At 49.3% G+C, this 115,343-nt stretch carries 93 protein-coding genes, 18 pseudogenes, 1 riboswitch and 1 other annotated feature (1 of these 113 cut by a window edge); of the genes and pseudogenes, 60 read left to right on the forward strand and 51 right to left on the reverse strand.

The features are described 5' to 3' along the window. Positions 1-296 precede the first annotated feature (296 nt). From asnB to nagB, 5 genes and pseudogenes are all read right to left on the reverse strand, one after another. Positions 297-1,970: an asparagine synthase B gene (asnB, locus tag ATN88_RS12650; RefSeq protein WP_067416329.1), complete on the reverse strand. Its 1,674-nt coding sequence runs from the start codon at positions 1,968-1,970 to the stop codon at positions 297-299. Between the two features lie 247 nt (positions 1,971-2,217). Further along, positions 2,218-3,784 (reverse strand): annotated as a pseudogene (locus tag ATN88_RS12655) (cation:proton antiporter domain-containing protein). A 149-nt stretch (positions 3,785-3,933) separates the two neighbouring features. After that, on the reverse strand, positions 3,934-5,148 hold the full coding sequence (gene nagC / locus ATN88_RS12660) for a DNA-binding transcriptional regulator NagC (protein ID WP_067416332.1): 1,215 nt from the start codon (positions 5,146-5,148) through the stop codon (positions 3,934-3,936). 7 nt (positions 5,149-5,155) lie between these two features. Further along, positions 5,156-6,291: pseudogene (nagA, locus tag ATN88_RS12665) on the reverse strand (N-acetylglucosamine-6-phosphate deacetylase). Positions 6,292-6,306: 15 nt separating this feature from the next. Beyond that, positions 6,307-7,107 (reverse strand): glucosamine-6-phosphate deaminase, encoded by an 801-nt coding sequence (gene nagB / locus ATN88_RS12670; RefSeq protein WP_067416335.1) that lies wholly within the window; start codon positions 7,105-7,107, stop codon positions 6,307-6,309. Between the two features lie 265 nt (positions 7,108-7,372). Between nagB and nagE the strand changes: the two genes are divergently transcribed. From nagE to glnS, 3 genes are all read left to right on the forward strand, one after another. Beyond that, complete coding sequence (nagE, locus tag ATN88_RS12675) at positions 7,373-8,869, forward strand: N-acetylglucosamine-specific PTS transporter subunit IIBC (protein ID WP_067416338.1); 1,497 nt, start codon at positions 7,373-7,375, stop codon at positions 8,867-8,869. A 97-nt stretch (positions 8,870-8,966) separates the two neighbouring features. Further along, positions 8,967-11,645: a beta-N-acetylhexosaminidase gene (locus ATN88_RS12680; protein WP_067416341.1), complete on the forward strand. Its 2,679-nt coding sequence runs from the start codon at positions 8,967-8,969 to the stop codon at positions 11,643-11,645. A 159-nt stretch (positions 11,646-11,804) separates the two neighbouring features. Continuing rightward, positions 11,805-13,472 carry a glutamine--tRNA ligase gene (gene glnS, locus ATN88_RS12685; protein WP_067416345.1) on the forward strand — a complete coding sequence of 556 codons (1,668 nt, stop codon included), beginning with the start codon at positions 11,805-11,807 and terminating at the stop codon, positions 13,470-13,472. A gap of 63 nt (positions 13,473-13,535) precedes the next feature. On the opposite strand, the gene fur is transcribed toward glnS, so the two are convergent. After that, the gene (fur, locus tag ATN88_RS12690; RefSeq protein ID WP_067416348.1) at positions 13,536-13,979 is read right to left on the reverse strand and encodes a ferric iron uptake transcriptional regulator; all 444 of its coding nucleotides are present in this window, start codon (positions 13,977-13,979) and stop codon (positions 13,536-13,538) included. A 195-nt stretch (positions 13,980-14,174) separates the two neighbouring features. On the opposite strand from fur, the gene ATN88_RS12695 reads away from it, so the two are divergent. Further along, the gene (locus ATN88_RS12695; protein ID WP_067416351.1) at positions 14,175-14,663 is read left to right on the forward strand and encodes a DUF4442 domain-containing protein; all 489 of its coding nucleotides are present in this window, start codon (positions 14,175-14,177) and stop codon (positions 14,661-14,663) included. A gap of 79 nt (positions 14,664-14,742) precedes the next feature. Here ATN88_RS12695 and fldA read toward each other — a convergent pair. The 3 pseudogenes from fldA to ATN88_RS12710 form a co-directional block, all read right to left on the reverse strand. Further along, a pseudogene (fldA, locus tag ATN88_RS12700) lies at positions 14,743-15,268 on the reverse strand (flavodoxin FldA). A gap of 109 nt (positions 15,269-15,377) precedes the next feature. Further along, positions 15,378-15,598: pseudogene (locus ATN88_RS12705) on the reverse strand (DUF2788 domain-containing protein). A 59-nt stretch (positions 15,599-15,657) separates the two neighbouring features. Continuing rightward, positions 15,658-16,430 (reverse strand): annotated as a pseudogene (locus ATN88_RS12710) (alpha/beta fold hydrolase). A gap of 100 nt (positions 16,431-16,530) precedes the next feature. Between ATN88_RS12710 and seqA the strand changes: the two are divergent. Next, positions 16,531-17,076 carry a replication initiation negative regulator SeqA gene (gene seqA, locus ATN88_RS12715; RefSeq protein ID WP_067416354.1) on the forward strand — a complete coding sequence of 182 codons (546 nt, stop codon included), beginning with the start codon at positions 16,531-16,533 and terminating at the stop codon, positions 17,074-17,076. 125 nt (positions 17,077-17,201) lie between these two features. Then, a complete protein-coding gene (gene pgm, locus ATN88_RS12720; RefSeq protein WP_067416357.1) occupies positions 17,202-18,848 on the forward strand; it encodes a phosphoglucomutase (alpha-D-glucose-1,6-bisphosphate-dependent) in 1,647 nt (548 codons plus the stop codon). Positions 18,849-18,963: 115 nt separating this feature from the next. Here pgm and ATN88_RS12725 read toward each other — a convergent pair whose 3' ends face one another. After that, on the reverse strand, positions 18,964-19,671 hold the full coding sequence (locus ATN88_RS12725; protein WP_232313166.1) for a DUF1853 family protein: 708 nt from the start codon (positions 19,669-19,671) through the stop codon (positions 18,964-18,966). A gap of 115 nt (positions 19,672-19,786) precedes the next feature. On the opposite strand from ATN88_RS12725, the gene ATN88_RS12730 reads away from it, so the two are divergent. After that, positions 19,787-20,545: a Nif3-like dinuclear metal center hexameric protein gene (locus ATN88_RS12730; RefSeq protein WP_067416360.1), complete on the forward strand. Its 759-nt coding sequence runs from the start codon at positions 19,787-19,789 to the stop codon at positions 20,543-20,545. 56 nt (positions 20,546-20,601) lie between these two features. Here ATN88_RS12730 and ATN88_RS12735 read toward each other — a convergent pair whose 3' ends face one another. Beyond that, entirely contained in the window at positions 20,602-21,888 is a 1,287-nt protein-coding gene (locus tag ATN88_RS12735; RefSeq protein ID WP_067416364.1) for a citrate synthase, read from the reverse strand. Positions 21,889-22,293: 405 nt separating this feature from the next. Between ATN88_RS12735 and sdhC the strand changes: the two genes are divergently transcribed. From sdhC to sucD, 8 genes are all read left to right on the forward strand, one after another. Then, positions 22,294-22,686: a succinate dehydrogenase cytochrome b556 subunit gene (gene sdhC, locus ATN88_RS12740; protein WP_067416367.1), complete on the forward strand. Its 393-nt coding sequence runs from the start codon at positions 22,294-22,296 to the stop codon at positions 22,684-22,686. Then, on the forward strand, positions 22,680-23,027 hold the full coding sequence (gene sdhD, locus ATN88_RS12745; RefSeq protein WP_067416370.1) for a succinate dehydrogenase, hydrophobic membrane anchor protein: 348 nt from the start codon (positions 22,680-22,682) through the stop codon (positions 23,025-23,027). Before sdhC ends, sdhD begins: the two co-directional genes overlap by 7 nt. Beyond that, the gene (gene sdhA, locus ATN88_RS12750) at positions 23,028-24,794 is read left to right on the forward strand and encodes a succinate dehydrogenase flavoprotein subunit (RefSeq protein ID WP_067416373.1); all 1,767 of its coding nucleotides are present in this window, start codon (positions 23,028-23,030) and stop codon (positions 24,792-24,794) included. 15 nt (positions 24,795-24,809) lie between these two features. Continuing rightward, entirely contained in the window at positions 24,810-25,520 is a 711-nt protein-coding gene (locus ATN88_RS12755) for a succinate dehydrogenase iron-sulfur subunit (RefSeq protein ID WP_067416377.1), read from the forward strand. A 126-nt stretch (positions 25,521-25,646) separates the two neighbouring features. Beyond that, complete coding sequence (gene sucA / locus ATN88_RS12760; RefSeq protein ID WP_067416380.1) at positions 25,647-28,457, forward strand: 2-oxoglutarate dehydrogenase E1 component; 2,811 nt, start codon at positions 25,647-25,649, stop codon at positions 28,455-28,457. A 27-nt stretch (positions 28,458-28,484) separates the two neighbouring features. Beyond that, positions 28,485-29,693, forward strand: a complete 1,209-nt coding sequence (gene odhB, locus ATN88_RS12765) for a 2-oxoglutarate dehydrogenase complex dihydrolipoyllysine-residue succinyltransferase (RefSeq protein ID WP_067416383.1) — start codon at positions 28,485-28,487, stop codon at positions 29,691-29,693. Positions 29,694-29,792: 99 nt separating this feature from the next. Beyond that, positions 29,793-30,959, forward strand: a complete 1,167-nt coding sequence (gene sucC, locus ATN88_RS12770; RefSeq protein WP_067416386.1) for an ADP-forming succinate--CoA ligase subunit beta — start codon at positions 29,793-29,795, stop codon at positions 30,957-30,959. Further along, positions 30,959-31,831 (forward strand): succinate--CoA ligase subunit alpha, encoded by an 873-nt coding sequence (gene sucD / locus ATN88_RS12775; protein ID WP_067416390.1) that lies wholly within the window; start codon positions 30,959-30,961, stop codon positions 31,829-31,831. The genes sucC and sucD overlap by 1 nt, the downstream gene beginning before the upstream one ends. A 146-nt stretch (positions 31,832-31,977) precedes the next feature. Here sucD and znuB read toward each other — a convergent pair whose 3' ends face one another. Together znuB and znuC are read right to left on the reverse strand one after the other, a co-directional pair. Then, a complete protein-coding gene (znuB, locus tag ATN88_RS12780; RefSeq protein ID WP_067416393.1) occupies positions 31,978-32,763 on the reverse strand; it encodes a zinc ABC transporter permease subunit ZnuB in 786 nt (261 codons plus the stop codon). Further along, positions 32,756-33,526, reverse strand: coding sequence for a zinc ABC transporter ATP-binding protein ZnuC (gene znuC, locus ATN88_RS12785; RefSeq protein WP_067416396.1), 771 nt, complete (start codon positions 33,524-33,526; stop codon positions 32,756-32,758). Before znuC ends, znuB begins: the two co-directional genes overlap by 8 nt. Before the next feature lie 88 nt (positions 33,527-33,614). On the opposite strand from znuC, the gene znuA reads away from it, so the two are divergent. The 7 genes and pseudogenes from znuA to ATN88_RS28610 all read left to right on the forward strand — a co-directional run bounded on the left by znuA (position 33,615) and on the right by ATN88_RS28610 (position 40,743). Further along, positions 33,615-34,511, forward strand: a complete 897-nt coding sequence (znuA, locus tag ATN88_RS12790) for a zinc ABC transporter substrate-binding protein ZnuA (RefSeq protein WP_067417525.1) — start codon at positions 33,615-33,617, stop codon at positions 34,509-34,511. A 345-nt stretch (positions 34,512-34,856) separates the two neighbouring features. Further along, positions 34,857-36,779: a ligand-binding sensor domain-containing protein gene (locus tag ATN88_RS12795; RefSeq protein ID WP_157490721.1), complete on the forward strand. Its 1,923-nt coding sequence runs from the start codon at positions 34,857-34,859 to the stop codon at positions 36,777-36,779. Next, positions 36,776-37,102: a hypothetical protein gene (locus tag ATN88_RS12800; RefSeq protein ID WP_067416403.1), complete on the forward strand. Its 327-nt coding sequence runs from the start codon at positions 36,776-36,778 to the stop codon at positions 37,100-37,102. The genes ATN88_RS12795 and ATN88_RS12800 overlap by 4 nt, the downstream gene beginning before the upstream one ends. Positions 37,103-37,188: 86 nt before the next feature. Next, a complete protein-coding gene (locus tag ATN88_RS12805) occupies positions 37,189-37,506 on the forward strand; it encodes a helix-turn-helix domain-containing protein (protein ID WP_232313168.1) in 318 nt (105 codons plus the stop codon). 509 nt (positions 37,507-38,015) lie between these two features. Beyond that, positions 38,016-38,249 carry a FeoA family protein gene (locus ATN88_RS12810; RefSeq protein WP_067417528.1) on the forward strand — a complete coding sequence of 78 codons (234 nt, stop codon included), beginning with the start codon at positions 38,016-38,018 and terminating at the stop codon, positions 38,247-38,249. Continuing rightward, positions 38,239-40,523: pseudogene (gene feoB, locus ATN88_RS12815) on the forward strand (Fe(2+) transporter permease subunit FeoB). The gene ATN88_RS12810 and the pseudogene feoB overlap by 11 nt, the downstream one beginning before the upstream one ends. 40 nt (positions 40,524-40,563) lie before the next feature. Next, a complete protein-coding gene (locus tag ATN88_RS28610) occupies positions 40,564-40,743 on the forward strand; it encodes a hypothetical protein (RefSeq protein ID WP_408607705.1) in 180 nt (59 codons plus the stop codon). Between the two features lie 47 nt (positions 40,744-40,790). On the opposite strand, the gene ATN88_RS12825 is transcribed toward ATN88_RS28610, so the two are convergent. After that, positions 40,791-41,219: an HIT domain-containing protein gene (locus ATN88_RS12825; protein WP_067416411.1), complete on the reverse strand. Its 429-nt coding sequence runs from the start codon at positions 41,217-41,219 to the stop codon at positions 40,791-40,793. A 290-nt stretch (positions 41,220-41,509) separates the two neighbouring features. Between ATN88_RS12825 and ATN88_RS12830 the strand changes: the two genes are divergently transcribed. Further along, positions 41,510-42,112, forward strand: coding sequence for a DUF924 family protein (locus ATN88_RS12830; protein WP_067416414.1), 603 nt, complete (start codon positions 41,510-41,512; stop codon positions 42,110-42,112). A gap of 42 nt (positions 42,113-42,154) precedes the next feature. Here ATN88_RS12830 and ATN88_RS12835 read toward each other — a convergent pair whose 3' ends face one another. Then, positions 42,155-43,177 carry a GGDEF domain-containing protein gene (locus ATN88_RS12835; RefSeq protein WP_067416418.1) on the reverse strand — a complete coding sequence of 341 codons (1,023 nt, stop codon included), beginning with the start codon at positions 43,175-43,177 and terminating at the stop codon, positions 42,155-42,157. 133 nt (positions 43,178-43,310) lie between these two features. Then, positions 43,311-45,040, reverse strand: a pseudogene (gene argS, locus ATN88_RS12840) (arginine--tRNA ligase). Positions 45,041-45,389: 349 nt separating this feature from the next. Between argS and ATN88_RS12850 the strand changes: the two are divergent. Continuing rightward, positions 45,390-45,965, forward strand: coding sequence for a VOC family protein (locus ATN88_RS12850; protein ID WP_067416424.1), 576 nt, complete (start codon positions 45,390-45,392; stop codon positions 45,963-45,965). Between the two features lie 73 nt (positions 45,966-46,038). Here the strand turns inward: ATN88_RS12850 and purU are convergent, their stop codons facing one another. Then, positions 46,039-46,875, reverse strand: coding sequence for a formyltetrahydrofolate deformylase (gene purU / locus ATN88_RS12855; RefSeq protein ID WP_067417531.1), 837 nt, complete (start codon positions 46,873-46,875; stop codon positions 46,039-46,041). A gap of 205 nt (positions 46,876-47,080) precedes the next feature. Between purU and ATN88_RS12860 the strand changes: the two are divergent. The 6 genes and pseudogenes from ATN88_RS12860 (at position 47,081) to rnd (ending at position 54,106) form a co-directional block, all read left to right on the forward strand. After that, positions 47,081-49,038 (forward strand): annotated as a pseudogene (locus ATN88_RS12860) (ATP-dependent DNA helicase). After that, positions 49,039-49,732: pseudogene (gene tsaB, locus ATN88_RS12865) on the forward strand (tRNA (adenosine(37)-N6)-threonylcarbamoyltransferase complex dimerization subunit type 1 TsaB). It begins immediately after the preceding pseudogene. Positions 49,733-49,782: 50 nt separating this feature from the next. Beyond that, entirely contained in the window at positions 49,783-50,073 is a 291-nt protein-coding gene (locus ATN88_RS12870; protein ID WP_067416429.1) for a chromosome segregation ATPase, read from the forward strand. A gap of 94 nt (positions 50,074-50,167) precedes the next feature. After that, a complete protein-coding gene (locus tag ATN88_RS12875; RefSeq protein ID WP_067416432.1) occupies positions 50,168-51,031 on the forward strand; it encodes an alpha/beta fold hydrolase in 864 nt (287 codons plus the stop codon). A 113-nt stretch (positions 51,032-51,144) separates the two neighbouring features. Then, positions 51,145-52,830, forward strand: coding sequence for a long-chain-fatty-acid--CoA ligase FadD (fadD, locus tag ATN88_RS12880; protein WP_067416435.1), 1,686 nt, complete (start codon positions 51,145-51,147; stop codon positions 52,828-52,830). 152 nt (positions 52,831-52,982) lie between these two features. Further along, positions 52,983-54,106, forward strand: a pseudogene (gene rnd / locus ATN88_RS12885) (ribonuclease D). Positions 54,107-54,165: 59 nt separating this feature from the next. Here the strand turns inward: rnd and minE are convergent. The 3 genes and pseudogenes from minE to minC all read right to left on the reverse strand — a co-directional run bounded on the left by minE (position 54,166) and on the right by minC (position 55,926). After that, positions 54,166-54,429 (reverse strand): cell division topological specificity factor MinE, encoded by a 264-nt coding sequence (minE, locus tag ATN88_RS12890; protein ID WP_067416438.1) that lies wholly within the window; start codon positions 54,427-54,429, stop codon positions 54,166-54,168. Positions 54,430-54,432: 3 nt separating this feature from the next. Continuing rightward, positions 54,433-55,244, reverse strand: a pseudogene (minD, locus tag ATN88_RS12895) (septum site-determining protein MinD). Positions 55,245-55,263: 19 nt separating this feature from the next. Next, positions 55,264-55,926 carry a septum site-determining protein MinC gene (gene minC / locus ATN88_RS12900; protein ID WP_067416441.1) on the reverse strand — a complete coding sequence of 221 codons (663 nt, stop codon included), beginning with the start codon at positions 55,924-55,926 and terminating at the stop codon, positions 55,264-55,266. 350 nt (positions 55,927-56,276) lie between these two features. Here minC and ATN88_RS12905 point away from each other — a divergent pair, with 350 nt between their 5' ends. Together ATN88_RS12905 and ATN88_RS12910 are read left to right on the forward strand one after the other, a co-directional pair. Next, positions 56,277-56,552: a YcgL domain-containing protein gene (locus ATN88_RS12905; RefSeq protein WP_067417534.1), complete on the forward strand. Its 276-nt coding sequence runs from the start codon at positions 56,277-56,279 to the stop codon at positions 56,550-56,552. Between the two features lie 10 nt (positions 56,553-56,562). Continuing rightward, the gene (locus tag ATN88_RS12910; RefSeq protein ID WP_067416444.1) at positions 56,563-57,540 is read left to right on the forward strand and encodes a lytic murein transglycosylase; all 978 of its coding nucleotides are present in this window, start codon (positions 56,563-56,565) and stop codon (positions 57,538-57,540) included. A gap of 217 nt (positions 57,541-57,757) precedes the next feature. Here the strand turns inward: ATN88_RS12910 and ATN88_RS12915 are convergent, their stop codons facing one another. Beyond that, positions 57,758-58,156 (reverse strand): H-NS family histone-like protein, encoded by a 399-nt coding sequence (locus ATN88_RS12915; protein ID WP_067416447.1) that lies wholly within the window; start codon positions 58,154-58,156, stop codon positions 57,758-57,760. A 341-nt stretch (positions 58,157-58,497) separates the two neighbouring features. Then, a riboswitch (Lysine riboswitch) is annotated at positions 58,498-58,679 on the forward strand. An 89-nt stretch (positions 58,680-58,768) separates the two neighbouring features. Here ATN88_RS12915 and ATN88_RS12920 point away from each other — a divergent pair. Continuing rightward, the gene (locus ATN88_RS12920; protein WP_067416451.1) at positions 58,769-60,349 is read left to right on the forward strand and encodes a Na+/H+ antiporter NhaC family protein; all 1,581 of its coding nucleotides are present in this window, start codon (positions 58,769-58,771) and stop codon (positions 60,347-60,349) included. A gap of 128 nt (positions 60,350-60,477) precedes the next feature. Next, complete coding sequence (locus ATN88_RS12925; RefSeq protein ID WP_067416454.1) at positions 60,478-61,056, forward strand: thymidine kinase; 579 nt, start codon at positions 60,478-60,480, stop codon at positions 61,054-61,056. Between the two features lie 44 nt (positions 61,057-61,100). Here the strand turns inward: ATN88_RS12925 and ATN88_RS12930 are convergent, their stop codons facing one another. Genes ATN88_RS12930 through ATN88_RS12950 form a run of 5 tightly spaced genes read right to left on the reverse strand, consistent with a single transcriptional unit; the run spans position 61,101 to position 65,652 of the window. Then, positions 61,101-62,864 carry a bifunctional molybdopterin-guanine dinucleotide biosynthesis adaptor protein MobB/molybdopterin molybdotransferase MoeA gene (locus ATN88_RS12930; RefSeq protein WP_067416457.1) on the reverse strand — a complete coding sequence of 588 codons (1,764 nt, stop codon included), beginning with the start codon at positions 62,862-62,864 and terminating at the stop codon, positions 61,101-61,103. Next, the gene (gene mobA / locus ATN88_RS12935) at positions 62,861-63,445 is read right to left on the reverse strand and encodes a molybdenum cofactor guanylyltransferase MobA (RefSeq protein WP_067416460.1); all 585 of its coding nucleotides are present in this window, start codon (positions 63,443-63,445) and stop codon (positions 62,861-62,863) included. The genes ATN88_RS12930 and mobA overlap by 4 nt, the downstream gene beginning before the upstream one ends. Next, positions 63,429-64,130, reverse strand: a complete 702-nt coding sequence (locus tag ATN88_RS12940) for an ATP-binding cassette domain-containing protein (RefSeq protein WP_067416463.1) — start codon at positions 64,128-64,130, stop codon at positions 63,429-63,431. The genes mobA and ATN88_RS12940 overlap by 17 nt, the downstream gene beginning before the upstream one ends. A gap of 29 nt (positions 64,131-64,159) precedes the next feature. After that, on the reverse strand, positions 64,160-64,858 hold the full coding sequence (locus tag ATN88_RS12945) for an ABC transporter permease (RefSeq protein ID WP_067416466.1): 699 nt from the start codon (positions 64,856-64,858) through the stop codon (positions 64,160-64,162). Further along, positions 64,858-65,652: a substrate-binding domain-containing protein gene (locus ATN88_RS12950; protein WP_232313255.1), complete on the reverse strand. Its 795-nt coding sequence runs from the start codon at positions 65,650-65,652 to the stop codon at positions 64,858-64,860. The genes ATN88_RS12945 and ATN88_RS12950 overlap by 1 nt, the downstream gene beginning before the upstream one ends. A gap of 293 nt (positions 65,653-65,945) precedes the next feature. Here ATN88_RS12950 and ATN88_RS12955 point away from each other — a divergent pair, with 293 nt between their 5' ends. Both ATN88_RS12955 and ATN88_RS12960 read left to right on the forward strand, forming a co-directional pair. Then, complete coding sequence (locus ATN88_RS12955; protein ID WP_067416473.1) at positions 65,946-67,328, forward strand: sigma-54-dependent transcriptional regulator; 1,383 nt, start codon at positions 65,946-65,948, stop codon at positions 67,326-67,328. Between the two features lie 23 nt (positions 67,329-67,351). Then, a complete protein-coding gene (locus ATN88_RS12960; protein ID WP_067416475.1) occupies positions 67,352-69,385 on the forward strand; it encodes a sensor histidine kinase in 2,034 nt (677 codons plus the stop codon). Positions 69,386-69,405: 20 nt separating this feature from the next. Here the strand turns inward: ATN88_RS12960 and ATN88_RS12965 are convergent, their stop codons facing one another. Both ATN88_RS12965 and ATN88_RS12970 read right to left on the reverse strand, forming a co-directional pair. After that, positions 69,406-70,308 carry a helix-turn-helix transcriptional regulator gene (locus ATN88_RS12965; RefSeq protein WP_067416479.1) on the reverse strand — a complete coding sequence of 301 codons (903 nt, stop codon included), beginning with the start codon at positions 70,306-70,308 and terminating at the stop codon, positions 69,406-69,408. Continuing rightward, a complete protein-coding gene (locus tag ATN88_RS12970) occupies positions 70,301-71,146 on the reverse strand; it encodes a formate dehydrogenase accessory sulfurtransferase FdhD (RefSeq protein WP_067416482.1) in 846 nt (281 codons plus the stop codon). Before ATN88_RS12970 ends, ATN88_RS12965 begins: the two co-directional genes overlap by 8 nt. 150 nt (positions 71,147-71,296) lie before the next feature. Here ATN88_RS12970 and ATN88_RS12975 point away from each other — a divergent pair, with 150 nt between their 5' ends. From ATN88_RS12975 to ATN88_RS13025, 11 genes and pseudogenes are all read left to right on the forward strand, one after another. After that, positions 71,297-71,752: a DUF3305 domain-containing protein gene (locus tag ATN88_RS12975; protein ID WP_067416485.1), complete on the forward strand. Its 456-nt coding sequence runs from the start codon at positions 71,297-71,299 to the stop codon at positions 71,750-71,752. Further along, positions 71,742-72,470 (forward strand): DUF3306 domain-containing protein, encoded by a 729-nt coding sequence (locus tag ATN88_RS12980; protein WP_067416487.1) that lies wholly within the window; start codon positions 71,742-71,744, stop codon positions 72,468-72,470. Before ATN88_RS12975 ends, ATN88_RS12980 begins: the two co-directional genes overlap by 11 nt. Positions 72,471-72,687: 217 nt before the next feature. Further along, complete coding sequence (locus tag ATN88_RS12985; RefSeq protein WP_332308897.1) at positions 72,688-74,454, forward strand: 4Fe-4S dicluster domain-containing protein; 1,767 nt, start codon at positions 72,688-72,690, stop codon at positions 74,452-74,454. A 9-nt stretch (positions 74,455-74,463) separates the two neighbouring features. Then, the gene (locus tag ATN88_RS12990) at positions 74,464-75,078 is read left to right on the forward strand and encodes a TorD/DmsD family molecular chaperone (RefSeq protein WP_067416490.1); all 615 of its coding nucleotides are present in this window, start codon (positions 74,464-74,466) and stop codon (positions 75,076-75,078) included. A 66-nt stretch (positions 75,079-75,144) separates the two neighbouring features. After that, on the forward strand, positions 75,145-75,351 hold the full coding sequence (locus tag ATN88_RS12995; RefSeq protein WP_067416494.1) for a twin-arginine translocation signal domain-containing protein: 207 nt from the start codon (positions 75,145-75,147) through the stop codon (positions 75,349-75,351). A gap of 26 nt (positions 75,352-75,377) precedes the next feature. Continuing rightward, positions 75,378-78,233 (forward strand): formate dehydrogenase subunit alpha, encoded by a 2,856-nt coding sequence (locus ATN88_RS13000; RefSeq protein WP_067416498.1) that lies wholly within the window; start codon positions 75,378-75,380, stop codon positions 78,231-78,233. Positions 78,234-78,248: 15 nt separating this feature from the next. Then, on the forward strand, positions 78,249-78,857 hold the full coding sequence (fdh3B, locus tag ATN88_RS13005) for a formate dehydrogenase FDH3 subunit beta (protein ID WP_067416501.1): 609 nt from the start codon (positions 78,249-78,251) through the stop codon (positions 78,855-78,857). Between the two features lie 45 nt (positions 78,858-78,902). Next, positions 78,903-79,910, forward strand: a complete 1,008-nt coding sequence (locus ATN88_RS13010) for a formate dehydrogenase subunit gamma (RefSeq protein ID WP_067416504.1) — start codon at positions 78,903-78,905, stop codon at positions 79,908-79,910. Between the two features lie 208 nt (positions 79,911-80,118). Then, positions 80,119-80,836: pseudogene (locus ATN88_RS13015) on the forward strand (5'-methylthioadenosine/adenosylhomocysteine nucleosidase). 171 nt (positions 80,837-81,007) lie between these two features. Next, positions 81,008-81,739, forward strand: a complete 732-nt coding sequence (gene pnuC / locus ATN88_RS13020; protein WP_067416507.1) for a nicotinamide riboside transporter PnuC — start codon at positions 81,008-81,010, stop codon at positions 81,737-81,739. After that, complete coding sequence (locus ATN88_RS13025; RefSeq protein WP_067416510.1) at positions 81,739-82,464, forward strand: nucleoside phosphorylase; 726 nt, start codon at positions 81,739-81,741, stop codon at positions 82,462-82,464. The genes pnuC and ATN88_RS13025 overlap by 1 nt, the downstream gene beginning before the upstream one ends. Before the next feature lie 67 nt (positions 82,465-82,531). Here the strand turns inward: ATN88_RS13025 and arsJ are convergent, their stop codons facing one another. Genes arsJ through ATN88_RS13045 form a run of 4 tightly spaced genes read right to left on the reverse strand, consistent with a single transcriptional unit; the run spans position 82,532 to position 85,679 of the window. Then, a complete protein-coding gene (arsJ, locus tag ATN88_RS13030; protein WP_067416513.1) occupies positions 82,532-83,758 on the reverse strand; it encodes an organoarsenical effux MFS transporter ArsJ in 1,227 nt (408 codons plus the stop codon). 44 nt (positions 83,759-83,802) lie between these two features. Continuing rightward, positions 83,803-84,297 (reverse strand): cyclin-dependent kinase inhibitor 3 family protein, encoded by a 495-nt coding sequence (locus ATN88_RS13035; protein ID WP_067416516.1) that lies wholly within the window; start codon positions 84,295-84,297, stop codon positions 83,803-83,805. A gap of 26 nt (positions 84,298-84,323) precedes the next feature. After that, a complete protein-coding gene (locus tag ATN88_RS13040; protein ID WP_067416519.1) occupies positions 84,324-85,325 on the reverse strand; it encodes an ArsJ-associated glyceraldehyde-3-phosphate dehydrogenase in 1,002 nt (333 codons plus the stop codon). Between the two features lie 12 nt (positions 85,326-85,337). After that, positions 85,338-85,679 (reverse strand): metalloregulator ArsR/SmtB family transcription factor, encoded by a 342-nt coding sequence (locus ATN88_RS13045; RefSeq protein WP_067416523.1) that lies wholly within the window; start codon positions 85,677-85,679, stop codon positions 85,338-85,340. A gap of 231 nt (positions 85,680-85,910) precedes the next feature. On the opposite strand from ATN88_RS13045, the gene ATN88_RS13050 reads away from it, so the two are divergent. Further along, the gene (locus ATN88_RS13050) at positions 85,911-86,591 is read left to right on the forward strand and encodes a Crp/Fnr family transcriptional regulator (RefSeq protein ID WP_067417540.1); all 681 of its coding nucleotides are present in this window, start codon (positions 85,911-85,913) and stop codon (positions 86,589-86,591) included. A 10-nt stretch (positions 86,592-86,601) separates the two neighbouring features. Here ATN88_RS13050 and pseI read toward each other — a convergent pair whose 3' ends face one another. The 17 genes and pseudogenes from pseI to ATN88_RS13135 all read right to left on the reverse strand — a co-directional run bounded on the left by pseI (position 86,602) and on the right by ATN88_RS13135 (position 102,004). After that, the gene (gene pseI / locus ATN88_RS13055) at positions 86,602-87,651 is read right to left on the reverse strand and encodes a pseudaminic acid synthase (protein WP_067416526.1); all 1,050 of its coding nucleotides are present in this window, start codon (positions 87,649-87,651) and stop codon (positions 86,602-86,604) included. A gap of 184 nt (positions 87,652-87,835) precedes the next feature. Further along, complete coding sequence (locus ATN88_RS27330; RefSeq protein ID WP_232313170.1) at positions 87,836-88,132, reverse strand: hypothetical protein; 297 nt, start codon at positions 88,130-88,132, stop codon at positions 87,836-87,838. A gap of 17 nt (positions 88,133-88,149) precedes the next feature. After that, positions 88,150-89,232 (reverse strand): UDP-2,4-diacetamido-2,4,6-trideoxy-beta-L-altropyranose hydrolase, encoded by a 1,083-nt coding sequence (pseG, locus tag ATN88_RS13065; protein ID WP_067416529.1) that lies wholly within the window; start codon positions 89,230-89,232, stop codon positions 88,150-88,152. Next, positions 89,229-89,930 (reverse strand): pseudaminic acid cytidylyltransferase, encoded by a 702-nt coding sequence (gene pseF / locus ATN88_RS13070; protein WP_067416531.1) that lies wholly within the window; start codon positions 89,928-89,930, stop codon positions 89,229-89,231. The genes pseG and pseF overlap by 4 nt, the downstream gene beginning before the upstream one ends. Before the next feature lie 8 nt (positions 89,931-89,938). Continuing rightward, on the reverse strand, positions 89,939-91,120 hold the full coding sequence (pseC, locus tag ATN88_RS13075) for a UDP-4-amino-4,6-dideoxy-N-acetyl-beta-L-altrosamine transaminase (RefSeq protein ID WP_067416533.1): 1,182 nt from the start codon (positions 91,118-91,120) through the stop codon (positions 89,939-89,941). Continuing rightward, positions 91,083-92,078 carry a UDP-N-acetylglucosamine 4,6-dehydratase (inverting) gene (gene pseB / locus ATN88_RS13080; protein ID WP_067416538.1) on the reverse strand — a complete coding sequence of 332 codons (996 nt, stop codon included), beginning with the start codon at positions 92,076-92,078 and terminating at the stop codon, positions 91,083-91,085. Before pseB ends, pseC begins: the two co-directional genes overlap by 38 nt. A 147-nt stretch (positions 92,079-92,225) precedes the next feature. Continuing rightward, positions 92,226-92,857 (reverse strand): annotated as a pseudogene (hisIE, locus tag ATN88_RS13085) (bifunctional phosphoribosyl-AMP cyclohydrolase/phosphoribosyl-ATP diphosphatase HisIE). Further along, positions 92,854-93,627 (reverse strand): imidazole glycerol phosphate synthase subunit HisF, encoded by a 774-nt coding sequence (hisF, locus tag ATN88_RS13090; RefSeq protein ID WP_067416542.1) that lies wholly within the window; start codon positions 93,625-93,627, stop codon positions 92,854-92,856. The pseudogene hisIE and the gene hisF overlap by 4 nt, the downstream one beginning before the upstream one ends. Beyond that, on the reverse strand, positions 93,609-94,346 hold the full coding sequence (gene hisA / locus ATN88_RS13095; protein WP_067416546.1) for a 1-(5-phosphoribosyl)-5-[(5-phosphoribosylamino)methylideneamino]imidazole-4-carboxamide isomerase: 738 nt from the start codon (positions 94,344-94,346) through the stop codon (positions 93,609-93,611). Before hisA ends, hisF begins: the two co-directional genes overlap by 19 nt. A gap of 2 nt (positions 94,347-94,348) precedes the next feature. Further along, positions 94,349-94,944: pseudogene (hisH, locus tag ATN88_RS13100) on the reverse strand (imidazole glycerol phosphate synthase subunit HisH). After that, entirely contained in the window at positions 94,944-96,011 is a 1,068-nt protein-coding gene (hisB, locus tag ATN88_RS13105) for a bifunctional histidinol-phosphatase/imidazoleglycerol-phosphate dehydratase HisB (protein WP_067416549.1), read from the reverse strand. Before hisB ends, hisH begins: the two are co-directional and overlap by 1 nt. Positions 96,012-96,037: 26 nt before the next feature. Further along, the gene (hisC, locus tag ATN88_RS13110; RefSeq protein ID WP_157490728.1) at positions 96,038-97,078 is read right to left on the reverse strand and encodes a histidinol-phosphate transaminase; all 1,041 of its coding nucleotides are present in this window, start codon (positions 97,076-97,078) and stop codon (positions 96,038-96,040) included. A gap of 20 nt (positions 97,079-97,098) precedes the next feature. After that, positions 97,099-98,393: pseudogene (gene hisD, locus ATN88_RS13115) on the reverse strand (histidinol dehydrogenase). Positions 98,394-98,396: 3 nt separating this feature from the next. Further along, positions 98,397-99,292: pseudogene (gene hisG, locus ATN88_RS13120) on the reverse strand (ATP phosphoribosyltransferase). Between the two features lie 77 nt (positions 99,293-99,369). Continuing rightward, positions 99,370-99,505, reverse strand: a sequence feature (His leader region). 286 nt (positions 99,506-99,791) lie between these two features. Further along, positions 99,792-99,926, reverse strand: coding sequence for a hypothetical protein (locus ATN88_RS28295; RefSeq protein ID WP_269748147.1), 135 nt, complete (start codon positions 99,924-99,926; stop codon positions 99,792-99,794). Between the two features lie 114 nt (positions 99,927-100,040). Next, a complete protein-coding gene (locus ATN88_RS13130; RefSeq protein ID WP_067416558.1) occupies positions 100,041-100,517 on the reverse strand; it encodes a YchJ family metal-binding protein in 477 nt (158 codons plus the stop codon). 77 nt (positions 100,518-100,594) lie between these two features. Continuing rightward, positions 100,595-102,004 carry a glutamine synthetase family protein gene (locus ATN88_RS13135; protein WP_232313172.1) on the reverse strand — a complete coding sequence of 470 codons (1,410 nt, stop codon included), beginning with the start codon at positions 102,002-102,004 and terminating at the stop codon, positions 100,595-100,597. Positions 102,005-102,324: 320 nt separating this feature from the next. Here ATN88_RS13135 and ATN88_RS13140 point away from each other — a divergent pair, with 320 nt between their 5' ends. From ATN88_RS13140 to ATN88_RS13175, 8 genes and pseudogenes are all read left to right on the forward strand, one after another. Next, positions 102,325-103,104 (forward strand): gamma-glutamyl-gamma-aminobutyrate hydrolase family protein, encoded by a 780-nt coding sequence (locus ATN88_RS13140; RefSeq protein ID WP_067416565.1) that lies wholly within the window; start codon positions 102,325-102,327, stop codon positions 103,102-103,104. Continuing rightward, a complete protein-coding gene (locus tag ATN88_RS13145) occupies positions 103,091-104,437 on the forward strand; it encodes a glutamine synthetase family protein (RefSeq protein ID WP_067416568.1) in 1,347 nt (448 codons plus the stop codon). The genes ATN88_RS13140 and ATN88_RS13145 overlap by 14 nt, the downstream gene beginning before the upstream one ends. A gap of 55 nt (positions 104,438-104,492) precedes the next feature. Further along, positions 104,493-105,881 carry an aspartate aminotransferase family protein gene (locus tag ATN88_RS13150; RefSeq protein ID WP_067416570.1) on the forward strand — a complete coding sequence of 463 codons (1,389 nt, stop codon included), beginning with the start codon at positions 104,493-104,495 and terminating at the stop codon, positions 105,879-105,881. A 132-nt stretch (positions 105,882-106,013) separates the two neighbouring features. Next, entirely contained in the window at positions 106,014-107,114 is a 1,101-nt protein-coding gene (locus ATN88_RS13155) for a polyamine ABC transporter substrate-binding protein (RefSeq protein ID WP_067416574.1), read from the forward strand. Positions 107,115-107,188: 74 nt separating this feature from the next. Then, positions 107,189-108,313: a polyamine ABC transporter ATP-binding protein gene (gene potA / locus ATN88_RS13160; RefSeq protein WP_067416577.1), complete on the forward strand. Its 1,125-nt coding sequence runs from the start codon at positions 107,189-107,191 to the stop codon at positions 108,311-108,313. Continuing rightward, a pseudogene (locus ATN88_RS13165) lies at positions 108,310-109,262 on the forward strand (ABC transporter permease subunit). Before potA ends, ATN88_RS13165 begins: the two are co-directional and overlap by 4 nt. After that, positions 109,259-110,101, forward strand: a complete 843-nt coding sequence (locus tag ATN88_RS13170) for an ABC transporter permease subunit (RefSeq protein ID WP_067416580.1) — start codon at positions 109,259-109,261, stop codon at positions 110,099-110,101. The pseudogene ATN88_RS13165 and the gene ATN88_RS13170 overlap by 4 nt, the downstream one beginning before the upstream one ends. Before the next feature lie 46 nt (positions 110,102-110,147). Next, entirely contained in the window at positions 110,148-111,476 is a 1,329-nt protein-coding gene (locus ATN88_RS13175) for an NAD(P)/FAD-dependent oxidoreductase (RefSeq protein ID WP_067416583.1), read from the forward strand. Positions 111,477-111,509: 33 nt separating this feature from the next. On the opposite strand, the gene ATN88_RS13180 is transcribed toward ATN88_RS13175, so the two are convergent. After that, complete coding sequence (locus tag ATN88_RS13180; RefSeq protein ID WP_067416586.1) at positions 111,510-112,058, reverse strand: cupin domain-containing protein; 549 nt, start codon at positions 112,056-112,058, stop codon at positions 111,510-111,512. A 342-nt stretch (positions 112,059-112,400) separates the two neighbouring features. Here ATN88_RS13180 and ATN88_RS27335 point away from each other — a divergent pair, with 342 nt between their 5' ends. From ATN88_RS27335 to ATN88_RS13190, 4 genes are all read left to right on the forward strand, one after another. Beyond that, complete coding sequence (locus ATN88_RS27335; protein ID WP_232313176.1) at positions 112,401-112,973, forward strand: NAD(P)/FAD-dependent oxidoreductase; 573 nt, start codon at positions 112,401-112,403, stop codon at positions 112,971-112,973. Next, entirely contained in the window at positions 112,880-113,095 is a 216-nt protein-coding gene (locus ATN88_RS28615; RefSeq protein WP_332308898.1) for an FAD-dependent oxidoreductase, read from the forward strand. Before ATN88_RS27335 ends, ATN88_RS28615 begins: the two co-directional genes overlap by 94 nt. A 14-nt stretch (positions 113,096-113,109) precedes the next feature. Then, positions 113,110-113,703, forward strand: a complete 594-nt coding sequence (locus ATN88_RS27340; RefSeq protein WP_232313178.1) for an NAD(P)/FAD-dependent oxidoreductase — start codon at positions 113,110-113,112, stop codon at positions 113,701-113,703. 154 nt (positions 113,704-113,857) lie between these two features. Continuing rightward, entirely contained in the window at positions 113,858-115,075 is a 1,218-nt protein-coding gene (locus ATN88_RS13190; RefSeq protein WP_067416589.1) for a bifunctional alpha/beta hydrolase/OsmC family protein, read from the forward strand. A 230-nt stretch (positions 115,076-115,305) separates the two neighbouring features. Here ATN88_RS13190 and ATN88_RS13195 read toward each other — a convergent pair. Beyond that, a pseudogene (locus ATN88_RS13195) lies at positions 115,306-115,343 on the reverse strand (aldehyde dehydrogenase) (it continues 1,458 nt past the right edge of the window).

Consider the following 115,343-nt stretch of genomic DNA (forward strand, 5'->3'; position numbering starts at 1 on the left):
TTCTTCGTCATTGACATGAATACAGCGTTAGCTTCGCCTTCTCACAAAGGTCACTTAGTGGACTAAGCTCCCTTTGACTCGAAAGCTTGCTGCCTTGCCTTCAAGCCAATGACTTTGAAATTACCCAGAATAGGGTCGTTGACTGCTTTCTCTAACCCCGTCACTTAGCCTGCTAAGTGACCGGGGATTCGTTCGATTGTCGCCCTGTCTTCAGGCCAATGACTTTGAAATTGCACATCGCAGTGATAAAAAATCCGCCACTTGGGCGGATTTTTTTATAGGCGTTGATCTGTCGATTAGGCTTTGTTGTAAGCTTCGTTGTGTACTGCGGCAACAGCGCGACCTGATGGGTCTGCGGCGTTTTTGAAGCTCTCATCCCATTCGATAGCTTTCGCGCTTGAACAGGCGATTGACGGGCCACCAGGCACACATTCAACAGCAGATGGCAGCGGGAACAGCTCTTCAAAGATCTCGCGGTATACATACGCCTCTTTGGTTTGTGGCGTGTTGTATGGGAAGCGGAACTTCGCCGTTTCCATTTGCTGATCAGTGACTTTCTCTTCAGCAACTGCGCGCAGCGTATCAATCCAGCCGTAGCCAACACCGTCAGAGAACTGCTCTTTCTGACGCCAAGCGATGGCTTCTGGCAGGTAATGTTCAAAACACTCACGCAGGATGTGTTTTTCCATTTTGCCGTTGCCACACATCTTGTCTTTCGGGTTAAGGCGCATCGCCACATCGATGAACTCTTTATCAAGGAATGGAACACGACCTTCAACACCCCAAGCAGCCAGAGACTTGTTCGCACGCGCACAGTCAAACATGTTCAGTGCAAGCAGCTTACGAACTGTCTCTTCGTGGAATTCTTTTGCATCCGGTGCTTTGTGGAAGTAGAGGTAACCACCGAAGATTTCATCTGCGCCTTCGCCAGACAGAACCATCTTGATACCCATCGCTTTGATTTTACGTCCCATCAGGAACATTGGCGTCGATGCGCGAATGGTGGTTACGTCGTACGTTTCAATGTGATAAATCACATCACGGATGGCATCCAAACCTTCTTGAATGGTGTACGTCATCTCGTGGTGAACGGTACCAATTTGTTCGGCGACTTCACGCGCAGCTTTCAGATCTGGCGCACCTTCAAGGCCAATCGCAAACGAGTGAAGTTGAGGCCACCATGCTGCGGACTTCTCGTCGTCTTCAATACGCATTGCTGCAAAACGTTTAGCGACGGCAGACGTGATTGATGAATCAAGACCGCCAGAAAGAAGCACACCGTAAGGCACGTCTGTCATTAACTGGCGTTTCACCGCAGCTTCCAGTGCTTCTGTTAGCTCTTCTTTACTCGTGGTGTTGTTCTCAACCGCGGCAAATTCATTCCAGTCGCGAATGTAGTAACGCTGTGGTTTTTCATCGCTTGAGCCGTAGTAGCTACCAGGAGGGAATTCGCTGATACTGCTACATACTGGAACCAGTGCCTTCATTTCAGACGCAACGTAGTAGTTACCCAGTGCATCGTAACCTTGGTAAAGCGGGATGATACCGATGTGGTCACGGCCAACCAGATATTCGTCTTTCTCTTCATCGTAAAGAACGAAGGCGAAGATACCGTTCAGTTCTTCCAGTAGGTCTGCGCCCATATCTTGATACAGCGCCAAGATAACTTCGCAGTCAGAATCAGTTTGGAACTCGTACTTGCCTTCATAGCGAGCGCGAATTTCTTTGTGGTTGTAGATTTCGCCGTTAACAGCAAGGATCAGTTTGCGATCTGGGCTATAAAGCGGCTGAGCACCGCTGTTCAGGCCAACGATGGCCAAACGCTCATGGGCGAGAATCGCGCGGTCAGACGCATAGATACCGGACCAATCAGGGCCGCGGTGGCGCAGCAATTTTGACATTTCCAGTGCGGTCTGACGCAGTGGTGTCGCATCGGATTTAATATCTAAGATGCCAAATACAGAACACATAAATCCCTCTCAAACTTCCTTTTTTACGCTGTCTTAACGTATTTCTAATTTGTGTTGAACTCAATTTGCCAATCTGAGCAAAAAATGCAACCTGTTATGGAAAATAAAATAATAAACACGACAGGTGATTTGTTTTCATTCACCAAAAGTGCGCTTTAGCTGAATAATATTTAGGCTCGGATGAAAAATTGGCCACTTTTGCGATGTGCATGATTAGTGGCCATAACAAATTCTTGCAAAGTGGTTCTTACAACAACTGCTCTTTGACGTGGCGGGCGAACCCTGAGCCAGCTTCTCGATAGATATTGAAGGCTGCATCTACGCCAAGCTCTTGCAGTTGCTCCAATTCGTCAGCATATCGGGCGATCGCTGCCACTTTGCCTTTGAATTCAAGCTCCTGAATCTGTTCCATCGCTATGGTGTTTGCCTGACTGTTTGGCATGGCGAGAAGAATAATCTCGATATGCTTGGACGAGGTAACACGAGACCAAAAGTCCGGGTCCGTCGCATCGCCGTGAATCACATGGCGGCCTTCACTAATGTGCTGGTCGACCGAATCGTCACGCGCTTCGATACCCAGTACTTGAGATGGAAAAGCCATGTTCATTTCATCGTATGCACCGCTGCCGATACGGCCCATACCGAGGATCACCACTTTGGCTCTGCCCAGATCGATCAGTTGATCGTTGTGGTTAATCACTTCAGGTGCAGGATCGTGGAAGTATTTGGCGACTGAGCCATAAATACGGTGGCTGAAGGTATTTAATGGGGCAGAAATCATGAACGACAGAGATACGGCTATCGCGATGGCAACCAAGATACTGCCAGGCAGCATACCCATTTGGTAAGCAATACCACCCACAATCAGGCCAAATTCGCTGTAGTTGAACAGAGTTAACGAAGCGAACAATGACGTGCGAACACGGAACTTAAAGCCATTAAACACGAGGTAGTACAACAACCCCTTTAATGGCAGTAACAGCATCAGCAGAAGGGCAATCATCAACTTGCATGGTGGGTTGTTCAGAAAGACCGATATTGAGGAAGAAGCAGACGAGGAACAGCTCTTTCACGTTGAACAGGGATTTTGCCATCTCGGAAGCGCGAGGGTGACCCGCCATCAACATCCCGACGATCAATGCGCCTAAGTCTGCCTTCATACCAACAGCATCAAACAGGCCTGCACCCAGCACTAACGCGAGGAAGATTCCAAATAGGACAAGGACTTCACCGTGACCGGCTTTATCAAGAAAACGGAACAACACAGGGCGAAGCAGCGGCAGGCCAAATAAGATGAGTGCTTCAATACCCGGTGTTTTACCCGAGGCGATGGTCAGGAAAATCACCGCGAAGATGTCTTGCATGATGAGCACACCAATGGCCAGTGTGCCATAGGTCGCGTTCATCTCGCCTTTTTCTTGCAAGGCTTTAATGGCGAAAACGGTACTTGAGAAGGAAAGGGCAAAAGCGAAAAGTACGAGTTCGTTAGTGGCAAGGTCTTGAAACGCTGACAAACCAATGGTTTTGAAACCGATCAGGCAAAGTGAAAACAGTGCCGTGGTCATCAGATTGTGTAGCGATGCGCCAAACCAAATTTCTTTGTTTAAGAGTGAGCGGACATCGAGCTTTAAGCCAATAGTGAACAGAAGTAGGGTGACACCAAGATCTGCTAATGACTGAATAAGAGGTGTCGAGGTAAATCCGACAGCGTGAAGCGCAAAGCCAGCAATAAGGAAGCCGACCAAAGGCGGCATGTGGCAGCGCAGCATGAGAAAGCCGCTTAAAAAAGCGACAGCAATAATAGCGAGATCCATAAAATCGAGTTTCTTCCTGAGTTTGGGCTTGAGCTAGCAATATTGGGCTAACTAAAAGATATATTTAGCTTTTATAACCTCATGATAAAACAAAGGCGGCACCTTTAACCAGTGCCGCCTTTGAAACGAGATGTTGCAGAGAAGTAAAATCAGTCTTCTAAAAGTTTTTGAAGAAGTGCGCCATTGAGCATTGCACGCTTAACCAAAGCAAACGCACCTAATGTTGGTGTCGCTGATAGGCCCGCGGCAACAATTGGCAGGTTTTGATGGAAAGTGCGCAGAGACTGATTCTCAACACAACGTTGGATTGCCGGGAACACCACGCTTTTCGCTTCGGTGATTTCACCAGAAATAACCACTTGTTGTGGGTTGAACAGGTTAATCGTCATTGCAATTGCTTTACCCAAGTGATTGCCGACCTTCACCAGTACTTGTCGTGCCAGTTCATCGCCAGCAACCGCTGCACGACAAATGTCTGACACGTCTAAATCTTGTTTGCCTTGCAGCATACTCTCATGGCCTTGAGCCAAAAGTTGCTGCGCATGTTCGATAATTGCAGGGTTAGACGCCACGGTTTCTAAGCAACCAAAGTTACCGCACTGGCATTTCTTGCCCAATGGGTCGATTTGGATATGGCCAATCTCACCAACGTTGCGGTTGTAGCCCAAAAACACCTGTCCGTTGACGATGATACCTGCGCCTGCACCGTTGTGAACACTGACGAGAAGCGTGTCGAAGTAATTTTTACTCACCCCGAAATAATGTTCTGCAAGTGCCTGACCACGCGTGTCATTTCCGATGAAACATTGCACACCGAATTCGTCGCGAATTAAGTCACTTAACGGTAATTTGTCGATCGAAATATGTGGCATGTATTCGACGATACCGGTTTCTGCATCTACCAGACCTGGCAGCGAAATTGCCACGGCAATCAGCTCTTTGAGTACGTCTTGTTTGGAAGCAAGGAAGCTATGCAAGTGATGAAGAAGGCCTTCAATCAGTGCTTCTTGGCTGGGATAATGGAATGCTTCTTCGTGTGCGGCCAGTAACTTTCCAGACAGGTCGAAGAGCGCTAATTCAATGCGGTCACGTCCAAGTCTAACTGCGAGGGAATGGAAAGGTGCACACTCGGTGGTCAACGAGATAGCTCGTCGACCTCCGGTGGACGCTTGTTGCGCAACCTCTTTGATGAGGCCGCGCTCAAGCAACTGGCGGGTTATTTTAGTGACACTTGCTGGAGCGAGGCTGCTCACATCAGCAATCTGTATTCGAGAAATCGGACCTTGCTGGTCGATGAGTCTATAAACGGCGGCACCGTTTAGCTGTTTAACCAGATCTACGTTACCGATTTGTCCGCCAGTCATAAATGTCCTAATTCAATGTGTATTCGCCGTTAACTACCGTCGCTTTGACATTGAAATCACGGTCGAACACAGCCAAGTTAGCCACGTATCCTTTCTTGATACGGCCAAGCTTGTTTTCCATACCGATAGCACATGCAGGGTACAGTGTTGCCATGCGAACCGCTTCATCCAAAGCGATACCTACATGTTCGACAGAGTTCTGTACTGCTTCAATCATGGTCAATGCCGAACCGCCAAGCGTGCCGTTTTCATCAACACACTTACCATCTCGGTAATATACTTTCTTACCAACAAAAATAAAGTGATCCATGTCGGCTCCTGCAGGCGCTGCTGCATCGGTAACCAGAACCAGTTTTTCACCTTTCAGTTTGTGGGCAATGCGAATGTTCGCGTAATCAACGTGGAAACCATCAGCAATCACACCCGTGTAAACCTCAGGTGTGTCGTAGATTGCGCCTACCATACCTGGTTCGCGACCAGCGATTGGTGTCATCGCATTGAACAGGTGAGTGGCGAACGTGATGCCGCTTTGAAGCCTTCACGCGCTTCCACATAACTTGCGTTAGTGTGACCCGCAGATACAACGATACCCGCTGCAGCCAGTTTCTCGATGTGTTCTGCTGGTGTCAGCTCAGGTGCCAGCGTTACTTTGGTAACAACGTCTGAGTTCGCAGTGATGAAGTCAATCATCGCATCGTCTGAACGACGGATGTAGTCAACGCTGTGAATACCTTTTTTCGCGACGTTCAGGTACGGACCTTCAAGGTGCAGACCCAGTGCTTCGTGTTGGTATTGCTCTTGGTAATCACGAATCGCTTTTACCGACGCTTTCATGTCTTCGTCTGAAGAGGTGATCAGCGTTGGTAGGAAGCTGGTGCAACCTGATTTCAGGTTTGCCAAGTGCATAGTACGGATGGTGTCCGCCGTCACCTGGTCGTTAAACATCACACCACCACAGCCGTTCAGCTGCAGGTCGATGAAGCCAGGAGTGAGGTAAGCACCGTCCAGAGAACGGGTCTCAATGCCTTCTGGCAGATCTTTTTCTTGGCAAATGTTCTGGATCAGGCCGCCATCAATGATGACGGCATGATTGTCCAGCACTTCGCTACCAGTAAAAATACGGCAGTTAATCAGTGCGTACATGAAGACTTCCTTACCTTACAGGTTTTTAATGTTTTGAGCTTCTAGCTCTTGGAAGTACTTAACAGTCTTCACTTTCAGCTCAGCAGTTGAAGGCTCGTCACAAACCATCAGTGCTTTAGGGTGAAGCTGAAGAGCAGAAACAGTCCAAAGGTGGTTCACAGAACCTTCAACCGCTGCTTGCAGAGCCAGTGCTTTGTTGTGGCCAGTGATCAGAATCATCACTTCTTCTGCGTCAAGCAGAGTACCAACACCGATAGTCAGTGCGTGTTTTGGCACTTGGTTGATGTCGTTGTCAAAGAAACGAGAGTTAGCAATACGCGTGTCTTCAGTCAGTGTCTTGATACGAGTACGTGAAGACAGAGAAGAAGCTGGCTCGTTGAATGCGATGTGGCCGTCGTTACCGATGCCGCCCATGAACAGGTTGATTTTACCGTAAGACTTGATTTTGTCTTCGTAGCGTTTGCACTCAACCATGTGGTCTTCAGCGTTGCCGTTCAGCAGGTTGATGTTTTCTTCTTGAATATCAATGTGATTGAAGAAGTTGTTGTACATGAATGAACGGTATGACTCTGGGTGGTCTGCAGGGATACCGCAGTACTCGTCCATGTTGAACGTCACAACGTGTTTGAAGCTTACTTCGCCTTGCTTATGAAGCTGAATCAGTTGCTTGTAAGTGTTCAGAGGTGTACCGCCTGTTGGCAGACCCAGAACAAACGGGCGATCTTCCGTTGGTGCAAATTTGTTAATTGCATCAACGATATAACGTGCTGACCAAAGGCCTACTTCATGTGCAGTTTGTAGCGGGATAAGTCTCACAGCGACACCTCTATAGTTAATTCAAAATCTGATTCAATGGTAATCGATTTGCATCTTAGTTTTCATCATAAAATAAGTTTTATGAGCGTGCTAGCAAAAAACCGGATCTCATATTGTTTTGAGTGACAATAATCACAATTGCATTCGTTTTAATTTGCGGGGCGAAATTAATGGAATACACTGCCACTGACTCACATTGGATAGTAAATAAAATCCAATGTTGTCATTACAACTCTGAGAAATAACCACTATAGGGGGAACAAAGGTGAATATTCTCGGTTACTTCCAAAAAGTAGGTAAAGCACTGATGGTACCTGTTGCCGTGCTTCCTGCTGCTGCAATTCTAATGGGTGTCGGTTACTGGATTGACCCGAATGGCTGGGGTGCGAACAGCGCACTGGCTGCATTCTTGATCAAAGCTGGTGCGGCAATCATCGACAATATGTCTGTACTGTTCGCGGTTGGTGTTGCGTACGGTATGTCTAAAGATAAAGATGGTGCAGCTGCACTGTCAGGTTTCGTTGGTTTCTTGGTTGTTACCACTCTGCTTGCACCGGGTGCGGTTGCTCAGATTCAAGGTATTGACCCAAGCTCTGTTCCTGCAGCGTTTGGCAAGATCAACAACCAATTCGTGGGTATCCTAGTTGGTATCGTTTCTGCTGAGCTGTACAACCGTTTCTCTTCTGTTGAACTGCACAAAGCATTGGCGTTCTTCTCTGGTAAGCGTCTGGTTCCTATCCTGACTTCTGTTGCTGGTATCTTCATTGCATTTATCCTGATGTACGTATGGCCAACTGTTTACGGTGGTCTGGTAAGCTTCGGTGAAGGCATCCAAGGTATGGGCGAAGTGGGTGCGGGTGTATACGCGTTCTTCAACCGTCTTCTGATCCCTGTTGGTCTGCACCACGCTCTGAACTCAGTATTCTGGTTTGACGTAGCGGGCATCAACGACATCCCTAACTTCCTGGGTGGCGCGAAATCTATCGCTGAAGGTACTGCAACTGTTGGTGTAACAGGTATGTACCAAGCTGGTTTCTTCCCAATCATGATGTTCGGTCTGCCTGGTGCGGCTCTGGCTATCTACCACACTGCTAAGCCAGAAAACAAAGAGAAAGTAGCATCTATCATGCTGGCGGCTGCGTTCGCATCTTTCTTCACTGGTGTTACTGAGCCTCTAGAATTCTCATTCATGTTCCTGGCTCCAGGCCTGTACGTACTGCACGCATTGCTGACTGGTATCTCTGTATACATCGCAGCATCTATGCAGTGGATTGCTGGCTTCGGCTTCTCAGCAGGTCTGGTAGATATGGTTCTGTCTACTCGTAACCCGCTGGCGAAAGACTGGTACATGCTGATTGTTCAAGGTCTGGTATTCGCAAGCGTTTACTACGTAGTATTCCGCACTGCAATCGTGAAATTCAACCTGGCAACTCCTGGGCGTGAAGACCTGGATGACGACGCGTCTTCTGAAGGTGTGACCGGTTCACAAGAGACTGGTATCCTGGCTCGCCAATACCTGAAAGCTCTGGGTGGTCACGACAACCTGACTAACATCGATGCATGTATCACTCGTCTGCGCTTGACTGTTAAAGACGGCAGCCAAATCGACGAGAAAACGCTGAAAGCACTGGGTGCAATGGGCGTTGTTAAACTGGGCACCAATAACCTGCAAGTTATCCTGGGTCCACTGGCAGAAATCGTTGCTGGCGAAATGAAGAAAGTCGGCACTACTGAAGACCTGTCTGACGTAAAACTGCCTTAATTAAGAAATACTGACTAAACAGTCAATATGGCCGGCCCTTTTAGGGGGTCGGCTTTTTTTGGGCCTTTTTCGGCCATATTCGTAGGGAAAATGTAATATGAAACAAACGTTTAAGCTTGGAATGCTGTCTGCGGCTATTGCAGCAGGCCTGACTGGTTGCGGTACTCTGCAGTCAGGCTCACCACAGCAAAACATCGTAGATGCACTGTCTTCTCAACTGAACATCAGCTACGACATCGTGACGAACCACGGTGTGCAAGAAGGCATGGCATGTCAGGAAATGGGTGCTGAGTGGGCATCTTGTAACGAAATCACCATGACCGTGGTGAACGACGGTGACGCTGTTGAAAGCAACGATTGGAAAATCTACCTGCACAGCATCCGCGTTATCCTAGAAGTGGCGAACAAAGACTTCACTATTGAACACATCACAGGTGACCTGTATGTGCTGACGCCAACTGAATCTTTCAAAGGCTTTGCTGCTGGCGAAACGATTGAAATCCCCCTAATTCAAGAATACTGGACGCTGTTTGAAACTGACTTTATGCCACGTGCATACGTTGTTTCAGGCGACGCAACGCCAAAAGCTATCGAGTCTCTGAACACTGAAAACGTGGATGCGTTTGTGTCGGAAATTGAAGGTAACGAATACAAGCGTGTTCCAGAAGACAACAACATCCTAGCGACTGCGGCATCACGTTTTGCGAAAAACAGCGATGTAGAAGCCCTGTCTGAAGGTGCAATCGAAGCAGCAATCATTCCAACACCACTGAAAGCGCGTCAAATGCGCGGTGAGCTGAACGTTGCTGGCGGTTTCGCGATCACCAACAATGCGTTGGACGCAGCGCAACTGGCGGCGTTTGAAGAGCGAGCAGAGCTGCTAGACGTTAACGTTAAGGGCGACGTAGCTCTTAACATCAACGTTGATGCAAAAGCGTTTGAAGGCGAAGAAGCAGTTTCTGGCGCATACAAACTGGCAATCAACGCAGCGGGTGTTGACGTGCTGGGTTACGATAGCGTGGGTGCGTTCTACGGTCTGCAATCTATGCTGGCTCTGATGAGCAAAGGCGATGCTGAGGTTCTGCCTTGGGTTGCTATCGAAGATGCGCCACGTTTCCAATACCGTGGTGTGATGGTAGACGTTGCGCGTAACTTCCACTCAAAAGAAGCTATCCTGCGCACCGTTGACCAAATGGCGGCGTACAAGCTGAACAAACTGCACCTTCACCTGACCGACGATGAAGGTTGGCGTTTGGAAATCCCAGGTCTGCCAGAGCTGACTGACGTGGGTGCAGAGCGTTGTCACGATCTGTCTGAAACGTCATGTCTGCTGCCACAACTGGGCTCAGGTCCAGACAGCGACAACTTCGGTTCAGGTTTCTTCTCTAAAGCGGATTACATCGAAATTCTTGAGCACGCGAAAGCGCGTGGCATCGAAGTGATCCCAGAAATCGACATGCCAGCACACTCACGTGCAGCAGTGGTTTCTATGGAAGCGCGTTACAAGAAATACGCAGAGCAGGGCGATCTGGCGAAAGCTGAAGAATTCCGTCTGATGGATCCAATGGACACATCAAACGTAACGACCGTACAGTTCTACGACAAGCGCAGCTTCGTAAACCCATGTATGGATTCTTCTCTGAACTTCGTGAACAAAGTGATCACTGAAGTGAAAGCGATGCACGACGAAGCTGGCATGCCTCTGAGCACCTGGCACTTCGGTGGTGACGAAGCGAAGAACATCAAGCTAAATGCTGGCTTCCAAGACATCAACGCGGCAGAGCCAGTTGCATGGAAAGGTTCTATCGACCTGAGCCAACAAGACAAGCCATTCGCGAAGTCACCAATGTGTCAAAAACTGATTGAAGAAGGCGTAGTGTCTGATTTCGGTCACCTGCCAAGCTACTTTGCTGAGAAAGTCAGTGGTGTGGTTGCAGAGCACGGCATTGAAAACTTCCAAGCATGGCAAGACGGCCTGAAGTACTCGAAAGATGCGTCAGCGTTCGACACCAAGAACACTCGCGTTAACTTCTGGGACGTTCTGTACTGGGGCGGTGATGCGTCTGCGTACGACTGGGCAGCTAAAGGCTACGACATGATCGTATCTAACCCAGACTACGTGTACATGGACATGCCTTACGAAGTTGACCCGAAAGAGCGCGGCTACTACTGGGCAACGCGTGCAACCGATACGCGTAAGATGTTCGGATTCGCACCAGAGAACCTGCCTCAGAACGCTGAAACCTCTGTTGACCGTGATGGTAACGGCTTCAACGGTAAAGGCACTGTAGATCACAACGACGGTTTCTACGGTCTGTCTGCACAACTGTGGAGTGAAACTGTGCGTACTGACGAGCAGTACGAGTACATGGTATTCCCACGCGTTATCGCAGCGGCTGAGCGTGCGTGGCACAAAGCTGACTGGGAACTGGATTACCAAGCAGGTAAGCAGTTCAACCAGCAAACCACTCACGTTGACAAAGATGCACAGCTACAAGACTGGACACGCTTTGCTAACGTAATGGGTCAGCGTGAAATGGCGAAACTGGACGCGGCAGGCATCCAATACCGTATCCCAGTACCAGGTGCAATCATGGAGCAAGGTACCCTGCACATGAACATCAGCATGCCAGGCCTGCCTCTGCAGTACTCTGTAGACGGTGGCAAATCTTGGACTGATTACTCTGCACCAGTAGCGATTGAAGATGCGAGCAACGTAAAAGTACGTGCGTTGAGCGCAGACAAACAACGCGAAGGTCGCGCAGTTTCTCTGTAATTTCGTCCTCATCAACTCAAAGCCCGCACTTCGCGGGCTTTTTTTTGTTCAATTGGTGCTTCTACGTTCAGTAGTGGTTGAGTAAACCGCCCTGATCGTGGATCATTGGGCGTTAATTTTAAAAATTTCGTATCCGGATCTTCCTACGAGGTAAATTTGATGAGTGAGTCTGAGGCTCGTCCAACCAATTTTATCCGTCAAATCATCGATAAAGATTTGGCGAGTGGTGCACACACCACAGTTCACACGCGTTTTCCACCAGAACCAAATGGTTATCTGCACATTGGACACGCAAAATCGATCTGTCTGAACTTTGGCATCGCAAAAGACTACCAGGGTCAATGTAACCTGCGTTTTGACGACACTAACCCAGAGAAAGAAGACATCGAGTTTGTTGAGTCAATCAAAGACGACGTGAACTGGTTGGGTTTCCAGTGGGATGGCGAGGTTTGCTACTCATCTGACTATTTCGATCGTCTGCACGGCTACGCTGTTGAGCTTATCGAAAAGGGTCTGGCTTATGTTGAAGAGCTAAGCCCAGATGAGATCCGTGAATACCGCGGTACCCTGACTGCACCAGGTAAACACAGCCCATTCCGCGATCGCAGCGTTGAGGAAAACCTTGAGCTGTTCGCGAAAATGAAGAACGGTGAGTTCGCAGAAGGCAAAGCGTGTCTGCGTGCGAAAATCGACATGGCATCACCATTTATGGTTATGCGTGATCCTGTTCTGTACCGTGTGCGTTTTGCGCATCACCACCAGACTGGCGACAAGTGGTGCATCTACCCGATGTACGATTTTACCCACTGTATTTCAGATGCGATCGAAGGCATTACACACAGCCTGTGTACGCTGGAATTCCAAGACAACCGTCGTCTGTACGACTGGGTGTTGGATAACATCACCATTGAATGTCAGCCACGTCAGTACGAGTTCAGCCGTCTGAATCTTGAATACACCGTGATGTCTAAGCGTAAGCTGAGCCAACTGGTGAGCGAGAACTTGGTAAACGGTTGGGACGACCCACGTATGCCAACCATCTCTGGTCTGCGTCGTCGCGGCTACACGCCAGCAGCAATTCGTGAATTCTGTAAGCGTATCGGTGTAACTAAGCAAGACAACACCATCGAGATGAGCTCGCTGGAGTCTTGCGTTCGTGATGATCTGAACGACAACGCACCGCGTGCAATGGCGGTTCTTGATCCAATCAGACTGGTTATCGAGAACTTCCCAGAGGGTGAAATTGAAACCCTGAGCGCGTCAAACCATCCAAACAAACCAGAAATGGGTGAGCGTGAAGTGCCGTTCAGCCGCGAAATCTGGATTGAAGCTGAAGACTTCCGCGAAGAAGCGAACAAGAAGTACAAGCGTTTGGTTCTGGGTAAAGAAGTACGTCTGCGTAACGCATACTACGTAAAAGCAGAGCGTTGTGAGAAAGACGAAAACGGCAACGTAACGACCGTTTACTGTACTTACGATCCAGAAACCTTGGGTAAAGATCCAGCAGATGGCCGTAAAGCGAAAGGCGTGATTCACTGGGTATCTGCTGATGCAGGTGTTGAGGCTGAATTCCGTTTGTACGATCGTCTGTTCACTGTACCAAACCCAGGTGCGGCGGATGACTTCGCAGCGACCATTAACCCTGAATCACTGAAAGTGGTGCGTGGTTACGTTGAGCCAAGCCTGAAAGCAGCGGCTGCAGAACAAGGCTTCCAGTTTGAACGCATGGGTTACTTCTGTGCTGATCGCAAAGACAGCAAAGATGACGCACTGGTATTTAACCGTACTGTGGGCCTGCGTGATACTTGGGCGAAAATCGGCGACTAATCTGAATCGCACGAAATAAAAAACCGGAGCCAAGGCTCCGGTTTTTTTTATTCATTTTAACGATTATGCATCGTGTAACTTTGGATCGGTTTTGCAGTCGCCTTTCAGACAGTGGCCGTACAAGTACAGGCTGTGGTTGGTCAGGCGGATGTTAAACTTCTCTGCGATTTGGTGCTGACGCTGTTCGATAACGTCATCACGAAACTCGATAACTTGACCGCAATCCAGACAAACGAGGTGGTCATGGTGCAGTTGCGTTGCCAGTTCAAATACTGACTTACCGCCTTCGAAGTGGTGACGAGTAACAATCCCTGCATCGTCAAATTGGTTCAAAACACGGTATACGGTCGCGAGACCGATTTCTTCACCGATGTCGATCAGCTTCTTATAAAGATCTTCTGCGCTGATGTGCTGACAGTCCGGCTCTTGCAAGACTTCTAAGATTTTCAATCGAGGCAGGGTGACTTTAAGTCCTGCGTCTTTCAATGCCTTATTGTTATCTGACATCCGGTTCTTCCTACGTAATTGCTTTTCCCTTGAGTGTATTGAGAACGGGAAAAATTGATAACTAGCGTAACAAATGTGATAAGCCGCCGCCAGTCTCATAATACAAATATCTGAGTTGTTTGGTCGGTTTTGCGGCTTGTAGCTGTTATAGAAAAGTGGCACGATAAAACTGGTTAGACCAGAAAAGGAATTCACGTGTACAAATTTTATAAACCCAAGGTCGTGAAGTTTGCGCTAAATGTTTGGCCGCCGTTTTGGGGGGCGGGCATCAAAATCCTGTCGATTTCTGAAGACTTTCGGGAAGTAAAGGTCAGGTTAAAACTCCGTTGGTGGAATAAAAACGCCAACCGTACCCAGTATGGTGGCAGCATCTTTTCGATGACAGACCCTGTTTATGCATTGATGTTGATGGGGATTCTCCGCGAGCAATATTACGTGTGGGACAAAGAAGCCGATATCAATTTCATTAAGCCGGGCAACACGGATTTGTTCGCGGACTTTGTTATTTCGGATGATGCGTTATCTGCCATTCGCCATGGAACGGAAAATGGTGAGAAGGTGTTTCCGGAGTTTGTGGTGAACGTGTTAGATGCCGAAGGGGATGTGGTAAGCCAAGTAAAAAGGGTGCTTTACGTTCGTAAGAAACCGAAATACCGCGAGGGTGAGCAAACACAAACGACATGATGCGGCTGTTGATGACATGTATTGCTGAAAACAAAAAACGCGCCCAGAAGGCGCGTTTCTACTTCATGTCTTGGGAAGATTAGTCTTCCAGCTCAGACAGGCACATTTCTTCGTGGATTTGTTTAACCCAGTTTTCAACGCGCTGTGAAGTTAGTCTGGTTGACGGTCTTCATCAACACACAGGCCAACAAACGTGTTGTCATCAACCAGTGCTTTAGACGCTTCAAACTCGTAACCTTCGGTCGACGTGTGACCGATGATGGTGCCGCCTTTCGATTCTACGATGTCACGGATGGTACCCATCGCATCACAGAAGTACTCTGCGTAGTCTTCTTGGTCGCCACAACCGAAAATCGCTACCAGCTTGGTAGAGAAGTCAACTTTTTCCAGCTCAGGGAAGAAGTCATCCCAATCACACTGTGCTTCACCGTAGTACCAAGTTGGGATGCCCAGAAGCAGAAGATCGAAGTTATCGATGTCTTCTTTGCTGCTCTTAGCGATGTCCTGAACGTGGACCATTTCTTTGCTCAGTTGTTTTTGAATCATCTTGCAATGGCTTCAGTGTTACCTGTATCGCTGCCAAAGAAGAGACCTACGCTTGCCATAATCGAGAATACCTATGTTCTGTTCACTGAGATGCAATATACACATCTCGCAAAGTAAAGTGTAGGAGAAGCTAATGCCTTCTCACTGCTTTATATACGTAGGAAGCCGTTAGCCGACGCCAACACCTTCCCAAAAAATTTGAATCACGCCTTTGGTAATAAATCCTGCGCAGCCGAGGAAAAGAACCAACCAGACAATTCTGCGTCCAAATGGCGGTACGTTTCCTTCGTTCAGCACATCCTTGATTGCCATACCGATGAAAAAGAATATGCCTGCGAATAACAAATCTAGCCAATCTTTTCGAGCAGTTCAAAGTGCTCGTACAGCATGTCCGCCTCCCTGTCGGATCCCTAAACGCGCGAACTATAGCATAACTGCCATCTGTCTGTTAACGCTCAGACTTTGTTAAAAAGCGAGTGATCACACGCGCAACGGTATCTGGTTTTTCAGCATGCACCAATGACCGGTATTGGCGACAACATGGGCTTTAGCGTTCGGGAATTGTGACTCGATCGCATCGCGATGCTCTGCGGCAATATAGTCAGATTCTCCGCCTTTCAAAAACAGCGTTTTGCCTTCAAACGTGCCGATATTTGACCAGCCAGTGATATCGTCATAATTCGCTTCGAGAGCTTCAACGTTAAACCGCCAATCATAAGTCCCATCTTCTTGGCGACCGAGTGATTTCAGCAGGAACTGACGCACGCCAGGGTCAACAATGTGTTCGGCCAGTTTGGCTTCTGCCTCTTTGCGGTTTGCCATCGGTTGTTGTTTGGATGCATTAAGACCTGCAAAGACATTGTCGTGGCGGCGAACGTGATAAGTAACTGGCGCGATATCCATCACAACCAACTGATCGATTCGCTCAGGGAAGCGCGTTGCCATCATCATTGCGACCTTGCCGCCCATGGAGTGGCCGACCACAGAGACACGTGAAAGATCGTGTTGATCGACAAACGCCATCACCGCCTCGGCTTGTGATGCATAATCGACATTCTCGCTACGAGGTGACAGACCGTGGTTGGGAAGATCAATCTGATAGACCTTGTATTGATCTGCCAAAACGCGAGCCAAACCACCTAAGTTATCCAAACTGCCAAACAGCCCATGGATCAGAAGCAATGGTTCGCCATCGCCTTGGATCTTAAAGTTCAAAAACACCGATGTTTTCTCTCAATATGAATCGTTTGCCGTAGAGTATACCTGTCTAACTCTGTATAATCGCCCCGTTGAATTGAAATTAGGACACGATGATCGAACGATGAAGACAATTGAGGTTGATGAAGAGCTATACCGGTACATTGCCAGCCAAACACAGCACATTGGCGAAAGTGCATCGGACATCCTGCGTAGACTTCTAATGGCACCGCAGATGGAGCAACAACCCGTTGCAACATTGGTCCCTGCTCAGAAACCGAAGGGAATTGTTGTCAGTAAAGATGCGGGTAAGAGCGACACAGTTGATCGCGTGAAAGAAATGCGCTCCTTGTTGATCTCAGACGAATTCGCAGTACAAGAGAAGGCAATTGGCCGCTTTATGCTGGTTCTGTCGACGTTGTACCGCATTGATGATTCGGCTTTCTCAGAAGCAACGGCACTGAAAGGCCGCACGCGCGTCTATTTTGCCGATAACGAGCAGACGCTGCTTGAAAGCGGTAAAACTACCAAGCCTAAGCACATTCCGGGCACGCCGTTCTGGGTTATCACGAACACCAATACTGGCCGTAAGCGTCAGATGGTTGAGCAACTGATGACCAAAATGGGCTTCACCAACGACATCACTGAAAAAGTGGTTGGCGAGATCTAACGTCCAGCGGTTTCAAAGTGAACACTTGGTTTACGTTCAAATAGAAAAGAATTTATAGGGGCTCTGTCATTGACGAGCCTCTACTTGTATTTGTTTTATAACGTTTCTGAAAGGATGCGAAAGTCATGGCTAGTAGTGAACGCGCGGGTCAGCGCGCGCAGCAAAGTGATTTGCACAATATTCCCCTGTTGGTTTCCAACTATTTCCAATTGACACCAGACCCAGCAAACCCTGCGCACAAAGTGGAGTTTGGTACGTCAGGTCACCGCGGCAGCGCGGATAAATCGACCTTCAACCAACACCATATCCTGGCAATTGCACAAGCGGTTGCAGATGTTCGTGCCGAGCAAGGTTTTACTGGCCCACTGTTCGTGGGTAAAGATACTCACGCGCTGTCTGAGCCTGCATTTTGCTCTGTGGTAGAAGTGCTGGTGGCAAATGGCGTGAAAGTGATTGCGCAGGAAAAAGGCGGCTACACGCCAACGCCTGGTATTTCTCACGCGATTTTGGGTTACAACAAATCCAATGCTGACAAAGCAGACGGTATTGTGATCACGCCGTCTCACAACCCACCTCAAGATGGCGGCATTAAATACAACCCGCCGCACGGTGGCCCGGCAGAAGGCGAGCTGACAAAAGCGATTGAAACCCGTGCCAACGCTTTGATTGCAGCAGGCCTTGAAGGCGTTCGCCGCATGTCGTTCGCGGAAGCAACCGCGAGTGATCTGTTCGTCGAAACCGATCTGGTGATGCCTTACGTACAAGAGCTGGATCAAGTCGTCGATATGGCGGCAATCAAAAAAGCGGGCCTGAAATTGGGCGTGGATCCTTTGGGCGGTTCAGGCATTGACTATTGGAAAGCGATCGCTGAGCACTTTGAACTGGATATCACTCTGGTTAACGACGCGATTGATCCTTCTTTCCGCTTCATGTCGTTGGATAAAGATGGCGTGATCCGCATGGACTGTTCATCGCCATCTGCGATGGCAGGACTTCTGGAGTACAAAGACCAGTTTGATCTGGCATTTGGTAATGACCCAGACTTTGATCGCCACGGCATCGTGACGCCTAGCGGCTTGATGAACCCGAACCATTACTTGGCTGTGTGTATCGACTACCTCTACCAACACCGTCCACAATGGGGCAGTGAAGTGGGTGTTGGTAAAACACTAGTATCAAGCGCGATCATCGACAAAGTTGTTGCTAGCCTTGGCCGCAAACTGTGTGAAGTACCAGTCGGTTTCAAGTGGTTCGTAGACGGCCTGTATTCTGGTGAGTTGGGCTTCGGTGGTGAAGAAAGTGCAGGTGCGTCATTCCTTCGTAAAGACGGCACGCCTTGGGCAACCGACAAAGACGGCATATTGCTGTGCCTGCTTGCTGCGGAAATCACTGCGGTAACGGGCAAGAACCCACAGCAGTACTACGATGAGCTGGCGGCAAAATTTGGCGAATCTAGCTATGCACGTCTGCAAGCTGTGGCAAACGGCGAGCAAAAAGCTGTGTTGAGCAAACTGTCTGCGGAGATGGTGACGGCAACAACCATGGCGGGCGATGACATCATCGCTAAGCTGACGCACGCACCAGGTAACGGCCAAGCGATCGGCGGTCTGAAAGTGGTGACTGAGTTTGGTTGGTTTGCTGCACGCCCATCAGGTACAGAAGACATTTACAAGATTTACTGCGAGAGCTTCAAAGGCGATGAGCATCTTCGTCAAATTCAGGAAGAAGCAAAGCAAATCGTCAGCGATGTGTTTAAAAACGCAGGTCTGTAAGCGATAGATGAAGAAGAAAGCCACCTTACGAGGTGGCTTTTTTGTACCCGACTTTACTCGCTTTTATTTGGCCAACCTTCTGGGACGATAAACCAATGCGTTCCGTTTTCATCAATCAGGTGCACTGCGCGGCGCAAGTCTTTGTTGAGAGAATAAAGGGGTAGCTCAGCGATATCTGGCGCACACATCCATTGGTGACGCGCGAGTTGATAGAAGGTTTTATTTTCAGGCACTTGATGTGGCCAACACCAGTGCCTGATACGGCTTTCGAATTAATTTTTACTGCGGCTGGATGCGCGTCGTCAGTTAAGAACGGGTTGGTGAACAGCCTTCCTTGCATCAAAAGCTTTCGTTTGGTGATCGGAAAGTCAGGATATGTGCGCTGGTATGCCTCAGTGTCGCTCAGCGCAAGTTGCTGATTGAGCATTTTGGCAAGCTTCTTCGATAGAGTGTCTTTTGCGTTGGGGCCATACCAGTCGTCACCAAACGCAAGATAAAACTTGATGGCAACTTCCCAATGTTCCAGTGTATTGCTACCGTTTTTCACGACAAAGTCGACCGCCCCAATTGTTCGCCCTTCGTCTTCGACCTGAATTTCTTCAGCCACGAGCGAATGGTCTGCGCTGGCTTTCAAACATTGCTGAATAAGCCACTGGTAATAAAAACCAATGCGGTGACCCCCTTCATAGGATGCGGCGGGAATATCTGGCAGCTTGTTCCAAAAGTCGCGCGATACATAGAGGGTTGGGTCTAACTCTACAACGCTGCTGGCATGACGAATCCATGCCAAATCTCTTTGAACTTGGTCTTTGTCGGCAAACATTCGACATCCTTTTCTTTCTAAGTAAAAGGAGCTTACCGCAATCAAGGTTCACCTGCACGAAGGAGACAGTTAGAATGACAATTAATAAATAACAACGCCTGATTCAGGAAGCGAAATGAATAACATCGAACTTGAAAGTATTTTAAACGGATATTTAAAGCCGTTTGCGATTAAAGACTATTGTCCAAACGGCATGCAAGTCGAGGGCAAAGCGTCAGTGATGAAAATCGTAACGGGTGTCACGGCGTGTCAGGCGTTGATTGATGCGGCCATCGAACAGAAAGCAGATGCGATTTTGGTTCACCATGGCTATTTCTGGCGTGGAGAAGCAGAGCCTTTGCGTGGCATGAAATTCAAGCGTATCAAGGCGTTGATTGAGAACGGTATCAATCTTTATGCCTACCACCTGCCATTGGATGTTCACCCTGAAGTGGGTAACAACGCGCAGCTAGCAAAGCTTTTGGACATTGAGCAAAAAGGCGGTCTGGAAGATGGGAACCCGAACTCGGTGGCCGTCTGGGGTGAACTGCCAACACCAATGATGGCTGAAGCGTTTGCTGAACATATCGAGAAATGTCTGTCGCGTAAGCCGCTTCATATTGAAAGTGGAAGTGATGCGCTGATTTCACGCATTGGTTGGTGTACGGGCGGTGGTCAGGACTTTATTGATTTAGCTGCCAGCAAAGGCATGGATGCATTTATTTCAGGTGAAGTGTCAGAACGCACTACTTTTTCAGCGAGAGAGCAGGGCATTCATTATTTTGGAGCTGGTCACCATGCTACTGAGCGATACGGTATTAAGGCGTTGGGCGAATGGCTGGCGAATGAACACGGTTTAGATGTGACATTCATCGACATCGATAACCCGGTTTGATCGCAAAACAGAAATAAAAAAACGCCGCAATAGCGGCGTTTTTTTGTGGCGTTTGATTAACGCTCGTCCATAGGTTTGAACTCGCGCTGATCGTAACCAGTGTAAAGCTGACGCGGACGACCGATACGGTTTTGCGGGTCGCCATGCATTTCGTTCCAGTGTGCAATCCAACCGATTGTGCGAGACATCGCAAAAATCACGGTGAACATAGAAACTGGAATGCCGATCGCTTTCAGGATGATGCCTGAGTAGAAGTCTACGTTCGGGTAGAGTTTCTTCTCGACGAAGTATGGGTCTGAAAGTGCAATTCTTTCGAGCTCCATCGCAACATCCAACAGGGGATCGTTAATGTTCAGCTCATCAAGAACTTCGTGACATGCTTGGTTCATTACCGTTGCACGTGGGTCGTAGTTCTTGTAAACGCGGTGACCGAAGCCCATCAGACGGAATGGGTCATCTTTGTCTTTCGCACGTTCGATAAACTCTGGAATGTTCTCAACTGAACCGATCTCTTCCAGCATCTTCAGACACGCTTCGTTTGCACCGCCGTGAGCAGGACCCCACAGTGATGCGATACCCGCTGCGATACACGCGAATGGGTTAGCACCTGAAGAACCCGCCAAACGCACTGTAGACGTAGAAGCATTCTGCTCGTGGTCTGCGTGTAGCGTGAAGATTTTATCCATTGCACGCGCGACAACTGGGTTCACTTCGTACTCTTCACATGGTGTTGCGAACATCATGTGCAGGAAGTTCTCTGCGTAATCCAGATCGTTGCGAGGATAAATGAACGGTTGACCGATTGAATACTTGAAACACATCGCTGCCAGCGTAGGCATTTTCGAAAGAAGGCGATAAGCAGTAATCTCACGGTGCACATCGTTGTTGATATCGAGGGAATCGTGGTAGAACGCCGCAAGGGCACCGACAACACCTACCATAACGGCCATAGGGTGCGCGTCACGACGGAAGCCATGGAAGAAGCTAGCAATCTGCTCATGAACCATGGTGTGACGAGTCACGATACGACGGAACTCTTCATACTGTTTGCGAGTTGGGACTTCCCCGTAAAGAAGGATATAACAAACTTCTAAATAGTCAGCGTTATTGGCTAATTGATCAATTGGGAAACCGCGGTGCAGCAATACGCCTGCGTCGCCATCAATATACGTGATTTGCGACTCACACGACGCTGTAGCAACGAAGCCTGGGTCAAACGTAAAGTAACCATTCGCACCCAATGCACGTACATCGATCACTTCTGGACCGACTGTGCCCCCTTTGATCGGCAGTTCGATAGGTGCTTCCCCGTCAATTTGTAGGGTAGCTTTCTTCTCTGCCATAACATTCTCCTTTGTTATTTTATAATCCTATCCCGGATACGGACTCCGTTGTTTTACCGATCGGCGAAGAAGTTGTCAATTTGGAGAAGTGAACTTTGTCGGGTGTGCGCAAGTATAAAAAAACTGTGCAGATTAAGTTAATGCTCTGTTTCGGGATTTCCGTCAATTTTATTGGTTTGTGTTTAAATGTTACGAGGCATATACTCTGCGCAGGTCTCTGGATATTACTTAAAGCCGGGGCGTTTCGGGGCTCAAATCGAATTTTTCTCTGCGTAAAACAGCACGTGAGCTGCAGAAAATAGCAGTAGAGGCTGTAATACGTAATTTAGATGTTGTAGGTCTGGCGCTGTTGCGTGATGTGATTCCAGAGAGTGTTATATAACAATAATTGCTCAATGGAGCTGAGTGGGCCATATCGTGAAAGTAAAAAAGCCAAGACCGGTAAACCTCGACCTTCAGACCATTCGTTTTCCTATCACAGCGATAGCGTCAATTGCGCACCGTGTTTCAGGTGTTATCACCTTTATTTCGGTCGCTATTCTCCTTTGGCTATTAAGCCTGTCGTTATCGTCTCCCAGTGGATTTGAAGCCGCCTCTGAAATCGTCAACAGTTTCTTCGTCAAGTTCGTCCTTTGGGGCATTTTGACGGCACTCGCATATCACATTGTAGGCGGCATTCGTCACCTGCTGATGGATATGAAGTACTTTGAAGAACTGGAAACGGGTGCACAAAGCGCACAAGTTGCGTTTGGTGTGACTGCAGTATTGTCTGTTTTAGCGGGGGTTTTAGTATGGTAGGTCACGTATCATCTTTCGGCAGAAACGGTGTTCATGATTTCATCTTGATCCGCGCTACTGCCATCATCATGACACTTTACACACTTTACTTGGTGGGTTTCTTCGCCTTTGGGCCGGAATTGACTTATCAAGCCTGGATTGCTTTCTGGGGACAAACTAGCACCAAAGTGTTCACCATGCTCGCGCTCGTGTGCTTACTGATCCACGCTTGGATTGGTATGTGGCAAGTGCTGACAGACTACATCAAACCGACGATGCTTCGCGCGCTAATGCAGTTCGGTATTGTAGCACTGCTGTTTGTCTATCTGTTGACTGGCTTTTTTGTATTGTGGGGTGTGTAAGTGAGTATTCCAGTAAGAGAATTTGACGCCATTGTTATCGGTGCGGGTGGTGCAGGTATGCGCGCCGCGCTGCAAATTTCAGAGCAGGGTTTGTCTTGTGCATTGCTTTCCAAAGTTTTCCCGACCCGCTCGCACACTGTATCTGCCCAAGGCGGCATTACAGTAGCACTCGGCAACTCGCACGAAGATAACTGGGAATGGCACATGTATGACACCGTTAAGGGGTCGGACTACATTGGTGACCAAAACGCCATTGAGTACATGTGTAAAACAGGACCGCAGTCGATCATCGAACTCGAAAAAATGGGTCTGCCGTTTTCACGCTTTGAAAATGGTTCCATCTATCAGCGTCCTTTCGGTGGTCAATCTAAAGCGTTTGGTGGCGAGCAGGCTGCACGTACTGCAGCGGCAGCTGACCGTACCGGTCACGCACTGCTTCATACGCTTTACCAACAGAACATCAAAAACAAAACCACCATCTTCTCTGAGTGGTATGCACTGGATCTGGTGAAAAACCAAGACGGTGCGGTTGTTGGTGCAACGGCGATGGACATGGAAAGTGGTGAGATTTGCTACTTCAAAGCCAAAGCGACTGTACTGGCGACAGGTGGTGCTGGCCGTATCTATCAATCAACGACTAACGCACACATCAACACCGGTGACGGTGTCGGTATGGCACTGCGTGCTGGCGTACCAATGCAAGACATGGAAATGTGGCAATTCCACCCAACCGGTATTGCAGGTGCAGGTGTATTGGTGACAGAAGGCTGTCGTGGTGAAGGTGGTTACCTTCTGAATAAAGACGGCGAGCGCTTCATGGAACGCTATGCACCAAACGCGAAAGACCTTGCTGGTCGTGACGTTGTTGCACGTTCAATGATGGTAGAAATTCGTGAAGGCCGCGGCTGTGATGGTCCTTGGGGTCCACACATCAAGCTGAAACTGGACCACTTGGGTAAAGACGTTCTTGAAGCGCGTCTGCCAGGTATTCTAGAGCTGTCACGTACCTTCGCGCACGTTGACCCAATTAAAGAGCCAATCCCAGTTATCCCTACCTGTCACTACATGATGGGTGGCGTACCAACGCAGGTTTCTGGCCAGGCAATCAAACAAGATGCAAACGGTAACGACGTTGAAGTTCAAGGCCTGTTTGCATGTGGTGAAATCGCAAGCGTTTCTGTTCACGGTGCAAACCGTCTGGGTGGTAACTCACTGCTTGACCTTGTGGTATTTGGCCGCGCAACAGGTCTGCACTTGGGTGAAACACTGGCGGCACAGGTTGAAGCACGTGATGCCTCGGAATCTGACATTGAAGCTTCTCTGGCGCGCGTTAACCGCTGGAACTCAACGCAGAAAGGCGAAGACCCAGTACAAATTCGTAAAGACCTGCAATCGTGCATGCAGAACAACTTCTCGGTATTCCGTGAAGGTGATGCAATGGCGAAAGGCCTGGAAGAACTGAAAGTTATCCGTGAACGTCTGAAAGAAGCACGTTTGGATGACACCTCCTCAGAATTCAACACCCAGCGCGTCGAGTGCTTGGAGTTGGACAACCTGATGGAAACTGCTTTCTCAACGGCGGTAGCGGCAAACTACCGTACAGAAAGCCGTGGCGCACATGCTCGCTTTGACTTCCAAGAGCGTGACGATGAGAACTGGCTGTGCCACACCATCTACAACCCAGAAACAGAGTCGATGTCTAAGCGTGATGTCAACATGACGCCTGTTCATCGTGAAGCTTTCCCACCGAAAGCGCGTACTTACTAAGGGAGGTAGAGAAACATGAAGCTGAATTTTTCTGTATATCGTTACAACCCGGACGTTGATGACGCGCCGCACATGAAAGGCTACACGCTTGAAGTGCCGGACGGTTCAGACATGATGGTGCTTGATGCGCTGATCTTGTTGAAAGAACAAGACCCAACACTGGCTTTCCGTCGCTCTTGTCGTGAAGGTGTGTGTGGTTCTGATGGCATCAACATGAACGGTAAAAACGGCTTGGCGTGTATCACGCCACTGTCGGCGCTGACTGACAAGTCGAGCATTGTTATTCGTCCTTTGCCAGGTTTGCCTGTTGTGCGTGACTTGGTCGTGGACATGACGCAGTTCTATCAAAACTATGAGCGCGTCAAACCATATTTGATTAATGACGGAACGCCACCGTCGCGCGAGAACCTGCAATCGCCAGATGACCGCGCGCACCTTGATGGTCTGTACGAATGTATCATGTGTGCATGTTGTACAACGTCTTGCCCATCATTCTGGTGGAATCCAGATAAGTTCGTAGGTCCTGCAGGCCTGCTAGCGGCATACCGCTGGTTGATTGACAGCCGTGATACCGCAACGGATGAGCGTTTATCGGATCTCGACGACGCTTTTAGTGTTTTTCGTTGCCATAGCATCATGAACTGTGTAAATGTTTGTCCTAAAGGGTTAAATCCTACGAAAGCAATAGGCCATATTCGCTCAATGCTGCTTAAACGCGCAGTATAACGTCGGCCTCTGTACACCTACACGCATTAAGAATTAAGCTCCCCGCCAGGGGGAGCTTAAAAGGAACATCGGCAGAACGTCGATGGTCGCAACATCGTATATAACTAAAGTGGTTAAGGGATAACAATGCAAAATGGCGTGATGAAGGCTTGGTTAGAGTCTTCTCATTTGGCTGGCGCCAATGCAACTTACGTAGAAGACCTCTACGAACTGTACCTCAGTGACCCAGAGTCTGTAGATAGCGAATGGCAGGTGGTGTTTGAAAGCCTTCCTGTTGTGAATGGCAACGCACCCGAGCAACCCCACTCAAGAGTTCGTGATTACTTCCGTAGACTCGCTACCGAGACAGCGCATTACAGTGCCTCAGTCAGTGATCCAGACGTCGATGCGAAACAAGTTAAAGTATTGCAGTTAATCAATGCTTACCGTTTCCGTGGACACCAACAAGCAAATCTAGACCCTCTGGGTTTATGGCAGCGTGAACGCGTGCCTGACCTAGATCCTGCATTCCATACGCTCAACGAAGATGACTTCGAAGAGACGTTTAACGTAGGTTCTTTTGCCATTGGGCAAGAGAGCATGAAACTTGCCGACTTGTATGACGCGTTGAAGAAAACCTATTGTGGTTCAATTGGCGCAGAGTACATGCACATTACCAATACAGAAGAAAAACGTTGGATTCAGCAGCGTTTGGAGTCTGTCGTTGGCTTGCCTCAATTCTCCAGTGAAGAAAAAGTTACTCTGCTTGAAGAGCTGACTGCGGCGGAAGGTCTTGAGCGCTATTTGGGCGCGAAATTCCCGGGCGCAAAACGTTTCTCACTGGAAGGTGGCGATGCGTTGATCCCTATGGTGAAAGAAGTGATTCGTCACTCTGGCGCATATGGGACACGTGAAGTTGTTATTGGTATGGCACACCGTGGCCGCCTGAACATGCTGGTAAACGTTCTGGGTAAAAAGCCATCTGAGCTTTTCGATGAGTTTGCGGGCAAACACGGCGAATCATGGGGTACAGGTGATGTGAAATATCACCAAGGTTTCTCGAGCGATTTCGCAACGCCTGGCGGTGATGTTCACTTGGTACTGGCGTTTAACCCATCTCACCTCGAAATCGTTAACCCTGTGGTCATGGGCTCTGTGCGTGCACGTCAGGATCGCTTAGGCGACAAAGACGGCTCGAAAGTGCTGCCGATTACTATCCATGGTGACTCTGCAATCGCAGGTCAAGGCGTGGTGCAAGAGACGTTCAACATGTCTCAGGCACGTGGCTTTAAAGTGGGTGGTACGGTGCGCATTGTTGTGAACAACCAAGTGGGTTTCACAACCTCTAACCCGAACGACACGCGCTCTACGCAATACTGTACTGACATCGCTAAGATGGTTCAGGCTCCGATTTTCCACGTAAACGCGGACGACCCAGAAGCCGTTGCCTTTGTGGCTCGTTTGGCGATTGATTATCGCAACGAATTCAAACGCGACGTGGTTATCGATCTGGTGTGTTACCGTCGCCACGGTCACAACGAAGCGGATGAGCCAAACGCGACTCAGCCACTGATGTACCAGAAGATCAAGAAGCATCCTACGCCACGTAAGCTCTATGCTGACGTGCTTTCTGATCGCGGTGTTGCAGACATCGAAAAAGCCACATACCTCATCAACGAGTATCGTGACGCGCTCGACCACGGTGAATGCGTGGTGAAAGAGTTCCGTCCGATGGCACTGCATTCTGTTGACTGGTCACCGTACCTCGGCCACGACTGGACAGTAGAATGGCCAAATACCTTCGACAAAGATCGCTTGATTGAACTCGGTAAGCGTATTTGTGCGTACCCAGAAAGCCATAAACTCCACAGCCGTGTTAATAAGCTATACAACGATCGCACTGCGATGGTTGCAGGCGAGAAGGCGATTGACTGGGGTATGGCGGAAACACTGGCCTACGCGACGATTGTTGATGACAACAAACGCATCCGTATCTCCGGTCAGGATTCAGGTCGTGGTACTTTCTTCCACCGCCACTCTGTCTTGCACAACCAAAACGATGCAAGTACGTACATTCCTCTGGCAAACGTTCACGACAAGCAAGGGCCTTTCCAAGTCTTTGACTCCGTGCTGTCGGAAGAAGCGGTACTGGCATTTGAATACGGTTACGCAACCGCTGAGCCAGGTGGCCTGACCATTTGGGAAGCCCAGTTTGGTGACTTCGCAAACGGTGCACAGGTAGTTATCGACCAGTTCATCAGTTCAGGTGAGCAAAAGTGGGGCCGTATGTGTGGTCTGACTATGCTGCTTCCTCATGGTTATGAAGGTCAGGGTCCAGAGCACTCGTCTGCACGTCTTGAGCGTTATCTGCAACTGTGTGCTGAGCAAAACATGCAGGTTATCGTGCCTTCTACGCCCGCTCAGGTTTACCATATGATCCGCCGTCAGGTATTCCGCCCGATGCGTCGCCCATTGGTGGTGATGTCACCGAAGTCATTGCTGCGTCATCCGCTGTGTACGTCTACGTTGGACGATCTGGCGAATGGCAACTTCCAACCAGCAATCGGTGAAATTGACGAGCTGGATCCAAAAGCCGTGAAACGTGTGGTGATGTGTTCAGGCAAAGTCTACTTCGACCTGCTTGAAGCGCGCCGCAAAGAAGAAATTAAAGATGTCGCGATTATTCGTATTGAGCAACTGTACCCATTCCCGAAAGAGGATGTACAGGCTGCAATCAGCGAATACGTCAACGCCAAAGACTTTGTCTGGTGTCAAGAAGAGCCTCAAAACCAAGGTGCTTGGTACAGTAGCCAGCACAACTTCCGCTTGGCCATTCCGGCAGACGCCACGTTGAGCTATGCAGGACGCGCTGCGTCAGCATCGCCAGCGGTTGGTTACATGTCGGTGCATCTAAAACAACAAAAAGCGTTGATAGAAGACGCTCTTACCCTGAATTAAGAACTAGAAAGCTAAGGAATTAATGAAATGACAATCGAAATTCTGGTTCCCGACCTACCTGAATCTGTTGCTGATGCGACGGTTGCAACATGGCACAAGCAGCCAGGCGACGCGGTGAGCCGTGATGAAGTGCTGGTTGATATTGAAACGGACAAAGTGGTGTTGGAAGTGCCAGCACCGGAAGACGGCGTATTGGAAGCAATCGTAGAGGAAGAGGGTGCTACGGTTCTGTCTAAACAACTGATTGCACGACTGAAAGCGGGCGCGGTAGCGGGTGAGCCTACGCAAGACGTGCCAGTCGCTTCAGAAGCGTCTCCAGACAAGCGCCACACAGCGTCTTTGACCGAAGAGCAAAACGACGCGCTGAGCCCAGCGGTTCGTCGCCTGCTTGCAGAGAATGACCTGAAAGCAGAACAAATCAAAGGCACAGGTGTTGGCGGTCGCATTACACGTGAAGACGTAGACGCATTCCTGAAAAATGGTGCGGCGAAAGCACCCGCAGCAGAAGCGAAAGTGGAAGCACCTGCTCTGGGTCACCGCAGCGAGAAACGTGTACCAATGACACGTCTGCGCAAGCGTGTTGCTGAGCGTCTGTTGGAAGCGAAAAACAGTACTGCGATGCTGACCACCTTCAACGAAGTGAACATGAAACCAATCATGGACATTCGTAAGCAGTACAAAGACGTGTTCGAAGAGCGTCACGGCATTCGTTTGGGCTTCATGTCTTTCTACGTGAAAGCGGTCGTTGAAGCACTGAAACGCTACCCAGAGGTGAACGCGTCTATCGATGGCGATGACATCGTTTACCACAATTTCTTCGATGTCAGCATGGCGGTATCAACGCCACGTGGTCTGGTAACACCAGTACTGCGTGACTGTGACCGTCTGGGTTTGGCTGACATCGAGAAAGGCATCAAAGAACTGGCAATTAAAGGCCGCGACGGCAAGCTGACCGTTGACGAGCTGACAGGTGGTAACTTCACCATCACTAACGGTGGTGTGTTCGGTTCCCTGATGTCTACGCCAATCATCAACCCGCCTCAAGCAGCTATCTTGGGTATGCATAAAATCCAAGAGCGCCCAATGGCGGTTGATGGCAAAGTTGAAATTCTGCCTATGATGTACCTTGCTCTTTCTTACGATCACCGTTTGATCGACGGACGCGAGTCTGTAGGTTTCTTGGTCACAGTAAAAGAGCTTTTAGAAGACCCAACACGTCTGCTGCTTGACGTTTAATTAGCAGCCCGGGTAAACCGGAAAGCAGGGGGCAGGAGCCCCCTGTGTGGAAAGCATAAAACACACACTAAAAACGTAAATGGACACGGATAGAACATCATGAATCTGCACGAATATCAGTCAAAACAGCTTTTTGCTGAATACGGGCTGCCAGTATCTGAAGGGTATGCCTGCGACACTCCTCAAGAAGCGGCAGAAGCTGCGGACAAACTTGGTGGCGACAAGTGGGTGGTAAAATGTCAGGTACACGCTGGCGGCCGTGGTAAGGCGGGTGGCGTTAAGCTGGTCACTACCAAGGATGAAATTAAAGAATTCGCTCAAAACTGGCTGGGTAAAAACCTGGTTACTTATCAAACAGATGCTAACGGTCAGCCGGTTAGCAAGATTCTGGTTGAAGATTGTACAGACATCGCAAAAGAGCTGTACCTTGGTGCGGTTGTAGACCGCGGTACGCGTCGCGTTGTTTTCATGGCATCGACTGAAGGCGGTGTGGAAATCGAGAAAGTGGCTGAGGAAACCCCTGAGCTGATCCACAAAGCCGCGATCGATCCACTGGTAGGCCCTCAGCCTTACCAAGGTCGTCAACTTGCATTCAAACTGGGTCTGCAAGGCGACCAAATCAAGCAATTCACCAAGATTTTCATGGGCATTGCAAAGCTGTTCATTGAGCGCGATGTTGCGCTGGTGGAAGTAAACCCACTGGTTATTACAAGCGCAGGTGATCTGCACTGTCTGGACGCAAAACTGACCGTTGATAGCAACGCAGTTTACCGCCAGCCTCAGATCCGTGAAATGCACGATCCTAGCCAAGACGACGCACGTGAAGCGCACGCAGCTCAGTGGGAACTGAACTACGTTGCTCTGGACGGCAGCATTGGTTGTATGGTTAACGGTGCGGGCCTTGCTATGGGCACCATGGACATCGTTAACCTGCATGGCGGTAGCCCTGCAAACTTCTTGGATGTGGGCGGTGGCGCGACCAAAGAGCGTGTGACCGAAGCATTCAAAATTATCCTCTCTGACGACAACGTAAAAGCTGTTCTCGTAAACATCTTCGGCGGTATCGTACGCTGTGACTTGATCGCAGACGGAATCATCGGTGCGGTTGAAGAAGTTGGCGTTAAAGTACCGGTTGTTGTTCGCCTTGAAGGTAACAACGCAGAACTGGGTGCGAAGAAACTGGCCGAGTCAGGCCTGAACATTATTGCTGCGACCTCACTGACTGAAGCAGCAGAGAAAGTTGTTGCTGCAGCGGAGGGCAAATAATGTCTGTTCTAATTAACAAAGATACCAAAGTAATCTGTCAGGGCTTCACGGGCGGTCAGGGTACTTTCCACTCCGAACAAGCGATCGAGTACGGAACACAAATGGTAGGTGGTGTATCACCGGGTAAAGGTGGCACAACGCACCTTGGTCTGCCTGTGTTCAACACAGTTGCAGAAGCAGTAGAAGAAACAGGCGCGACAGCGACGGTTATCTACGTACCAGCACCTTTCTGTAAAGACGCGATTCTGGAAGCAATCGACGCAGGTATCGAGCTTATCGTCACCATCACTGAAGGCATTCCAACACTGGATATGCTGGAAGTGAAAGTGAAGCTGGATGAAGCAGGTGTTCGCATGATTGGTCCAAACTGCCCAGGTGTTATCACTCCGGGTGAATGTAAGATTGGTATCATGCCGGGTCACATCCACAAACCAGGTAAAGTGGGTATCGTTTCTCGTTCAGGTACGCTGACGTACGAAGCGGTTAAGCAAACCACTGACGAAGGTTTTGGCCAGTCTACATGTGTAGGTATCGGCGGTGACCCAATCCCAGGTTCAAACTTTATCGACATCCTCGAAATGTTTGAAAAAGATCCTGCGACCGAAGCGATTGTGATGATCGGTGAAATAGGTGGTACAGCAGAAGAAGAAGCAGCAGCATACATCAAAGAGAATGTTACCAAGCCAGTTGTTTCATACATCGCAGGTGTTACTGCGCCTCCTGGCAAGCGTATGGGCCACGCGGGTGCAATCATCTCTGGTGGTAAAGGGACTGCTGAAGATAAATTCGCGGCACTGGAAGCGGCAGGTGTTACTACGGTTAAGAGCCTAGCAGACATCGGTAAAGCACTGCGTGCAAGCACCGGTTGGTAAGCTAAACTAACCTAAGAAAAAACCGCTCGAATGAGCGGTTTTTTTATGCCTTGATTGGGTGTTAACGATGCCTGATGTTGCGGGTTGCTTGAGGTCTTCGTTCTTGAGGGTTTGGTTCTCGAGAATTTGGTGCTCAAGGGTTTGGCTTATGCATCCTGCTTTTTCGAAAGGCTTAACAGGAATAGTGCGCCAGCGACAACGACAACAGAAGGGCCTGCAGGCGTATCTTCAAACCACGACATGGCAATACCGCCAAACACCGCAATCACACCAATGGCACTGGCAAAGAACGCCATTTGTTCAGGGTTCTTAGCAAAGCGTCTCGCTGTGGCGGCTGGAATGATCATCAATGAGGTAATGATCAGTGCGCCGACAAATTTCATCGCAATGGCAATGACAAGACCAATCAACAACATCAAGATAAGCTTTAACCTATCGACGTTGTAACCATCAACACGCGCCATATCTTCGCTAACAGTAATCGCGAGCAGCGGTGTCCACAGCTTGTAGAGTGCGATAAGCACCGCGGCACAACCACCGGCAATCAACGCCAAGTCTGTGGTGTTAACAGACAATAAGTCACCAAACAGATATGACATCAGGTCCACACGCAGGTCATCGACAAAACTGATGGAAACCAGACCCAATGACAGTGAGGTATGGGCAATTATGCCAAGTAGAGTATCTGTCGATACTTTGCAGTTGCGTTGCAGGGCAACCAACAAGGTCGCGATGGTTAAACAGCTAGCTATCAATGCCAGTGTCAGGTTCACTTGAAGCATAAAGCCCAGTGCGAGACCAAACAGCGAGGCATGTGCCAGCGTATCACCGAAATACGCCATGCGACGCCAAACAACAAACGAACCCAGAGGCCCAACTGATGCAGCAATCAAAACGCCGGCAAGGATAGGGATAGCAAGAAACTCAAGCATTGTGGTGGTGCTCCCCATGCTGGCAAGGGCCAATAGCACTGCCTGACAGATCATGGTCATGGTTGTGATGGTGATGATAAAGAGCGAGCTGCTCGCTTTCTTTACAACCAAATAAGGCAATGTACTCAGGATGGGTAGAAATCGCCTCAGGCTCGCCAGAACAACACACATGGTGATGCAAGCAAATCACTTCATCGGTTTTGGCCATGACGAGGTGCAAGTCATGCGAGACCATCAAAATTCCACAATTAAGCACGTCTTTAAGCTTGGCGATCAGGCTATAAAGTGCCAATTGTCCAGATACGTCTACGCCTTGAACAGGTTCATCTAGCACCAACAGATCCGGTGACTTCAGCACGGCATTCGCGATGAGTACGCGCTGCGTTTCGCCGCCAGACAAGGTATGCATGTTCGCGTGGAGCAACTGAGAAGCTCCCACCAATGCCAATGCTTCTTGAATGGCGTTGTCGTTGGACTTAGGCGTGAGTTTTAAGAAACGATCCACAGTAAGTGGAAGGCTGTCATTGAGGCTAAGTTTTTGGGGAACATAGCCAATTTTTAATCCCTTTAGGCGTTCAATCTGTCCTTCCGTTGGCTTATTCAAGCCGATCACTGTCTTGACCAAAGTTGATTTACCCGCACCATTGGGGCCGATCAACGTTGTGATTTTGTCTCGTGACAGCGTCATGGACACGCGATCCAATACACTTCTGCCATCAAAAATGACAGAAACATTGTTCATTGTGACAAGGGGCTGAGACATAAACTGCGCATAATGTTTAAAAATGAAATGTTATAATATAACATTTCCTCGAGTAATAGAATGCCAACCATTGGATTTGGGAATGACCATGAACTTAGGATTTCGAGCTTTTTGTGCAGCTTTGCTGTTTTCAGTGCCACTTTTGGCCAATGCGACAACACCAAACGTTGTCGCAACGATTAAACCTATTGCATTGATTGCAAAGGACATTGCGGGTGATAAAGGGCATGTGGATGTACTATTGCCAGCGTCTGCGTCACCACATGATTACGCATTAAAACCTTCTGATGTAAAAAAGATTTCTCAAGCAGATCTTGTTGTTTGGGTTGGGCCTGAAATGGAGATTTTCCTGAAAAAACTGCTCAGCGACCGAGATAACACTCTCGCGCTGACGGCGGTTGAGGGAATGCCTTTGCGCAGCTACAGCGGTGAAGAGCATCATGACCACGAAGGACATGATCATAGCCATGAAGGCATTGACCCTCACATCTGGCTAGGACCTGAGCAGGCGAAAGTCATTGCAAAAGCCATTGAAGTAGCACTTAGCAAGACTGCACCAGAAAATGCAGCGACTTACAGCAAAAATTACATGCAGTTTGTCGAGCAAATAAATACCATTGAAGCGCAGTTGAATGCCTCTCTGGATGGAAAAAATGCACCTGGTTACTTTTTGTTCCATGATGCTTACGCGTATTTTGAAGACACCTTCGACTTAACGCCAACGGGCCACTTTACGATCAATCCAGATCGTAAGCCTGGTGCTCGCACCTTGATTAAGATTAGAAACGCGCTGGAAGATAACAAAGCAAAGTGTGTGTTCACCGAACCGCAATTCAATCCTGCTATTGTTGAGAGCGTAGTGAAATACACCAATACCAAAACGGTAGAACTTGATCCAATGGGCCAAGATGTTGATTTGGCAACCCAAGGTTACAAAGATTTCTTACTGCAATTGGGCGGGCGTTACCAAGAGTGCTTTAAATAGCACGCGAGTCTTAACTGTCGAGGACGTCCTATCAAAATGAAAAATAGAAGTGCCTCCAATCATAAAGGAGGTGCTTCTATCTTCGACAAGACCGCAAAATTGCCGTGAAATGGTTCACATTGCTGAAAAGCAATCGCGTTTAACGTAATGAAAATTGAGAAAATTACGTTAAATCCCTAGACCCATTGATGTATGCGTTCACGCTCTCGATCGCCAATTCTGACATGCTGCCTTGCAGTACTGTTTTTCCTCATCGTCTTACTTCCAAGTTCGAAGTTGTTTGCCTCGCCTTTTTTTCTGCAGTTTCCCTTCAATGATGCGGCGATTAGCCATCCTGTAAAGACGATGGCCTACATCGAAGAGAATGGTATTTGGCTGCTGGATGATGCCGGCCAAGTGAGCTTTTACGATGGCACCTATATTCAGTCACTCTCTGATTTTGTACCTGATGTGCCGCCCGTGTCTGATCTCGGCGTGGTTGATAACACGCTGTTACTGCTGATTGATAAAAAACTTCATCTCTACGATATGGCTTCTGGCGAAGTCACTGTCTCTTACTTTGCATCAGGCTTAGATATCAATGATATCGAAGTCTGGAGTAATGATTTGCTCGTCGCTTCGACAACAGGCGTTTATCGTTTGGATCTTCGAAATGAGCGGGTGGAGCATGTTCATGATGCCGTTTTGGCGCGTATCTACCGCGTCGATAGCGGTTTTATTGGGGACACAGGAAGCCAACTAATCGAGCTGAATTCGGGGAAAACGCTTTATCGCTATTCTGGTACCCAGCCTATCTCAGACGTGGAAGTCTGGGACAACAAACTGCTCGTCGGAAACAATGGTGGAATCCATGTCATTCGAGGGGACACCATCACTCAATCCTTTTTCCGTGATGAGCGTGTATTTGCAATTGAAAAAACGGGCGAGGGGATTTGGGTAGGGACGGATGCCGGGATTTACCTTGCAAAGAGTGAAGGGGAAGAACTTCACTTTGCCCAGATGAATAAAACATCGATTGATACCTTCAGTTTTCTCGGCAAAAAGGTCACGGCCTTTGCCAAAGGATTAGAAGGCGATATGTGGATAGCGTCGGAAAACGGGTTAAACTACCGTTCGTCCATCCTCTCTGGTTTGCATCGATTACCTGTTGGTCATTTGAATGGCGAGATGGCAGATGCAGGCGTGTCATCTTTTATCAATGGTTACGGCAATTTCTACATCAGCGCGCGGAACAAGCTGGTGAAGTTAAGTAACACGCTTGAGCCTATAAAGGCAAAAACCTTTAATTTTTCCATTCAAAGTTTAGCGGCATTAGAAAATACAATTTGGGTCGCGTCAGCGTCAGGCTTGTATGCCTACCATCCTGACTCCTTAGAAAAGCAATCGGATGCGTTGCCTGAAGCATTACGAAACATTCCTATCGACAAGTTGCTAGCAGATAGCCACTCCCTATGGATTTCCTCTGAAAACCGCATTCTCAGATACTGGCCCAAGACGCAGACGTTGATAGACTTCGATACCTGGTGGAGCGATAGCCAAGAGGCTCGCTTGCTCTCGTTATTGGACTTGGATGAAGACGGAATCTGGCTAGGGACGACACATGGCCTGATTCGCTACTTTGATGGCAGTTTTAATAACGTGCTTTCCCACGAAGAGATGGGGGCGGTGAAGGCATTGAGTGTTGGCAGCAATGATTTGATCTGGATGGTCGCAAGCCAAGGCGTGTATCGCTATGCGATAGATGACAAAGCGAAACCCGTACAGGTGCTCGACCATAGTGAAAATGGCCGGATTTTATGCGCTTCTACGCAGAACAATGCCATTACCTACATCACGACCAAAGGGGTATTTCGAAACCACCGAGGTCAAACGCTCAAGCAGAGCGTGTTAACCACGCACCTTACTTCGCAATCTGTGCGCTACTTCTGTGATATGAGCGCGCAGGCAACCTACTTTGCGGGCGACTTGGGCGCGTTCTATCTTTCGACTGAGACGTTGAACAAGCTTTTCAATCTTCCGCTTAGGCCTTCGTTTGTCAGCACAGTGTATGTTGATAAGCAGCCCTATCGTTTGGGGCCTGTCGGTGAATCTGTTGTGGTGTCTATGCCAGCGAAATCTACCGCCACCATTGATATCAGCCAAATGCCGTTTAATGTGCGAGAGGGCGTGACGTACCAATTGCTCGGTAGCGGCTCGGATACATGGCACACCACCAAAGACAACCATCTGGTTTTCTCTGCGCTTGATTCTGGCGACTATAGCTCGTGATTAAAGAAGCATTGCAAGGTGGTATCCAAACTGAGCGACAAGTATTTTCCTTTGTCGTGACACGCTCTTGGTATGAGCAATTAGGAATATTTTTGCTGGGAGCATTAGCCATTGCCTGGTTAAGTGTTTTCTACATTCAGAAAAGAACCATGAAGAGGGCGTCGTTGGCGTATACCTTTGGTACGCCAGTCGTTGATATTCACCAAAGCCAAGACCTTGTCTCAGTCCCTCTAGACTTAGAGAAGGAAGCACGAGAAGAATTTGTCGCAGCAGAAGGGCGATTAGTGCCAGAAGAGCGCGAAGCGTCTTCTGTTGAGCCATAAAGCCAAAACAGTCGCCTCAGGAAGCGTTAACCGCTAACAGTGCTGAGGACAAAGATGACAGTGCGTCGAGTGACGAGGCTTGGCAGGTGAGTGCCCAGACTGAGATAGACAATAATTTCTCCGATCCTGACTATTCAACATTGATGCTGGCAACGGCACTGTTCATTTCAGAGAGAAGCCTTCAACGTCGATTTAAAGCGGTGTTTGGTTACACATTTAAAGAAGCATTGATCTCTGCAAGGCTAGAGAACGCCAAGACGTTACTTGCCAAAGGTGAAAAGGTGTCAGATGTGTCTATCGCGTGTGGATTCAACGAACCGTCTTATTTTTCGAAGTCGTTCAAAGCGAGGTTTGGTTATACACCAACACAATATCGTGAAATGACGGAGAAAGAGGAGGTTTGAAAAAAAAGAGCGTGGTATAGCCATCGGACTATACCACGGGCGTCAAAGACACCTTCGCTTGCTGCCGGAGGTGTGTGGGAGGACCACACACCATCTGGAATTTGGTTCCGATTAAGTTGAATTCATTTAATCGTTTTATCCATTCCGTTCGATAGTAATTTCCCGCCATTATTTCAATTCCATGAAAAAACCGCCTAAATTTTGTTACGCGTCGAAAAAAATACTGCTTCGTCAAAGGTTTGACAGTAATAATTAACGTTTTTGACGAATTTCAAACACTTCTCCTCGAATGAAAAGCACGTAGTTCAATGAGGGTCATTTGAATCAATTTGGCCGAATTTTTACGTAATTAACGAAAAAATTAACGAAATTGACGAGTGCAAATTTTAAACAAAGTGTACTGATTGAAATTTAAGCGAATCTTTTATTGATCAAAAACAACTTTCTTTATGACACATTTTGCAATACTTTGTGCGTAAATGTGTCTGATTCTCATTTGGGTTGTGATTATGAAACTGTCCGAGTTAAAGCCAGGAGCGTTTGGAAAAATCGTTTCTATGGCGCATGTACCAGCTATTTCCCGCAAGAAGCTGATGGCGATGGGTGTTTTGCCGGACACCGAAATCAGTGTTATTCGCGTTGCGCCTATGGGCGATCCGATCCAAGTACGTGTTCGTGGGTGTGATATTGCACTGCGAATGAACCTTGCAGCCAATATAGAGGTAGCTGCTCATGCTGAGTAAAGATCTGCTCACGGTAGGTAATCCTAACTCGGGTAAAACCACACTATTTAACCGACTCACTGGTGGACGCCAGGAAATCGGCAACTGGGCTGGCGTGACAGTTGATAAGAAAACAGGCCAAGCGGAAGTCGGCGACCTCACTTTTTCTCTTACCGACCTTCCGGGCATCTATACCTTCGACCATGCTGATGGCGAGAACAGTCTTGATGAATCTATCGCGGTAAAAGCCCTTTTTACCTTGCCAAGCGATCTGATCGTAAATGTTATTGATGCCAGTGCGCTTGAACGCAGTTATATCTGACACTGCAACTTCGTGAGTTGGGCCGCCCAATGGTGGTGGTGCTCAACAAAATGGATATTGTTGAACAGCAAGGCTTCAGTATTGATATAAAAGCACTGTCAGAGGCATTGGGCTGTGAAGTGCTGACGGTAACGGCAACATCACCAGAGTCAGTCGCGAGCTTTAAGGCCGCACTGGCAGACATCGCAAGTAACGTTGAAGCCACTAAGCCTGCGAGCTTGAATTACGGCAAAGATGTCGAAGCGGCAATTACTGATATCTCGGCGCACCTTGATGTGCAAGGTGTAGACTTTCAGCGTGCAAACGCGATTCGTTTGTTAGCCGGTGACCAAATCCTGCTTAACCAATTAAATGATGTAACCAAGTCCTATGTGTCTAACACGATTGCAGAATTGGAAGCGCATGTGGATTTGGATTTGACCATTGCAGATGTGCGCTACACCCGTGTGGCAGACATTTGTCACAGCGTGAAAAAGCAAATTGTTCCGCTGAAAACCCGCATCACCGATGTGATCGACAATGTCGTATTGAACCGCTATTTGGGTCTGCCAATTTTCTTTGGCGTCATGTACTTGATGTTCATGTTCTCCATCAATATTGGTAGCGCGTTTATCGACTTCTTCGATATCAGTGTTGGTACCGTGCTTGTTGATGGCGGCCACTACTTAATGGATGGGCATCTGCCAGTATGGCTAGTGACCATTTTGGCTGACGGTATTGGCGGCGGTATTCAAACTGTCGCGACATTCATTCCGGTCATTGCATGTCTCTATCTTTTCATGTCATTGCTTGAAAGCTCCGGTTACATGGCGCGTGCGGCGTTTGTGCTGGATAAAGCGATGCAGAAAATCGGCTTGCCGGGCAAAGCCTTTGTTCCTTTGGTATTGGGTTTTGGCTGTAACGTGCCTGCTATCATGGCCACGCGTACGCTGGATCAAGAAAGGGAGCGTCGTTTGGCGGCAGCCATGGCTCCGTTCATGTCTTGTGGTGCCCGTCTGCCAGTATACGCGCTGTTTGCCGCGGCGTTTTTCCCTGAAAATGGTCAGAACATTGTCTTCTTGCTTTACCTGATGGGTATTGCTGTAGCGATTTTCACTGGCGTTGTGCTGCGTAAGACACTCTTCCCGGGTGATAGCGATGCCATGCTGATGGAAATCCCACGCTACGAGTGGCCACGTATTAAAGACGTGATGCTGAAAACGTGGCACAAACTGAAGCGCTTTGTACTGGGTGCAGGTAAAACCATCGTGGTGGTTGTGACCATCTTAAGCTTCTTTAACTCCTTGGGTACCGATGGTTCATTCGGCAACCAAGATTCAGAGAACTCGGTATTGTCGAAGGCGGCACAAGTTGTCACGCCTATCTTCTCTCCAATCGGTATCGAAGAAGACAACTGGCCTGCGACGGTCGGTATCATTACCGGTATCTTTGCTAAAGAGGCCGTTGTAGGCACGCTAAACAGCCTGTACGCAACGCCGGCAAGTGAAGATGCGCCTGAGTTTGACCTGTTGGGTAGCCTTGCTGAAGCCTTGCAGACCATTCCAGATAACCTATTGGGCCTTAACTATGCTGACCCGCTAGGTATTGATGTTGGCGATCTGCCAAACAAAGAAGCGGTTGCCGAGGACCAAGGCGTTGATATGAGTATCTTCGCAAACCTAAATAGCCACTTTACTGTCGCGGGTGCGTTTGCATACTTGGTATTTGTTCTGCTGTACACCCCATGTGTTGCGGCAATGGGCGCGTATGTTCGTGAATTTGGTCGTCCGTTTGCTGGCTTTATCGCAAGTTGGACAATGCTGTTGGCAGTTGTTGTCGCGATTATCTGTTACCAAGCGATGATGCTGGCTGTGACGCCTTTGGCGAGTGGGTTGTGGATTGCCGGAAGTATAGGTTTGATGGCTGCAAGCATACTTGGCTTGAAACTCTACGCGAATAGCGGCAACAACAAACTGAGCCCGGTGGCAGTATGATCCTGACGGAGCTGAAACAGTACATCGTTACGCATCCGAATTGTTCACGAAGAGAAATGGCGAAAGCTTTTCTCTTTCTGAAGACGGCATCGATGCCATGTTGGCTGTTTGGGCCAAAAAAGGCATGCTGAAAATCACCCTAAGCAAAAAGGGTGGTGAAGAGATGGCTCACTACCATTGGGTGCAAAGCGATGAGTTGGGATTGGTGGTTATCCAATAACCCTTATCTGAACCAAATAAAAAAGCGCGGGTTTAACCGCGCTTTTTTTATGCTTCGACAAATCCGTCAATGCTGGAGAGGTGTGCTTTCCATTGGGAAGCCGTGTCATCTTGTTGCGCATCTTCTCGGATGATCCCTTTGGTATTTCCCCAAATTGGACCTGGCCATGCAACATCGTCTTGAAAGCGAGCAATGTGATGAATGTGCAGTTGAGACACCATGTTGCCCAGTGCGCCGATGTTGATTTTATCAGGGTGGCTCTTTTGCTCTAGCACAGTAGCAAGTGAAGATGACTCTTTGATAAATCGAACTTGGTCGTCGTCAGACAGATGATGGATCTCAGTGATGCCTTCAATTTTCGGGACCAGGATCAGCCAAGGGCCAATGTCTTCCTTACTCAGCAACACGCGACACAATGGGAGATCGCCCAGCCAAGTCGTGTCGGCTTCCAAACGAGGATGAAGTGTAAACGCCATGATTGTTCTCGATTTTAGTGATTTTTAGACAAAATTAACGGCTAATCCCATCAATGTAAACCAAATCACTCAGCTAAAACAGATTGCTCAATCCGTTGCGTAAAGTTGCGCAATAGTCATGGAAAAGTCACAAAAAGGCATAAAGGGACGGTATTTGTGAACAAGTCTGCAAAAACCGGATTAGTCTAAAAATGTATACCGCATGATTGCAAAGGAGTTGCACCAAACGTTTGGGATGATGTCGCCGGTCAATGGCTCTTTAGGAGCAAAATACACCGTGAGGAACATGAATGGACTATATCGAAGTGCTTGATTTCTGGTTTGGTGATGCCGAAGTGCCAAGCCCAAATGAAGAAGTAAAGGCATTGTGGTTTGAAAGCGCAGATAACGCAGATAACACGATACGTGACAGGTTCTTGCCTCATGTCAGTATGGCGGGCGAAGGGAAGCTCTCTCAATGGTTGTCATCGCCAGAAGGGGCACTGGCACACATTATCTTGCTCGATCAGTTCAGTCGGAACATTTACCGTGGGCTGAGTGCCGCGTTTCGCTATGACGACTTTGCTCTGGCACTTTGCAAACGTGGCATGGCAAGTGCCCAAGACATGCAGCTCGCACCTGTTCAACGCGCGTTTTTCTACATGCCGCTGCAGCATTCCGAATACTTAGAAGATCAGGAAGAGTCACTGTTCAGGTTTAGTCAGCTTTGTGATGAAGTGGCTGAAAACGAGGAGGCGGGTCTGTTCGAAAACTTCTACCGCCATGCGCGCTCACACTATGATGTGGTCAAGCGTTTTGGCCGTTTCCCTCACCGTAATGCAGCACTCGGGAGACTTTCTACGGAAGATGAATTGCAGTGGCTGGCGGATGGTGGGGCGAGGTTCAAACAATAACGCTCAATGCGCGCTAACGCATTGAGCGTGTGAAAAAACACCTTATCGTGATTTAGGCATCACGCAGTTTCGGCCCTTGCCTTTGGCGTCGTACAAGGCTTCGTCTGCACGGGCTAACAACTCACCCATCTCTTCACCACCAAAGCGGCTTGCCACACCAAATGATGCGGTAATCGAGTTAATCTTTTTCCCCGTGCGTTTGTCTGTAACCGACAGCCTTTCCAGTGTGGTGCGTGCTTTTTCAGCGATTTTCCAAGCGTTGTTGAAAGAGACGCGTGGCACCAGAGCGGCAAACTCTTCACCCCCAAATCGATAAACAGACGCGAAGTCGTTCATGGACTGTTCGAGTTTGTTCGCCACCAGTTTCAGCACGTTGTCGCCCATTTGGTGACCGTATTCATCGTTAAACGCTTTGAAGTGGTCAATGTCGACGATAATGAGGCTGACTTCGACGTTTTCCGCGTCGTAGTCTGCCATTTGCTTATCAAAAGCGCGGCGATTCAAGCAGCCCGTGAGTGCATCATTGGTGGCTTGCGTTTTGTATTCTTCGAGTTTCTTTTTCAGGGCATCAATTTCGGCTTTTTGTGTGGTCACTTGAAGCCTGTATTGAGAGGTGGCACTAAGAAGATGTTGTGAACCCTGAAGCAGTTCGTGAATCACTAGTTGGTTGTCAGCACCGGACGACGCTTTGTTTTGCACGTCCTCAAGCTTGGTGACCGACGAGGACAGGATGTCTTGGAACTCTTCGGTGTCTGACACGGTAGCATCCATGGAGTTGCCAAGATCTGCCACCATGTTTTCCACTTTTTGGCGGAAGTTATCGAGTTCCTTTTTGCTGTCGCCAATCAGGAAAGACTCAATCAGCCCATCACATTTTTCGCGGGAACAGAGACCAAACTTGGCAACCGTATCATCAATGGCTCGGTTGAGCTCGGGATGGGTGCCCGCGCAATAGGTATACCAAAGAGAGAAATAATGCGGGGTGGTTGGCACCTTGTACTTCACCATCAGAGGTACCGCACGCTTAAAAATCCGTGTTGCTTCGAAGAATGCGTATTCACTCATGCCTAAAATTCCAAATCTCACATGTATCAAGAATGATACTTGATTGTGTATGAAAATTTAATGTCACATAAAAAAGCCCCGCGATAAAGACGCGGGGCTTAGATGTTTTGTGAGAGCGATTACGCTTTGGGAATTACATACGCTCCAGCGTTTTAATACCCAACAGGTCAAGACCTTGCTTGATGGTTTTCGCTGTCAGTGCAGCCAGTTTCAGGCGGCTTTGCTTGGTTTCACCTTCTGCATTCAGAACTGGGCATGCTTCGTAGAAGCTAGAGAATGAACCCGCCAGCTCGAACAGGTAACCACACATGATGTGAGGCTGACCTTCACGCGCAACAGACTGAACCGCTTCTTCAAATTGCAGCAGTTTAGAAACCAGTGCTTGCTCTTTCTCGTCAGCAATAATGATGTTGCCTTCGATCGCGTCAGCATTGATGCCTGCTTTGTTGAAGATAGACGCCACACGGGTGTAAGCGTACTGCATGTATGGTGCAGTGTTGCCTTCGAATGCCAGCATGTTGTCCCAGTCGAAGATGTAGTCAGTGGTACGGTGCTTAGACAGATCTGAGTATTTCACCGCTGCCATTGCAACCGTTTCAGCGATGTTCGCTTTCTCTTCTGCAGACAGGTCTGGGTTTTTCTCTTCGATCAGTTTCGCTGCACGTACTTCTGCTTCATCCAGTAGGTCAGCCAGACGAACAGTACCACCCGCACGGGTCTTGAACGGACGACCGTCTTTACCCAGCATCATACCGAATGCGTGGTGCTCAAGGCTCATTGACTCTGGTACGTAGCCCGCTTTGCGAACGATGGTCCACGCTTGCATCAGGTGCTGATGTTGACGTGAGTCGATGAAGTACAGCACACGGTCAGCATTGAAGGTTTCGTAACGGTATTTGGCACACGCGATATCTGTAGTGGTGTACAGGAAGCCGCCGTCACGCTTCTGGATGATCACACCCATAGGCTCGCCGTCTTTGTTCTTGTACTCTTCCAGGAACACAACCATTGCGCCGTCATCTTCAACCGCCAGACCTTTTTCTTTCAGGTCAGCAACGATGCCAGCCAGCATGTCGTTGTACATGCTTTCACCCATTACGTTTTCGTCAGTCAACGATACGTTCAGGCGATCATAGTTACGTTGGTTTTGCTCTAGGGTGATTTTAACCAGTTGCTGCCATTTCTCTTTGCAGTACTCGTCACCGCTTTGCAGACGCACAACGTAGTTACGTGCAGTTTTCGCAAACTCTTCGTCTTCGTCGTACAGCTTTTTAGATTCACGGTAGAAGCCTTCAATGTCGCTCAGGTCCATTGAAATGTCGCCGCCTTCAGCTTCATGACGCTCAAGGTTCGCGATCAGCATGCCGAACTGTGTACCCCAGTCACCCAGGTGGTTCGCACGAATAACGTTGTGACCCAAAAACTCCAGCGTACGGACAACCGCATCACCGATGATGGTTGAACGCAGGTGGCCTACGTGCATTTCTTTCGCTACGTTTGGCGCAGAGTAGTCAACTACGATGTTTTGCTTGTCAGCTTGAGCAACACCCAGACGGCTGTCAGACAGTGCTGCGTCAGCTTGTGCTGCCAGCCACTCACGGCTCAGGAAGATATTGATAAAGCCTGGACCCGCGATCTCAGTTTTCGATGCGATACCGTCCAGATCCAGAACATCCAGCACTTTCTGAGCGAATTCGCGTGGTTGCAACCCAGTTTCTTGGCCACGCCCATAATGCCGTTAGCCTGATAATCACCGAATTGCGCTTTTGCGGATTGACGAACAGCTGCTGGGCTGCCTTCCGGTGCACCTGCTGCAACCATTGCCGCAGCGACTTTGTCGTTAAGAAGGGCTTGAATATTCACTTGTTTACCTTAATTTTGTTTCCCGACAAAAATGCGTTGTCGGTTCAACTGAACTCGTCTGAGAATCTGAAGACACTAAAGCGAAAAATCCGTCAACAATACCCAATGCAAACTAGTACAAACAGGGCATGGTTGACGGCTTTAGTTGTGAGACTTCAGCACTCAGAGACATCCGCAATAATACCCACAAAAGGCAACTGTTTAAAAGCTGAATCCAACGAAATCATATTATTTAAGTGCGATGGAGGCAGTCACAGCAGGGATATGCTAATTCTGGGTGTACTTGCGCCTTTATCACTGGAATGGCTGTGATACATTAAGCCCCTAAAAATACTCCCAGAGAAAGCAAATGTCTGTGTTAACCATTGCCTCTTTAAAAGCGTCACTTCCTCAGTTTTCCCTGCGTATGCAGGCACTGCTCGACACCCTTGGTTTAGATTTAACGACGTATCAAGCCGACCACATCGCACTGCGCGTCAACGACCTAGCGTTGGCGAAGGCGTTACACCAAGATTGGCTGAATGAATCTGAAGAGCTGTCAGTGAACAAGATCAACGGTCGACCAATCGTGGTGGTTAAGGCCGAGGAACCATTGGTTTTCGGTACTTGGGAAACGCGTTGTGTTGAGCTGCCATACCCAGGTGACAAAGTGTATGCCGAGGAAGGCTGGGAACACGCTGAGTGGGTCATTCCGTCGGCAGCGACAACGCCAGAAACGTTCTTGGAAGACGTATTCAAAACGTTCCCCGATTTGAAAGTGCGTTGGGATGGACTGGGCGAGTTAGGCGTGAAAGTCAAACTGAGCTCGCCATCGGGCGAGGGGGAGCGTCTGTCAAACCCAACGGTAGCGTTTAAATCGAAAGGGGTTTGCGTGAAGCTTCACCCAGTATCACTTGAGCAAGTCATTGAAAGTGAGAAGCAGTAAGCAATGTAATCGTTGAGTAAAACAGAAAAGGGGCCATCGCCCCTTTTTAGATCATGATGTTCCAACTGCTCGGTTACAAGATCACTGTCTTGTTGCCGTAAACAAACACCTTGTCTTCCAGCACCAGATGCAGCGCGTTGCTCAGTACGGTTTTTTCCACATCTCGACCCGCTTTCACCATGTCTTCCGCACTGAAGGTGTGGTCAACGTGTTTCACGTTTTGATCGATGATTGGGCCTTCGTCCAAGTCATTCGTGACGAAGTGCGCCGTTGCACCAATGATTTTCACACCGCGATGGTAGGCTTGGTGGTATGGGCGAGCACCGATGAACGCAGGTAAGAAACTGTGGTGAATATTGATGATTTTGTGCGGGAAACGCGCCACGAAATTCGGGGTCAGCACGCGCATAAACTTCGCCAACACAATGTAGTCAGGCGAATACTGCTCAATGATCTCAACCACTTTATCTTCGTGCGCTTCTCGCTCCAACCCTTCGTGGTTCACGAAGTGGAACGGAATATCGAATTTCTCGGTCAGCGCAGCCAGCGTGTTGTGGTTACCGATGACGGCAGAAATTTCAATGTCCAATGAACCGTCGAATGCTTTCATCAGAATGTCGCCGAGACAGTGTGATTCTTTGGTCACCATGATCACGACGCGCTTGCGGCGTTTTGCATTAACCAAAGTACGGCGGCTGCCCGCAGGCAACGCCTGGTCAATGTCCAACAAAAAAGTATCGTCGTTAAAGATACCTTCCAGCTCGGTGCGCATAAAGAACTGGCCAGTGGAATGGTCAACGTACTCGTTGTTATTGATGATGTTAAGCTGGTGCTTGTAACAAATGTTGGTGATTTTGGCGATAAGGCCTTGTGCGTCCGGACAGTCCGTCAGCAGAATTTTTCTTTCCATAGAAACGTGAATCTCACATAAAAACATCGTCATGCATTGTGTCACGTTTTACCCTTAATTTGCGGTAAGGTCAAAAAATCGCTCAGTTTGAGACGATAGAGACACAGAGCAAGATCTCAATCAGCGCAACCTCCAGTTCGAGCGATGGCGGCGAGGGCGGTTTGTTGGCATAATGCAGACCTTTCAAATACTGTATAAATGAACAATGATTTCGAAGGTTTTTTCTACAGAGGGTGCGCTGGCCAAAGCCATTAAAGGCTTTCAGCCCCGTCAGCCACAAACTGACATGGCATTGTCTGTCGAACGTGCGATAAAAAATGGTTCACAGCTGGTGGTGGAGGCCGGAACGGGCACGGGTAAAACTTATGCGTATCTTGCGCCTGCGCTACTGAGTGGCAAAAAGACCATTGTCAGCACGGGGTCGAAAAACCTTCAGGAGCAGCTTTTCCATCGCGATTTACCCTTAATGGTCGACACACTCGGCTTTACAGGTCGTGTTGCCTTGTTGAAAGGACGTGCAAACTACTTGTGCCCGGAAAGACTGTCGCGACAAATCATTGAAAGCCATGATGGTCACGCTGATCCGACGTTGCTTTCGCAATTGGTGAAGGTGCGCAGTTGGTCGTCTGAAACCAAGACGGGCGATTTGGGCGAATGTGCGGATTTGGCGGAAGACAGCCCGGTCATTCCGACTATTACTTCCACCAATGACAATTGCTTAGGTAAAGAGTGTCCAAGCTACGAAGATTGCTTTGTGGTGAAAGCGCGCAAACGTGCGTTAGACGCTGATCTGGTCGTGGTAAACCATCACTTGTTCCTTGCGGACTTAGCAATCAAAGAAACGGGTTTTGGCGAGCTGATCCCTGAAGCCGAAGTTTTCATTTTCGACGAAGCGCACCAGATCCCAGATATCGCGAGCCAGTACTTTGGCCAAAGCCTGTCTAGCCGTCAGCTTCAAGAGTTAGCGAAAGACATCCATATTGCGTATCGCACCGAGCTTCGCGACACCAAGCAGCTAGAGAAAGTGGCGGAACGCCTGTCTCAGGCAGCATCAGACATGCGTATTGTGTTGGGGGAACCGGGTTTTCGTGGCAACTGGCGAGAAATCTCGAATTCGCCAACCGTGGCGCGCGAGCTGGTTCGATTGAAAGATGCGCTCGATTTGGCACATGACGTCATCAAACTGTCTTTAGGGCGAAGCAACTGTTGGACGCTGCTTTTGATCGCGCGACCATATTTAAAGCCAGACTGGACCGCTTAAGTGATACCACCATTCCGGGCTATTCCTATTGGTATGAGTGCAGTCGCATGCACTTTAGCCTCAATATCACGCCACTTTCTGTCGCGGAAAAATTCCGCGAACAAATCCAACAGCAGCAGGGCGCATGGGTCTTTACGTCAGCGACATTGGCGGTAAATGATGACTTTAGCCACTTCAGTCATCGCTTGGGGCTGGAGCCAGCCGAGCAATTCACGCTGCCAAGTCCGTTTGACTATGAATCGCAAGCCATTCTTTGTGTGCCTCGTTTCTTGCCCGAGCCGAACAGCTATGGCTTAGCAGACAAGTTAGTGGACATGCTTTTGCCCGTGATTGAGCAAAACAACGGTCGTTGCTTCTTCCTCTGTACATCGCATCAAATGGTGCGGGATTTATCTGAGCGATTCAGAGAGCGGATGGATTTGCCTGTGCTGGTGCAAGGTGAAACCTCCAAGCAACAATTGTTGGCCGAATTCCTTGAGTTGGGTAACGCACTGCTCGTGGCAACCGGCGCATTCTGGGAAGGGATTGATGTTAGAGGCCAGACGCTCAGCTGTGTTATCATCGACAAATTGCCCTTTACTGCGCCAGATGACCCGCTGTTAAAAGCACGTATTGAAGATTGTCGCATGCAGGGTGGTGACCCGTTTGCTCAGGTGCAAATTCCTGATGCAGTCATTACCCTCAAGCAGGGTGTGGGTCGCCTTATCCGCGACAAGAGCGACCACGGTGCACTGATCATCTGTGATAACCGCTTGGTTAGCCGTCAGTACGGCCAAACATTTCTGCGCAGTTTGCCTCCCATTCCTCGCACGCGAGACTTGGGTAAAGTCAGCGAATTCCTCGCTGCATTAGAACTAAACGATAACGATGTGGCTGACTCTCCAGCCACGCCCGAGGTGTAAATGACATCTAAAATTCTTGCCGTCGACACGGCCACTGAAAACTGCTCTGTTGCCCTAAAAGTAGGCAAGACGTAATTGCACGTTGTGAAATGGCACCTCGTGAACACACGACCAAAATTCTGCCAATGTAGATAGCGTGCTGGCCGAAGCCGGACTAACGCTAAACCAGCTTGATGCGCTGGCGTTTGGTCGTGGTCCGGGCAGCTTCACCGGTGTTCGTATTGGTATTGGTATTGCTCAAGGTTTGGCGTTTGGTGCCGATTTGCCAATGGTTGGCGTTTCTACGCTGGCTGCCATGTCACAGCAAGCTTACCGACTGAAAGGCGCAGAAAACGTGCTTGCGACCATTGATGCGCGCATGAATGAAATCTACGTCGGTGGTTATCAGCGTCTTGAAAATGGCGACTGGGCAACTGTAGTAGAAGAAGCGGTATTGCCACCAGAGTTGTTCAAACCAGAATGCGTTGAAGGTGAGTGGTATGTAGCAGGAACAGGCTGGCAAGCTTACCCTGATTTGACAGGCCAGCTACAATTAGCAGTAACGGAAAGTGGCGTGCTATACCCTGAGTCAGAAGACATGTTAATCCTTGCGCATCATGCCTTTGAGCGTGGAGAAGCAGTTGACGCAGAGAACGCGAGCCCCGTTTACCTTCGTGATACGGTTGCGTGGAAAAAGCTTCCGGGTCGCGAGTAAGGCACCTCGCCATTAGTTACCTGATGGCGAATTACTGAAAAAGGTCAGCGATGGTATCAATCCAAGGATTACCGCAACACGTTCAGCGCACAAACAACGCTAAACGTAAGAAACCCGAACAGCCGCAAACGGATACGGAGAGCGTTAAGCCTTCGATGGTGGCAAAAGCGGTTTCGCGCGGGATCAGAAATCCGGAGCTGGCCCAAGAAGCCCATCAGCAAATCCACTATGATTTACCCGATGGTCGCAGCAGAAATGCTCTGGAAGCCTACATGGATGTGAAGAATCAAGCGCGGCGAGAAGAGCTAATCGCCATGTTTGGTGTCGACATATTTGTGTAGAGAACTCCTCGTACCACTTTACCAACCCTTACTGTGATAGGCTTCGCGCGCATTGGCATACGTGCGAGGTCTGCAAGGCACTCAAAAACGCACTATGGCACTACAAGAAACAAAATATGCGGTGAGATTTGGGAATCTTGCAGCACAAGTCCATCTGACTGACAAACGTAAACCACTGTTGCTGATGCTACATGGTTGGCAAGACAACAGCGGCAGTTTTGAACCTCTCGTTCCATCGCTTGAAGACCACTTCGATCTTGTGTTGCCTGACTGGCCTGGGCACGGCCTTTCTGATCACAAAGGGGCAGATAGCTTCTATCCTTTTTTCGATTATGTGGATGACCTTCACCAACTGATTTTGCAGTTAGGCGAGCGTGACATTTACTTGGTTGGACACTCGCTGGGGGCACTCGTCGCATCGTGTTGGTGTGCCGCGTTTCCTGAGCGCGCAAAAGGGCTGATCATGATTGAAGCTTTAGGCCCTATGTCAGAACTCGAAGACAAAGTGGTTGAGCGTCTCAGAAGAGGCATCGACAGCCGTGAGAACATGAAGGGGCTTCGCTCTCTCCCTTCGTTTGAGGCGGCACTGAAGCTTCGACGTGGTATCAACAAAGTCTCATTTGAAGATTTGACACCACTGGTCTCGAGAGGCATTCAGCAGGTTGGGACGGAATGGCAATGGCGACATGATGCCAAACTGAAAACCGAATCCGTGTATCGCATGTCGACAGAGCATGCAGAACACTTAGTTCGTGGTATCCGTTGTCCGGTTCTCGCCATTATTGGTGAGGATGGCTATCCCGAATTGCGCGGTCCGCTCGCGAAAAAGCGAGCAGAATGGTTTGATAATCTGACGGTAGAAAGCGTGGCGGGAACACATCATTGCCACCTTCAAAGTCAGGCGGAGACCACCGCACTCATAAAAGATTTTGTGACCAAGCTACACCTCACACAGTGATGTGATGTTAATTAATTGTTAGTCATGGTCTAATTGCAGCGTTAAAACGCTTGTTTAATTTTTTGCGTCTGGCGCGGTCGTATTCGCCCGCGATATACAATAGGAGTATTCACGTGGATAAGGTTTGGTTAAACCGCTACCCATCAGATGTACCGGCAGAAATTTCTCCAGATCAATACACATCTCTGGTGGATATGTTTGAAAAGTCGGTACAAAAGTATGCCGATCAAACTGCTTTCATTAACATGGGTCAGGTCATGACCTTCCGTAAGCTTGAGGAGCGCAGCCGTGCTTTCGCTGCTTACCTGCAAAACGACTTAGGCTTGAAAAAAGGCGATCGCGTTGCGGTCATGATGCCTAACTTGCTGCAATACCCTATCGCTCTCTTCGGTATCCTTCGTGCGGGCTGCATTGTTGTTAACGTTAACCCTTTGTACACGCCTCGCGAACTGGAACACCAATTGAATGACTCTGGCGCCGCTGCCATTGTTATTGTTTCTAACTTTGCGCACACGCTGGAGAAAGTGGTTGAGAACACGGGTGTTCGCCACGTTATTCTGACCAGCCTTGGCGACCAACTGCCACGCGCAAAAGGCACCATCGTTAACTTCGTTGTGAAGTACATCAAGAAAATGGTACCTAAGTACTCACTACCACACGCGACCTCTATGCGTAAGGCTCTGCAAAAGGGTCGTCGTATGCAGTATGTTAAACCCTTCATCACGTGTGATGACGTGGCGTTCTTGCAATACACCGGCGGTACAACTGGCGTTGCAAAAGGTGCGGTACTGACCCACAAAAACATGCTGGCAAACGTGTTCCAAGCAAAAGGCACGTATGCTCCTGTGCTGAATGAAGGCCGTGAGCTAGTTGTAACTGCGTTGCCGCTGTACCACGTATTTGCACTGACGGTTAACTGCCTGCTGTTTATCGAGCTGGGTGGTCAAAACCTGCTTATCACCAACCCTCGTGACATTCCAGGCTTCATTAAAGAGCTGAAACAGCATCCGTTTACCGCACTGACTGGCGTAAACACCTTGTTCAATGCGCTGCTGCACAATGAAGACTTCCATGAACTGGACTTCTCTAACCTGAGCCTGACGGTAGGCGGCGGTATGGCCGTTCAGCGCGCCGTGGCAGAGCAGTGGAAGAAAGTCACTGGCAAACACCTACTGGAAGGTTATGGCCTGACTGAGTGTTCACCGCTGGTGGCGGCATACCCATATGATTTGGTTGAATACAATGGCTCTATCGGCCTGCCAGTGCCTTCAACGAACGTTCGTATCGTTGATGATGAAGGCAATGTGCTGGGTAATGACCAAATCGGTGAGCTGCAAGTGAAAGGCCCGCAAGTGATGCAGGGTTACTGGCAGCGTCCAGAAGCCACCAAAGAAGTGCTGACGGATGACGGTTGGCTGTCGACTGGTGATATCGTCAAGTTTGATGATGACGGCTTCCTGCACATTGTTGATCGTAAGAAAGACATGATTCTGGTATCAGGCTTCAACGTTTACCCGAACGAGATTGAAGACGTTGTTGCACTTCACGGTAAGGTGCTGGAAGTAGCGGCGATCGGCCAACCTCATGAAACGTCGGGCGAGATCGTGAAGATCTGTGTGGTTAAACGTGACCCAAGCCTGACTAAAGAAGAGCTTCTGGCGCACTGTCGTGAACACCTCACTGGCTACAAAGTGCCGAAAGTGATCGAGTTCCGCGAAGAGCTACCGAAGACTAACGTCGGTAAGATCCTTCGCCGTGCACTTCGTGAAGAAGACGCGCAAGCGGAACAGCAAGCATAATGCCTAGCGCGCTCGTGCGATCAACCGCAAGAGCGCGTACAATAGGACTATGCCTTTGAAAAACATGCTGGCACTTGCCAGCATGTTTTGTTTTTGCCCTTCGGCTCAGACGTTGAGCCGATCGTCGCAGCGACCCAATACTGGAAGACAGCGTGAACTTTGAAATCGTAACTGAACTATCCCAACTCGAGCGCGTTTGTGAACAAGCGAGAAAAGTGCCAGCCGTTATGCTGGATACTGAGTTTGTTCGCACTCGTACGCTTTATCCTCAGCTCGGTTTAATACAGCTTTATGACGGTGAGACGTTGTCGCTCATCGACCTATTGAGCTGGAAGACATGTCTCCGTTGTGGGCACTGCTGACTGATGAATCTGTCGTGAAAGTGCTTCATGCCTGCAGTGAAGATTTGGAAGTGTTCCATCACTACGCGGGTGTGATGCCAAAACCGATGATCGACACCCAGATCATGGCGGCCTTCTTGGGGCATGGCTTGTCGACAGGCTTCGCTGCGCTGGTTGAAGAATACTTGGTCGTGACACTGGACAAAGGCGAAGCACGTACTGACTGGTGTGCACGTCCTTTGTCTGAAAAGCAGCTTGAATACGCAGCCGCTGACGTTTACTACCTGTTGCCGCTCTACAACCTGCTTTCTGAAAAAGTGAAAGCCGCAGGTTGGGAAGAGGCGGTTCAACAAGAATGTGATTTGCTAATGAGCAAACGTGGTAAAACGCCAGACCCAGAAAAAGCGTACCTCGACATCAAGAACGCGTGGCAGCTTCGCCCTAAACAACTCGCAGTCTTGCAAACGCTAGCAAGCTGGCGTTTGCGTGAAGCGCAGCGTCGTGATTTGGCACTGAATTTTGTCGTAAAAGAGCTGCACCTTTGGAAGATGGCGCGCTTTGATATTCGCTCTTTTGGCAAAATGGCGGACGAAGGCTTTGACCGCTTTGAGATTGAGCGTCACGGCAATCGCCTCATCCGTATGGCAATGGAAGCGGAGAAAACGCCGCCAGCACTGTATCCAGAAACCATTGTGCGTTTGGTCGACATGCCAGGGTACAAGCAGATGGTGAAAGACATTAAAACCCAGACGAACGCTGTGGCAGAAAAACTCGGTTTTGTGCCTGAGTTTATTGGGTCGAAAAAGCAAATCCATCAAGTGCTCAAATGGGCATGGATTAACGATCGCAATCCAGAAAAAATGCCTGACTTGCTGAAAGGTTGGCGAAAAGCGTATTTGGAAGAAAAGCTGCTGCCGCTTCTCGATAAAAAGTAACAGCAGCGTCTTTGCAAATGACAGAATAAAAGAAACCGGCACATTGGCCGGTTTCTTTTTTATTTGTCTTCTTCAGGTAGTGTAACGTTCAGTTCTAATACTGAAAGATCGTCATCGCGTTGTTCCAATGCAACTGTTACCTGCTCTGGCGATATGTCCACGTACTTTCGGATAACATCTAAAATATCCTGTTTAAGCTGGGGTAGGTACGTAGGTTCAGGACTCCCTGCTTGTCGGCGCTCAGCAACGATAATTTGCAGACGTTCTTTGGCTAACGAAGCAGACGATTTCTTGTTCGGACGAAAAAACTCCAGCAATGCCATGTGTTACCCTCCAAACAAACGTTTTAAGAAGCCTTTCTTTTCCTCTTCCAAGAAGCGGAAAGGACATTCGTTGCCCATCAGGCGACTGATTGCGTCGCTGTAAGCCTGACCTGCGTCTGATTCTGCATCCAGAATCACTGGTTCACCTTTGTTTGATGCGTGCAGCACTGACTCACTCTCAGGGATAACACTAAGCAGCGGTATACGCAGAATCTCTTCCACGTCAGCCACGCTCAGCATTTCACCGCGGTTAACGCGCGCTGGGTTGTAGCGGGTCAGCAGTAGGTGCGTTTTAACTGGCTCTTCGCCATTTTCAGCGCGGCGAGATTTAGAGTCCAGAATACCCAGAATACGGTCTGAGTCGCGTACAGACGATACTTCTGGGTTGGTGGTGACAATCGCTTCGTCTGCGAAATACAGTGCCATCAGTGCGCCTGCTTCGATACCTGCTGGTGAGTCACAAATAATGAAGTCAAAGTCCATGGTTTTGAGCTCTTCAAGCACACGACCAACGCCTTCTTTGGTCAATGCATCTTTATCACGTGTCTGTGAAGCAGGTAGAACAAAGAGGTTCTCGACACGCTTGTCTTTGATGAGGCTTGATTCAGGTTAGCCTCGCCGTTGATAACGTTTACGAAGTCGTAAACCACGCGGCGTTCACAGCCCATGATGAGGTCAAGGTTACGCAAGCCGATATCGAAGTCGATAACAGCCGTTTTCTTCCCTGACTGTGCAAGGCCAGTGGCAATGGCAGCACTCGAAGTGGTTTTACCCACGCCGCCCTTACCTGAAGTAATTACAATAATTCGGGTCATTCCTCAGTCCTTTGTAAGCTTAGAGTGAGAGGTGTTCTATATTGATTGAATCGTTTGAAAGCGAGACTTTCACAGCACGAGCGGCAAACTCTTCTGGAATGGCCTCACTTAGCCAATAAGTCCCTGCAATAGACAAGAGTTCTGATTGCAAGTTCTGGCAGAAAATGTGTGCTTCTTTTTGACCGCTTGCGCCCGCAATCGCCCGTCCACGTAATACGCCGTAAATATGAATGCTGCCGTCAGCAATAATCTCTGCGCCTGCACTGACATGGTTGAGCACAACCAAATCTGCGTTTTTGGCATAGATTTGCTGGCCAGAGCGAACCGGCGAAGTGATCACCTTGGTTGGTGTTTGGATTGGGTCATTAATACGGGATTGTTTTGCTGGATTCATGACGGCCAAACCGGCTTGGTTGGCGGCTTCACGGATCTGGTTGTGTTTACACCCTGTAACGCCTACAACCAACATGCCTGTTTCTTCTATGGTAGATTTTAACAAGGCAAAGTCAGGTTCTGCATGGAGTTGCGAGATATCGACGACAACAGGTGCGCCTTTGAAAAAAGCCGGAGCTTGATTCACTTTTTCAGACAGTACTTGCATCGCACTGGCCAGATCGTCGTCCAACAGGTGCAAGACGGAAAGCGTGAATGAACTGCCTTTGAGTTCAGCGTTTTTTGTCATTATGTAATATCCAGCTAGCGCAAAGCGAAGAGACGAGGCGATCTGGGTGCTTGTGTACTATCGATTCCCGGAGAATGAACACCTCGCTAGGCGTGTCATTGAGTGACGAAAAGTGATGGTTTACACGGTAGAGCAACAACGTCAAAAACTGTGAGTATTTTTTGCACGTAGCCCAATAAATAAGCGGCTTACATGCATTATCAGACAGTGTATTGCATGGTATATTCCTGTTAAGTTTGCGGCAAGAGCCAAGGCCGCCAGTGATGAAAATGTGGCCGAATAATTGATAAATTTATAAGCCATTTCTCTAAATTGGGAATGGTGCGAAAAAAATGACGGAGAGGTACAACGTGTACTGTGCGATTTATAAGAGCAGCAAAAAAGATTCCACCTATCTTTACATTAATCGCAAGGATGATTTTAAGGACGTCCCAGAACAATTATTGAAAACTTTTGGGAACCCTCAGTTCGTCATGATGGTCAACTTAGAAAAGCGAGAAAAACTCGCGATTGCTAACATTGAGAGTGTTCGAGAAAAACTGAAGCAGGATGGGTTCTATCTACAACTTCCTCCTTCTCCAGATGCTGCACTTCAACACATCAGAGATAAAAACACCAAATTATAAAAGGATCGTTATGCGCAAAGGATTAATTGGCATTCTGATTGGAGCCGCGTGTGCGATGTCTGCACCCGTGCTGGCGGAAAAGCCAAGTTTTGATAGCTATGTTGCAGGGTTAAAAGAAGAAGGTGCTGCGAAGGGAATTGATTCCGCGCTGCTGGAGCAAGCCTTTGATGGCATCAGCTACCGCGAAAGGGCGGTGAAGGCTGATAGAAATCAACCTGAGAAACGTTTGACGCTGGATGAATATATTCCGCGCGCTGTGCCTGATTGGAAAGTGGCGAAAGCCAGAAAACTCTATGACCAACACTACAATGATTTAAAACGTATTGGTGATGAGTTTGGTGTTCAACCTCGTTTTCTTATTGCTCTTTGGGGCGTAGAAAGTAATTTCGGTGCATTCACTGGAAATTACAACGTGGTAGAAGCACTTACGACATTAGCGTATGACGGCCGTCGTGAAGCTTTTTTCAGAAATGAAGTCTTCGCTGCGCTGACTATTTTAAACGAAGGCCACATTGACGTAGACGCAATGAAAGGCTCTTGGGCTGGCGCAATGGGTCAGTGTCAGTTTATGCCGAGTTCATTTTTATCGTACGCTGCAGATGGAAATAACGACGGTAAAAAAGATATCTGGAACTCAAAGCCGGATGTTTTCGCATCATCAGCCAACTATTTAAAAAATGCAGGTTGGGATGATGAATTTACGTGGGGACGCCAAGTCACGCTGCCGAAAAACATCAATGCAGATTTGATCGGGTTGAGTAACGATAAGGGCAAGACGTTAGCAGAATGGCAGGCATTAGGCGTTCGTCGTTTGAATAATGGCGATCTGCCGGATGTTGATATTCAAGCTTGGCTTATTCAACCAGATGACGAAAAAGGTCGCAGCTATCTCGTTTATGGTAATTATCAAAGCTTGATGAAGTGGAACAGGTCACATTACTTCGCGCTGGCTGTGAGTCATTTGGCCGACCGTATTAAGTTCGGCTAATCGCTATTATTGATAACTTAGTTTTCAAGTTTCGCCTTTTACCCATGCGGTTTTTAAGGCGAAATGAGCGCAAATTTTCAGGGTAAGTAAGTTTTTCTGACAGACAAGTCGCTCGTGGAAGACAAACAAAAAAGGAGCCATTGGCTCCTTTTTATTTCTCATATCTGGCACATCTGAAATCTCATTTAGATCTCAAGTGACTAATTGCCAATGCAATTTAGATCAGGAAGTCTTCGATCTTAGCACCGCCATCCAGTGCATCTTTAATTGCTTTTGGTGTACGGCCTTGGCCAGTCCACGTTTTCTCACTGCCGTCTACGTCAGTGTATTTGTATTTTGCTGGACGCGCTGCACGCTTAGATTTAGGTTTTGCGCCACCCAGAGAAGCCAGTAATTCTTCTGGATCAATACCATCTTTAACCAGCATTTCGCGGTATTTTTCCAGTTTTTCCAAACGCTCTTTTTCTACCGCTTGCGCTTCTTCTTCGGCTTCTTCACGCTCTGCTACAACAGCTTGCAGTTTTTCCAGGGCTTCTTGAAGTTGTTCCAGAGATAGCTCACGTGCAACCGCGCGTAGGCTACGAAGATTCAACAGAACTTTCAGTGCATCAGACATAATGTGTTCCTATTCTCTCGTTTCTAATAATTTGTTACTTTGGTAAGAGTAGCAAGAATATTTATTTCTTTGCAATATTGGCTGAATTAAATTCCATATTATTAGATAGCGAAATTAAAAAAAGTGCAAATTTAAATATAATTTCAACCCAACTTTTCGCCCGATAAGTCATTTTAACGTATGGCTGTACAATAAATTTGTCAGCATTGTTTGTATTTGTGTGCGTAATCATAGGTTGCAGAAATGAATGTTTAATACTTGTAATTGATATGGTTTTTAAGTGTTAAAGTTTGCATTTTTGTATTGCAAATGGGCAAATGTCACATAAAATGGCTGAGCTTTATGCACGTAGAGGTGCATTGTTTATCAGTATCTTGTCTTAGGGTGATACCAAAGAGGGCAAGAGAAAGGAAACAGTGCCGAAGCAGAAACCAGATTATCAGTCTATTCTGCTGGGGTTGTAACCGAAGAGGTACAACACTGCCATAGTATTGGGATTTAACTATGGAGCGCTACTGTAGGGTTAAAATTTGTGTGTAACCATTGTTTTCACAATGTCTGGTTTTCCACGTCTGCAGTAGATCTCCAACCTAAAAGGTTGATATAGAGATCATGAACTTAGTCGATTTTTCCGCTTCTTCTCTTTCGATTTTCCCCGCGATTCTCGCGTTGGGCTTAGCCATTGTTACGCGTCGCGTATTGTTGTCTTTGGGCTTAGGTATCGCTTCCGGTGCACTATTGCTTAATGATTTTTCTATCAGTGGTACCGCTTCTTATATTTCCAATCTGGTTATGAGCATTTTCATTTCTGATGGTGCGATTAACTTTGGCAAGATGAGTATCGTTGTCTTCCTTATTTTTGTGGGAATGATTACTGCCCTGATGACATTGTCAGGCGGCACTGCGGCTTTCGCTGAGTGGGCGCAATCCCGAGTGAAAAGCAAGCGTGGTGCAAAACTGCTGGCGTCTTTCCTAGGTGTGTTCATCTTTATCGATGACTACTTTAACAGTCTGGCGGTAGGTGCTATCAGCCGTCCTGTGACTGACCGTTTCCATGTATCACGTGCTAAGTTGGCTTACATTCTAGATTCAACTGCTGCGCCAATGTGCGTGATCATGCCTGCGTCAAGCTGGGGTGCTTACATCATTACCGTTATCGGCGGTATCTTGGTAAGCCATGGTGTGACGGACTACACGCCGCTGAGCGCGTTTGCACACATGATTCCAATGAACTTCTATGCGATTTTCGCCCTGCTGATGGTATTTGCGGTTGCTTGGTTCCAGATGGATGTGGGTCCAATGCGTCGTTTCGAATACCAAGCGTCTACTGGCAGCCGTTTGGGTGATGAAGACAGCTCTTCTGCATCACTAGATGACGAGCTGGGTATTGAAGAAAGCAGCAAAGGCCACGTGTCTGATCTGGTCGTGCCGATTCTGGTGTTAATCATTGCGACAATCTCTTGGATGGTTTTCTCTGGTGCGAAAGTGCTGGAAGCCAATGGCGTTGCTTTCTCTGTGCTGGGCGCATTTGAAAACACCAATGTGGGTGAGTCACTGCTGTACGGCAGTGGTATGGGTCTGCTGTCTGCGCTGTTTACCGTATTCAAGCAAGGTCTGCCAAAAGCGGATATCGGCAACACCATGTGGATTGGTGCGAAGTCGATGTTTGGTGCCATCCTGATCCTGTTCTTTGCATGGACTATCGGTAGCGTCATCGGTGACATGGAAACGGGTAAATTCCTGTCGAGCCTGATTGAAGACAACCTGTCACCTCAGCTTCTGCCAGTGCTTCTTTTCTTGCTGTCTGCGGCGATGGCGTTCTCTACCGGTACCTCTTGGGGCACGTTCGGTATCATGCTGCCAATCGCAGGTGATCTGGCTGGTGCCACTGATATCGCGCTGATGCTGCCTATGCTGTCTGCGGTTCTGGCAGGTGCTGTTTTTGGTGACCACTGTTCACCAATCTCAGACACCACCATTCTGTCTGCGACTGGCGCACGCTGTGGCCACATTGACCATGTATCAACTCAGTTGCCTTATGCGCTGGCGGGTGCAGTTGTTGCTGCGATTTCGTTCCTGGTACTGGGTTTCACCGACTCACTGGCGATTTCACTGTTCAGTGGTATGTGTGTATTTGTGCTGGTTTGCGTGTTCTTTATGTGGCTTTCACGCCGACCGGGCAAACTCGCTTAATCAAACAGGCCTCCCTCGGGAGGCCTTTTTGTTATCTGGCTTAGAAAATTCACTCAACCTCGCTTTGTTGCTTTTCCGCATGCCGCTTTTTCTGTAGCATGCCACCGTATTTTTCTCGGGAGACGTCCATGGCCCAGCTTTATTTCTATTACTCTGCAATGAACGCAGGTAAGTCGACGACACTTCTTCAGTCGTCTTTCAACTATCAAGAACGTGGGATGAATCCACTCATCTTTACTGCTGCGATTGATGACAGATACGGCGTGGGTAAAGTAAGTTCTCGAATCGGCCTACAGGCTGAAGCGCAGCTTTACGGCAACAAAGACGATATCTTTGCGGCAGTGAACGATATCAATGCGAACCAGAAAGTGGACTGTGTACTGATCGACGAGTGTCAGTTTCTGACCAAAGACCAAGTGCAGCAAATCACAGAGGTTGTCGACAAACTGCGTATTCCAGTGCTTTGCTATGGTCTGCGTACAGACTTCCGCGGTGAGCTGTTTGAAGGCGCGCAATATCTGCTGGCGTGGGCTGACAAGCTGGTAGAACTGAAAACCATTTGTCACTGTGGCCGCAAAGCGAATATGGTGATCCGTACTGACGCGGAAGGCAATGCGATTGCAGATGGTGACCAAGTGGTGATCGGCGGTAATGACCGTTATGTTTCAGTTTGCCGTATGCACTACAAAGAAGCTCTCGGAAAGTAATTCGAACGAATTGAAAAAAGGCCGACAAATATTGTCGGCCTTTTTTATATCCGGCTTTCTAACGGGATAATGGTGACTCTGTCGCCAACCTCCGCAGATTCCACATCGGGTGCGACTTCAATCAAGCAATTGGCTTCGTTCATCGACCGCAATATTCCCGAGCCTTGTGAACCCGTTGAGGTCACCTCTAATTGCCCATTGGAATTAATGGAATAAATACCCCGGGTGTATTCTGTTCTGCCAATGCGAGAGCGCACTTTTTCTTGGGTAATGGCGACGAGACGTTGAGGTTGCCAATTTACCTCGCCCTGCATTTTTCGAATGGCAGGTTCAACAAATTGCAAGAACGTCACCATCACGGCGACCGGGTTTCCTGGGAGTCCGAAAAAAGGCGTATTGCCTAACTTGCCAAATGCCAGCGGCCTTCCAGGGCGCATGTTCACGCGCCAAAAATTAATATCACCCAGATTACTCAGTACGGTTTTAATGTAATCAGCATCGCCCACAGAGACGCCGCCAGAAGAGAGTATGATGTCAGCACTGTCCATTGCATTGGCGAGGGTTGTATTTAGTGCCGCTTCGCTGTCTTCAATTATGCCGTAATCGATAATTTCGCAGCCTAGCTTTGTCAGTAGACCTTTTAACGAAAATCGGTTGGCATCATAGATACAACTTTGTTTGGGCGGCGTGCCGGGTGCTTGCACTTCATCGCCTGTAGAAAACAGTGCCACTTTTACTGTCGGAAAAACATCGGCTTTATCGATGCCGAGGGAGGCTAACATACCAAGCACGGGCGCGCTGATACGTGTACCAATGGTAAATACTTCGCTGCCAACACGGATATCTTCGCCTGCTTGTCGTACGTTTTGTCCTGCGCGAATCTTGCCTTTTCGGGTATCAAAAGATACCGAGTTTGCCTCTTCTTCCGCTTGTTCGCGCATGATGACGGTATCTGCACCATCAGGCACCGGAGCACCCGTCATGATTCTCACGCACTGGCCTTTTTCGAGCGGCTTTGCGTACTGACTGCCTGCGAAGACTTCCCCCACTTTGGTGAACGTATCACGCTCAATATCGTCACTGCGAATCGCGTATCCATCCATGGCCGAATTGGTTGAAGACGGGACATTCAAAGGTGCGACAACGGGCGTTGCCAGCACGCGATGACATATGTCGTCTAAGCTGGCTTGCTGTGAGAAGGTGGGCACATCAATAGCGGAAAGGATTTTTTCTCTGCCAGCCTCCACGGACAGCATGGTTGGAGAGAGAGAATCACAGGTTGCCGTTTGCGCATTGTGGCTTTCCATCCACTTTAAGATGAAACCATGGATGCTAGATATATCGTTAAGTGAAAGCAGTGGCAGGTGCGTATCAGGTTTTGAATCACAGGCAATGGCAACGATATTGGCGTCTGAAGGGAAGAGGAAAGGTTTGTCGTTAGCCGCCCGGTTGAGTTCTATTTTGGGAAAGGTTTCTGTTTTGAATCCCTCCACCAAAATTAAATCTGCTTCATTGTGATTAATGCGCTGAATTAATTGATTAAACGTGGTTTCTTCATCAGGTGTTTCGGTCATCAACGCATTTCTATAGCGGGAGCTTATCAGCATTTGCGATGCGCCCGCTTTACGAAGCCGGTAACTGTCCTTGCCCGGCTTGTCGACATCGAAGTCATGGTGAGCGTGTTTGATGAGGGCAACACGCACACCTGACGCCACCAACTGAGGAATTAACGCCTCAAGCAAGGTGGTTTTGCCCGTACCGCTAAAGGCTGCAAATCCAAGAACAGGTATCGAGCAAGTGACACTCATGAAAGGGCACCGTATTTTTCGAGTTCATCTGGCGTGTTCAGATTGATAAACGCATCATGTTCATCACTGAAGTCGACGAATTTGGTTTTGCACAGATCGTAAAGTAGGACGATTTTACGATCGCCATTGGCAAGGAATTGATCGAGACGCTCAAAGATGACTTTGCTCATCAAGGTCACCACAGGTTGCACGGACTCGCCGTCATGGGCGACCACAATTTCTGTGTCTGCATCGATAGCGGCATACATCTTTTCTAGCAGGTTGCTTGGCAGGTTAGGGCAATCACAAGGCACAAAACCAATCCACGGTGTTTCGACATGTGACATCGCGGCATGCATACCACCTAATGGCCCGGGAAAGCCTTCAAATACATCGCTGAACACCTTGCCATATTGGGTATAGATGTCTTGGTTTCGATTGGCATTGACGGCGATGTTTGCGCCTTGGGAAGAAAGGCGTTCGAAAACGTAATCAATCAGCGGCTTGTTGTTGAGTGTCACAAGGCCTTTGTCTTGACCGCCCATGCGTCGAGCTTGGCCGCCAGCGAGAATGACCCAAGTGGTTTCAGGATGCGAAGGCATGATTGTCCTTATCGATAATATTGAGTTTTGGTTTATGTATCAGGCGTTGATTTTCGATAATCCATTGCTGATTGCAGCACTCAGTGAGTTGATTAGCATGGTGGCTGGTGATCACTAAACTGGCTCCACGATCCAAAAGATCGTCGACCATGATTTTCTGTGCGCCAATCGCATCGGCATCAAGGTTGGCACTCGATTCATCCATTAAGAGGATCGACGGGTTTAAAATCCACGCCCTTGCCATCGCGACCTTTTGTTTTTCGCCACCCGAAAGCAAGGAGATATGCTCTCTGCTTAGCGATTCCAGCCCAATCAAACGCAATGCTTTCATTGTAAGCTGTCGCTTGGTTCTTTGACAGAAATGCTTTCCTTTCAGGCCATAAGCCACATTTTCTGCTACTGAACCGTCGAAGAGATAGGGTGTTTGGTGCATGTAAATCACACCACTTTGTCCTTTAAAACCCGCGAGGCGTTGGAGTAAAGAGGGACGTTTGAGGTTCAAGTGTCCGCTTGAGGGTTTTTGAATGCCCGCGAGCACCTTGAGCAAGGTGGTTTTGCCTATCCCATTTTGCCCAGTGAGGTAGATAGAATCGCTAGGACAGATGCGCAGTGACGGGATATGAAACAACAAACGATGCTTGTATTTCATTGAGAGATCATCGGCTTCTAACGTAATCTGACTCATCTTTGCACCTTATTCACCATCATCAATTGCTAGGTTCGCAAGTGGCCATTACCACGGCCAAAACTGATAACGAAGTTCATCGTCAGGGCGAGCACCAACAGAACGATTCCCAATGCGACACCTTGAGCAAACGCCCCTTTAGAGGTTTCTAACGCAATCGCCGTCGGGATGTTTCTTGTGTAATTCAAAATGTTTCCACCGACCATCATGGAACAGCCCACTTCCGTAATGATTCGACTAAACGCCGTAATGACCGCAGCAAGAAGAGGGAAGCGAATTTCCCACATCAGGGTCACCATGGCACGGGGCACTGACGCACCCAGCGTGTACGCGGTTTCCCATGCGCGTCTATCGCTGCTTTGAAATGCCGCGTGCATCATAGAAACGAGGATCGGCAAGCTAATCAGCATTTGCCCTAAGATCATCGCTTTTTGCGTGAACAGCATTTTCCAATCGCCCATAGGGCCCGCGCGAGACAGCAACATGTAAAGCAACAGGCCGATAACGACGGTGGGCACTGATTGCAGTGTGTTGACCAGTGATAGCACGACCCACTTGCCCGGAATTTGCCAATAGGCGAGGGCGAAGCTGATAAAAAGGGCCGGCACTATCACTAGCGCAATGGCAATGCCGGAAACTGAAAACGACACGCCGACGATGCCCCAGAGTGTGGTATCTCCACTGAAGAGCATGGCAACGGCCTGTTGTGTCGTTTCCCAAATTTCCATTAGCCTGCATCCGCGACAAAGAGTTGTTGTCCGTTCACTTTAAAGTTGTCGATAAGGGCTTGTGCTCTGTCGGCGACGAGCCAGTCGCTCAATGCTTTGGCGCCTTTAAAGTTCAGGTCAGGATAGCGAGCTGGGTTGATAAGGATGACTTGGTAAGGGTTGAACAATCGCTTGTCGCCCTCAACCAGCACGTCCAAATCCAATTTACTTTGATACGCCAACCAGGTGCCTCGGTCGGTGAGTGTATAGCCCAATAGTTCGTTCGCCATGGTAAGTGTGGGCCCCATGCCTTGGCCGACGGCTTTGTAGTGGCTGAATGTAGGCTCAACACCAGACGCTTTCCAAAGCAGCAGCTCTTTTTTGTGGGTGCCAGAATCATCACCGCGTGACACAAACTCGCTGTCTGCTAACGCCACTTTTTTTAATGCTTCGGCAATGTCTTTGCTGCCCTTGACCTTGGCCGGATCTGAGGTTGGACCGACCAAAACGAAGTCGTTATACATCAGTGCTCTTGGCATCACACCGAACCCTTTTTGAACAAACGTGGCTTCCGCATTCGGTGCGTGTGTCATCACCAAATCCACATCGCCGTTTTCACCCATTCTGAGTGCTTTACCTGTACCTGCTGCCATCACCTGCACGTCGTATCCGGTGTCTTTTTTAAACTCTGGAAGCAGAAAACTCAGCAAGCCAGAGTGGTAGGTGCTTGTGGTCGTTGCCAAACGAACGACGTCTGCTGCATTGCTGACGGCGGAGAATGTGAGCGCAATAGCCAAAAGAAAAGGTGTTTTCATTTTTTTTATGGAGGTCATTGAGTCTTCCTGACATTGATTTCGTTGTTGTTCCATCCCCTAGTTGGAACGCGTGGTTTACCGGAGTAATTCCTTGCTAGAGGACTTAGCAACAAAAATGCCATATTTTTAACATGTCTATTTTCATTTTTATCGTATTGATTTTAAACAATATGTTTGCATGAATAACATGGGTTAGTGGTTGATTACCTTGCAAAAGTGATGGTTAAAAATTGGACTGGGACAAAATGTCTCATGTAAGATAAATGTTAATTTCAGCAAGGGTTTGTCATGCAATGAAGGATGCACTGCAGCAATTTGGGTTCTCTGCGCTGGTGGTTGATGATGAGCCAGGTATGCGGACGATTCTTAACAAAGCACTGTCGAAAAAGCTCACGCAAGTTGAGACAGCGTCTTCGCTGGAAGAGGCGGAAGCCCTTCGAAAGCGAAACCATTTTGATCTTTTGATTGTTGATATCAATCTGCCAGGGCGTTCTGGCATTGATTGGCATGAAGCCTTTAACGATGAGTCACGCCGCAGTGACATCATTTTCATGACCGGATTTGCTGAGCTTGAAACCGCCATTAAAGCCCTTCGCGCCGGTGCGTCAGACTTCATTCTCAAGCCCTTTAATCTTGAGCAGATGCTGCAATCTGTCCAACGCTGCCTTGATAAGCGCATGATGGAAAGGCGGAATGTGGCTCTTCAACGCGACGTCGCCCGATCTTTCCCCGTTGATATCATTGGCACTGCGCCAAAAACAGAAGCGATGAGAGAGATGATTGCTCGTCTTGCGCCGTCGCCTGCTGCGGTATTGATTGAGGGCGAGTCAGGCACAGGGAAAGAGCTGGTGGCGCGTGCACTGCATTCGCTGAGCGCACGCAGTGGCCCTTTTGTCCCGTTAAACTGTGGCGCGATAGCCCCTGAATTGCTTGAAAGTGAGCTTTTTGGCCATGTTTCAGGTGCATTCACAGGAGCGAGAAAAAGCAAAGACGGCTTGTTCCGTGTGGCAGATAAAGGCACTTTGTTTTTAGATGAAATCGGCGAGATGCCTTTGTCCATGCAGGCGTCACTGCTAAGAACGTTGGAGCAGCAAACTATTCGTCCTGTAGGCGCGGAGCGAGAAGTGAACGTGGATGTTCGCATCGTCGCCGCGACGAACCGAAGTCTCCAAGAGGAAGTCGAGGCGGGGCGGTTTAGAAAAGATCTGTTTTACCGCTTAAACGTCTTGTCTGTTGAGCTCCCGCCGCTTCGAGAGCGCATTGAAGATATCGGGCTTCTTCTCAATCATTTCTCTGAGGTGCTTTCCAGAGACATGGGCTTAAAACCTGTGGTGTGGTCAGATGCTGAAATATTCGCCATGCAGCAATATGACTGGCCGGGTAACATCCGCGAACTGAAAAATACGGTTGAACGAGCAGTCTTGTTAGGCAAGCCAGATTTGGGGCATTGGCTCGGTGAGCAACCTTCGCAAGCAATCTCGCATTCCCTTGAGAGCCAACCGGACTCGCTCACTGACGGTGGCTATCCTTTAGGTTGGGCATTGAAAGACGTAGAGCGCGCCCACATCGAAAAAGTGGTAGCGGCGAACGAAGGGAACAAGTCAGCGGCGGCACGCCAGTTGGGGGTCGCAAGGAAAACCCTCGAACGTAAATTCAAAGATTGGCTTTACGAGTAGGCAAACGGTAGGGGCGAGTAGGGATGAAGCTAATCCATAAATGGCGTCAGCGACTTCGCACTATGGTGCGTTACCGCCTTCTCGCTTTAACGTCCGTGCCAATCATCCTTACCTTGTTGGTGCTAATGGCACTGACTGTTTATTGGACACTTGCTTATACGTGGCAAAGTGCGCTGGCCGGCGTGCGTGCTGACCTCGCGGTTGCCAGTAACAGTATGGAAGTGCTTCAGCGCGAGCAGCGCAGTCAGCTTCATGCCATTGCCGATTCTTTCGATTTTCAAAACCAAATCCGTCAGCAAAACCCAGATATCCTAGCGTGGGCACAGTCGCGTGCGGATAAGTACGGCGTGGATTTTCTTGCCGTATATTCCGCAGATGACATTGAACGGCTCCCGCTTGCGTTAAGACAACCTCTACTCGAAGGCCGGGAGCGCACATTTTTCCAAGTGATGTCATCGGTTGAAATGGACGCCCTGTTGCCCGATTTGTCCTCGCAAGCAGAAATCATGTTGCGCAATGAAAACCGCGTTGAAACGCGCGGTTTGATCAGCCGAAGTTTGCTTCCTTTGTTTGACGAAAACGACAACCTTGAGTGGATTGTCGATGGCGGTATCTTGCTGAACAACAGTACCGAGTTGGTTGATGGCATTCGTGATTTGGTGTTTCCTGCGGGCACGTTGCCGGAGTCGAGCGTCGGGACGGTGACGCTGTTTATGGACGATATCCGCGTCAGTACCAATGTGCCGCTAGATAGCAGTAATAAACAGGGGCGCGCTATCGGTACCCGTGTGTCCGACGAAGTGCGTGAAACCGTTTTGATTCAAGGCGATGAGTGGGTCAATCGCGCCTTTGTATATAACGCTTGGTATATTTCAGCCTATAAACCGATTCGCGACTTCAACAACAACGTGATTGGCATGCTCTATACCGGCTATCTGGAATGGCCGCTGATAAGCCAGTATCTGACCAACATTGTAGAGCTTGGCGTCGGCATATTGCTCACGCTTTTAGTATCCGGTTTTATTGTGTATCGCGGGTCAAAAGATCTGTTTCGTCCGATCGAAAAAATCCACCGTGTGGTGCGCTTGGTAAGGTTTGAACAAGACGCAAGGATCGGCAAGCTTGGGCTGGATCCCGAACATGAGCTCGCGATCCTCGCACGGCAATTCGACACCATGCTGGATCAGCTTAAACATCAAAACGAAGCCATTCGCCAGAATGCGCAGGAGCTGGAAGACAAGGTTAAAAAGCGTACTGAAAGCCTGCATGAGAAAACGGCATTGCTCGAACAGAACATCAAATTGCTCGAACAAACTCGGAACAAACTCTTGCTCAATGAAAAACTTGCGGCACTCGGGGAGCTCACCGCGGGTATTGCACATGAAATCAATAACCCGACGGCGGTCATTCTCGGCAATATCGAATTGATGGAATACGAGTTGGGCAAGAACGCAGATTTGGTGTCTGAAGAGCTGACTGCGGTGTTAGAGCAGATTGACCGCATCAGAAACATCACTCGTAGCTTGCTGCAATACAGCCGCCAAGGCGGAGTGCAAGATCAAATCACATGGCAACACGTGAACCCAGTGATAGAAGAAAGCGTCACCCTTGTTCGTTCGGGGATGAAAAAGCACGATGTTGAAGTGATTACCGAGTTGGATGCCAAATGCAGCGTGGAAATCAATCGCCACCAGTTATTGCAAGTCTTGGTCAATCTCCAAATGAACGGCATTCATGCGATGAATGATGAGGGTACCTTGATTGTGCGCTCGGAAGATTGGCTGGATGAAACAGGTAATACGATGGGCGCAAAAATCTCGGTGCAGGATTTTGGTTGCGGGATTGCCAATGAAAACCTCACCAAAATATTCGACCCATTTTTTACCACGCGCCGCTCGGGCACTGGACTTGGCCTCTCGGTTACCCAAGGCATTGTTAGCGGGTTAGGCGGCGAGATCAAAGTGGATTCTGAGATTGGGAAAGGCACGACGTTTACCCTTTATCTCAGAGACAAAATTCAAAGTGACAACATTGCCTCGCTGAAAGTGGTGGAGTAACTGTTTCGCGGGGTTCTGGGTTACTGGCTCCCTGACCACACTTGTTTGCCTGCATGCTGGAAGTCATAACCGCCGAATTGCTCACTTTTCTTCAGTGTTTCCGGTTCGTCCAAGTGGTGGATGACTTGTTGAACGAGCGCGCGAAAGAAGATGTTTTTGGGAATCACCAACTCAAATGCTTCGTCAGCGACTGCATGAAAAGACAGCCCGAACTCGCCAGCGGCACTCTTGCTGCCAAAGCCAATATCCGCCGCACCGCGTGCGATTGCTGACCCTAACTCCCGTTCACTTAAGCAGGTTTCCACCACGTTTAACATGTCGTGAGTTTTCCCGTTTCGGAACAGCCATTCTTCCATCGCGCGAGCACTACCAGCACCTTCTTGTCTGCCCACCCACCGCCAATCATTGCTGATGAAATGGTGCGGGTCGTTAAGGTGTTCGGCGAGATCGGGACGCACAATCAAGCCTTGCTGGCGCTGAAAGGCATGAAGCAATACCCAGTTTTTGTGCCCTGTGTATTGTTGAAGTAACGCTGGGTGTCGAAGCCGCGCTTCCTCCGCGGTACCCCAGTGAATAGCACACATGTCGACGTGGCCTTTTTCAAGCATTGAAAGCCCTTGCTTGGTGCCTGTCGCGGTATAGCCGACCAGCGCGGTACTTCCCAGAGCAGACGCCATTTTGCCAACAATGTGCTGGAGTAACGGGTCATCGGAGCCCGCTATCAAGAGGCGGTCATTGAACACACCATTGTGGCTAGATTCCAGCAGCCAACGGTCAAGCAAGCTTTTAGGAAACAGCCATTTTCCGGTGACTTTCGTCGCGGGGAGAACACCGTCATTGGCTAAGCTGTACACTTTCTTCTCGTTTAAATCGAGATACTCGGCCACCTGACGCGCATTCATGAATTCAGGGAAATCACTCATGTTCTTTGCCTGCGGCCACTTTGCTTTTTACATCAAACTCGATGTTTTCAGCGCCGTTAAACACCTGAAAACGATGGCCTTTAGCGCGAGCAATCATGGTGATGCCAAGTTGCTTGGCAAGATCAAAGCCCATCTGAGTGACGCCAGACCGTGAGAGCAAAACAGGAATTCCCATTTGTGCCACTTTAATCACCATTTCAGAGGTAAGGCGTCCTGTGGTGTAAAAGACTTTATCGCCACCCGTTTCGCCCTCTAACCACATTTCGCCCGTGAGCGTATCAACCGCATTGTGCCTGCCAATGTCTTCGACAAACGAGAGGATTTCCGTGCCGCGGCAGACTGCACAGCCATGCACTGCGCCAGCTGCTTTGTAGGTATCGTTATGATGTGTGAGAGCTTCAAGAAGCCCATACAACATGGATTGTTTGATGTGAGGTGTTGGCAGCTTTAGCTCTTCAAGGCGTTTCATCACGTTGCCAAACATGGTGCCTTGACCGCACCCAGAGGTCACCGTTTTCTGCGAAAGGGTCTCATCGATGCTTTCGTTTTCTTCATTGGTCACGACCGCCGCAGATTGGGTTTCCCAATCGATGATTACTGAGTCGAGCGCATCAGCATCGTTGATCAGTCCTTGGTTTTTCAGATATCCCAACACCAGCATCTCAGGACGTGCGCCTAAGGTCATCAGGGTGACAATCTCGCGCCAGTTAAGGTACACGGTCAGCGCACGTTCACAGGCAATCTGTTTGGTTAGCGGCTCGCCATATTCGTCATAGACAGTGACATCAATGGTTTGTGGCACTTCTTCCTGCGTTTTAATCACTTTCGGTTGGGTCATGTCCCCGGCGTCCTTTACGTCTCGTTATAGAATGCGGCGAAGCAATTCCTGTTCCAGCCTTCCGTCGGTGGTATGTGTTTTGCTTTTTAGCTCTTTATTGAAACGCATCAATGGGCGGAAAACAGCCCAACGACGTGCAAGGAGCAAGACGTGACAGAAACCATAAAATCCCCGAACCATTGGCTTATTCAATACGAGCTCATTGATGAGGAAGTGCAGGTAGGCCGCTGGATGACAAACCGCAGAACCCTTGGGCGAGTGAATTTGCCCACCGACGAGAGCGAGTTGGAAGAAGGGCTACCATCACTGACGTTAACCCTCTACCGCGACGAGCGAACAGACTACCGATTTAACCTCAGCTCAAGCGACCCTCACCTGTTTTTTATCTTTGAAGTTAGGGAAGACGAAAGTGTTGTCCCGCTCAGAATATCCGCCTCTCAGACCGTCGCAGCGAGCCACCTTGATGGTGACTACTTAGTGCTGACCATCACCATCCCGTTAGCGGTTCAGGCATGGATGGAAGCCTTTATCGGACGCCATGGTGAGCTTATCGAACAGCCAAAGAAAAAGCGCAAGAAAGGCGCGGGGAGGGCGAGTGGCCGATAAGTCATTTCTTTCCCGCTGGTCTAAGCGAAAACTGGAGTCGGAAGAGCGAGAACAAGAGACAGAAGAGTTTGAAGAAACGGTGACTAGTGCGCCGGAACCTTCTGCTGAGAAGGACGCGGAATGCCCTGCTGACGCACCTGAACTGGAGCAACCGGACAATGAGGAAGACGCTGAACCTGCATTGACCATGGAAGACGTTCATAAGCTCAAAGATGGGGATTCCGCGGCGGCATTTCTTGCCAAAGGCATCTCTGCCGAGGTGAAAAAAGCCGCCCTTAGAAAGCTATTTCAAGGGGAGGCTTACCATGTTCTTGATGGCATGAATGACTACGATCTCGACTACTCCAAAGCGAAAAACCTTGCCCCCGAAGTAGCAGAAACCTTGCGCCATTGGACCAAAGAGAAGCTGAAAATCACCAAGGACGAGCCAGAAGACATTGCGGTTTCTGATGAGGTAGAGACTGCCGAAGAATCATCACAATTGACACCAGAACAAGCTGAATCACACCAAGAAATGCAAGCCTCCGAGGCTGAAGCAGACCAAGGTAACGTCACGTCCGAAGATGAGGTAACGAAAAGCGATGACGCTACGCAAACAGAAACCCCTGAAATAGGTGCGACAAAAAGTACCCATGAAGTAACAAGGGACATTTTGTCCGATGAGCTGGGACAAAATGTCTCAACTTCTCACGTTGATAAGAATTCGAACGGATCCTGACTCCGTTTAGGTCATTTTTTTTCCTTCAATGCTGGTTCGCTACTTGCTGATAAGAGAAGGAGCTTATTACAAAGCCCGTTTTTCCAGCTTGATAGCACTCACTGCTGACACGCTAACGGATTGAAAGTGAAGCCTTTAACAGCAGGGTTCCAGTGCACGCTTCTTAAGACGTCAACCATTCGCGTACAAGAGGGTGGTGACAACAAGGTGGAGATACATGGACGCAAACAACAAGCCGCAGGCGGCCGAGCTATCCAAGGTCGGTGATGCCAACGAATTAAAACAAACAGTTAAAGAGACAATGTCGACAGCAAAGCAATCAATTGGACAGATTGTAGAGACGCAGGCAGCGGATACTGCAAGTGCAAATGGCGTCGCTCGTGCAGAAGCGATGCGGCGTGCCGTGCGTGTTGGAAATCTTATCCCGCCGACCGTGAGTTTTGAATCTCGGGGGCGGACACTTGTTGTTGGTTCAGGGGAGCGGGTTTCGGGTTTTGCCAACCAGATGTCTTCGGAGCAACTGACGCAATGCACCTTCTTATACCTTGATGACTCCCAAACTCCAATTCCAACCATCACCCCTTATTATTCTTCATCCGTTCGTATTGCGGGTTTTCTCGGTGCATTTGACGTATGGGTGACTCATCAACTGACCGAGCAAAGCCTGTCTCAGATTGCGTTTGGTGGTCAGCATTTCGACCTGATTATTGACCTGTCTGAAGACGGCATACACGACGCTGAATTACCACCACTTGGCTACTACGCTGTGGGGCGCGGTTCGGTGTCAGAAACTGATGCGCTGGAGGCTTTGTCAGACACCATTGGTACCTTCGATAAGCCGAAGTTTTTCCGCTTAGATACAGAGAAATGCGCGCATTTCTCTCGCGGCCTTGAAGGGTGCACGCGTTGTATCGATGCATGTTCTGCTAACGCGCTGGAATCGGTCGATAACAAAATCACCATCAACCCTTATCTTTGTCAGGGCATGGGGTCGTGTGCAACAGCCTGCCCCACAGAAGCGATTAGCTATGCCTTGCCAGAAGCAGAGCATATCCAAAACTATCTCCATCAACTGCTGACGGTTTACTTGGAAGCGAACGGACAATCCCCTGTTGTCCTTTTCTACGCAGAATCAGACGAGTCTGAGCTCGAGGCGAACGCAGGCTCGTTTCCTGAGAATGTTCTTCCCGTTCGAATAGAGGAATTGGCTTCTGTTGGTATCGATACCTGGTTCAGCGCACTCGCCTTTGGTGCATCGCGCGTCCTTCTCTTTGAAACGTCGTCACTGCACGCCAAAACGCGTGCGGTGATTGATACCGAGTTGTCGGCAGCGCACGCGTTTTTGACGGCCTTGGGATTGCCAGAAGACTGCATTGTCTTGTGCCGCAGTGACTCTGTCACTCAGTCAGCAAATAGCGGCCATGTCTCCAATGTCTGTCCAGACATTGTCATTGCTGGTTCAAAACGCGAGCGACTCGCAGCCGCCTTGGATGGATTGGCCTCCAACCGCAATGTGGAACCGCAAGTGAGTGATGTGCCGGTTGGCACGCCTTACGGCCGTATCGAGATCAATACGAACGATTGCACCCTTTGTATGGGGTGTGTCGCGGTGTGTCCGACTGATGCGTTAAATGCACTGGGCGACAAGCCGGGTATTTCATTCCGTGAGCAAGATTGTGTGCAGTGTGGACTGTGTGAAAAGAGCTGCCCGGAGTCGGTCATCACCTTGTCCCCCGGATACAACTGGGACGCAGACGCTCGTCAAACCCGATCCATTATTCATCAAGAAGCCGCTGCCGAATGTATTAGCTGCGGCAAACCTTTTGCGCCCGCTTCGATGGTCAACATGCTCATCGAGAAGCTGCGTAATCACAGCCATTTCCAGGAAGACGCCATCAAGCGGTTATCCATGTGCGAGGACTGTCGGGTCCGAGACATAGTGACTGATTTGGCGAAGAACCCTGAAAAGACACTCAAGCTCTAGGAGACGGAAATGGCGATGCAAGAGACGATTCACATCGACGATATCAGCAACGAAGAGAACCAAATTCGTCAAAGCATTTATGGCTTGCTGGCGCATCTTTTCAGACAACCACCGGATGAAGACACCTTGGAGTGGCTTTCAACGGTGGAAGTTGACGGCGATGAACATTCGCCGGGTATGGCAGCAGCATGGTCAGTGCTTAAGTTGTCCGCGTTTAAAACCAGCCCGTTTCAATGTGCAGACGAATATCAATTGCTGTTTATCGGCGTTGGCCGCGGCGAGATAGTGCCTTATGGCTCTTGGTACCTGACAGGCTCATTGATGGAACTGCCTTTGGCGATTTTGCGCCAAGATCTGCGCAGACTTGGGTTTGAGCGTCAGGAAGAAACGAAAGAGCCGGAAGATCATTTCGCAGCATTGCTGGAAGTCATGGCGATGTTGCTGGAAGACACAGAACCGACGGAACAGGCCGCGTTTTTTAATCGCCACTTGGCCCCTTGGTTTGAGAAGTTTTGCGACGACGTCAAGCGCGCGCAATCGTCGGTGTTTTACACCGCGGTCGCTGAATTGGCGAAACAGTTTTTGATTATAGAAAAGACCCGTTTTACACAGCGCCCTTGGTAGACAGCACGCGAGTTTGTCGCGGTGCAGTCATACCAGTCGGTACTGGAGAAGCATAAGGAGCAAGTCATGTCGGATAGCAAAAAGGAAAACGCAACGCAGGAGTCTCGACGTCAGTTTCTGAAGGGACTGGGCGTAGCAGCCGCTGCAGGTGCCGTTTCAACGGTCGCATCGACCTCAGTGCAAGCGGAAGTCACCGTGGTGAAGCCAGAGGAAGAAAAAGCGTCTGGCTATCGCGAAACGCAGCATATCCGCGACTACTACGACTCGCTATAACCCACTGTGATTGATGGAGTTTGATGATGAAACTAACCAAACGTTCAGATTCAGTCAGTAAGGACGAAAAGCAGCTGGGTGTGTCTCGCCGAGCCTTTATGCGCAATACCACGATTGCGGCGGCAGGTGGTGCTGCGGCAGCAGGTATGTTCGTTCCGGGCATGATGAAGAAAGCCACAGCAAAAGATGTTGACCCGAACAAACCAAAAGAGATGAAACGCACCATCTGTACTCACTGCTCGGTAGGCTGTGGCGTTTATGCGGGTGTGCAAGATGGGGTTTGGACAGATCAAGAACCTGCCTTTGACCATCCTTTTAATGCAGGCGGTCACTGTGCGAAAGGCGCAGCACTTCGCGAACATGGGCATGGAGAGCGCAGACTCAAGTACCCCATGAAGCTGGTGGACGGGAAATGGCAGAAAATCAGCTGGGATCAAGCCATCACAGAAGTGGGCGACAAGGTGCTCGACATTCGTGAAAAGCTGGGTCCAGACTCGGTGTACTTCCTTGGCTCGGCCAAGTTCAACAACGAACAAGCGTATCTTTTCCGCAAAATGGCCTCGCTTTGGGGTACCAATAATGTTGACCACCAAGCGCGTATTTGTCACTCCACCACGGTAGCGGGTGTCGCAAATACTTGGGGTTATGGTGCGATGACCAACTCGTTCAACGACATGCACAACTGCAAATCCATTTTGTTTATCGGCTCTAACCCTGCAGAAGCGCATCCCGTTGCCATGCAACACATTCTGATCGCCAAAGAAAAGAATGACTGCAAGATAGTGGTTGCTGACCCTCGTCGCTCACGCACCGCAGCAAAAGCGGATCACCATTTCTACTTACGTCCGGGTACGGACATTGCGGTGGTCTGGGGCTTGCTGTGGCATATCTTCAAAAACAACTGGGAAGATAAAGAGTTCATTCACCAGCGCGTATTCGGCATGGATGAAATCCGTGAGGAAGTGGCGAAGTGGCCACCTGAAGTGGTGGAAAAAGTCTCTGGCGCGACACCAGAGCAGATGGAAACGGCGGCGAAAATGCTGGCGCAGAACCGTCCAGGTTGTGTGGTCTGGTGTATGGGCGGCACGCAACACACCACAGGTAACAACAATACCCGTGCTTACTGTGTGCTGGAACTGGCACTGGGTAACTTAGGTAAATCGGGCGGTGGTGCCAACATCTTCCGTGGTCACGACAACGTGCAAGGCGCAACTGATCTTGGTTTGCTGTCTCATACGCTGCCGGGTTATTACGGTCTGTCTGAAGGCGCGTGGAAACACTGGTCAAAAGTATGGGACGTTGACTTCGAGTGGATAAAAGGCCGCTTTGACCCCAATGAATACGAAGGCACCTTCCCCATGCACAGCAACGGTATTCCGGTATCGCGCTGGATTGATGGTGTTCTCGAAGACAAAGACAAAATCGCGCAGAAAAACAATGTGCGCGCCATGTTCTACTGGGGGCATGCGGTGAACTCGCAAACCCGTGGTCAGGACATGCGAAAAGCCATGAACGAGCTGGATATGATGGTGATTGTCGACCCTTATCCAACCGTTGCTGCGGTCATGAACCAACGTAAGAACGGCGTGTATTTGTTACCTGCGACCACGCAGTTTGAGACCTTTGGGTCGGTCACAGCGTCAAACCGTTCGATTCAATGGCGTTCGCAAGTGATTGACCCGCTGTTCGACTCCAAGCCTGATCACGAGATCATGTACTTGCTCTCGAAGAAACTGGGCTTCTCCGATCAGCTGTTTAAAAACATTCAGGTCAATGGCACCGAGCCAGTGATTGAAGACATCACCCGTGAGTTCAACAAAGGCATGTGGACGATCGGCATGACGGGTCAAAGCCCTGAGCGCTTGAAGCTGCATCAGCAAAATTGGCATACCTTCAACTTTACCTCTCTTGAAGCCGAAGGTGGTCCTCTCAATGGTGAAACCTATGGTCTGCCTTGGCCGTGTTGGGGAACCCCAGAACTTGGCCACCCGGGCACACACATTCTTTACGATACCTCGAAAGAAGTGGCGCGAGGCGGCGGTAACTTCCGCGCTCGCTTTGGGGTGGAATATGAAGGGCAAAACTTGCTCGCTGTCGATAGTTACTCCAAAGGCTGTGAACTCGAAGACGGTTACCCTGAATTCACTGACAAAATGCTCAAGCAACTCGGCTGGTGGGACGATCTCACCGCGGAAGAAAAAGCGGCGGCAGAAGGCAAAAACTGGAAAACGGACCTCTCAGGCGGTATCCAGCGTGTTGCGATAGCGCATGGTTGTATGCCTTACGGCAACGCAAAAGCCCGAGCCATTGTCTGGACCTTCCCAGACCGTGTTCCGCTTCACCGTGAGCCGCTGTTTACCCCTCGTCGTGACCTTATTGCTGAATACCCAACGTGGGATGACAAAGCCGATATCTACCGTCTACCAACGCTCTATAAGTCGATTCAAGACATCGATGTAGCATCTGAGTACCCCATTATTCTCACCTCGGGCCGTATCGTTGAATACGAAGGTGGTGGTGAAGAAACGCGCTCTAACCCTTGGCTTGCAACGCTTCAACGTGAAATGTTCGTCGAAATCAACATCGTTGATGCCAACAATCTCGGCATTTTGGATGGTCAGGATGTGTGGGTTGAAGGTGCTGAGAAAGGCCGCGTGAAAGTGAAAGCCATGATCACGCCGCGTGTTAAAGAAGGCTTGGCCTTTATGCCGTTCCACTTCGGTGGGGTGTTTGAAGGGGAAAGCTTGTTGCCGAAATACCCAGAAGGCTCTGAACCTTATGTGGTGGGTGAGGCATGTAATACAGCAACGACTTACGGTTATGACCCTGTCACAGTGATGCAGGAAACCAAAGTCACCCTGTGCAAAATCTCAGCAGCGTAACGGAGGGAACACATTATGGCTGATATGAAATTTCTCTGCGATACCAAACGCTGCATTGAGTGCAACGGCTGTGTGACCGCATGTTCAAACGCAAACTCGGAAGTGGTGACCTGGGGTATTCAACGTCGCCGCGTGGTAACCCTTAACGACGGTGAACCGGGTGAAAATTCGGTATCCGTGGCGTGTATGCACTGTGCTGACGCGCCGTGTATGGCGGTGTGTCCGGCGGATTGCTTCTATCGCACTGATGAAGGCATCGTGCTGCACAACAAAGAAACCTGTATTGGTTGTGGTTACTGTCTCTTTGCGTGTCCATTTGGTGCGCCACAATTCCCAAGCACTGCCGCGTTCGGTGAGCGAGGCAAGATGGATAAATGTACTTTCTGTGCAGGTGGCCCAGCCCCGGATGGTTCTGCGCTAGAAAAAGAGCTTTATGGTGCTAACCGTATTGCCGAAGGTAAATTGCCACTTTGTGCAGAGTTTTGTTCAACCAAAGCACTGCTGGCGGGTGATGCATCGAAAATCTCCGACATCTTCCGTCAACGCGTGGTTGAGCGTGGTGCGAAAGGGGCAGGTTGGACAGACGGTGACGAGTTAGCGTACGACGCATCTGGTAACTCTTAAAGCATGGAACGAGGCAGAGGAAGCTCTGCCTCGCAAGGAGGAGATATGTTACGTACATTGATCGCCATGCTTTTGGTGATAACCACATTCGGTGCTTATGCGGATCTTGAAAAGCAGGACAGGTTTAATGCCGATGGCGAGATGATTCAGCTGACCGGGGCTGAGTTTTGGCACAAGCTCAGAGAGGGCGAAGCCGGGAAATCTACATCACCTCAGATGGAACACGCGCAACTTATCAACGTTGTCGGACAGCGTTGGCGAGAAGTTCGCAATGAGTGGGTGAGCCCAATGGGGCTGCTGTTCCTTGGCGGGTCTGCGGGCAGTTTATTGCTCTTTTATTTGTGGGCGGGGCGTATTCAGCTCTCTCATGAGCGAACGGGTAAAAAAGTGCTGCGCTGGACGCCATTTGAGCGAGCCATGCATTGGTTTACCGCCATCAATTTCCTCATCCTTGGCTTTTCGGGTGTGGTGCTACTTTACGGTAAGCACTTCATTCTGCCGATAGTCCCGCTTGATGTGTGGGGAGCCATCATCAACGGGGCCAAAGTGCTTCATAACTACTTGGGTCCGTTGTTTGTGTTAGGTCTGCTTTGCATGTTGATTAAGTGGATGAAGAACAACTTCTTCAACAAAACGGACATTGAGTGGTTCAAGCAAGGTGGCGGTATTTTGCCAAATGGAAAGCACCCTGATGCGGGCTTCTGTAATGCCGGTGAGAAAGTGTGGTTCTGGCTGCTCGCTACGGTCGGTGTGGTGGTGTGCATCAGCGGTCTGGTGCTTGATTTCCCTATCTTCGGTCAAACCCGTCAAGACATGCAAATCGCCAACATCATTCATGCAGTAGCCTCGCTTGGGCTTTTTGCGGCGGCTCTCGGCCACATTTACATTGGTACCGTAGGGACGGAAGGTGCGCTCGAAGGCATGGCGACAGGATATGTTGATGAAAGCTGGGCTAAGCAACACCACAAAATCTGGTATGAAGAAGTGGAAAACGCGCCTGAATCCACAGAGCAAAAATCACAAGCATCAGGTGATGAGCAGCGAAGTACCTGATGTAAAACGGTAAACTGTTTAAAGAGCTCGCTTGTTGCGGGCTCTTTTATTTTGGTTGTATTCATTCGATTGGTTATCGATTGCGCAAACGTTTGCTTTTATCTTTTCTTTTCCGAAATTGGCGGTATGATGCGCGTCTCTCAACCTTTTAGCAGCAATTATGCGTAAATTACTTCTTTCTCTTTCCTTGGTTCTTTCGACGTTTTCTATGACTCTACAAGCAGCAGAACAGCCGATTGCGCTGTTAGGTGCGATGGATGCAGAGATTGAAAAACTTCTGCCAGAAATCGATAACAAACAGGTTCACCAAATCTCAGCAAACACCTACTACACAGGCACTATCGACGGAAAACCTGTTGTTGTTGCCCGTTCAGGTGTGGGTAAAGTGAATGCAGCGATTACCACCTATGTGTTGATTAAGACTTCAACGTCCAAAGCATCATCTTTACCGGTATTGCTGGTGCAGCGTCACCAGCATTGAATGTGGCTGATGTGGTTATCTCAACGGCGTTGGTGCAGCACGATGTTGACCTCACCACCTTCGCGCGCCGAAAGGCCAACTGAGTGGCTACGACGACAGATATTTTTATGCAGACAAAGCACTTCAGGCACTCGCTGTAGAAGCGGCGAATGATGCTATGGGTGAATCACGCGTACACGCGGGTATCATCGCAACGGGCGATCAGTTCATTGCCGATAAAGCCGTGGTTAAAGAGCTGCAAGAAGAGTTCAATGCGCTGGCGGTAGAAATGGAGGGTGCGGCCGTAGCGCAAGTCACCGACATGCTGGACATTCCACTGGTAGTGATCCGTACCATTTCAGACAAAGCGGACGGTTCGGCGCACATGGTGTACTCAGAAGCTAAACAAGTGACTGCGGACAACTCTGTGGCTATCACCTTGAATATGCTAAGCCGCATGAAGTAATTCGTGCTACCTAAATAAGTCACGTTGGTCTTGTTTGGCTAGCGAAACGAAATTGGCAGGACAGCAATTTCGATAAACGAGATCAGGCGCAAATCAGGGAGGACTTTTGTCCTCCCTGATGCTTTTTAACAGGGATTAACATCAAACCTCAATTTCCCACAGGGCGACAAAATGAACATTTTCGAACTGCTAGATATCAATAACACTCTCGTTAACATCCCAATCGGCGCGGGTGGCTATGCCATGTCTTGGATTGAGGCCATCGCGGCTGTGTTTGGCTTGCTGTGCATTTGGTTTGCGAGTAAAGAAAAGACCATTAACTATCTGTTTGGTCTTTTGAACGTCACCCTGTTTGCCATTATTTTTTATCAAATCCAGCTTTACGCACTGCTTCTTCTCCAGATTTTCTTCTTCTGCGCGAACATCTATGGCTGGTACGCGTGGACGCGTCCAACAGCATCAGGTGACACGCTTGCTGTGCGTTGGCTGGACAAGCAAAAACTGATGGTCACTGCCGTTATCAGTGTGATTTCTGTTGCTCTGCTAACGCTTTACATCGACCCAGTTTTCTTCGCATTCGCCAATGTGATGGTGGACGTGTTAAACGCTTTTGGAGCGGGTCTAGCAGATCCCGTGCTTCAGCCTGATGCGTTCCCATTCTGGGATTCTGCAGTCACGGTTCTGTCTGTGGTTGCGCAGATCCTGATGACCCGCAAATACGTCGAAAACTGGCTGCTATGGGTGGTGATTAACATCATCAGCGTGGGCTTGTATGCAGCCCAAGGCGTATACGTGCTGTCCATCCAATATTCTATTCTGCTATTCATTGCGGCCAATGGTGCGCGTGAATGGTCACAATTGGCAAAAAATAATAAAACCTACAAAGAAGAGGCAACGGCGTAATGAAACAGCCGCATATTTGTGTCGATGAAACCCAAGTCAGTGAGCGCGTGGTGCTGTGTGGCGATCCCGCGCGCGCAGACCGAATCGCAGACCTGTTAGAAGACAAAGAGTTTCTGGCTGAGAACCGCGAGTACCGTTTGTTTAAAGGCACGTTTCAGGGTAAAGACATTACGGTGAGCAGCTGTGGTATCGGTGCACCGTCACTGATCATTGCCCTTGAAGAGCTGCGTTTGTGTGGCGCGAAATCGTTCATTCGCGTGGGCTCATGTGGTGCGATTCAACACGGCATTGGTCTGGGTGAGTTGATTCTGGCTGAAGGTGCGGTGCGCGATGAAGGTGGCTCTCATGCCTATGTTTCAGCAACCTATCCGGCACTGGCAAGCTTTGAGCTGGTGGGCGCAATGGCGAACTACCTCAATGCGCAAAATAAGCCGTTCTATTCCGGTATCGTGCGCTCTCACGACAGCTTCTACCGCGATGATGAGCTAGAAATTTGCCACGCGTGGAACAAAAAAGGTGTGTTGGGTTGTGACATGGAAACATCAGCACTCTTCACTGTGGGCCGTCTACGTGGCCTTCGCACCGCAGCAGTACTGAACAATGTCGTGCTATTCGAAGAAGACATTTCTGAGGGTATCGCACAATACGTGGACAGCGAGTCAGCGACAATGGAAGGGGAGACATTGGCTTCCCTTGCAGCACTCCATGCGCTAACGGCGCAGTAAAGCTCGGCTAACCAAATAAAAAAGCGGTCACAAATGTGGCCGCTTTTTTGTTGCTAGCTGAGCGATATTAAGAGTGTGCGACTTTGTTGGCTTTGCTATCCGGCAGCCAGAAAGAAATCACAGTGGTGATAGCGAGGAAGGCAAACGATACCCACAGACACGCCGCAAATCCCCACAACTGGAATACCCATCCTGACAGAATGGTACCAATCAAACGTCCCATCGCGTTGGCCATGTAGTAGAAGCCGACATCCAGCGATACGCCATCACCTTTTGCGTAGCTGACAATCAGATACGAATGCAGTGAAGAGTTAACCGCAAATACCGCACCAAACAGCATTAGACCGACAATGATAACCACCTCTGGGTGCCATTGTTGTTGAACGCTAAACGCAATCACGCCAGTCACCGCTGCTAGCAACATCGCCCAGTAAATCGCGGCTTTACCTTCTGGCGTCCGTCCTGATGCTTTGCCTGTGATCTTTGGTGCAATCCCTTGGATAAAGCCATAGCAAATAACCCAGGTCGCAAGGAAAGCACCCACCGCACTGTGGTCCCACCCAAAGGTAGAGCCCAGATAAATCGGAAGGGCAATCACAAACCAGACATCGCGCGCGCCAAACAGGAACATGCGCGCTGCAGACAGAATGTTCACGCTGCTCGATTTGGAGAAAATCTCGGAGAACTTAGGTTTGGTTTTCGCTTTACCCATGTCTGATTTCAGGAAAAGCACACTACCGATAAAGACCAGTAACAATACGCCCGCCATCGCTGCAACGGCATATTGGAAGCCAATCAATGACAGAAGCGCACCACCTAGGAAGAAACCTGCCCCTTTAAGCGCATTCTTCGAGCCTGTCAGAATTGCAATCCATTTATACAACGCACCTTGTGCGTCTTCAGGCACCAAGGTTTTGATGGAGCTTTTTGCACTCATCTTGTTGAGATCTTTGGCGATACCCGACATGGCTTGAGCTGCCATGACCCAAGGAATACTCAGCCACGCTGACGGAACAGCAAGCATAGACAGTGCAAGGATCTGCATGCCTAACCCTATGTTCATGGTGCGGTTGAGACCGAGTCTCGCGCCCAGCCAGCCGCCAATCAAATTGGTGACAACGCCAAAAAATTCATAGAAGAGGAACAGCGAGGCGATTTCGAGGCTCGAATAGCCGAGGTCGTAGAAATAGAGCACCACCAACATGCGCAGAGCGCCATCGGTGACGGTGAAATTCCAGTAATTGAATGTCACCAGCATGTACTGGCGAACATGAGAGTTAAGTTGAGACAGCATAATGGCTCTCTTAAAAGGAGCTGCAAACGCAGCTCCTTTCGGTGTTACTTGTTAGCAAAGGTGTTGATGTATTCGACTTGGACTTCTTTGGTGAAAGCACCCGGTCTCAACGCCTGCACTTGGGTCACAATGTCAGACAGTGCCCAATCTTTTTCGAGCAGCACGTGTGCTGCCAAAAGACCCGTGCGGCCTGAACCACCCATGCAATGCAGCGCAACCTTCTCGCCATTCTCCAATGCTTGGTGAACCGTAGGAGAAATTTCGTTCCAGCCAGCCAGGAAGGCAGCATCCGGTGCACAGTCGTCTTCGATTGGCGCGTGAAGCCATGTCAGGCCAGCTTTTTTGACGTCTTCAGCCAGCGCGCTAACACCTGCTTCTTCCATTTCTTTTTGATTGAGTGCCGTAACAACAACAGTCACGCCTTGCTCTTTCAATTGAGCGATACTGTCGCTAAGCCCAACGCCTTTGGTACCGGGGCAAGGTGTGAGTACCAAACCCGCAGTGTTTTCTAATGGCAATTCCCATGTTGGATGTGTCATTGTTTTTGTTCCTCTTTGCCGAACCGTTATGCCAAACCCACTTTACGTACCAACTCAGCGGTACGTGTTGCGTAGCCCATTTCGTTGTCGTACCACGCGTAGACTTTTACCATGCGCTTGCCAACCACCATGGTGGAGAGTGCGTCAACGATGGTAGAACGTTGGTCGCCTTTGTAGTCGATAGAAACAAGTGGACGCTCTTCAAAACCTAGAATGCCTTTCAGTTCGCCTTCCGAGGCTTCTTTTAGCAGGGCATTGACTTCTTCGGCGGTGGTATCACGTTTCACATCGAAAATGATGTCAGTCAGTGAGGCATTAGCCAGAGGTACACGTACAGCATGGCCGTTAATTTTGCCTTCCAGTTCTGGGAAGATCTCGACAATCGCTTTTGCTGAACCAGTAGTGGTTGGGATCAGGCTCATGCCACAGGCGCGCGCACGGCGAAGGTCTTTGTGCGGCGCATCCAGAATCGTCTGGGTGTTAGTCAGGTCGTGAATGGTCGTAAACGCCGATTGCTCGATACCCAGTTTCTCGTGGATCACTTTCACCACAGGCGCGATACAGTTGGTGGTACACGAAGCAGCGGTCACGATACGGTGGACTTCTGGGTCGAAGATACTGTCATTCACACCGACAACGATGTTGGCAATGCCATCTTCTTTCACTGGGGCAGAGACAACAACGCGCTTTACACCTTGCTCAAGGTACTGATTCAAAAACTCAGATTTACGGTGAACGCCCGTGGCCTCAATAACCACATCGCAGCCTGACCAGTCGATATCACCAATCGCTTTTTGTTGTGTGGTTTGGATTGCGTGACCATTGATGATCATCTTGTCGCCATCCGCTTTCACTTCGTGATGCCAGCGGCCTTGCACTGAGTCAAACTCTAGAAGGTGCGCCAGTGTTGCAGTGTCACCTGCTACGTCGTTGATCAGCACAAACTCCAGTTCGGGCCAGTCAAAAGCGGCGCGCAGAGCCAGACGACCGATACGGCCAAAACCATTAATTCCTACTTTAATAGACATCTCAATAATCCTCTAAACACAACACGTTGGACGAGACTTCATCTCGGACAAACGTTGAATATCTTGCTGGTATTCTGTTTTTAGGCAGTTGGAGTCAACTAGCCCTTGAATCTGTTTTCTCATCCAACCCGGTAGTTGGTCTGAAATGCGGTAGAACACCCATTGACCTTGGCGTGTATCAACTATTACGCCGCTAGAGCGCAGTTGTGCGAGGTGACGAGAGATCTTTGGTTGGCTCTCGTTTAGGGCTTCTGTTAACTCAGCCACACAGATTTTTTCCTCTCGAGCGATGAGCAATAAACATCTCACTCGGGTTTCATCTGCGAGTAGTTTGAAGAACTGATGTGGCAACATTTAAATATCTCCATATGCGGATATCCATATATTATGATCGTGAGTGTTTTAGTCAACAAGAAAGTGTTGCTGTCACAAAAGGATCATAATTAGGTAGAAGGAGCCTGTTTGTTAGAGCGGTAAATCAGTGAGAACAATGCGAGAACGCGCCAATGTAATTGTCAGTGAAAGTGTCAGTTTGAAAGTATCTCCGTGATAGAATCGCGTTTTCCTTCCTCATGCATGAAAGTTATGAAGTTATCTCCTTATCCATTTGGTCGATTTCGTGATCCTTTAGCGCAAAAGGAGATGCAATTGCGACAACTTATCGCGCAATGCATCACTCACACTCGTTACTTTCAAGCGGGAGAAGCGTTGCTCAGACAAGGTGAAAAGCTTGAACATGTTTTCATCGTACCTGTGGGCTGTGTGTCGATGAGTATCACGTCGGAGAATGGTCGACGTTTTCAACTGGGACGCTCGCAATGTGACGATCATGTGTTTGGAGAAATGGAATTTTTCACCCAGCAACCCTGCCAATGGACGGTTATCGCGGATGAAGCCTTGCAGGCCGAGGTGGTGTGTATCTCGTCGTTGACAAAGCAACTCCTTAAGCATCCAGAGCTATTGCTGTATTTCGCCTCCGCATTGGCGGCAGACTTTCAGGATTCGATGGCGATTTACACATCGCGTCTGCTCCATAGTATTACCTACAACATTGCGATGGATTTACTCAACAGTAAGGAAACGACAGTGTCTTTGGTTGGCTTTGACAAGGTTAGTCAAGAAGCAGAGCGCTTTGGCACGACCTCTCGTGTTTATCGTCGCGCTGTGAAGGAGTTGGTGGATAAAGGGCTAATTGCAAAAGAAGAGGGCAGGTTAATCGTTATCAATGAACCTGCCCTTAGAGACTATCTGGCGTTACACGGCTAGACGCTAACTTCTATTCTACGAGTTCCCAGTGAAGTGCAGTACCAGCATGAATGTCGGTTGTCGCGACTTTCCCGATGACCGCATCATAGTGTTTTGGTGCTAAGCCAAAGCCGGGTCTGACGCTGCGTACGTTGTCGACAGTAAAGAACTCGCCTTTTTTAATGTCTTTACTGACGTAAAGGGAGCGACGGAATTGGGCGTTGGCTTTCTCCGCTTCTTTCAGTTGATATCCAGCGTGTCCTAAAGCCTGCCACGCCGTTTCGGTATCTCGACACAGTGTTGCTAGTTCTTCGGGTTCTAATGAGAACGTCGAATCGGGGCCTGGGTCATTGCGGCTTAAAGTGACATGCTTTTCTATCACACAAGCACCCAAAGCGACCGCGGTGACTGAGACCGTTGTCCCCAAGGTATGATCAGAAAGCCCGCCAATCACATTAAAACGTGAAGATAAATCGGGGATGGTGCGCAGGTGACTTTGCGAGGCCGGTGCCGGGTATGCGCTAATGCAATGAAGCAGAACTAACTCTTTGCAGCCGTTATCTCTTGCTGTCGCCACAGCTTCTGCGATTTCCTCGTCGTTTGCCATGCCGGTAGAGATAATCATGGGTTTACCGGTTTGAGCCACGTAGCGAATCAAAGGTAAATCAACCGCTTCAAACGAGGCGATTTTATACGCTGGCGCATTAAGATCTTCGAGTAAGTCTACCGCTGTAAAATCAAAAGGCGTGCTGAACAGCGTGATGCCGACATCTCTTGCTTTATCAAACAAAGGCTTGTGCCATTCAAACGGCGTGTGCGCTTCTTGGTACAAGTCATACAAAGTGCGGCCATCCCACAAGCCACCTTTGATTTGAAATTCTTCAGAATCACAATCGAGCGTGATGGTATCGGCGGTGTAGGACTGCATTTTAATCGCATCTGCACCTGCGCGTTTTGCCATTTCAATGGTCTGAAAAGCACGCTCAATGGAGCCATTATGGTTCGCCGACATTTCAGCGATGATATATGGCTTGTGATCAGGGCCAATCTTGCGCCCGTCGATAGTGATAAATGGGGTCATGATCTTTCACTCATAGTTTTAGCGCGCAAGCCTTTTTTCCAGTCAGATTTGGTGAGATGAAAGGCAAAGTAGGGCGTTTCAGAACCATCATTGTGCAGCATGGTTTGTACGTTTTCGTTTTTCTGAAAACCGAGCACGTCATGAAGGTGTAGCACTTTCGGATTTTGGGCGAGCACGCGACTGTCTATTTGGCTAAGGCTAGGTATTCAAAGCCAAGCACCAGAGATTCACAAAGCAACTGCTTGCCAGTACCTGAAGGGGCGTCGGGTGATTTGTAAAATCCCCATTCCGCTGCGCCGTCTTTAATGCCAGTGAACGACATCATGCCGACAGGTTTACCTTGTGACAGAGCGATAAAGAACTGCTTGCTGTCATCGCCTTGAATTGAGGCAAACCAACGCGCATGTTCTTCTGGTTGAATAACATGCTGTGAGAACATTTTTTCGCGAATTTCTGGGGTATTGCGCCAGCTTCTGACCATCGATAGGTCTTGGACTGTCATAGGTCGAAAGGTGATTTTTTTGCTTTCCATCTTGCAACAACACGCTCTGCTCCATTGCCATCAATATCAGAAGGAGGTAGCCGATGAGGGAGGGTTTCCCAGTTATTGGCTAGCCATGTTAGTTCGTCGAAATAGGTATCGGCTGTCGTCAAATCGCTGTTGCCCAAATAGCGGTAAATACCACTACTCGCCAAGTGTTCTGCCATCAGACGCTGATTTTCAGCCACGGAAACTAATGTGCCTGGCACGCCAAGACTGGCTCGTTCAATCGCGCTGACACCAGCTCCGCCAAATGCATATCGGCAAGCGGCCAAGTCGGCTTCAAAATTGGGGAGCACTTCCGTCAAGGTGACAAAAGGCGGTAAAGGTTCGCTTAACAGCTCGGCTTTGCGAGGATTGGCCATGCCAAAGACAATGGTGAGCTGAAAGGGTAACTCAGAAAACTGTTGGCTCGCGCTGAGCAGTTTTTGGCATTCGCCACTTGGATCGGTGCCACTGAAAAAGGCAATCACTTGATTATTGAGCGGCTGCACAGGGTTAGCGCGCAATGCGGCAAAGGTAGGCCGCAAAAGCCCGTACTTCGGCCCTAAAAGTGGCGCGCAGTGAGTCGGTATCACCGAGTTATAGCGATTTTCGAAATCAGGCCAAGGGTTGTGGTCTAACACGATTTCACAATTGAGCGTTCGATTGGCGAGGTCATCAATCGCAAGGATACTGGCACCACATTCTTTTATCGCACCGTGCCAGCTTTCATCTATCGCGTAGTGATCAACAACAATCCAGTTTGGATGGAAGTCTTGTAGCTTGTCCAAACACTCGCGCGCATCGTCTTGGAGAGAAACACCGAGCCAGTGTTGGTAGTCATCCGGCGCAGAAGGTGCGTCTTGGTGTATGGCATTCAATGTAATGACATCAATGCCTTGCTGCTGCGAATAAGCAATAAAATTGCCCTCTAACTCGCGGCTTAGCACTACGACATCATGACCGCGCTCTTTCAATTTATGTGCAAGGACGAGGCAGCGCATAACGTGCCCCGTTCCAATAAATCGGGACGCATCTACACGGATAGCGACCTTCATAGCTCCCCTCGCTGGGAAAGGATTTGGTAAAGCATTTCAGCGCGGATCCAGTCGTCAGGTTCATCAATGTCCTGAACGCGGTAGTGGGGAATGTGAACCACTTTAGAATGAGGCGCAAAAATCGGTAAGCCCGAAAGAAAGGCCTCTGGGCGTCCCCAATAGAACATCCCAGCATCATGGTAAGCGGGTTCTAAATCCTGAGAGCGCGTGGTGAAATGCTCTGGCCAGAACATCTCTACGTTTTCATCGCTATTGAGCCGAATGCTGCGCTGAATAGGAAACGAAAAGCGGGTGGCCGAAAACGTGTACTTGGTGTTTTCGGTTTTAAGCAGTGTGAGGCCTTGTTCTATGTCAGCAGGTCTGACAAACGGCACCGTCGCGTAGAGACAACATATCGCGTCTAATGTTGCATTGCTGTTTTCTTGTAGCCAACCGATAGCATGCTTCAGCACATCTAAGGTTGTCGCGTAATCATCAGAAATATCAGCAGGTCGCTGAAAAGGGACTTCCGCCCCGAGTGTTCTCGCGACCTCAGCGATTTCATCACTGTCAGTAGAGACGATGATGCGGTCAAACAAGGCAGACTCTTTGGCGGCTTTTATCGCATAACCTATCATTGGCATGTCGATGAATGGCTTGATGTTTTTGCCGGGAATGCGTTTGCTGCCGCCACGAGCGGGAATAATACAGACGTTCATCTTGTCCTTTAGCTAAGCGCTTTTGCTAGCGCATCAACCACGAAGTCTTGCTCATCTTCCGTCATATCGAAAAACAGCGGAAGTGACAGTGCTGCTGCGTAGTAATCTTCTGCAGCAACGAACTGCCCCCAGTCAAAACCGAGTTTGCGGTAATAAGGCTGAGTATGAACCGGTATATAGTGTACGTGGACACCCACGCCAGCCGCTCGCAGTGAATCAAACACGTTTCTGCGGCAATCTGGGTTGTCCAATTGAATGACATACAAATGCCATGCCGACAACGCACTTTCTGCGACAACAGGTGTGCTGAGAGGCAGTGACGATAACTTCTCGTGATAGCGTTGTGCGAGCTGATTTCGACGCGCAACGAATTCGTCTAAACGGGAAAGTTGCGAGGTACCCAGTGCCGCTTGAATGTCCGTCATGCGGTAGTTGAAGCCCAAATCCTGTTGCTCGTAGTACCAAGCACCTTGGTCTTTGTCTTCAAGCGAGTCGGTGTCACGTGTAATGCCGTGGCTACGCAGGCTTTCCATTGCTTTTGCAAGCTCAGGATCGTTAGTCAGTGACATCCCCCCTTCTGCGGTGGTGACGATTTTCACTGGGTGAAAGCTGAAAATAGTGATGTCACTGTAACGGCAGTTACCAATGTACTCACCTTGGTATTTGCCACCAATCGCATGGGACGCATCTTCAATGACTTTAAAGCCATATTGCTTGGACAATGCGTGAATGGCTTGCATGTCGCAGCTTTGTCCACACATATGAACCGCAACGACCACATGTGGCAGTGCATCGTCTTTCTCTGCTTGAAGAAGCTTTTTCGCCAGCGCAGAAGGGCAAAGATTGTATGAGACGGGGTCGATATCGACGAAATCCACCTCTGCGCCACAATAGAGACCACAGTTAGCAGAGGCGACAAAGGTGTTCGGTGACGTCCAAAGGCGTTTTCCCTCACCCAAGCCTAAGGCTAAACAGGCAAGGTGAAGGCTAGATGTGGCACTGTTTGCTGCAAACGCGAATCTTGCGCCAACTTTCTGCGCAACGGCGTGTTCAAACGCCGTTACTCTAGGACCTTGGGTGATGAAGTCTGATGTTAGGGCTTCTACGACAGCGTCGATATCGCCCTGACTAATGGTTTGTTTTCCGTAAGGATCATGCTTGTTGCTCGAATTCCAGAATCTGCTCGACAGTTAGAAACTCAGGGTTTGTACCTGAGTGATACTCGAATCCTGCTGGTACTGGTTCACCAACTTCACCCAATGGGTTTTGCGAGTAGTCGTAGTCGGCAGAGTAAAACTTGATGGTTGGACGCATCACGTAATGATCAGAGAATTCCAACGTCAGGTGTGAATCGTCGCTCGGACACATGATTTCATGCATCTTTTCGCCCGGACGAATACCAATTTCTTTAACTGGGGTTCCATTGCCGTACGCGGTGGCCAAATCCAGCAAGCGAACGGAAGGGATCTTAGGAACGAAAATTTCACCACCCTGCATGCGGGCAAAGTTCTTGAGTACGAAATCTACGCCTTGCTGAAGCGTTATCCAGAATCGCGTCATGTCTGGGTGCGTGATTGGCAGAGAGTCTGCACCTTCAGCAACCAGCTTTTTGAAAAATGGCACCACAGAGCCGCGAGAACCTACGACATTGCCATAACGAACAACCGCAAATTGGGTTTGCGCGCCACCTGTCATGTTGTTTGCTGCGACAAACAGTTTGTCAGAACACAGCTTGGTTGCGCCATAGAGATTATTTGGGCTGGCCGCTTTGTCGGTAGATAGAGCAATGACCTTTTGAACGTTATTGGCAATCGCCGCACGGATGATGTTCTCAGCACCATGGACGTTGGTTTTGATACATTCCATTGGGTTGTATTCTGCCGCCGGTACTTGCTTCAATGCAGCTGCGTGAATTACGTAGTCAACGTCATTCATGGCCTGCATCATACGGTCAGCATCACGCACATCACCGATGAAGTAACGCATGCACGGATCGTTGAACTCTTGCTGCATTTCGAATTGCTTGAGCTCATCGCGAGAAAGGATGATCAGTCGTTTAGGCTTGTAATGCGCGAGAATGGTCTTGGTGTATTTTTTCCCGAAAGAGCCGGTACCGCCGGTGATCAAAATTGACTTGCCGTTAAACATTGCAATCCTTAAGCGTTTGTCTCAGTAATTAAATGAATTTTAACGTATCGCCGTTAGATAGATCGCAGAAAAATACGCACTCCGTGATTGGTTGTCCAAAAAAAAGCAACCCATTGGGTTGCTTCGATGAAGTTTTGTGTAATTTGATTACTTATGACGCTCTTTTAGCTTATTTGCTACGTCTTCCAGCGAGAAACCTTGGTCTTGTAGCAGTACCATCAAGTGATACATCAGGTCAGCGGATTCGTTGATTAACTCCTCCTTATCGCCCGACGTCGCTGCAAGCGCGACTTCGACGCCTTCTTCGCCCACTTTCTGCGAAATGCGCTTGGTACCCTTGGCATACAGGGACGCCGTATAAGACGTTGAAGGATCGGATCCTCGACGGGATGCCAGCACCTGCTCCAATTGATGAAGAAACACCAGCGAGGGTTTGTTTGCGTCTTCTTCTCCCCAACAGGTTTCGGTGCCCAAGTGACAGGTTGGGCCGATTGGGTCAGCTTGAACCAGCAAGGTGTCTTTGTCGCAGTCGACAGAGATGTGTTTAAGCTGCAGCACATGCCCTGAGGACTCGCCTTTGGTCCAAAGACGCTCCTTTGAGCGAGACCAGAAGGTGACTTGTTGGGTATCCAAGGTTTTCGCCAAAGCATCTTGGTTCATGTAACCCAACATCAGTACCGCACCGCTTTTGGCATTCTGCACGATGGCAGGGATCAAGCTTGGGTCTTTTCCCAATCGATTTGCTCCGCTAGGGCCGCATTTCCTTGTGTCTGACTCATAAGCGGATCTCCACGTTTTGTTGTTTTAGGTAATTCTTCAGGTCACCAATATTGATGATCTGCTTATGGAACACGGACGCTGCGAGCGCACCATCCACGTTTGCTTTGTTGAATGCATCAGCAAAGTGAACCATTTCACCTGCGCCGCCAGACGCAATCAGTGGAACACGGCAGACGTCGCGCACCATGTTGAGCTGTTCAAGATCGTAGCCGTTGCGCACACCATCTTGGTTCATCATGTTTAACACGATTTCGCCTGCGCCGCGTTTTTGCACTTCTTGCACCCAATCGCGGGTTTCCCACTGAGTCGCTTTCGTGCGCGCTTCGTCACCTGTGAACTGGTAAACCTGGTATTTACCGGTGTCTTTGTCGTAGTAAGAGTCGACGCCAACCACGATACATTGCACACCGAATTTCTCAGCAAGCTCAGTGATCAGTTCAGGATTAGCTAGCGCAGGAGAGTTGATAGAAATCTTATCCGCACCGAATTCCAGAATGCGTTTTGCGTCTTCCGCAGATTTAATACCGCCAGCGACACAGAAAGGGATGTCGATGACTTCCGCCACGCGAGCAACCCAACTTTTGTCGACGACACGTCCATCACTTGAGGCAGTGATATCATAGAAAACCAGCTCGTCAGCACCTTCTTCGGCGTAACGCGCTGCGAGAGGGACGATGTCGCCGATGATTTCATGGTTGCGGAACTGAACGCCTTTTACCACCTGACCATCACGAACGTCCAAACAAGGAATTATCCTTCTTGCCAACATGCGAATGCCTCCTCTGCGGTGAATTTACCGTCCAGCAGCGCACGGCCTACGATAACCCCTGCAACGCCTGAGCCCTTCAGAGCTTCGATATCGGCGAGTGAACCAATGCCGCCAGATGACTGGAATTGCACTTGCGGGTATGCCGCACACAAATCTTTGTAAAGCTCAACGTTAGAGCCTGCCAGCGTGCCGTCGCGGGAAATATCTGTACACAGAACGTGTTTAAGACCCACTTTAAGGAAGTCTTCCAAAAGCTGCTCAATTGTCACGCCAGAATCTTCTTGCCAGCCTGACACAGCAACCATGCGGTTTCCGTTTTCATCAATGTTGATGTCCAGTGCCAGCACAATGTGTTCAGGGCCGTACTTTTCCATCCAACCTTTAACGATTTCAGGTTGCTTCACGGCAGTTGACCCAATCACGACGCGTTTTGCACCTGCACGCAGCAGTTCAACCACGTCGCTTTCTTTGCGCACGCCGCCACCAATCTGAATATTGGCAGGGGTGCTGGCAATCAGCTTTTCAATCAGCGGAAGCTGACGTGCAGTCGTGTCTTTGGCACCTGTCAGGTCAACAAGGTGCAGCCAGTTAGCACCGGCATTGTGATAAATCGCGAACTGTTCGCTAGGGTCGACTTTGTATTCGGTGACTTGGCCGTAATCGCCTTGATACAGGCGGACAACCTGACCTTCAATCAAATCTAAAGCAGGAATTATCATCCTTATAACTCCAAAAAGTTCTTAATCAGTTGTGCGCCCGCTTTGCTGGAACGCTCTGGGTGGAATTGCACGCCATAGTAATTTCCACTTTGTACCGCAGCGGTGAAAGGCTTGCCGTAATCGCATTGCCCGATGGTGTAATCCCCAACAGGCATGGCAAAGCTGTGTACGAAATAGAAATAGCTGTTCTCAGGAATGTCTTTAAACAGAGGGTGATTATCGATTGGCGTGACGGTATTCCAGCCATGTGAGGCAGCGGAAGGTCACCGGTTTCCATCAAGGTGGTGTCGGCATCAACGTGACCGAGGCAGTTCACGGTCTCTTTGCCTTCTTGGGACGATTTACCCAGAAGCTGCATGCCAAGACAGATCCCCAAAAGCGGTTGCTTTACTTGGCGAACGAGCGCGATCAAATCGCGCTCTTCCAAGTTTTTCATGGCTTCCGTCGCGGTGCCCACGCCCGGCAAAAAGAGCTTGTCAGCGGCGAGAACCACGTCTGGGTCACGGCTGATAGTGACATCGTAACCCAAACGCTCAACGGCAAAGCGCACCGAACTGACGTTGGCACAACCGGTATCAATGATAACGATCTTGCTCATTACAATACCCCTTTGCTGCTTGGCAGCTCGTTACCTTCTACGCGAATTGCCTGACGCAGTGTGCGGCCGAAGGCTTTGAACAGACTTTCCACGATGTGGTGTGTGTTGTCGCCATCAGAAGAGAGGTGCAGCGTACACGCCAGCGTGTCAGTCAATGAGCGGAAGAAGTGCTCGACCATCTCCGTAGATAAGTCACCGACTTTCTCTTGGGTGAAGGTCGCATCGAATTTCAGGTAAGGGCGACCAGAGAGGTCAAGCGCGCACTGTGCCAAACATTCGTCCATCGGCAGGCTAAAACCAAAACGGCCGATACCACGTTTGTTTCCGAGTGCATCTTTTAATGCCTGACCGAGAGCCAGCGCGGTGTCTTCGACTGTGTGGTGGTCATCAATGTGCAGGTCACCTTCAACCGCCACTTCCATACGGAAGCCGCCGTGCGTGGCGATTTGATCCAACATGTGGTCAAAGAAGCCGAGACCCGTGTGGATGCTGTTGCCGCCACTTTCATCAAGGTTCACCGTGATGCGAATGTCGGTTTCTTTGGTGGTGCGAACAACCGTTGCAATGCGCGGGTTGGTGGTCAAATCCTTGAGGATTTTTTGCCAGCCCATGGTGTCTGGGTTGTACTGAATGCCACGAATCGCCATGTTTTCGGCGAGTTGCAGATCAGTTTGACGGTCGCCTATCACCGCAGAGGTTTTGAAATCGACGCGGCCTTGCTGCAGGTAGTCTTTCACCAAACCCAGTTTTGGTTTGCGACAGCTACACCCTTCGTTATCGAAGTGAGGGCAAATCAGTACATCGGCAAATTTCACACCTTGAGATTCGAAAATCTCCATCATCATATTATGTGGCGCATCGAAGTCTGCTTGCGGGTAGCTATCCGTGCCTAAGCCATCTTGGTTGGTGACCATGACGAGCTTGTAACCAGCATCTTGCAATGCCAGTAACGAAGGGATGACGAAAGGCTCAAGCTTTAGTTTATCGAGTCTATCAACCTGAAAATCCACAGGTGGCTCGACAATCAAAGTGCCGTCACGGTCGATAAAGAGGATTTTTTCTTTCACAACAAATTCCTTTTTGTTTCGCGCTTTTATGCCAACTGTTGGCGGATAAAGGTTAAAGTCTTTTCACACTCTTCGCGGTTGCCGACGCTGATGCGAATGCAGCCTTCAATCGGAGAGCGGCGCAGAATAATGCCGTTGTCCCAAAGGGCGGTGAACAGCAACTCCGCATCAGGGAATTTGACCAGCAGGTAGTTACCGTAGCCGTCGAAAACCTCTACGCCCGGGAGCATGGACAGACCCGCTTGGAGGTAAGCGCGGTTCGCATTTAAGTCCAACACCTGATATTTCATGCGAGCCAGACCGGCTTCATTGAGTGCCTGACACGCAATCTCAGTGACTGGCACTGGCACAGGGTAAGGTGCGATGACTTTTTGCATCAGTTGAATGATTTGCTGATTCGCAAGGGTGAAGCCGCAGCGCAGACCCGCCAGCGCAAATGCTTTTGACAGGGTGCGGAGAATAGCCAGGTTTGGATAGCGAACCAGAAGGTCTACCGTTGACGCTTCAGGACAGAAGTCGATGTAGGCTTCATCCATCACAACCAGCGCGCGACCCGCGGTCATTTCTAGCAGTGCTTCAATGTCATTGCGGTCAATCAGGTTGCCAGTCGGGTTGTTCGGGCTACAAACAAACACCAGTTTTACCGTATCAAGATTCTTCTCGATTTCTGGCAGATTGAGTTGCCACTCGTCAGTCAGTGGGACTGTCTTGCGAGCAACACCCGCGGTTTCTGCGCTGATGCTGTACATGCCATAGGTCGGCGGGCAGAACAGAATGCTGTCTTCGCCTGTTTCACAAAATGTGCGAACGAGAAGCTCAATGCTTTCATCGGCGCCGCGCGAGGTCAGGACTTGTTCTGGGCGCACGCCTGCATATTCTGCGTAAGCGCGGATCAATTCTTCTGGCTGACACGTGCTGTAGCGGTTTAAGCCAGCGCCATTGATGGTGTATTCATTGTTAAACGGCGATTCGTTGGCATTCAGCCAAACATCACCTGAGCCACCCAAACGGCGGGCAGACATGTAAGGGGTCAATGCCTGAACATCCTTACGGGCTAATTTTTCAATGTCCATAGAAACCCCTGAAATCACTGTAATTTGTTGAGCTTTTCGACGCGAATAGTCACTGCATTGCGGTGTGCGTCCAAGCCTTCTGCATTGGCCATCGCCACCACAGTAGGGGCGAGAGCCTGTAATCCATTTGCGGACAGCTCTTGTACTGTCATGCGCTTGCTAAAGTCCGCCAAACCTAAGCTTGAGTATGTGCGTGTGTAGCCATAGGTTGGCAGTACGTGGTTGGTGCCAGAGGCGTAATCGCCCACCGATTCCGGTGACCATGCACCCAAGAAAATGGAACCCGCATTGTCTAGCAATGGAAGAAGCTCGCGTGGGTTCTTGGTTTGGACGATAAGGTGCTCTGGGCCATAGTTGTTTGAAATGGCAACACACTGAGTCAGGCTTTCCGCGATGATGATGATGCTTGAGCCTAAGGCTTGGCTGGCAATGTCTGCACGGGAAAGTTGCTTCAGTTGTTTTTGCACTGCATCTGCCACTTTCTCGGCTAACACAGGAGACGGTGTGACCAGAACCACTTGAGAATCTGGGCCATGTTCCGCTTGGCTTAGAAGGTCGGCAGCAACGAAATCTGCATCCGCGTCTTCATCAGCAATCACCAGTACTTCTGATGGACCCGCTGGCATATCAATCGCGGCACCTTGGTGATCATTACTGACCTGACGCTTAGCTTCTGTCACGAAGCGTTGCCTGGGCCGAAAATCTTGTCAACTTTGCAGACCGTCTCTGTGCCGTAAGCCATCGCTGCGACCGCTTGTGCACCGCCGAGGTTATATACCTGATCGATACCGCAAAGCTTGGCAACGTAGAGAATTTCATCGGCAATCGGTGGAGGAGAACACAGCACGACTTTACGGCAGCCCGCGATTTGAGACGGTACGCCCAGCATCAATACGGTCGACGGAAGTGGCGCGCTGCCACCCGGGATATATAAACCCACACGATTGATTGGGCGAGTCACCAATTCACACACCACGCCTGGCATGGTTTCTACCGTAAGAGGCTCAGGCTTTTGCGCTTTGTGGAAACAAGCGATGTTGTCATAGGCTTGCTTCAGTGCGGTTTTAATTTCATCGCCGAGGCGAGATTCTGCAGCATCGATTTCTTCCTGAGAAACACGGATGTTCTCTGGGACGACTTTATCGAACTTTTCGGTCAACGCTTTCAGTGCCGCATCACCACCTGTACGAACATCATTGATCACTGACGTCACCGCTTCTGTGATTGATGCGCTCTCGGAGATAGCAGGGCGTTCTAACGCTTTTTCCTGCTGCTGTTCACTGAGCGATTTCCAAACCACCGTTTTCATGGCTTACTCCATCATCTTCTCAATTGGCAGTACCAGAATGGAACTTGCACCCAAGGCTTTGAGTTTTTCCATTGTTTCCCAGAACAGGTTTTCGGTGCTGACCAGATGTACGGCAACACGTTGTTTATCGTGCGCCAAAGGCAGGATGGTTGGGTCTTCCGCACCTGGAAGCAGTTCAACCACTTTCTCCAGAGTCTCACTTGGTGCATGAAGCATGATGTACTTTGATTCTTTCGCTTGGATCACGCCATTGATGCGAGTCAGAAGACGGTCAATCAGTTCCGCTTTGTCTTGCTCGAATTCGCCAGTGCGTTGGATAAGTACCGCTTTAGAACGGAAGATGACTTCAGCTTCTTTCAGGCCATTCGCTTCGAGCGTGGCACCGGTTGATACCAAGTCACAGATAGCGTCAGCAAGACCAGCGCGAGGTGCAACTTCTACCGAGCCATTCAGCATACAGGTGCTGAATTTTACGTCTTTCTGATCAAGATAAGCTTTAAGGATATTTGGGTAGGTGGTGGCAATACGTTTGCCAGCCAAATCTTGAGGCCGTTGTACTCAAGGCCTTTTTCAACTGCCACTGAAAGGCGACAGCCACCGAAGTCTAAACGGCGAAGTTTATTGAACTCGCTTGGTTCGCCCAGCGCAACACGCTCCAGTCGAACTTCTTCCAGTTCGTTTTCGCCAATCACACCAAGGTCAACAACCCCGTCCATGATAAGACCTGGAATGTCGTCATCACGAACCAGCAGAAGGTCGATTGGCATGTTTTCGGCGTGAACCACCAAACGGTCACCGGAAAAATTGATTTTCACGCCACAACGCTTGAGCAGTTCTTGACACTCTTTTGCGAGACGGCCTTTTTTCTGAATGGCAATTCTTAGACGTTCTGTTTGCATGATCTATTCCCTGTATCTTTTCGCTCTGTCGGTGTCCTCAATCCTCGGAACCTAAGCGCAATTTTTAAAATCCTAAAAAGTAAAAACCCCCGGAAGGTGCTCTTCCGGGGGTCTGAAACTTGTGTTCGCTTTACTGACCGTGGAAGAACTTTCCTCGTCTTCCAGTCGAAACCAACTCTCCCGAAAGACTACTCAGGATGGTGATGGTGATGAATGGTCATTAGCGATTGCTGCATACTACTATCTCTTTCCGTGATTCAATGTTGCAGGACGTTTTAACGTCTACTTGGTAATCACACTAACAAACTCACTAAATATTGCAACAAGTAATTTGGGGATTTTGCCATTTAGCGGTGCTGTTAACACGGAGCCTTGAAAAGTCGATATTTAGTCGACAATTGAGAGGAAAATGATGACCGATTGGTGTCGGTGTTATGGAGAAAAAATGGCAAGCGAAGGTGGGGAAGTGCGAGTAAATCGCTGTCCCAATGTCTGGTTGTCAGACGTAGATATCCAGCAGACTGTTTTTTTTCTTTTTTGATTCTGAAGGCGAGGACTCTTGCTCGGTCTCTTCGCGCTCTTCTTCATCAACGATTTTTTGCTGCTGTTGTTTTGCTTTGTCTTGCTTCAGCACCGTGTGCACCTTTCGGGGCGATAGGTCTGAAAGTTTGGGGAACCAAGTCATTGTCATACCTCATGATCTGTTCCCCTATGCTATCGGCTAAAAAGTAAACTTCTTGAGCGTTTTTTAACCGCAGCACTTTTTGTGCTTTTTACCGCTTCCACAAGGGCATGGGTCATTACGACCTACTTTGTCGGCTTTCGGGTATTCACCGTCAATGTAAAACCAAAGGTTTTTACCGTCTTTTTCTTCATTGAGGAAGCGGGACTTTTCGTGCAAGCAATATTGGTTACCGCCGTCTTTGTAATGCGCCTTGAACTCAACAAAGCCTTGTTTACCGTTGGCGTCTACAGAGCTATTGAGAACCTGTAGCATCAGCCATTCACTGTTGATGGAATCTGCGATGGCATCTCTGTGCTGTTCTGCACCGCAAGATGGGTGATACGTGTTAACGACGTAATCCACCAAACCTTTGACGTGTGCGCTGTAACGGGAGCGCATTAGCTTTTCAGGGTGATCGGCTTTTGCATGATCAAGATGGATAGGCTCACAGCACTGGCTGTATGGCGTTTGGCTGCCACATGGGCAAAGAGTTGATGTCATGAAAATAGACGCCGAATTAGTTAAAAATCGCGCCTATTTTCTGAATCGTTCTGCGTGTAGTCAAGTTGGGAAGTGCACTAAAACGTTCGTAAATACCAGTCGTATTCGAGCGTGGTAATGTGCTGTTCGAACTCTTCCAACTCTTTTTCTTTGCAGGTGACGAACACATCGATGAAATCAGTACCGAGGTACTGTCGAAGAACGTCAGAATCGCTCAGCTCTCGCAGCGCATCACGAAGGTTATTAGGCAATGGTGTATTTGGCACATCGTAGGCATTCCCAACAATTTCTGCTGGTGGCTCAATTTTATTGTCAATGCCATGCATGATGGCGGCTAAAAATGCACTCATCATAAGGTAAGGATTGGCATCGGTTCCCGCCACTCGATGCTCAATTCGGGTCGCTTGAGGTACATCTCCCGGAATACGTAGCGCAGTGGTGCGGTTTTCGACCCCCCAAGTTGCAGCATTCGGCACATAAAAATCCGGGCTAAAACGGCGGTACGAATTAATGTTTGGGCACAGTATGGCAAGGTATTGCGGCATCAATGCGAGCAAACCACCAAGTGCATATTTCAGTGTTTCCGTCAGTTCGCCGAGCTGCTTAGGCTCAAATACATTGTTGCCATCGTCATCGAGCAAGCTGATATGAAGGTGCATACCATTACCGGCTTGGTCGGCATACGGCTTCGCCATAAAGGTCACATCATATTCGTGGTTGTGCGCCACCTGCTTGATAACGCGGCGCAACATTAGCGCATGATCACAAGACGCGAGAGCGTCGTCGGTATGCTTGAGGTTGATTTCAAACTGACCTGGGGCAGATTCAGCAACGATGGTATCCGCGGGAAGGTTTTGCTCGCGTGCCGCATCGATGATTTCTGTCAAAAGATCCGCGTATTCGTCCAAATCATCAAGGGAATAGACTTGGGTGTTCTCTGGGCGTTTGCCTGTAACTGGCGAAATGGGTGGCAAAGGGGCTTTGTCCGATCCTTTGGCATCAATCAGGTAGAACTCCAACTCGAAAGCCGAAACGGGAGTAAGCCCACGCGCTTTCATTTGCCTGAGTTGCCGACGAAGGATCATTCTTGGATCGCCGAAAAATGGCGTTTCGGGATTCTCGTACATTTCAAGAGTGAGCTGTGCAATGGAGCGTTTTTGCCAAGGCTGGCGAGTGAGAGAGCCTGCGACAGGGAAACAGATGGCGTCAGATTCGCCAATTTCCAAACCCAATCCGGTTTCTTCGACGGGCGTGCCTTTGATGTTCATGCCGTAAATAGAGATAGGCAGTGCGATGCCTTGTTCGTATGCCTTTATCAGCTTGTCTTTTTCAACGCGTTTGCCTCGGACAATGCCGTTCATGTCCAGTAGCAAGAGGTCGACAAACTCCACATCTGGGTTCTGCGCGAGAAACCGTATGGCTTCTTCGACGTCAGGCAAATTGGCGTCCGCAGAGGTAAACATTTCCCTGTCTGTTTGATATCGCATGCATCACCTACCTGGGTGTAAATTATATCAATCACTCCGAGCGATAACTCTGAGTGAATAGTAAACCGCCTATCTTGTCAACTGAGATGCTCGTCACGCTTTGCCTCTTTTGGCTTCAAATCAATGCGATAAAGCCTTGGGAATTGGCCTGTTACCAATGTTAAGAAAATGTTTGATAATTTATTTGGAAGTGTTGAATAGCTCACTTGCGTCATTTATTTTTAACGTGTAGCGTGTGAAAAAATGAACGCTCTGTTCAATTTGGTTCTCACGCCTTATGGATAGCCAGAGCGTTAGATGGACATAAAGTCGAGGTGTTTATGCCGCAGTCCGTGATGCCAATCGTCGGTGTTACAGCGTGTACCAGCCAGCTTGGCCTGCATCCCTTTCATATTGCAGGGGACAAGTATGTGCGAAGCGTTGTGACAGGTGCGGGTTGTTGTCCTGTGGTGATCCCTGCTTTGGCGGAAGCACTGCCCATGGATAGGCTGTTATCGACACTCGACGGGGTGATGTTCACGGGCTCACCGTCAAACATTGAGCCTCACCACTATGCGGGCGATGCGAGTGATCCCGATACTCACCATGATCCGTCCCGCGATGCCACCACACTTCCTTTAATGAAACGCGCTATCGAGCTGGACATTCCTGTCCTTGCCATTTGTCGTGGATTTCAAGAAATGAACGTGGTGTTTGGCGGCACGCTGCACCAAAAACTTCACGAAGTGGGCGGGTTCATTGAACACCGCGAAGACAAGACGGCATCGGTCGAGGTGCAATACGGTCTTTCTCACACCATTCACATTGAACCGGGGGGCGTGCTCTGCGAGGCGTGGGGCCCTTCCTCTGCTGATGTTAATTCTGTTCATACTCAGGGCATTGACAGATTAGGCACGGGGTTGCGGCCAGAAGCGTACGCCCCAGATGGCCTCATTGAAGCCGTCTCAGTCATAAATGCTAAACATTTTGCTTTAGGGGTTCAGTGGCATCCTGAGTGGGAGGTCACAAAAAATCCTTTTTATTCAGCTATCTTCGAAGTATTCGGAAACGCTTGCAGGCTGAAAGCAAAGGAACGTGAGAAAGACTATGAACAAGCTTAAGAAGTGGTTAAAGGACAACGAAATCACCGAGGTGGAGTGTGTCGTGAGCGACCTGTCTGGGATTGCTCGCGGAAAAATTGCACCTGTCGACAAATTCCTTCATGAGGGGGAGATGCGTCTTCCTGAGAGCGTTTTGCTCCAAACCGTTACCGGCGATTATGTCGATGACGATCTCTACTATGCGTTGTTGGATGAAGCGGACATCGACTTTATCTGCAAGCCAGACGAGGATGCGGTGTATCTGCTGCCTTGGACCATCGAAAAAACGGCGCAAATTATTCACGACACGTTCGACAAGATGGGAAACCCTATCGAACTCACGCCAAGAAACGTGTTGAAAAAAGTCCTCAAACTCTACGAAGAAAAGAACTGGAAGCCAGTTGTTGCACCTGAGATGGAATTCTATCTCACCGCGCGTTGTGAAGATCCTGATTTGCCCCTTGAGCCGCCGATTGGACGTTCAGGGCGCGTAGAGACGGGTCGTCAGTCTTTCTCCATTGATGCCGCCAACGAATTCGATCCGCTGTTCGAAGATATGTACGAATGGTGTGAAACGCAGGGGCTGGCGATTGATACCTTGATTCATGAAGAAGGTGTCGCCCAGATGGAAATTAACTTCCGCCATGGCGATCCACTGGTGCTTGCTGACCAAGTATTTGTGTTTAAGCGCACGCTTCGAGAAGCGGCATTGAAGCACAAGGTCGTGGCGACCTTCATGTCTAAACCCATTACCGATGAGCCTGGCAGTGCTATGCACCTTCACCAAAGCATTGTGGACACGGGTACTGGAAAGAACGTGTTTACCAATGACGATGGCACCAGTTCTTCACTCTTCTATGGTCACATTGCGGGACTACAGCAATTCATTCCTCAAATGCTGCCGATGTTCGCACCGAACGTGAATTCATTTCGTCGATTCCTGCCAGATACGTCGGCGCCCGTAAACGTGGAATGGGGCGAGGAAAACCGCACCTGTGGCCTTCGCGTGCCAAGCTGTTCACCACAAGCCCGACGTGTAGAAAACCGATTGCCGGGTGCTGACGCCAATCCATACATTGCCATTGCTGCGAGTTTGCTCTGCGGCTATATCGGCATGGTGGAAGAGTTGAAACCTACGCCGCCAGCGCAAGGTAGGAACTATGAGCTTCGCAGTCCCGCGCTGCCTTACACCTTAGAGAATGCGTTGGAACGAATGGAAGATTGTGACGAGGTGGCCGAATACTTGGGTGAATCATTTGCCCGCGGTTACATCGCCGTGAAGCGTAAAGAACAGGAGAATTTCAAACGAGTAATCAGCTCGTGGGAACGCGAGTTCCTGTTGCTGACAGTGTAATGGGGGACAACCAACAGGTTGCCAGTTAATCACGTACAAGGATGTGGGAGGCGATATGACTCACGCCGCGCAAAATCTGGATACACGATCTCTACAAGCTATCGACAATGCACATTATCTGCACCCGTTTAGCGATCATAAATCGCTGAGAGAAAAGGGGGCACGCATGATAGTGCGGGCGGAAGGCGTGTACATCTGGGACAGCGACGGCAACCGCATTCTTGATGGTATGGCAGGCCTTTGGTGCACCAACATTGGCTATGGGGAAAAACGCCTCGCTGATGCGGCTTATCGCCAAATGATGGAACTACCTTATTACAACAGCTTCTTCCAATGTGCACACCCGCCTGTGGTGGCGTTGGCGAAAGAAATCGCTGCGCTCGCCCCTGATCATATGAACCAAGTGTTCTTCACCGGTTCGGGGTCTGAGTCAAATGACACTGTCCTTCGCATGGTCCGCCACTATTGGTCGCTGAAAGGCCAACCTGAAAAATTCACCATTATTGGTCGCCATAATGGCTATCACGGTTCGACCGTCGCAGGTGCGAGCCTCGGCGGCATGAAAGCCATGCACAAACAAGGTGGCCTGCCAATTCCGGGTATTCACCACATCCCGCAGCCTTATTGGTTCGGGGAAGGTGGCGATCTGTCTCCTGAGGACTTTGGCATTAAAGCCGCGCAAGAGCTCGAAAAAGCGATTCTCGATATCGGTGAAGACAAGGTTGCGGCCTTTATCGCCGAACCGATCCAAGGTGCAGGTGGGGTAGTGATTCCGCCTTCAACCTACTGGCCTGAAATTAATCGAATCCTCGCAAAATACGACATCTTGATGATTGCCGATGAAGTGATTTGTGGCTTTGGCCGAACGGGTGAATGGTTTGGTAGCCAATACTACGGCATCAAACCCGACTTTATGCCGATCGCGAAAGGCATGACCTCTGGTTACATGCCAATGGGGGGCGTGATTGTCAGTGACAGGGTCGCGAATGCGTTTGAAGAAGAAGGGGGCGATTTCAACCACGGCTATACCTATTCGGGGCATCCCGTGGCAGCCGCTGTTGCTCTTGAGAACCTCAAAGTGATCAAAGAGAAAAATCTCGTCCAATATGTAAAAGAAGATATTGGCCCTTACTTGCAGAGCAAGTGGCAAACCCTCGCTGAACACCCACTGGTGGGTGAAGCGCGCGGAGTAGGATTGGTCGCTGCAATTGAATTGGTGAAAGACAAAGCGACGCGGACAAGGTTTGACGAGGACGTGGGTATCGGTGTGATTTGCCGAGACCTCAGCGTCGAAAATGGATTGGTGCTTCGCGCCTGTGGCGACACCATGATCATCAGCCCGCCGCTGGTGATTAACCACGAAGAAGTGGATGAGTTAATTGAGAAAGCCTGGTTGGCATTGGATTTGACGCTATCGCATTTGCAGGCTCAAGGCGTCGTCTAACGACACGTTTGACGGCGACATCAAGGTTCATAGCGCTGATGCGTCACCGCATCAGCAAACCATCAACACTGGCCCTAAACGTGGTCAGGTGAGGAGCTAACTCCGAAAAGGAAAGAACCCAAAGGAGAGAACATGAAGATGGCAATCCGACTCAAGGTTACTGCAACTGTGCTTGCAGGCTTGATGGTTTCAACTGGGCTTCACGCAGAAGAAATCCTTCGTATTTACAATTGGAGCGATTACATCGCCGAAGATACGATTGAAAACTTCGAAAAAGAAACGGGCATCAAAGTCACCTACGATGTCTATGACAGTAACGACGTACTGGAAGCAAAACTGCTTTCAGGTAACTCAGGTTATGACCTTGTCGTGCCGTCGAACAACTTCCTTGCTAAACAAATTAAGGCAGGTGCTTTCCAGCCACTGGACAAGAGCCTTCTCACCAACAGTGGCAACCTTGATCCTAAGCTGATGCAGCGCTTGGAAATGGCCGATCCGGGTAACCAATATGCGATCCCTTACATGTGGGGCACCAACGGCATTGGTTACAACGTTGATAAAATCAAAGAGCGCCTGGGTGATGACATTCCAGAGAACAAACTGGATCTTCTGCTCGATCCCAAATACGCGGCCAAGCTGAAAGACTGTGGCATTGCGATTGTAGATTCAGCGGATGAAGTGATGCCGCAAGTGCTGCAATACATTGGGCATGATCCAAACTCCACCAAGAAAAGCGATTACAAAGAAGCAGGTGAAGCGCTGGCTAAAATCCGCCCCTACGTGACCTATTTCCATTCGTCGCGCTACATCACCGACCTTGCTAACGGTGATATTTGCCTTGCTTACGGATTCTCTGGTGACATTTTCCAAGCCGCATATCGTGCAGAAGAAGCAGGTAACGGACAAGTCATTGACTATTCCATTCCGAGTAAGGGCGCACAGCTCTGGTTCGACATGATGGCAATTCCTGCTGATGCGAAAAACGCGAAAAATGCGCATGCCTTTATGAACTACATCCTGCGCCCGGAAGTTATCGCACCCATAACTGATTACGTGGCGTACGCCAATCCAAACCCAGCCTCGAATAAGCTGGTGGATCCAGAGGTACTCAACAACCCTTCCATTTACCCTTCACAAGAGGTGATGGCGAAACTGTTCGTCTCTGAAGTTTTGCCACTCAAGATCAGCCGATTGTCGAACCGAACCTGGACGCGCATGAAAACCGGCCAGTAAGGCGAAAAGGGGACGGCCTATCGTAGGCCTTCCCCTGCAATCACAGTCTGAGTAGTAACAGGGAGGAACGGGGTGTGACCAATCCACTGACTGCTGGAAACGGCAAAGCAGCGCAAGAGCTGTTAAAAATCGATCGCGTCAGCAAGCTGTTTGGTGATGTACGCGCGGTTGATGACGTATCGCTGACCATTGAGCAAGGGGAGATTTTCTCACTGCTTGGTGGTTCGGGTTCTGGGAAATCAACTTTGCTTCGCATGTTGGCAGGGTTCGAAAAACCTTCAAGCGGCCGCATCTATCTCGATGGTGAAGACATCACGGATATGCCGCCATACGACCGCCCGATCAACATGATGTTCCAGTCCTACGCGTTGTTCCCTCATATGACGGTGGCGCAAAACATTGCATTTGGCCTCAAGCAAGACAAGCTGAAAAAAGCTGAAATCGAAGAGCGTGTCAGTGAAATGCTGCGATTGGTGCATATGGAGCAATATGCCAAGCGCAAGCCTCACCAGCTTTCTGGTGGTCAGCGTCAACGTGTCGCACTAGCCCGTTCGTTGGCCAAACGCCCGAAACTCCTTTTGCTTGATGAACCCATGGGGGCGCTGGATAAAAAACTTCGAAATCAGATGCAACTTGAAGTCGTGGACATCCTTGAACGCGTTGGCGTGACCTGTGTGATGGTGACGCATGATCAGGAAGAAGCTATGACAATGGCTGGCCGCATCGCAATCATGCACGAAGGCTGGATAGCGCAAACCGGCACACCAACTGATATCTACGAAAGTCCAAACAGCAGAATGATCGCCGAATTCATTGGATCGGTGAACCTGTTTGAAGGTGAGATTGTGGTGGACGAAACGGACCACTGCATCATTGAATCGCACGAAACCGCCAAGCCAATTTACGTGGGGCACGGCGTGGATACCAACGTCGAAGAAAAGAAAGTCTGGCTGGCACTCCGGCCAGAAAAAGCCCTGCTGTCACGCGAAGAACCGGCGGAAGACTACAACTGGTCAAAGGGCATTGTTCACGACATTGCCTACCTTGGCGGTACCTCGGTGTACTACGTCAAACTGCCAAGCAATAAAGTTGTCATGTGCAGCATGGCGAACATCTCGCGCCGCCAAGAACGCCCTACCTGGGATGATGAAGTGTATATCAGCTGGGAGGCCACCAGTGGTGTGGTATTGCGCGTATGACAGTATCAACAAAACCCAAATCGACAACCTCTGATTTGATCAAAGTGCCCCACAAAAGCCGCATACTGTTTCCGAAAGGGCGGTACATCACCATGGGGATCCCTTACCTTTGGTTGTCGCTGTTTTTTGCCGTTCCTTTCCTGATTGTTTTTAAAATCAGCTTCTCCATGGCGGCGTTGGCCATTCCACCCTACGAAGCATCATCGAATACGTGGATGAAGTCATTGAGATATCGCTGAACCTTGAAAACTACCTGCGTATTCTCGATGACGACCTTTACTACCTCGCGTATTTAAGCTCACTGAAGATAGCCTTCATTTCGACCTTGGGTTGTTTGTTCCTCGGGTATCCGATGGCCTACGCCATCGCCCGTGCGCCCGTTAAAATGCAAACCGTCCTATTGCTACTCATCATGCTGCCATCATGGACTTCTTTTCTTATTCGCGTTTATGCATGGATGGGGCTGCTGAGTAATACGGGAATTATTAATAACACCTTGATGTGGATTGGCATCATCTCCGAACCGATTCAGATATTGAACACCAATGTCGCCGTGTATATCGGCATTGTGTATACCTATTTACCCTTTATGGTGCTGCCACTTTACGCCAACTTGGTGAAGCTCGACGGCACCTTGCTGGAAGCAGCCTCCGATTTGGGCTCACGTAACTTCAACACCTTTTGGTCGGTGACGTTGCCACTGTCAAAAGGCGGGATTATCGCGGGTTCAATGTTGGTGTTTATCCCTGTGGTCGGGGAGGTGGTGATCCCAGAGCTTTTGGGTGGCCCTGAAACCCTGATGATTGGGAAAGTGTTGTGGCAAGAGTTCTTCAATAATCGCGATTGGCCTGTGGCCTCGGCATTGGCGATCGTCATGCTGCTGTTGCTCATCATCCCCATCACGCTGTTCCACCACTATCAATCCAAGGATATGGAGGCTGACCGATGAAACGCTGGCAATTTTCGACGGTCATGCTTTGGGTAGGGTTGGTCTTCCTCTACCTACCCATGCTGATCCTGATTATCTACTCGTTCAACGCGTCCAAGTTGGTCACAGTTTGGGGCGGCTTTTCAGCCAAATGGTATGGCGAGTTGTTCAAAGACGAACAAATCCTCCAAGCCGTATGGACGAGTTTGCGCATCGCCTTTTACAGCTCAACCATGGCGGTGATTATCGGCACCTTGGCTGCCTTTGTCATGACGCGGTTTCGCCGTTCATGGGGCAGGCTAACGCTCTCAAACATGATCACAGCACCCTTGGTCATGCCCGACGTCATCATCGGCCTTTCGCTCTTGCTGCTCTTTGTGCAAATGGGCGAATTATTTGGTTGGCCGGCAGAGCGAGGCATGACAACGGTGTGGATTGCGCACTCTACCTTCTGCGCCGCCTATGTCGCCGTGGTGGTGTCTTCGCGGCTACGAGAGTTGGACTTTTCTATTGAAGAAGCGGGTATGGATTTGGGTGCCACGCCTTTCAAAGTTTTCTTTGTGATCACCATGCCCATGATTGCGCCCGCTCTCATCGCAGGTTGGTTGTTGAGTTTTAGCTTGTCATTGGATGATTTAGTCATCGCGAGCTTCGTATCAGGCCCAGGTTCAACGACCTTGCCTATGGTGGTCTTTTCCTCAGTGAGACTCGGTGTGTCGCCGAAAATCAATGCGTTGGCAACCCTCATCATTTTGGTGGTCTCCCTGTTTGCATTCTTGTCTTGGTATATCGCCAAGCGCGCAGAGCAAAAGTCGCTAGAGGAAATGAAGCGGCTGAAGCAGGAAGCGGAACACGTTTAATCAAGGTTGTAGTAATCAAAACAGCATAAATTAGGACGGAATCATTATGTTGGAACAAACAGAATCCATTGCGTTGCAGCAACCCAGACAGGCGACTCAATCTGACCATGCGCCGTCCTATTATGCTGCGTCTGCCAATCCCTCTCCGGCAAGAGAAACGCTGAAAGAGGACATCACCACTGACGTTTGTATCATAGGTGCGGGTTACACGGGTTTGTCGTCAGCACTCCATTTGTTGGAAGCAGGCTTCAATGTAGTCGTGCTAGAAGCGGCCAAAGTCGGATGGGGCGCGTCTGGTCGTAACGGCGGGCAAATCGTGAACAGCTACAGCCGTGATATCGACGTGATTGAAAAGACGGTTGGTAAAGACAAGGTGGCATTGTTCGGTGAGATGGCGTTCGAAGGTGGCAAGATTATTCGAGAGCGCGTTGAGAAATACAACATCCAATGTGACCTCAAAGATGGCGGAATCTTCGCAGCACTAAACGATAAGCAAATTAAAGAACTTGAACACCAAAAAGCCCTTTGGGAACGATACGGCAACGACCAACTTGAATTGCTGTCAGCCAGCGATATTCGCGGTATGGTGGATACGGAATCCTACGTTGGTGGATTGCTCGATAAAAGCGGTGGGCACATTCACCCGCTTAATCTTGCGTTGGGAGAAGCCGCTGCCGTTGAGAGCTTAGGTGGAAAGATTTACGAACATTCGGCTGCCGTCAGCATTCAGCGCGGCGAACCTGCTGTAGTGCAAACCGCAGAAGGCTCTGTGACTGCGGCGTTCTTGATTGTTGCGGGTAATGCGTATCTCGGTGGTTTGATGCCAGAACTACAAGCCAAATCAATGCCCTGTGGCACGCAAGTGGTCACGACCGAGCCGTTGTCAGAGGACTTGGCGGCAAGCTTGTTGCCCCAAGACTATTGCGTCGAAGACTGCAATTACCTGCTGGATTACTTCCGTCTTTCTGGGGACAAACGGCTTATCTACGGTGGCGGTGTGGTTTACGGTGCACGCGACCCAGAAAATATCGAAGCGATTATTCGCCCGAAAATGCTCAAAACGTTTCCGCAACTGGCTAACGTGAAGATCGATTATTGTTGGACCGGGAATTTCTTGATGACCTTGTCCCGCTTGCCTCAAGTAGGGCGTATCGGCAGCAATATCTATTACTCACAAGGGTGCAGTGGACACGGTGTCACCTACACCCATTTGGCGGGACGATTGATGTCGGAGGTCTTACGCGGACAGGCAGAAAGGTTTGACGCTTTTGCCAGTTTGCCACATCTTCCGTTCCCCGGCGGACACATGTTCAGTGTGCCGTTTTCAGCGTTAGGGGCTTGGTATTACACAGTGCGGGATAAATTGGGTATCTAATGGAATGAAAAAGCGTCCGAAAGGACGCTTTTTTCAGAAATTCGCGGGTGTCGTTGCGCTGAATAAGCGGCAAGTCGCATCAAACGGGTTGGCGAATTTGTGCGGTTTGTTACTGTCGAAGTAGTAGCTGTCGCCTTCTTCCAGCACAAACACGTCTTCACCAACGGTAAGCTCCAAACGACCTTCGATCACGATGCCAGATTCTTCACCATCGTGTTGTAGCATGTCATCACCTGAATCTGTGCCCGGTGGGTAAATTTCGGAAAGTACAGAAAGGGCGCGGTTTGGAAACTCTTTACCAACCACTTTCATTGACACGGTTTCAGAACCAATTTCGAGCAAGTCTTCTTGGCGGTAAACCACAGGCGTGGTGTCGCTTTCCGCCATATCCGCAGAGAAGAATTCCACCAGTGACATAGGAATGCCGGACAGCACTTTTTTCAGTGAACTCACAGAAGGACTGACGCTGTTTTTCTCAATCATTGAGATGGTGCTGTTGGTGACACCAGCACGCTTTGCCAGTTCACGTTGAGATAATCCTCGGCTTTTTCGTACGGCCTTTAGATTTGCACCGATATCCAATGTTTCGCTCTCCGTGGCTTAGTGATGACAGCATCACGTGTTAACTGTAATAGATATTGAACATTTCATCCTACTTACCTAGTGCGCTATATCAAGTTTTTTGTCTCTCTTTGCGGGACTCGTAAAAAATAACAAGCAATCATGATGATGCATGGACTTTTTCCTTCCTTGAAAGGAGGGATTGTTTGGGTAATGAAAGTGCAACGTTTATCAGGATTTCATAATAAAAATCGGCAACGTGACCCAGATAAGATATTGATGAAGATGTGTACAATTTATGCTTCACCCCTTTCATGAAAATGCGTTAGTCTTTGTTAATTATATTTTACAAAGGAAGTCGTTATGGGTACGCCTCTTTCGCAATTGCCTCACACGCAGTCTTACTACGCGGCTACGGCCAAGTACCCACAACGCTATCCTGAACTCTCAGAGGCGGTGACGGTCGATGTGTGTATCGTCGGGGGTGGTCTCAGCGGTGTAAACGCAGCGATTGAACTGGCAAAAAAAGGCTTTTCTGTTGCGTTGCTCGAAGCCAACAAGATCGGTTGGGGCGCGTCAGGCCGTAATGGTGGTGAGCTCATTCGTGGCATCGGGCATGGCATTGAACAATTCACTAATCAGATTGGGCGCGAAGGCGTGGATGCCATCAACCAAATGGGCGTAGAAGCGGTGCAGATCGTCAAAGATCGCGTTGATGAATTTAACATCGATTGCGATCTTGTGATGGGCTACTGCGATCTCGCGCTAAAGCCCTCCCACATGAAAGAGCTACAGGACGATTTCGACGATCTCACGGAAAACGCTATCCCCATGAAATACGTATGCTTGATAAGTCAGGACTTGCCGAGGTTATCGGCTCTGAACGCTATATCGGTGGCATGTTGGACATGGGCAGCGGTCACTTACACCCCTTGAATCTTGTAGCAGGTGAAGCCGTTGCTGCGGCTGGACTGGGTGTTCAATTGTTTGAAGACAGCCCAGCCATTGAAATACAAAAAGGCACCAAACCCTTAGTGAAAACGCCAAAAGGCAGGTGACATGCAGTTACTTATTGCTGGCAGGTAATGCCTACATCGGGCATAAGCTCGAGCCGTATATCGGCGGGAAAGTCTTGCCTGCGGGCAGTTATATCATCGCGACCGAACCGCTGACTGACGAGCAAGTCGCAAGCACCATTCCAAAGAACATGTCTTTCGCCGACCTGAGTATCGCGTTGGACTACTACCATCTTTCCGGTGACAACCGCCTGTTGTTTGGTGGTTTGTGTACCTATTCCGGCAAAGACCCTCGTGACATTACTGCTGCTCTACTGCCTAACCTTGAACGCGTATTCCCGCAGTTAATAGGCTTGAACATCGACTTTGAATGGGGCGGAATGATCGGCATTGGTGCGAACCGTCTGCCTCAGATTGGCAGTTTGCCTGATGCGCCAAACATCTTTTTTGCGCAGGCGTATTCGGGGCATGGCCTCAATGCCACTCACATGGCCGGCCGAGTCATTGCTGAAGCCATTTCAGGCACCGCCGAGCGCTTTGATGTGTTCGCCAAGGTCAAACACATGACGTTCCCCGGTGGCCCGCTTTTGCGCTCCCCGCTGTTAGCCATCGGCATGACTTACTACCGCGTTATGGAAGCGTTGCAATAAATCGCGCATTTCAATTTCGTTGAATTCTGCATCTTCAAGTTAATGGGCAAGGCGTCTCAAGCATAAGCGAGAGACGCGCTGTCATACTTTTCTCGTTATCCGGTCTTCTCCTTCGCATCTAGTCTGTAAGAGTGGACAAATAAGGAGAATAAAGATGGCAGGAAAGCGCGCAAAAATAACATTTCAAAGTGGTGGGAATATCTTGGCGGGCATGCTTGAAACGCCTGAACATGCTGCGCGAGGGTATGCACTGTTTGCCCACTGTTTTACCTGCGGTAAAGATGTTGCCGCAGCGTCTCGGATTTCTAGAGCCTTAGTGAATATCGGCTTCGCAGTGTTCCGCTTTGACTTTACTGGTCTTGGTGGCAGTGATGGTGATTTTGCCAACACTAACTTCTCCTCAAATGTCGATGATTTGGTATCGGCGGCAGATTTCTTGCGTGAGAACTATGAAGCCCCGTTATTGCTAATCGGACACAGTTTGGGGGGACGAGCTGTGCTGTCGGCTGCGCATCGTATTCCTGAAATATCGGCCGTTGCGACCATAGGTGCGCCAGCAGACGCTGAACATGTTGCCAAGCAATTTGCTGCCCATGTCGAGGCAATTGACGCGACTGGCGAGGCCGAGGTGAGCCTTGCAGGTCGACCGTTTACCATCAAAAAGCAGTTTCTGGATGATATCCGTGAAGAGAATGACGATATCGAATCACTTCGCGTCCCGCTGTTGGTGATGCATTCTCCCATCGATAACATTGTGTCTATTCGTGAAGCCGAGAAAATCTACCTTCGCGCTAAACATCCCAAAAGCTTTGTTACCTTGGATACTGCCGATCACCTGCTGACCAACAAAGACGATGCCACCTATGTGGCGGAACTGATTGCGGCCTGGTCACATCGCTACATCGACAAAGCGGCACCGGTGAAAGAAGCCAAAGAAGGGGTGAAGCGTGGGGAAGTGCTGGTGCATGAGCACAACAAGCAATTTACCCGCACCATTCAAACAGACCACCACCAATGGTTTGCTGATGAACCAGTTGATTACAGCGGTGACAACTTAGGACCAGATCCATACGAGCATGTGCTTGCCGGCTTGGGGGCGTGTACGTCCATGACGCTTCGCATGTATGCCAATCGAAAAAAACTGAACTTAGATGACGTCAAAGTGACACTGTCTCATAGTCGGCAGCACGGCGATGACTGTGAGCATTGTGATGAAGACCATGCGAAAGTCGAAGTGCTCGCAAGAGAGATCGAGTTGTTTGGTGATTTGACGGACGAAGAGCGTCAGCGTTTGTTAGAAATTGCGGATAAATGCCCGGTACACAAAACCTTGGAGGGGAAAGTGGTCATCACGACCAAACTCAAGGGCTGATATACCCAAACAACTTGAAGATGCAGGATTCAACTCGCCCAAAGAGAGGGCTTCAATGCACCCACTTCTTCGTTAAATTCCACGGAAATAGAATAACTATTCCTCGCGAAATTTGCCTCGAATTGAGTGCATTGATGACCTCTGAACTCCAGCAGCTTCAGGTCGTTTGGGTATAAAACAAACATTAACGCCCCAATTGGGGCGTTAATTTTATCTAGGAAGCTTTCTCGCTACAGTGCAATCCAGGTCGCTTTCACTTCGGTGTACT

The sequence above is a fragment of the Enterovibrio coralii genome, from assembly GCF_001559595.1.
Classification (GTDB): Bacteria; Pseudomonadota; Gammaproteobacteria; order Enterobacterales; family Vibrionaceae; genus Enterovibrio; species Enterovibrio coralii.

Coding starts and splice junctions, on each gene's coding strand:
- asnB (WP_067416329.1), bottom strand. CDS start 1,970: ATGTGTTCTGTATTTGGCATCTTAGATATTAAATCCGATGCGACACCA.
- nagC (WP_067416332.1), bottom strand. CDS start 5,148: ATGACTGGCGGACAAATCGGTAACGTAGATCTGGTTAAACAGCTAAAC.
- ATN88_RS12680 (WP_067416341.1), top strand. CDS start 8,967: ATGAAACAAACGTTTAAGCTTGGAATGCTGTCTGCGGCTATTGCAGCA.
- glnS (WP_067416345.1), top strand. CDS start 11,805: ATGAGTGAGTCTGAGGCTCGTCCAACCAATTTTATCCGTCAAATCATC.
- fur (WP_067416348.1), bottom strand. CDS start 13,979: ATGTCAGATAACAATAAGGCATTGAAAGACGCAGGACTTAAAGTCACC.
- seqA (WP_067416354.1), top strand. CDS start 16,531: ATGAAGACAATTGAGGTTGATGAAGAGCTATACCGGTACATTGCCAGC.
- pgm (WP_067416357.1), top strand. CDS start 17,202: ATGGCTAGTAGTGAACGCGCGGGTCAGCGCGCGCAGCAAAGTGATTTG.
- ATN88_RS12725 (WP_232313166.1), bottom strand. CDS start 19,671: ATGTTTGCCGACAAAGACCAAGTTCAAAGAGATTTGGCATGGATTCGT.
- ATN88_RS12730 (WP_067416360.1), top strand. CDS start 19,787: ATGAATAACATCGAACTTGAAAGTATTTTAAACGGATATTTAAAGCCG.
- ATN88_RS12735 (WP_067416364.1), bottom strand. CDS start 21,888: ATGGCAGAGAAGAAAGCTACCCTACAAATTGACGGGGAAGCACCTATC.
- sdhD (WP_067416370.1), top strand. CDS start 22,680: ATGGTAGGTCACGTATCATCTTTCGGCAGAAACGGTGTTCATGATTTC.
- ATN88_RS12755 (WP_067416377.1), top strand. CDS start 24,810: ATGAAGCTGAATTTTTCTGTATATCGTTACAACCCGGACGTTGATGAC.
- sucA (WP_067416380.1), top strand. CDS start 25,647: ATGCAAAATGGCGTGATGAAGGCTTGGTTAGAGTCTTCTCATTTGGCT.
- odhB (WP_067416383.1), top strand. CDS start 28,485: ATGACAATCGAAATTCTGGTTCCCGACCTACCTGAATCTGTTGCTGAT.
- sucC (WP_067416386.1), top strand. CDS start 29,793: ATGAATCTGCACGAATATCAGTCAAAACAGCTTTTTGCTGAATACGGG.
- sucD (WP_067416390.1), top strand. CDS start 30,959: ATGTCTGTTCTAATTAACAAAGATACCAAAGTAATCTGTCAGGGCTTC.
- znuB (WP_067416393.1), bottom strand. CDS start 32,763: ATGCTTGAGTTTCTTGCTATCCCTATCCTTGCCGGCGTTTTGATTGCT.
- znuC (WP_067416396.1), bottom strand. CDS start 33,526: ATGTCTCAGCCCCTTGTCACAATGAACAATGTTTCTGTCATTTTTGAT.
- znuA (WP_067417525.1), top strand. CDS start 33,615: ATGAACTTAGGATTTCGAGCTTTTTGTGCAGCTTTGCTGTTTTCAGTG.
- ATN88_RS12795 (WP_157490721.1), top strand. CDS start 34,857: ATGGCCTACATCGAAGAGAATGGTATTTGGCTGCTGGATGATGCCGGC.
- ATN88_RS12810 (WP_067417528.1), top strand. CDS start 38,016: ATGAAACTGTCCGAGTTAAAGCCAGGAGCGTTTGGAAAAATCGTTTCT.
- ATN88_RS12825 (WP_067416411.1), bottom strand. CDS start 41,219: ATGGCGTTTACACTTCATCCTCGTTTGGAAGCCGACACGACTTGGCTG.
- ATN88_RS12830 (WP_067416414.1), top strand. CDS start 41,510: ATGGACTATATCGAAGTGCTTGATTTCTGGTTTGGTGATGCCGAAGTG.
- ATN88_RS12835 (WP_067416418.1), bottom strand. CDS start 43,177: ATGAGTGAATACGCATTCTTCGAAGCAACACGGATTTTTAAGCGTGCG.
- ATN88_RS12850 (WP_067416424.1), top strand. CDS start 45,390: ATGTCTGTGTTAACCATTGCCTCTTTAAAAGCGTCACTTCCTCAGTTT.
- purU (WP_067417531.1), bottom strand. CDS start 46,875: ATGGAAAGAAAAATTCTGCTGACGGACTGTCCGGACGCACAAGGCCTT.
- ATN88_RS12870 (WP_067416429.1), top strand. CDS start 49,783: ATGGTATCAATCCAAGGATTACCGCAACACGTTCAGCGCACAAACAAC.
- ATN88_RS12875 (WP_067416432.1), top strand. CDS start 50,168: ATGGCACTACAAGAAACAAAATATGCGGTGAGATTTGGGAATCTTGCA.
- minE (WP_067416438.1), bottom strand. CDS start 54,429: ATGGCATTGCTGGAGTTTTTTCGTCCGAACAAGAAATCGTCTGCTTCG.
- minC (WP_067416441.1), bottom strand. CDS start 55,926: ATGACAAAAAACGCTGAACTCAAAGGCAGTTCATTCACGCTTTCCGTC.
- ATN88_RS12910 (WP_067416444.1), top strand. CDS start 56,563: ATGCGCAAAGGATTAATTGGCATTCTGATTGGAGCCGCGTGTGCGATG.
- ATN88_RS12915 (WP_067416447.1), bottom strand. CDS start 58,156: ATGTCTGATGCACTGAAAGTTCTGTTGAATCTTCGTAGCCTACGCGCG.
- ATN88_RS12920 (WP_067416451.1), top strand. CDS start 58,769: ATGAACTTAGTCGATTTTTCCGCTTCTTCTCTTTCGATTTTCCCCGCG.
- ATN88_RS12925 (WP_067416454.1), top strand. CDS start 60,478: ATGGCCCAGCTTTATTTCTATTACTCTGCAATGAACGCAGGTAAGTCG.
- ATN88_RS12930 (WP_067416457.1), bottom strand. CDS start 62,864: ATGAGTGTCACTTGCTCGATACCTGTTCTTGGATTTGCAGCCTTTAGC.
- mobA (WP_067416460.1), bottom strand. CDS start 63,445: ATGCCTTCGCATCCTGAAACCACTTGGGTCATTCTCGCTGGCGGCCAA.
- ATN88_RS12940 (WP_067416463.1), bottom strand. CDS start 64,130: ATGAGTCAGATTACGTTAGAAGCCGATGATCTCTCAATGAAATACAAG.
- ATN88_RS12945 (WP_067416466.1), bottom strand. CDS start 64,858: ATGGAAATTTGGGAAACGACACAACAGGCCGTTGCCATGCTCTTCAGT.
- ATN88_RS12950 (WP_232313255.1), bottom strand. CDS start 65,652: ATGAAAACACCTTTTCTTTTGGCTATTGCGCTCACATTCTCCGCCGTC.
- ATN88_RS12955 (WP_067416473.1), top strand. CDS start 65,946: ATGAAGGATGCACTGCAGCAATTTGGGTTCTCTGCGCTGGTGGTTGAT.
- ATN88_RS12960 (WP_067416475.1), top strand. CDS start 67,352: ATGAAGCTAATCCATAAATGGCGTCAGCGACTTCGCACTATGGTGCGT.
- ATN88_RS12965 (WP_067416479.1), bottom strand. CDS start 70,308: ATGAGTGATTTCCCTGAATTCATGAATGCGCGTCAGGTGGCCGAGTAT.
- ATN88_RS12970 (WP_067416482.1), bottom strand. CDS start 71,146: ATGACCCAACCGAAAGTGATTAAAACGCAGGAAGAAGTGCCACAAACC.
- ATN88_RS12985 (WP_332308897.1), top strand. CDS start 72,688: ATGGACGCAAACAACAAGCCGCAGGCGGCCGAGCTATCCAAGGTCGGT.
- ATN88_RS12990 (WP_067416490.1), top strand. CDS start 74,464: ATGGCGATGCAAGAGACGATTCACATCGACGATATCAGCAACGAAGAG.
- ATN88_RS12995 (WP_067416494.1), top strand. CDS start 75,145: ATGTCGGATAGCAAAAAGGAAAACGCAACGCAGGAGTCTCGACGTCAG.
- ATN88_RS13000 (WP_067416498.1), top strand. CDS start 75,378: ATGAAACTAACCAAACGTTCAGATTCAGTCAGTAAGGACGAAAAGCAG.
- fdh3B (WP_067416501.1), top strand. CDS start 78,249: ATGGCTGATATGAAATTTCTCTGCGATACCAAACGCTGCATTGAGTGC.
- ATN88_RS13010 (WP_067416504.1), top strand. CDS start 78,903: ATGTTACGTACATTGATCGCCATGCTTTTGGTGATAACCACATTCGGT.
- pnuC (WP_067416507.1), top strand. CDS start 81,008: ATGAACATTTTCGAACTGCTAGATATCAATAACACTCTCGTTAACATC.
- ATN88_RS13025 (WP_067416510.1), top strand. CDS start 81,739: ATGAAACAGCCGCATATTTGTGTCGATGAAACCCAAGTCAGTGAGCGC.
- arsJ (WP_067416513.1), bottom strand. CDS start 83,758: ATGCTGTCTCAACTTAACTCTCATGTTCGCCAGTACATGCTGGTGACA.
- ATN88_RS13035 (WP_067416516.1), bottom strand. CDS start 84,297: ATGACACATCCAACATGGGAATTGCCATTAGAAAACACTGCGGGTTTG.
- ATN88_RS13040 (WP_067416519.1), bottom strand. CDS start 85,325: ATGTCTATTAAAGTAGGAATTAATGGTTTTGGCCGTATCGGTCGTCTG.
- ATN88_RS13045 (WP_067416523.1), bottom strand. CDS start 85,679: ATGTTGCCACATCAGTTCTTCAAACTACTCGCAGATGAAACCCGAGTG.
- ATN88_RS13050 (WP_067417540.1), top strand. CDS start 85,911: ATGAAGTTATCTCCTTATCCATTTGGTCGATTTCGTGATCCTTTAGCG.
- pseI (WP_067416526.1), bottom strand. CDS start 87,651: ATGACCCCATTTATCACTATCGACGGGCGCAAGATTGGCCCTGATCAC.
- ATN88_RS27330 (WP_232313170.1), bottom strand. CDS start 88,132: ATGGTCAGAAGCTGGCGCAATACCCCAGAAATTCGCGAAAAAATGTTC.
- pseG (WP_067416529.1), bottom strand. CDS start 89,232: ATGAAGGTCGCTATCCGTGTAGATGCGTCCCGATTTATTGGAACGGGG.
- pseF (WP_067416531.1), bottom strand. CDS start 89,930: ATGAACGTCTGTATTATTCCCGCTCGTGGCGGCAGCAAACGCATTCCC.
- pseB (WP_067416538.1), bottom strand. CDS start 92,078: ATGTTTAACGGCAAGTCAATTTTGATCACCGGCGGTACCGGCTCTTTC.
- hisF (WP_067416542.1), bottom strand. CDS start 93,627: ATGTTGGCAAGAAGGATAATTCCTTGTTTGGACGTTCGTGATGGTCAG.
- hisA (WP_067416546.1), bottom strand. CDS start 94,346: ATGATAATTCCTGCTTTAGATTTGATTGAAGGTCAGGTTGTCCGCCTG.
- ATN88_RS13130 (WP_067416558.1), bottom strand. CDS start 100,517: ATGACATCAACTCTTTGCCCATGTGGCAGCCAAACGCCATACAGCCAG.
- ATN88_RS13135 (WP_232313172.1), bottom strand. CDS start 102,004: ATGCGATATCAAACAGACAGGGAAATGTTTACCTCTGCGGACGCCAAT.
- ATN88_RS13140 (WP_067416565.1), top strand. CDS start 102,325: ATGCCGCAGTCCGTGATGCCAATCGTCGGTGTTACAGCGTGTACCAGC.
- ATN88_RS13145 (WP_067416568.1), top strand. CDS start 103,091: ATGAACAAGCTTAAGAAGTGGTTAAAGGACAACGAAATCACCGAGGTG.
- ATN88_RS13150 (WP_067416570.1), top strand. CDS start 104,493: ATGACTCACGCCGCGCAAAATCTGGATACACGATCTCTACAAGCTATC.
- ATN88_RS13155 (WP_067416574.1), top strand. CDS start 106,014: ATGAAGATGGCAATCCGACTCAAGGTTACTGCAACTGTGCTTGCAGGC.
- ATN88_RS13170 (WP_067416580.1), top strand. CDS start 109,259: ATGAAACGCTGGCAATTTTCGACGGTCATGCTTTGGGTAGGGTTGGTC.
- ATN88_RS13175 (WP_067416583.1), top strand. CDS start 110,148: ATGTTGGAACAAACAGAATCCATTGCGTTGCAGCAACCCAGACAGGCG.
- ATN88_RS27335 (WP_232313176.1), top strand. CDS start 112,401: ATGGGTACGCCTCTTTCGCAATTGCCTCACACGCAGTCTTACTACGCG.
- ATN88_RS28615 (WP_332308898.1), top strand. CDS start 112,880: ATGCTTGATAAGTCAGGACTTGCCGAGGTTATCGGCTCTGAACGCTAT.
- ATN88_RS13190 (WP_067416589.1), top strand. CDS start 113,858: ATGGCAGGAAAGCGCGCAAAAATAACATTTCAAAGTGGTGGGAATATC.